Consider the following 93,865-nt stretch of genomic DNA (forward strand, 5'->3'; position numbering starts at 1 on the left):
ACTTATTGAGAAAGCTCTTAACGCAATGAAATGACACATAGACTTTCAGCCTTACAAAGCCTCTGGGCTACTACAGATGCCGATTTAATTAAAGATATTACAGAGGATAATATAACTGACTTTGAACAGAAGCATAGGATAAGTATTCCCACCGATTTGCAGGAATATTTTCTATACTTGAATGGAAGTAGAGGCGAGTACGATGATAACTTTTTTAGGTTTTATCCTTTAGACAACTTTTTAAATGTCAGATTCAAATTTGAGGACTGGATAGGAATGCCCTACTATAAGGATCTAAACCAAACGCTTTTTCCAATAGAGGAATGCTTTGTTTTTGCCGATTACTTATTTCATTCACTTACACTTGCAATACACTTGTATAAAGACAAAGAAAGTGTATTAGATAATTATATTTATTGCCTATGTGGTGGCAAGTATAAGATCGTAGCGAAGAGTTTTACCGAGTTTTAGATTTTTATCTAACTAATTCGAGCTGTGTAATGTTTTAGCTCAAATTTTTTACTTCTTAAAAAAACAAGGAATAATACTGCATACTATGCTTTGCTTGACCCATAATACTTCAATTTTCTGCACACTAAAACCAATCCTCAGTTCGGCTAATTTAAAAAATTTAAATGATTTGCAAAATCCTAATCCAAAATAAGACCAACGTGCAATTCGTGATGGATGGAGAACTGAAATAAGACTAGGCTATGGCAAATAAAATGAATTACACCCAAATAGGTGGCATTGTTTTGATCTCTATAATAATGCAGCAGGCATTTACTTCCTGCACAAAGCAGGATTCAGTAAATAATGCATTAGCTTTATATCATGACAGCCAATTCTGTAAGAGTAAAACTTTCTTATCTGCGTACATCTGGCCTAATGGCATGAGAATGGTAGCACATAGAACTGAAAAATACTATTTTACATTTGAAAGAATTCTAGGCTTCAAAAGACTGATAAAGAATGATAATTGCAATGAAGATGAAGTTTGGCACTTAGTAGATGAATTGAATAGATTGGACTTACTGTCTATAGAAACGACTCCCAAATACGCTTTGTTTTATTCAAAGCTTGAGGACTCAACATATGCTGAGTTAAAAAACAACAATAGATCTTATTTTGATCTTCTTGTTGAAGATTTTCCAGTAAGTAAAACAGAGGGAAAGCATTATATGCTAGTCTTTGTGTATGCCAAAGGTATAGAAGATATACCAGACAATATAAAACGCATAAGAAAGATTAATAAGATTAAAAATAATTGGTACTACTTCAGAACTTATAGAGGTAGTGACATCAATGTCTTTTAAATTAGAAATGCAGTGTAGCAGAGTCCAAACAGACTGTTGAGCTTCATCAAACCAAAATGGAATGATTTAACCCAATATAATTTGGGTATTATTCCAAAAATACATCATTTAGAGTCGGTGTTGCCATAGTTTCCGATGGCACTTATCTTTCAATCATGACGCATTACTGGGTTGATAATAATGGTGGCCCGAAATTAAATTCTCTTGAGCATAGAATGGGCATGTTTCTAATCGCAGAGAGATACGGACCAACTTCTGCATAGCTAATTGGATGGGGTAATGAAAGTAAAGGCTTTCTATTGAATGATAGAGCAAGCGGTAATATCATGAATGCTTTAATGGGTCGTCCTGCTCGAAATGGTAATGCTACTGCTTTCGAATGGAATGATGCGATTCATAACAAGACGGAAATTAAGTGGTGGAATGATTACTATTATCAAAAAGAGGGCATAATGTTTTCAATAAAAGCTGCAATTGGATTGTATGGAAAGTAAACAAAATTTATTCCTCTTCGCACTTTTTCTCCTCTCAGGATGTGGTACACTATGCCCTCTTGACAAAGAATTGAAAAATAAAATCAAGCACATAAATGACACTTATAAAGAAACTCTATTATTAGAACCTATACCATGCGAAGTATATTATATAAATTGTTATGTCCAAAGATCAAATACTGACACAGCTTTAATTTCTCAAGTTTATAAGACAATTCGCCCTAACAATTGTGCGGGGTATGATTGCATGATTGTTATGGATACCAGTGGGAAATATCTGTACAATTATTCTTCTGGTGGCAAAAAGGTTCTAAATAGTAGCGGGGATTGATCTAGGTTTAGGAAGTAACTATATGCATTACCTTCATGGAATATAATACAATCAACTCCAACTATAATCAGATGATACATCACTCTGGATTCAAGCAGAAATATGTGTTTGAAGGTACCGAAATAAGCTATGTAGGACTCCATGAGATATGTCAGGGCTGTCCTGAAGTTGGTTCTATCATGATTAATGAGCGAATAGTGTATAAAGGCACCTATTTTGGAGGGCCCCTATTGTATGCCCTTGGTTCAATATACCTACCGATGTTCAGCAGAGTAATTTTTATAAATGACTTCAAAATGGCGATAATTGACCTATAATTGCATCAAATAAAAATCAGTAATTTTAATGAGGATATTATCTTATTAAAAAGTATAGAGCCAAGTAAAATATTATACTTTAACGACATTCACAACTCTAAACTTAAAACGGCATCCACCAGCAATAGTTTATGGAAAACATATTCGCTTTTCTCATAATATAGACCACTGATAAAATTATAAGCATTTTATCAGTGGTCTATATTATGCCCCATGACAATTAGCATCTTTTCCTTATCTGCTCATTACACAAAAATCTGGTTAACAAAATAAGTATACTTTTACATGCTTTAACAGACCACCTCCACTCAACGGCCATCACAGACGCACTCATTCTATGAAAACAGCATCTCCATCGCCGCGCTCCTTTTAGGCACTCCTGCCCAGGCCCAATGGACCAGCACCGACCCAGGCACGCAGTCACTCTCCTCCATCGCCTTCTTCAACGACACCTACGGCTGGGCCTGTGGCTCGGCCAGTAGCCTGTACAAAACCACTAATGGCGGTACGAACTGGGAGTACGTGCAGAACCTTGCCACCCCCGGCCTGCTCAACCGCTTGCGCTCGGTCGCCATTCCCACTTATAACACAGTGGCGCTCATTTACGAAACCCCGCTCAACCCCCAGCCTACGGCCACTTATACCCGGTCTGACGGGGGCGCGCCGTTTGTCGTGGATGAGTACGGTACTTTCAACCGCTTGGTGTATCACCCCAACGTGGAGGTTAGCCCGACGCAGCTCACCCTCGGGCAGAACTGCTAATATTTTTTTGCCCGGCAAGAACCCAATATGATAAGCTTAGGCAGTTTCCAGGAACGACGATAAGCCCTGCTTAAAACGACTGGACGATGGCCATGAAATCCGCCGCTTTCAACGAGGCGCCGCCAATCAGTCCGCCATCAACATCGGGCTGCGAGAAAAGCTCCCGTGCGTTCTGCGCGTTGGCCGAGCCGCCATAGAGAATGGTGGTGTTCAGGGCCGCTTTGGCGTCGTAGGCGCGGGCAATCCGCTCGCGGATGAAGGCGTGCACCTCCTGCGCCTGGGCGCTGGTGGCCGTGCGGCCGGTGCCAATGGCCCAGATCGGCTCGTAGGCAATCGTGACCCGGTCGAACTCCTGGTTGCTGAGGTGGAATAGCCCGTCGGTAAGCTGCCGGCCGATGAAGTCGAATGTTTCGTCGGCCTCCCGCGTGTCGAGCGACTCGCCCACGCAGAAAATGGGCTTCAGGCCAGCGGCCAGCGCGGCTTTCAGCTTTTGGCCCAGCAACTCATCGTCTTCGCGGAAGTACTGCCGACGTTCGGAGTGGCCCAGAATAACGTACTCGCAGCCCACGGAGGCCAGCACCCTGGCCGACACTTCGCCCGTGAAAGCCCCACTCTCTTTGTGGTGGCAGTTCTGCGCCCCCAAGTGAAACTTATTGCTCGGCGGCAAGTGCTCACCAACGCCGTACAACAGCGGGAAAGGCGGGCAAATAACAACTTCGGGCTGAGCGGCTCCGGCCGCCGTGGCCCTGGCTAACCGGGTAATTTCGCTAACCAGGGCGAGACCTTCAGAATAGGTCAGGTTCATTTTCCAGTTGCCGGCGACGAGGTTTTGGCGCATGTTAGGAGTAGGGAAGCAAGTGAAGTGGGGAGTCTTACCCGCAAAGCTAGCCTGGAAGCTGCTTTCGGCACGATGAATCCCACCAACCTGGCGCCACCTCGCTACGCTGTACCTGGAAACCCGGGCTAAATCAAGGAAACTCTGGGTTCACAATTCTGCTCTTTGTGCGCTACGCTGAGAACCTGGCCATGTCGGCTGCCACATTCAATGTCGCCAGCAGTAGTGGGATAGCTATTCACGGCGGGCATCGTCTGGAGCAGCTATTAGCACCACCTTTTAATGACGGCACACCCGCCGCGGGGCAAGACGCCAGCGACGTACCAGGTGGTGCCCGTCGGCCCCGAGCGTGGCACCTTTGCCTGGAACAACCTTTGGCACGATGCTTTGACCAACGCTGCAAATCATAAATATTACTATAAATATTTGCCTATTACTCGTAAATTACTACATTTGGAATTCATTAAAACTCGGTTCAGAATGAAAAAGGCTCTACTATTACTCGGCGCAATCGCAGTTTTTGGATCATCCTGCCAAGATGTAGGTACCTCTGATAACACTGGCGGTACTGCTAGTAGCAAAGATTCGGAAGGAGCTATTGTCCGCCCTAAGGCTCCCGTCGCACAAGGCAAGCCACGGATTCTTTTTGTGGGTAATAGCCATACGGAATATTATATAAGCCTGCCTACTGTGTTTGGTGAACTCTGCGAAGCTAACAACCAGCCCATGAGCGTGGATAAGCTGGTAACTATGGGGGTGGATATCAGTGACATCTATAACGACCATAAAGCCGAAGCAGAAAAGAATTTCGCGAAGGCCGATACGGATGGTAATTATTATGACTATGTGTTATTGCAGGAGCAAACGCCGGTAGCCCTGGAGGAGGTAGATAAGTACAAAGCCCAGGTAAAAATGATGGCGGAAAAAATTCGTAAGAACAGCCCAGGAGCGGCCATCTATATCTACGAAGGCATGAGCCCCGTACCTTACGAAGGCGATGGTGAAGAATTCAACCAGTATCACGAAGAAATGCGCAAGAACGCGCTAGCGGTGATGCAGGAGAGCGGAAACGCCGGCCTGTTCCGCTTGGGCGATGCTATAAAAGATGCCTACGAGGGCAAGGAAGGCTATAAGCACGAAATAAACGGCAAGGACAATCTCCGTTTTGGCCATAATAGCCTGCACATACTCAATGATGGCGGATTTACCGCTGCCGTGTTGTTGTACGCTACAATCTTTGATAAAGCCCCCCAAATACCCGAGCAATTGACGCTGAGCACTGGCATCGGCGATGACGATGGCATGAAGAAGATGCCGGTAGCGCAGGCCGTGAGTAACCCGAAAGCGCTGGCAGCAATTGCCCTGAACAATAAATAGGCCTACCCTTATACGTAAGTGAGGGTCCAGGCAGCGCCGGCTAAGCGGATAGTACTAAGCAGGGAAGCAAGTGAACAGAGGAGTATTACCCGCCCAGCTAACTGCCAAAATCCTCGCCGCAAGAAATCGAGCGCAGCCAGCCTCGCCCGGCTATTCGGCGGCCCTCACTGAATTGCGGGCGGCAATCTCAGCTTCCGCGGCGGCAGCGGCCTGGTCGCGCAATTCCCACGGCTGTTTGCGCCCGCCCAGCCGCGCCAGCACTACGCCCGCAATGGTGACCACTGTTGCTCCGGCTAGCGCCCCCCAGGCTAAATCGGGCAAGTCCTCGCGCAGGCGCACCACCCAAATGCCCACCAGGGCCCAGGCCACTACCAGTGGAAATACCATATCCCGAAATATCCGGCTGATTAGCAAGGCCAGCAGAACGATAATAACCAGCACCCCCAGGGTCAGCTTCGTGGAAAGATCTTCGGCGACTTCCCAGCTGAGCAGGCGTATTCCGATGGTGATGTTGACAGCCGTGGCCACCGAAATCCACCCCAAAAACAGCGAAAATGGCACGCTGGCCAGCGAGGGTGCCGCACCGGTAAACACCTGCCGGCGCGCCTCGCCATAGGTAATGGCTAGGCTGCCCAGAATAAGCAGCATGACCCATACGCTAGGCATAATCAACTCGTACGCAAACAGCACAATCCAGGCGGCACAGGCCAGGTTGGCCACCGTCAGCGGTTTGGCAATAGCATCGGGCAACGACAATTTATGCTGCGCCGGCAATAGCTGCCACACGGCGTACACCGCCAAGGCCAGAAAAATTATCCCCCAAATACTGAACGCATACCCGGCCGGCGTAACCAGCGTTGGGTACTTAGCCGACACCTGCGCCATGGTTTGCCCATGAAATGGGTGGATATTTGAATAGGCATTCAGAAAAATGTTGCCAAAAATGCTCACAGCCGCTACCCAGCGCCAGAGTCGCCCGGTGAGCGAATGGTTGGGAGTGGCAGCGTCGGGAAAAGAGGCAGCAGTCGTCATAAACAAAGAGATAGGTGATACACCTACGCATCAATTAGGTAAGCTGGATTAGGTGGCCTGCCAGCGATACAGGCGGCAAACGGGAAAGCACCGGGTAGTAGAGCGGAAGAGAGGCGTGGAACCCAGGCCGGGCTACGCCACCACGTTATACTTTATCAGCCAAAAACCGAGCGGTATGGTTGGTATCTTTCAGCTTCACCAGCTCTTCGGGCGTGCCTTCAAAGAGCAGGTGGCCGCCGTTCAGGCCACCTTCGGGGCCAAGGTCAATCAGCCAGTCAGCGCATTTGATGATGTCGACGTTGTGCTCGATGATGAGCACCGAGTTGCCCTGCTCAACCAAGGCATTCAGGGCCGTGAGCAGCTTGCTGATGTCGTGGAAGTGCAGGCCAGTACTGGGTTCATCGAAGATAAATAGAATTTTGTCGTGCTGCAATGTAGCTCCTTTGGTTAGAAACGAAGCTAGTTTCACGCGTTGGGCCTCCCCGCCCGAAAGCGTGTTGGCCGACTGCCCGAGGCGGATGTAGCCCAGGCCCACATCTTCGAGTGGCTTGAGGCGTTCGGCCACTTTGGGTTGGCTTTTGAAGAACTGTACGGCATCGGTAACCGTGAGTTCCAACACCTCGTCGATGCCCTTATCCTGGAACTTGATTTCCAGAATGTCCTGCTTGAACTTACGGCCGCCGCACCCCTCGCACGTCAGGAAGATGTCGGCCATGAACTGCATCTCAATCTTCACCTGGCCTTCGCCCTGGCATACTTCGCAGCGCCCCCCGTCGATGTTAAAGCTGAAGTGCGACGGCTTGAGCCCCCGCGCCTTGGCCAGCGGCTGCTCCGAAAACAACGTTCGGATGGCGTCATAAGCTTTCACGTAGGTAACCGGGTTCGAGCGCGACGACTTACCAATGGGGTTCTGGTCGACGAACTCGACGTGCGACACCTGCCCGTTCACGCCGCTGAGCCGGTCGAACTTACCCGTGCTTTCGCCCGCGCCCCCGCCGAGCATTTTCATCAGCGCCGGCGCCAAGATGCGCTTGATGAGCGTGGACTTGCCCGAGCCCGATACGCCCGTTACGACCGTCATCACCCCGAGGGGAATTTTCACGCTCACATTTTTGAGGTTGTTTTCACGCGCCCCCGTCAGCTCCAGGGCATTGCGCCAGGGTCGGCGCACCGCGGGCACGGGTACCGCCAACTGGCCACTCAGGTACTTACCGGTGTAGGTTTGGGTATCCTGCAACAGCTCGGCCATCGTGCCCTGAAACATGAGGTTGCCGCCGCCGCTGCCGGCCTCGGGGCCGATGTCGATAATCTGGTCGGCCGCCTCCATCATTTTCTCCTCGTGTTCCACCACCACCACGGTATTGCCGAGCTGCTGCAACGAGCGCAGCACGCCAATCAGCTGTTCGGCATCCTTGGGGTGCAGGCCAATGCTGGGCTCGTCGAGCACGTACATGGAGCCCACCAGGGCCGAACCCAGCGACGTGGCCAGCGAAATTCGCTGGCTCTCGCCCCCGCTCAACGTGTTGCTCAAGCGATTCAAGGTTAAGTACCCCAGTCCTACGCGGTTGAGGTACCCCAGGCGGTTGGTCACTTCCGTCACGAGGCGTTCGGCTACCTTGGCCTCGTGCTCACCGAGGCGGAGGTTCGCGAAAAAGTGCAGCGCTTCGGAGATGGGCAGCAACACGATGTCGGCAATGTTGCGACCGTCGATTTTTACGTACTGCGCATCTTTTCGCAAGCGGGTGCCCCGGCAGTCAGGACAGGTGGTGCGCCCGCGGTAGCGGCTTTGCAGCACCCGGTACTGAATTTTGTGGGTTTGCTCGCTCACCCACTTAAAGTAGGCATTCAGCCCCTGGAAGTACTTGTTGCCCGTCCACAGCAGGCGCTGCTCGGCTTCGCTCAACTCGTTGTATGGACGATGGATGGGAAAGTCGAAGCGGATGCCATTCTTGAGCAGCGGCTTCAGCCACTCACCCTGCTTCTCGGTGCGCCACGGGGCGATGGCGCCTTCGTAAACCGTCAGGCTCTTATCCGGAATCACCAGATCCTCATCAATGCCCAGCACCGAGCCAAAGCCTTCGCAGGTCTGGCAGGCCCCGTACGGGTTATTGAAGGAGAAGAAGTTCACGCTGGGCTCCTCGAACGTCAGGCCGTCCAGCTCGAATTTGTCGGAGAAGGTTTTGGTGCGTGGCTGTTCGTTCTCGGCCGCCTCCGCTGTTAATTGCACCAAACAGGTGCCGTGGCCTTCGAAAAAGGCAGTTTGGACTGAATCAGAGAGGCGAAACAGCAAATCCTCGTCGTTCGGCCGCAGCACGGCGCGGTCAATCATGATGAAAACCTCGCCCTCTACCTCCGGCTTGCCCGCGCCGAGCAGCTCCTCGATAAAGGCCGTCTCCCCATTGACCACCACCCGGCTGTAGCCTTTTTGCAGCAGCAAATCCAGCTCTTTGCTCATTGGGCGACCTTTCTCGGGGAAGAGCGGGGCCAGCACCATGGCCTTGGTGCCTGCGGGCTGAGCGGCCAGAAAGTCAACGACGTCGGCCACGTTATCCTTGCGCACCTGCTCGCCGCTGACGGGCGAAAACGTCCGGCCCACCCGCGCGAACAGGAGCTTGAGGTAATCGTAGATCTCGGTGCTGGTGCCCACCGTGGAACGGTTATTCTTGATGCTGACCTTCTGCTCGATGGCAATGGCCGGCGAAATACCGCGGATGTAGTCCACATCGGGTTTATCCATACGGCCCAAAAACTGGCGGGCGTAGCTGCTCAAGCTTTCTACATACATGCGCTGGCCTTCAGCGTAGAGCGTATCAAATGCCAGGCTCGACTTGCCCGAGCCGCTCAGGCCCGTGACGACAATGAACTGATTGCGCGGCAAGGCCACGCTGAGGTTTTTAAGGTTGTGTACCCGGGCGTTTTTGATAAGAATAAATTCGCGCGGGTCGAGCTGGTCGATGACGCTATCGGCAGGCGCCGAAACTTGTAACGAGTCTTTCTTGGACATAGCTGGATTAACACCGGAAGGGGGGCGGAAGGTTTCGGCCCGGTTACCGCTGCTTGAGCCGGCGAAGGTACGGCAGGGGCCCGGCTGTGACCATTAGCCAGTCTTATCGGAACGCTGACCGGCGGGGCGATAATGTTGCGTTTTTCTTAACCTCCCGCTTATTCCTGTCCGATGCTCTATTACCTTCCTGAATGGTTGTTCTTAGCTGGCTCGCGGCGCTTTGTCAAGTTCCACAAACCGTCGCCCCAATGCCGAAGCTCATGGGGAGTGGCGGTGCAAAAACGAAGTCGCTACCTGCGCTACCTTAATCGAACTGCTACTTTCTAAATTGAATAGCGAACCCTCTCCTATAAGCTTACTTTTATGCCGACCTTTTTCCGCTACCTGTTCTGCACTGCGGTTGTCGCTTTAACGGTGGCGGCTGGTACCCGCGCCCAAACGGCTCGCCCCAGCCTCACTGGCGATTGGTTCGGCACGCTCGGACCCATTGATTTCGCCATGCACCTCACCGACCCAGCTACCGGGGCGCGCTCGGCGACCCTCGACATTCCCGCCCAGCACGTGCAAGGCATGGCCATGCAATTTACCGCCCCCGGCGACAGCGTATACCTGCGCTTGGCCCGTCCCGTCGCCCAGTTCGCGGGCCGCCGTTCGGCCGACGACCAGCAGCTGGTGGGCGAATGGCAGCAGGGTTTGCGGGTGCTTCCCCTCACCTTGAGCCGCAACGGCTCGAACGCTGCTGCGGCCACCACCCCGCCCAACCGCCCGCAAACGCCCCAGCCCCCCTTCCCCTACCAAGCCGCCGACATCACTTTCAAAAACGAGCAGGCCAATGTAACGCTGGCCGGCACCTATACCGTACCGGCTGACAAAGGTCCTTTTCCGGCGGTGATACTGCTCACCGGCTCGGGCCCACAAGACCGCAACGGAAGCATCCTGAACCACCAGCCCTTTGCCGTGCTGGCCGATTACCTCGCCCGCCGCGGCTTGGCCGTGCTGCGCTTCGATGACCGGGGCGTAGGCCAGTCGGGCGGCACCCAGCAGGGCATGACCAGCGCCGACTATACCACCGATGCGCAGGCAGCCCTGGCTTGGCTGCGCGCTCAGCCCGGCATCATCAAGAGCCAGGTAGGGTTCATCGGCCACAGTGCCGGGGGCACGGCGGCCATTGGGGCGGCGGGGCAGGCGGCCGGGCCCAACTTTTTAGTGCTCCTGGCCGCCCCGGGCTTGGCCGGCGACGAAATGATGGTGCAACAATTTCTGGCCCTGACGCGCCTAAAAACCAACAGCGCGGCTCAATTGGCCGCCGTTGAGAAGATGCAGCGCACCATTTTCCAGATCATCCAAAAGACTGCCGACGATGCTCAGGCTCGCGCCCAGCTTCTCGCCTTGTTCGACCCTACCCATTCGGCTAGTCCGCAGGTACTGGCTCAGCTAGAGCCACAGCTGGCAGCTTACACGTCCCCCTTTTATCGTCATCTGCTGGCCGATCGTCCCGCCGTATCCTTGCCCAAGGTGCGCTGCCCCGTGCTGGCCCTGGGCGGCAGCAAGGATATGCAGGTAGTTGCTGCTCAAAACCTCGCTGCCACGACCGCTGCTCTAAGGGCAGGCGGTAACCGCGATGTTACGGTTAAGGAGCTGCCCGGTCTCAACCACTTATTTCAGACGGCTAAAACGGGCGGGCCAGAAGAATACGCCCTTATCGAGGAAACCTTTGCTCCCGCTGCTCTTCAGGTTATCGGCGATTGGTTGATGCAGCATACCGCAAAATAGCCCGGGCAGTTCTATCCCAGCCAGAAGTCAGACGGCCTTCGGGCCCCACTGGATTGGCCCGGCGAAAGTAGCCGCCTGGGTTGGCTCAGTGGCCGTTCAAGGCAACGTTAGGGTCGGCCAAAGACCGCAACAAACCGGGCAGAAACGCCAGCGGGTAGAGCAGCAGGTATAGGTTAGGTATCCACCACACCAGGTCGAAATCCTGGCGCAGAGCCCAGAAGGCCACCGCCTGCAAACCCGAGCAACTCGTGAGTACCAACGACACCAGCGCGTAGCCGCGCCAGGCATTCCGCTGCCGGCCATGCAGGTACAGCGCGTAAAAACCCGTAGCCGATACCAGCAGATCCAGCGGCAAAAACGACCAGTTCCAAGCAGCCAATAGGGGGTGGTGATAATCCTTGAAAAGGTAGGCTTCCGGCAGCGCATGCGTAAGCGTCAGGAGCCAGTACAGCACAAACGCCACATCCGTGACCATAAAAAAGTACCGCAGCGTTTTCATAGGGTCCAAGTCGATATTTTAGGAGGCCCAGCAGTAAGAAGCCGTAGATGAAGCCTGGCCAGGTAGCGTAAAACTCTCTGTGAAGTACGTGCTACAGCCCAGGGCAGCCCCGAAAAGAAAGGCGAAGCGAGGCCAAACTCCAGTGAGGCGTCGGAAATGACGGGTGAGTCGGTAGCTCCACTTCCAACTGCGCTGCGCATATTGCCTGGCCGAGGTTATTCTGGCTTTTAAAACTCTGCTGTTTTATTGCTAATAGACTCTTTCACCTTCCAGGCCCGACAGTAATGTAGTACTTCATCGAAAGCCTGTTTGCCCGGGCGCGCATCGTGGCACTCGGGCAAACAGGTACTACCAGCCGGAGCCACTGGTGGTAGCTCTACCGGACGCGGCGTAAGAAAAAACGGAGGGCTATGATACGCCTAAGCACGTTGTGTTTTGGGAAGGTCTGTCCTCTGAAATGCCGGCCGCCAAGAGTTGCGGGCCGCCAAGCACCCGAATGATTGCCAGATATAGCTCCGTAAGCATTTCCGCCGGACCTTAGCCCTGCTCTACCGCACCTGCGACCGTCGCAACATCCTGGTAGCCTCGTCAGTTGATATTAACAACTATTGTAAGTCATGCATTATATGTAATATTATGACGATTAGACTTTTGCATTCATTTACCGTTATGAGCACTGCCAGCTAATTTTTCGCGGGCCTGGCATTACGGCCCATTTTTTCCGTAATTGCTAAGCGGCCGGCGTCGAAGTACAATTATTGTATTTTACAGTGTTGGCTTTTGTTTTTATATTATAATCCTAGTTTATACTATCAGTTATCATGATCCGCTATTTTTTCGGCCTGCTAACTCTGCTTGCTTTACTTGCTCAAGCACCTCTCGCTACGGCTGGCTCGCTTCCAGCTCCCCTTAACGGTCAGTGGAAAGGCCCCCTGAAGATGGTGGGCGGGAGAATCATGGTCATCATCACGATTGTGCCGCTGACCAACGGCACGTACTACGGAGCCCTCGACGCGCCCCAGCAGCGCATCAACCGCATGCCGGTGGAGGTGGAATTACACGGCACCGACCTCAAGCTACGCATTGAGCAGGCCGGGAGCAGTTTTACCGGTAAAGTTCTGGGCAACGGGGCCGAGCTGAGTGGCACCTGGACGCAGCCCGGGCTAAAATCCCCAATGGTGCTACAACGGGCCGCAGCCAAGCCGATGGCTGCCCATTTTCCGATGGCGCCACCCTATCGCGAAACCAAGGTAACCTTCCAAAATACAGTTAGTCAACATCACCTGGGGGGCATCCTCACCGTGCCAGCCGGCTCGGGGCCTTTCCCGGCCGTAGCCCTGCTGTCGGACGTTGGCGCCCAGGACCGCGACGTGGAAGTGGCCGGCTACCGCATGTTTGGCCAACTGGCTGATTACCTTACCCGCCACGGTATTGCCGTATTACGGTTCGATGACCGGGGCGTGGGTCAATCAAGCGGTTCGCACACCAACTCCACCACCGCCGACCTTGTCACGGATGCGCAGGCCGCCATCTCTTTTTTACGGTCTCGGCCGCTCATTGCGCCGCAGCACGTGGGCTTGCTTGGGCACGGCGAAGGAGCCAACGTGGCCCTGCTCACGGCCGCCAAGTCGGGTCCGGCCCCGGCGTTCGTAGTGTCGTTGGCGGCCTACGGTCAGTCGGGCTACCAGGTGCTGCTCCGCCAGCAAGGTGAAATTATGCGCTTGATTGGAGCCGACCCCGGGCAAGTGAAAGCAGCTCGGGACCTGTATGCCCGCACCGTCAACATCATTCGCCAGACCCCTAACAACGCCCTCGCCCAAACCAGAGTAGCGTCGCTGTTGAGCAGCGCCAATACGGGTATCGACGAGAGTATGGCCCGGGCCCGCGCCGCGCAGCTTACCTCGCCGTGGTCCCGCTTCTTCTTTGATTTTGACCCGCAGACTCATTTAGCCAAGGTGCGGTGCCCGGTGCTGCTGCTCAACGGCACGGCCGATTTGCAGGTATCAGCCAAGAAGAACATGACGCCTTTACGGCGGACCTTGCACAACGCTCACCGCAACGTTACCTCCTACCGGCTCAACGGCGTCAACCACTTATTTCAGCCGGCACCCAACCAGTGGCCAATGGTCAACGGCGTGCAGCAGCCCACGTTCTCGCCCGACGCCCTGAAGAGAATAAACGACTGGGTGGCCGTCACAACCCAGCGGCCCAAGACGCCACTGGGGGCCCCGAGCAAGCAACCCGGGCTCCCGCGTAAGCTCGTTAAAGTAGCTACCGTGGTCGATGTGCGGTAGTAAGTCGACCGCCGTGGCAGCGGGCTTCGGCGGTGGGCTTCGCCGGCGGGTGCCCTGGCTTCAGGCGGCTGCTGGTGCGCGAGAGCATTGGTGATAAGTGTCCAACGTGTTCGTATTCCGGGATTTTTCTTAAACTTGCTGGCTGGGGTCAGTGTCGCAACCGCCAACTGGCTAGCTCAGTCCTTTTTCTCATTCCCGCCTTTTTTCCAACCGTGCGTTGGAGCTTCTGCCCATGGCTGCTACGCCACCCCTACCGCGGTCCCGCTGGTCCTGGCATAATGCCGGCCCAGGGCGCTGGGTGCGGCGCTACTTCGGCTACTCACGCAGCGAAGTCCGGGGTATGGCGGTGCTCCTCCTGGTGGTAGTAGCCGCCATTGTCGCTCCCCTGCTGCTGCGCCCCGACCTGCCCGTGTATTTACCGGCCGCCGACCAGCAGGAGCTGAATGAGCTGGTAGCTTCGCTGAAAGATCACCGCACAACCACCCCGAGCGCGACGGCGGCCTTCCCGCAGCGGGAAGGCCGCGGCGGGCACGGCCATGCGCGCTACCCCACCGTGGCGCAGGTGCGGCTCGCTCCCTTCAACCCCAATGCCCTAACGGCCCAGGATTGGGAAGCCCGGGGCGTGCCGCACTTCGTAGCGGGCCGCATCGTGAAGTACCGGGAGGCGGCAGGTGGTTTTAAGGCCAAAGCCCAGTTGAAGAAGATGTATGGCCTGACCGACTCGGTGTACCAGCGCCTGGCGCCCTTCATGCAGCTGCCCGAAGAAGCTCCCAAGCGCAATGAGCCGCCTGCCTACGCGGCCGCCCGGCGCGGGCCCGATGGTAAGTTTCCGCCGTTTGCCCCGGCCAACGCAGCCGACCACCAGTTGTTTGACAGGTCCTCCCGGCCTCGCCCGCGCAACCTGCAGCCCTTCGACCTAAACACCGCCGACACTACCCAGCTGATGCAGATTCGCGGTATCGGACGGAGCCGGGCGAAGTGGGTGGTAAGGTACCGCAATCAGCTGGGTGGCTACCTGCGCGAAGAGCAGCTAGATGAAGTCTTTGTGCTGAAAGATGCGCCCGATTTACGCGACAGCCTCAAGAAATATACCTTCGTAGCGCCCGGCTTCAGCCCCAAGCTGGTGAACGTAAACACCGCCTCATTCGACGAACTGTACGTGCACCCATACATCGGCAAGCCCCGGGCCCGCCTCATTGTGGCGTATCGGCAACAACACGGCCCCTTTAAGCAGGTGGAAGATTTAAAACAAATTCCCGTTCTAAAAGCAACGGACTGGGAAAAGCTGCGCCCGTACGTGCGCTGTGAGTAACCAATCTTTCCCACCGGGCTGAAAGTCGGCCGGGCAGGGCCTCGTACTATTCCCCCTATTTTGTTCCGGTTTCTAGTTTCCGCAGCTTATCGGCTCGCCAGGCGGTCACGGCCACGACCACCAGGGTCATCAGCCCCCCGAAAACCACCGAGGGCACCGTACCCATTAACTTGGCCGCGGCCCCGCTCTCGAACCCACCAATCTCGTTGCTGGACCCGATGAATATGTTATTCACGGCCGATACCCGCCCCTTCATGTATTCGGGCGTGTGGGTATGAATGAGCGTAGAGCGGACGATAACCGAGACCGAGTCGAATACGCCGGTTAGAAACAGCAAAAACAGCGACAGCGCCAAGCTCCTGGACAGCGCAAAGCCAATCGTGGCCAGCCCGAACCCCGCCACCGCCCACAGCAGCTTCCGCCCCGCGCCGCGCCGCAGGGGCGAGTAGGTGAGCCATATCGCCATCAGCACCGAGCCCACGGCCGGGGCGGCCCGCAGGTAGCCGAGCCCGTCGGGGCCGGTGTGCAGAATATCGCGGGCAAAAATGGGCAGCAGCGCCACCGCCCCGCCAAACAACACCGCGAACAAATCGAGCGAGAGCGCCGCCAGCACGATTTGGTGCCCAAAAATAAACTTTACGCCGCTCAATATGCTCTCGCTCAGGCTAAGCTGCTCACCTTCACGCGGGGGTAGTGGCCGGCCCGCAATGCTCAGAAACAGCAGCAGCGAGACCAGCATCAGCCCGGTATCGACCCCGTAAGCGAAGCTCTTGCCCTGCTGCGCGAACAAAAGCCCCCCTATCGCCGGCCCCAGCACCGCCGAGGCCTGCCAACTGGTGGAGTTCCAGGTTACCGCGTTCGACAGCAGCGCCCGGTCCGGCAGCAGCTGCGGCATAAAGGAGAAGAGCGCCGGCCCCATAAAGCCGCGGGCGATGCCACTCACGAACAGCACCACGTAGAGCATCGCCACGTACAGCGGCACCTCCAGCACCTGCTGATTGGCGAATAGGGCCCTTCCGGCCGGTTTGGTTAATAAAAACAAGCTGAGTGAACACAAAAACAGCACGATCATCGCCGGAATAATAATCCGCTTGCGCGGCACCGAATCGGCCACGTGGCCGGCATAGAGCGACACCGTAATGCTGGGGATGGCCTCGGCTAAGCCCATAAGCCCTAACGCCAACGGGTTGTTGGTCAGCTCATAAATCTGCCAGCCAACCACCACTCCCTGAATTTGGCTCGCGATGATGTACAGCACCCGCGCCGATACCAAGCGGCGGAAATCAGGCAGGCGAAGGGCGGCGTACGGGTCGTGGGCAGTAGTAGTGACGGGAGCAAGCATAGACAAAAAGCGCCTTTACGGCTGCAGAGGCCAAAGGTAGCGCCGCCCCAGCCGGCTCTTGGCGGTGGTAGGGGTTATTTGTTGCGTTGATTTCTCTGCTGTGACAGTAAGTCATAACCCACCGCTGACCGCTTAATGTTTAATTTTTGCACAACTACTCGAACCTTAAACCTAATCTCGAAGCTGACCATAGCATTGAAGGCTGCGTTAGGAAAAAGGATTAATCTCGTTGAATGCTTTATTTTTTTGCATGGCAACTTACAAAGTCACCCTCATCAACGAAGCTGAAGGGCTTAACCAGACTATTGATGTTGAGGATGATACTTACATCCTTGATGCCGCGGAAGAAGCACAGATACAACTCCCATACTTGTATTCTTGCCGCTTTGGTGCTTGCTCCACCTGCGCCGGCAAAATTATATCCGGCACAGTTGACCAACTCGACCAATCTTACTTAGATGATGACCAAATCGAGGCCGGGTTTGTCCTCCTCTGCGTTGCCTTTCCCGCGTCTGACTGCACGATCGAAATTCAAAAAGAAAAAGACCTGTAATAAGAAAGAGTACCATCAGCCTTTTTCCCTCCCCACTACATAAAAGAACGTAGCATGGCAACTTATAAAGTTACCCTCATCAATGAAGCTGAAGGACTTAACCAGAATATCGACGTGGAGGACGATACTTTCATTTTTGATGCTGCGGAAGAAGCCGGAATAGAACTCCCGTTTTCTTGTTTGGCTGGTGTTTGCTCCACCTGCGCCGGCAAACTCATATCAGGCACGGTTGACCAATCCGACCAGTCTTGGCTGGACGACGATCAAATCAAGGCCGGATTTGTCCTGCTCTGCGTTGCTCTTCCTCAGTCTGATTGCACGATCGAAACCCACAAAGAAGAACTGAAATAAAAAAGGGGCTGTCAACCATCTGTCCTAGCTCGAGGCATTGCTTAACAGCATTCTGACGGTATGACTGATCTTCTCCCTCGCCGCCCCCGCCACATAAAAGAACAGAGCATGGCCACTTACAAAGTCACCCTCATCAACGAGGCCGAAGGAATTAATCAGACCATTGACGTGGAGGATGATGCTTACATCCTTGATGCTGCGGAAGAAGCCGGACTGGAACTCCCGTACTTGTTCCACTGCCGCGCTGGTGCTTGTGCAATGTGCGCCGGCAAAATTATATCAGGCAAAGTTGACCAATCCGACCAAGTTTTCCTGGACGACGACCAAATCGAGGCCGGGCTTGTGCTCCTCTGCGTTGCTTATCCCGAGTCTGACTGCACAATCGAAACGAACAAAGAAGAAGAGCTATTCTAAAAACGGAGCCTCAGTCAGCTGTCTTAACTCAAGAATGTTAACCATCAGCATCTTGAGGGAACGAATGATCGAGTCGAGTAATGTCGCATTTTTATTTAACCCGTGAAACCTTATCTAGAATTCTTAGGACTTGCGCTAAAAAGTTCGAAAAATCCGGAATTGAGGCTGGCCTGGAGCCGTTATCCGTTCCTTGCTCCTATTGCCTGGTTCCTTCTGCGGGGGCTTCGCTCCTGAAGCGCGCCGGAGTCGCAACCGGTAAGGTCCGGCCCGTGGGGGCACGTGAGGCTTCCCGGTTGCGCCAGCTATCCCTACCCCAAACCGCTCTAAAGGGCTGTTCTGAAAATATTGTGCTGGCCCCGCAAAAAGATTTTGGCATTTTTCTTTTTGCTCTATTGCGGATATGCAGGAGAATTTTCTACATTTGGTTCCGATTCTAGCGGATCCATATATCACGACTGCTAGTCGCTTTCTCATTCTTTTTTCAGTAACTGCATACTATTGGTCTAAAGCTCTACGTTCTCCTTACCCGTAGCTCCTTATGGACCTCTTGCAGCCGAGCGATTCCGCGCTCATTTCTCTTTACCTGGCCGGCCAGGAATCTGCCTTTGCCATCCTGTTGGAGCGGCATCGAAGCCGCGTATTCACGACTATTCTGCTCATCGTTCGCGACGAGGAAGTAGCCGAGGATCTGTTGCAGGATACCTTCATCAAGGCCATTCACACCCTGAAAAGTGGTCGCTACAACGAAGAAGGCAAGTTCGCTCCCTGGATTTGCCGCATTGCCCACAACCTGGCCATCGACTCGTTCCGGCGGGGCAAGCGTGTTCCCCACGTAAGCCTTACGGATAACGACCGGCTGGCCAGTTCACTGACCATTGCCGACGATGGCCCAGACGATATCATGGCCCGGGAGGAAACCCACAACCACCTTCGTGCGTTAATCCAAGAGTTGCCCGCGGCCCAAAAAGAAGTGCTGCTCATGCGCCACTATGGCGATATGAGCTTCCAGGAGATTGCCGACGCAACCGGCGTGAGCATTAACACGGCCTTAGGCCGGATGCGCTACGCGCTGATAAACTTGCGGAAAAAAATGACCGCCAATTCGCAGTACTATGATCCAAATATTACCCCATTCGACCCTGTTACGCTATGTGTACAACGAGCTGCCAGCTGATGAGCGGCGAGGCGTAGAGGAAGCCCTCCTGCACGACTCCGAACTCGCCACCGCTTGTGCCGACCTGCTCCTCGCCCAACGCACCCTCGATGGCCTGCGTCGGGAGCCGCGCCGGGCCGCCACCGATGCCATTCTGCAGTACTCCCGCACGTTTTTAGCGAGGTAAAATTTTTACTTTCCGATTATCATCCTGAGCGTAGCGACGGACCCGACCACCATCAACCACCAGCAGTAATTGTAATGATTACCGCGAAATGTTGGGCTGTGGTCGGATCCGTGGCTACGTTCAGGATGTTTTTTTTCCTACCGCTCTCAGCCATGCGCCGCGCCGACCGTTTTCGCTATTTTCTCGACTACTTCACCACCAACTTTCCCGAACCCAAAACCGAGCTGACGTATGGTAACCCGTATGAGTTGATTGTGGCTGTAGTGCTCAGCGCGCAGTGTACTGATAAGCGCGTGAATCAGGTAATGCCCCCGCTGCTCACGCAGTTTCCGACGGCCGCCCACCTGGGGGCCGCTACGGCCGATGAGATTTTCCCCTTCATTCGCAGCGTTTCCTACCCTAATAATAAAGCTAAGCACCTCGCCGGCCTGGGTCGCATGCTCACGGAGGAATTTGCGGGCGAAGTTCCCAGCCAGATCGAACAGTTGCAACGCCTGCCTGGCGTGGGTCGCAAAACGGCCAACGTGGTGGCCTCCGTCATCTACAACCAGCCGGCCATGGCCGTCGATACCCACGTGTTCCGCGTATCACACCGCCTTGGGCTCGTTCCTAAGACTGCCACTACCCCCCTGGCAGTGGAAAAGGCCCTGGTGCGTTACATCCCGGAGGAATTAATTGCTAAAGCCCACCACTGGCTGATTCTGCACGGCCGGTACATCTGCATGGCCCGGACCCCTAAGTGCAGCATCTGCCCCCTGGCTCCTAGCTGTAACTATTTCGAAAAGCACTTCGGCAAAGAACAAGCCTACGAACCCCTCCCTACTGAATAGCCACCGTCGCCTATCGAAAGGGTTTATTACCACCAAAGCCCAACGCTAGCAGCTCGGCAGCTGAGTATAAAGCGTTCCTTCTTAACTGGCAGCACACCGACGCTGACTTAGCGCCTATCCGGAAAATAAAATAACCAGCACGTCCTGCTCTGTCTGGCGTCCGCGTGTCGCAGCCTCTGTACCGCGGCAGTACTTCATTCGATTGGATCTACTCTCGTGGTAGAGATGCTGCGACAAGCGGACGCCAGACAGAGCAGGATGTTCTTTTTTCTAGGACCGATATTCTCGGATAGGCTCTTAGGCTCCCGCTACTGTGGCCTCCATTATTTGTTGTATTTGCTGAGCAAGCTGCTGCCGATCAAATAGCTGCACAGCCAGTTGCTGCCCCCTGACGCTAGCGGCTCTCAACTCCTCTGGCCGGGCTCGTAGCGCCCGCAGCTGGGCAGCCAGCGCCGCGACGTTGCCAGCCGGTGCGTACCACCCGCAGCCATGCTCCTCCACCAGCGCCTTGGTCCACCCCTCGTTTGTGACGACAACTGGCGTGCCGACCACCAGCGAATCGTACAGCTTGGCCGGCGAATTGGCATCCAGTACCGGCAAGCCTAAAAACGACACCACCGATACCTCCGCCAGTGCGAACCACCGAAATACCTGGTGCCGGGCCTGCCCGCCTACCAAGCGAATCCGCTCCGGCCAGCGGGCGGCAGCATCCTTAATCAAGGGCTCATAAAACCCGTGGCCCAGAAACAGCCACACCATATCGTGCTCGGTAGCGGCCAGGGCTTCAGCCGCCGCCACCAGGGTAGGAATGTCGTTGGCCCGCCCAAACGTGCCGGCGTACAAAATGACGCGTTTGCCGGCTAGCTCCTGTTCCTGGCGTAGCATGGCAACTGCCTCCGGTGTAGCTCGAGCAGCAAACTCCAGGTCGGTGCCGTTGAGGACGGTAGTTACCTTCCCGGCTTCAATGCCCCGGCCGGTTACGTAGCGCGTCATGTCGGGGGAGAGAGGCAGCACGTGCCGGGCGCTTCGATAGAGGCCCTCCTCCAGCCGGTAGAGCTGCCGACGGGCCAGCGCCGTAGGAACGGCTCCCATGGCGATGGGAAACGCAGGCCACAGGTCCTGCACCTCAAATACCCAGGGCACCTTGCGCCAGCGGGCCACCTGGGCGGCGGCCCACGCCGCCGTAAGCGGCGTGCTAATGCCCCAGATTACGTCCGGCTTATCGATGCGCAGGCCTTCCCGCACCGCCCAAGGCACGTACTGCGCAAAAGCCAGGGCCCGACGAGCGGGGCCCATGGCGTTGTGGTACGGAATAGTTGCTTCGCGGATTTCCACGCCCGCCGGCACCCAGGCAAACTCCCGCGTTAGCTGCTGGCTCTTCCAGGCCTCCGTGGTCAGCAAGGTTACCCGGTGCGTTTTGGCAATGTGGGCCAGCAGCGTGTAATGCCGGCTGGTAGCCGGGCAATCGGGGTTGGTATGGTACTGGCTGAAAACGGCGATGTGCATGGTACCTCCCACCTTTCAGCCGGAGAATCGTTGAATGGAAAGCCAGCGGAGCGAACGGGCACCCTTGTAATTGCGCGGCCGGCGTGGTAACCCAAAGTAGGCTTATTGCTTCTTGGGCCGGTAATGCGACTCGTTGAGAATTCGCTGGGCATCCTTCTCGGCCATGAGGCGGCTTAGGCTCACGTCGGGGTGCTCGGCTACGTACTTGCGCACAATCTGCAAGCCCACCCATTGGCCTACCCGGCCGGGGCAGGTCTTATCGATTTCGGGCACGTTGGGACGCTCCCCCACGTACTTCTGCACCAGAAATGGAGTCGTCGAGTACAGCAGGTTTTTTTCCAGGAAGTGGCCCCAGACTCTTTCCTCGTTCGCTTCCAAACCTATTATCTCCCGGTTGGTGTAACCTAGCAGCAGCGAGTCGGGGGTGCAGGGCAGCACCTTGCTGGCGAAGTACAGGGCTTTGCCGGCATGCACCATGGCGTCGAGGGCGGTGTTGGCGGTCAGCTCGTGGCGGTTGTACTTGCTCGACACGTTTTGAGCTAGCAGGGGCAGCAGCCCCGCGGGCTTATAGCGGCGCAGCATGTACTGCGGCAGGTCCGGTCGCTTGCTGGCTTTCGGGCCTACGAACCAGTCCAGGCTCAGCACCAGCAAGCTATCGCTCACGTAAATATCCTGGTTCAGAAACCCGCTAACGAAGGTAACGGCGGGCGGCACCCGAAAGTCCGGAAAGTAGTAATGCACTCGCCGGAACATCTCACCCAAGTCGCGGCGGAGCGCGGCACTGTCGGGGAAAGCGGCGGCGGTTTCGCGGCCGAGCTGCTGCAAGGCCGCGTTCGTCGCCAGTTGGGGCAAGCCCTCGGCTAGTGCTTTCTCGTTAGCTGACTGGCGCTGCAGGTAGTAACGGGAAAAGCCCGGGTGCGCGTCCATAAATCGCCGGGCATCGACCGCTGTCTTAATGGTAAAAAAGGGCTGCTCCAGGTGCTGCACCCGCACTGGCACGGCTGCCGCATCGGCCGCCGCATCGGGCCGGCAGCCATCCGCGCCCTCCCCTTTGCAGGACGCCAAACTCACGCTTAAGCCCAAGAGCCAGGGCAGCCAACGGCGCCCAACAAAAATATTCTTTTTCACACTAGTTAACTTTGGGGCAAAATTAGCCAACAACCCGCTGGCAGTCGGTATCCACCGCTGGCCAGTGGCGCCCCTGCCCTTATGAAAAAAATACTCCTCTCCCTAGCGGTCCTCGCAGCCACGGTTAGCACCGCCGCTGCCCAAGTCGAAATTGGCTTGAAAGTATCGCCTTCCATTACCAGCTTACGAGCTGAATCGCCCAGTGACCGCGCCTTTGCCAGCGATGGCAGCAAATTTGGCTTCGGGGGTGGGCTAGTAGTTGATTATTTTTTTGGTGAAAACTACGCCTTCAGCACGGGCTTGTTGCTGCGCACCAAAGGCGGTGACATCAGCTACCGAGATAACGTGGCGAGCCAACCGGTAACCATCAAACAAAAAATAAGCACGCAGTACCTGGAATTACCCGTGACGGTCAAGCTCTTCACCAACGAGATTGCGCCGGCTACGCGCCTTTACTTTCAAGTTGGCGGCTCACTGAACCTGCCTATCGGCACGCGCATCAACGACAGCAAGTTCTACACTGACCCGGCTACGCTCAAGGAGACCAAAGCGGGCGACCATATCCTCTTTATTGATGCTGATGCCTTAATCAGCTTCGGCACCGAGTATCAGATGGCCCAAAGCACCAAGCTTTTCGGTGGCATCAGCTACCACCGTGGCTTAGTTGATATCGACCGCTATTTTGAAAAAGACCGCGAGTTTAAAGATATCACCATCAAGAACAGCGCCTTCGCATTGGATTTGGGCATCAAGTTCTAAAAGGGTGTAAGGAAGTGGCGCGGGCTCCGTCTGTGCTGGCTTATCTCCGGGCTACCCCACCTTCGCTGCCAAGCGTCGGGCAATGCCCATGTTGCAAAACCGCGAGTACTATGCTTAGCTTAACGCTCTAAGGCACCAGCTTATTACCGGTCTCCCTGCTTACCTGCTTTCAGTCAACTATCTTCATCAAAAGGCCCCAGCTTGCTAGCAAGCCGGGGCCTTTTGTTAATGCTGGTATCTGGTACCAGCAGGCAGTTGAATGCGGCTTCGTTAATCTACGATTTCCACTTCGCGGTCTTGCAACCGGCTCATCGCCGCCGCTGAAGAACGCAGCTGGATTTCTTCGCCTCGCTCATCTTCGATTCGGTAGTCGGTGAGACCCAGGCTGCTGTCCTTCACTACTTTCACCCATTTGTAGTACTTGAGGTACCACTTCATTTGGCGCGAAACCAACCCTTTGGTGTAGTAAGCGTGCAGGAATGGATGCACCGACAGCGTAATGCCCGATTGATTCTGGTTCACCAACAAGTCGTCGATGCTGTTGTCGATATCGTCCGTGACCTGGATAGAGGCCGAAATCTTGCCCGTGCCGCCGCAGGTAGGGCACACTTCGCCGGTTATGATGTTCTCGGCCGGGCGCACCCGCTGGCGGGTAATTTGCAGCAGGCCAAACTTGGTAATGGGCAGCACCGTGAATTTGGCTTTGTCGTGCTTCATCACGTCGCGCACGGTGTCTTCCACCTTCTTACGGCTCTCCGCCGAGCGCATGTCGATGAAGTCGACCACGATAATGCCTCCCATGTCGCGCAAGCGCAACTGTCGGGCTACCTCCTTGGCAGCCAGCAGATTAATCATGAGAGCCGTGGCCTCCTGGTCGTTCTCCTGGTTGCTCTTGCTCCCCGAATTCACGTCGATAACGTGCAGGGCTTCGGTGTGCTCAATAACGAGGTATCCGCCCCCCGGCACGGTCACGGTTTTGCCAAACAGCGTCTTGAGCTGCTTCTCGATGCCCGTCTGCTCGAAGATTTTGATTTTCGAGTTGTGCAGCTTCAGCAAGCCCAGCTTGTCCGGCGCGATTTTTTGCAGGTAGCCGCGCATCTCCTCGTACATCACTGGGGCATCCACCATGATGCTGTCGAATGACTCGTTCAGCATGTCGCGCAGCATCGACGACGTGCGCCCGAGCTCGCCCAGCACTTTGTCGTTGGGCTTAGCGGTACGGAGCGTGGTGTGCATCTGCTCCCACTTCGCTACCATGTCTTGCATGTCCTTGTCCAGCTCGGCTACTTCACGGCCCTCCGCCACCGTGCGGATGATAACCCCGAAGTTGAGCGGCTTGATGCTGGCAATGAGCCGTTTGAGCCGGTCGCGCTCAGCCTTGCTCACGATTTTCTTGCTGACGCTGATGGTGTTCGAAAACGGCATCAGCACGAGGTAGCGGCCGGCCATCGAGATGTCGGTGCTTACCCGAGGGCCTTTGGTCGAAATGGGCTCCTTAATGATTTGCACCACCATCTGCTGCCCCTTTTTGAACACGGTTTCTGCCTTGCCTACTTTGTCAAGCGGAGGCTCAAACGTGAACTTGTCCAGCCCGGCCGTTCCGGCCCGGCCACTCTGAACCGTCCGCACCCACTTCGTGAGCGACGGAAATTGTTCGCCAAGGTCGCCGTAGTGCAGAAACGCATCTTTTTCGTAGCCGATGTCCACAAAAGCTGCGTTCAAGCCAGGCATCACCTTTTTCACGGTGCCCAGGAAGATATCGCCTACTGAGTAATTGGTATCGTTGCGGTCGAAATGGTATTCAATCAGCCGTTTGTCCTGCAACAATGCAATCCGCTCGCCTTCCTGAGTAGAATTAATCACTAATTCATTACTCAAAGCGTTGATTTAATTAAGGTAACCTACCACTAGTGCAGCCCAAGCCCTACCCCGAAACCGGCAAAGGGAAGCCAGAACCGATGGTTCTGGCTTCCCTCGCGAGCCACGGGAAAAGCACCCAGTTAGCCACACCCAGGAGGCTACGTGAGAGATAGGCGGCCGGCTCCTTTCCCGGCAGGAAAACCGCCAACCGCCGCTACGCCCCGTGAGGCTTACTTCTTCTTGTGGCGGTTCTTGCGCAGGCGCTTCTTACGCTTGTGGGTAGCAATTTTATGACGCTTTCTTTTTTTACCGCAGGGCATAATGCTAGGGGTTAAGTTGGGGTTGATTTGATGGTTAGTTATCCGTGGTTCGTTCCGTTCGCCGTAGTTACTGATCAGGGTAATCAGGCCCACCCAATATCAACAACGGGGAGCTAACGTGAGAGCTTATTTCAATTTGGCAATTTCTTCATCGACCGAAGCGGCCAGTGCCGGATCGTTGCTGAGGCTTTTAGCGGCCAGGAAAGCCGCTTTGGCACCTTGCTTATCGCCGGTGCGAGCCAGGGTCACACCGAGGTAGAACTGACCGTTCACGTTTTTGGGGTTGACTTTCACCAAGTCCTGAAAGCGTTTCACGGCTTTATCGAACTGGTTGCTTTGCACCGCCAGAATGCCCATGTTATAGAGCGCCTTCTCGTTGCGGGGGTCGGCTTCCAGTACTTCGCGCAGCAGCGTTACGCCCTGCACGGGGTTATCGGAGGCCATGTAGGCCATGCCAAGGTTGGTCTTGGCATTGAGGTTCCCAGGCTCTTCCTTCAACACTTTAGCGTAAAGCTCCCGGGATTTGCCCCCGAGCAGCTTTACCCGCTCGTCGGTAGCTGCGAAGCTAAAAGCCTGGAAGTAGGCGTCGGCCGCGCGCTGCCAATTCTGGGCACTGGGGTTAGCCAGAGCGGTTTGCTCCAGGTAGTAGCCAGCACTGTCGAATCGTTCGACACTTTCGTAGCGCCGCGCCAGCGTGGTAGCTACCGCAGCGCGGGCGGCCGCATCTGGCGCCGCCCTGTACTGGGCCAGCAACCGAGCCAGCTCCTGGCGCTGAGCCGGCGTAGCCGAAGTATGGGGCGCCGCATTAGGCCCGTTGTTCTCCGTTGCGTTAGCTGGCACTGGCCCCGATGAAGTCTCGGTTTTCGAGCCGTTGGTAGCCGCTCCTCCCCCGTCCCGGTTCGCCGTTTTAGCGGCATCCCGGCTTAGCTCCGACCGGCTTTCCTTAGGCTTTACGATGCCTTTGGGCAGCACCAACAAGCCGCCAACCAGTGCCAGGGCACCAGCCAGAACAATCAGTTGATGGGAAGCAGAACGGGTAGTGGTCATGGGCGGAAAAAAGCCGGCCGCCGGGCTTTCCCTAGCGGAAAAGACGCCGGCGGCGCGGCCGGAATTTCGTTTTTTGGTAGTAAAGACTGAGACTTCGTCGCCCGATAACTCAACTGGTGGTTATGGTCTGACTGCTTGCCTGATTCCCACTACCAGTAGAAATTAGGCTTCTTTCGCGGCAACAGCTTTTACCTTCTTGCTGTTCTTGATTTTGGCCACGAAAGTTTTCGACGGCTTGAAGCTCGGGATGTAGTGCTCCTCGATGATGAGGGACGTATTTTTCGAGATGTTGCGGGCTACTTTACGGGCGCGCTTCTTGTTTACGAACGAGCCGAAGCCTCGTACATAGATGTTATTGCCCTCAGTCATTGATTCTTTCACGACTTTGAAAAAAGCCTCAACAGTCATCAATACATCTGCTTTCTCGATGCCGGTCTTCGTGGAGATTTCGGCGATTACCTCAGCTTTAGTCACGTTGGTATGGTACTTAGGTGGTTGAAAAAATTAACGTTTGTAGGCAAAAAAACCCCGAATTCCAGCGTAAGCCCTTGCCCGGTAGACGGTTCGCCCTTGAATTGGGGCCACAAAGGTAACCCCCTTTTTTTGTTTTACCAACCCGAGCCCCTAAACAAGGCCAGGGTCCAAATTATTCGCTCTCAAAATTTTGACAAAATTAATTCAGCCGCCTTCTTTTCTGGCGGCGGCGCTGCTGGCCTGGTATCCACGCCATCGTCGGGACCTGCCCTGGCGCCACACCCGAGACCCCTACGCTATCTGGCTATCCGAGGTCATCTTACAGCAAACCCGTGTCGCTCAGGGCCTGCCCTACTACGAAACTTTTCTGGCGGCCTACCCCACCGTGCAGGACTTGGCCGCCGCGCCCGAAACCGAAGTGCTACGCTACTGGCAGGGCCTGGGCTACTACTCGCGGGCCCGCAACATGCACCTTACCGCCCAGCAAGTAGTCAGGGAATACAATGGGCTGTTTCCCGGTACCTACGCCGGCCTCCTGCAGCTGCGCGGGGTGGGGCCCTACACGGCCGCGGCCATTGCTTCGTTCGCCTACGATGAAGCCGTGGCGGTGCTCGACGGCAATGTATACCGCGTACTGGCTCGCATCTTCGGGCTGCACGCCGACATTGCCGCCCCCAGCTCCCGCAAAGAGTTTCAGGCCCTGGCCGACCAACACATTCCCGCCACCGCGCCCGCTGACTTCAACCAGGCCATCATGGAGTTCGGGGCCATTCAATGCACCCCCGCCAAGCCCGATTGCTTGTTTTGTCCCCTTCAGAGCCAGTGCTGGGCCTTTCAGCACGGCCAGGTGGCCTTATTACCAGTGAAGAGCAAGGCCAAGGCCTCGCGTATCCGTTACTTCCACTACTTCGTGCTGCGCCACGGTGAGCACACGTACCTGCGCGAGCGCCGAGAAAAAGATATTTGGCAGGGCCTCTACGACTTTGCCATGACGGAAACCACGGTGCCGGAGCTGCCGGCGGCCGAGTTGCTACGCCACCTCGAGGCCCTGGGCGCCCAGCTCGACCTGCGGCAGGTAGCCGAGCCTACCCCCGCCTACCGCCACATCCTGAGTCACCAGAAGCTGGAGGCGCGCTTCCATCCGCTGGCGTTGGCTCAGCCGCTACCGGCTACGACTTTACGCGACCTGGGGCTGCGGGCCTACTCAGCCGACGAGATTGAAGCCCTGCCCAAGCCCAAGCTGATTGCTAATTATTGCAGCCAGCACCTGTGAGCGCCCTTTTCCCAGCCAGGTTAGAAATTTTTGCTCTTTTTTTTAGCCGAATATTAGATATCTCCGATTTTCTTCCTTATCTTTAAGGCAGAAAAAACCGAGCGGCTTTTTCACTTCTGTATTTCCTAACGTGCAATAATATGGCCGGAGTAAACAAAGTAATTTTGGTAGGCAACCTGGGCAAAGACCCCGAAGTGCGCCACTTGGAAGGCGGGGTGAGCGTAGCTCACTTCACCTTGGCTACCAATGAATATTACAAGGACAAGCAAGGCTCCCGCGTGGAGCGTACCGAGTGGCACAACATCTCGGCCTGGCGCGGGCTGGCGGATATGGCCGACAAATACCTGAAAAAAGGCCAACAAGTGTACATCGAAGGCAAGCTGCGCACCCGCCAGTACCAGGACAAAGACCAGCAGACCCGCTACATCACGGAGATTATCGCCGATGAGATTTCAATGCTGGGCGGCCGTCCGCAAGGAGCGGCCAGCCCTTCTACCGGTGCCAATGGGCAGGCTTCGGCCGAGGCGGAGCACAGCTTCCGCCAAGAGCCAGAGTTAGACCAGCTGCCTTTTTAGCGGTTAACCGAGTATTCTGATAAAAAGCCCCGGCACTAGCTCGGGGCTTTTTTCGTTGCTCCCGGCACGGGCCAAAGGCTACCTTTGAAGTCCGGGGCGCTGGCTGAATTAGCGCTGCCTTTCCAGCAAAGAATATTTGTGGTGTTAGCACTGAAAAGACTTTCCATTCTGGCTTTGGGGCTGAAGCTCCTGGTAAGCTGCTCGTCGGCGCCGGATTTTACCCCCAAGCCCAAAGGATACAATCGCATCGATTTGCCCGCCCACCGCTATCAGGAGCTAGCAGCCGGGCACCCATACTCGTTCGAATATTCGAGAGAAGCCGTGATCAGGCGAGACTCTTCTGCCCTGGCGCAGCCGCACTGGCTCAATGTGTATTACCCTAAGTTGCATGCCAACGTGCAGATTACCTACATGGACGTGGAGCGGGACCGCCGCCTCTACAACAAGATGATGGAGGATGCCCGCAAGCTCACCGGCAAACACGAGATTAAAGCCACGGCCATCGACGAGCGGATCCTGAAGACCCCTAGCGGCCTGCGGGCATCGGTATTTGAGCTTCAGGGCGAGGTACCCAGTCAGTTCCAGTTCTACACCACCGACAGCACCAAGCACTTCCTCCGCGGGGCATTATACTTTCGAACAGCCACGGCTAACGATTCGCTGGCCCCGGTAATTGAGTACGTGAAGACCGATATAGTTCGCATGCTCAATACGCTAAAGTATAAGTAGTTATTTATCAATTGATGGTTAACACGCTCTTTAGGGCTCAACGACGCCACCGAAGAAGCAGGTTGGCGGCTAGCTGTTGACTGATAAATTTCCATAGTAGATGAGCTTTTTCAATACCCGACTCGAGTTTCTGCGGACGGTGGGGAGCACCCAACGGGCGCAACTGCTGGGCAAAGAGCTCGGTCTTTTCACCTACGGGGACCTCATTCAGCGCTACCCCTTCCGCTACCTCGACCGGACGCAGGTATACAACGTAGCCGATCTGCACGAGGACTTGCCTTATGTGCAAGTGAAGGGTATGCTGCGGGGCAAGGAGCTGATTGGGGAGGGACCCAAACAGCGCCTGGTAGCCAAGCTGGGCGACGGCACCGGCGAGCTGGACCTGGTGTGGTTTAAAGGGGTAAAGTGGGTGCAGCAGTACACTAAAAACAACCAGGAATATATCGTCTTCGGCAAGCCTACCATGTTCAATGGTCGACCACAGATGGCCCATCCGGAGCTGGAAGAGGTGAGTGAGCGCAAGCCTGGGCAAAGCTTTCTGCAGCCCGTCTACAACACGTCGGAAAAGCTTAAGAACTACCACCGCATCGATAGCAAGGCGATTATGCGCATGGTGGCCGAATTGTTAAAGCTGGCCCAGTCGCACGTGGTCGAGTCGCTCTCGCCCGCCCTTATTGAGCAGTACGGGCTGATGAGCAAGGCGCAGGCGCTCCAGCAGATTCATTTTCCGCAGAGCCCGGAGCTGCTCACCGCCGCCAGGTTCCGGCTGAAGTTTGAGGAGCTGTTTTACGTACAGCTCAAGCTGCTGCGGCAGCGCGACCAACGGAAAGTGACCCTGGCCGGGCAAATCTTTAACCAAGTGCCCACGCTGGTCGATTTCTACAAAAATCATCTCACGTTCGACCTCACCGGCGCCCAGAAGCGGGTCATTCACGACATCTATAAGGATTTTTGCACGGGCCGGCAGATGAACCGGCTTTTGCAGGGCGACGTGGGCTCGGGCAAAACCATCGTAGCCTTCATCGCCATGCTGATGGCGGCCGACAACGGCGCGCAAAGCTGCATCATGGCCCCGACTGAAATCCTGGCCGACCAGCACTATGCGGGCTTGAAAGTATACGCCGACGCGCTGGGCATTCACATCGGCAAGCTCACCGGCAGCACCCGCACGGCCGAGCGGCGCGTGCTCCACGAGGCCCTGCGCAACGGCACCATGCACATGCTGGTGGGCACTCATGCCCTGCTCGAAGACGTGGTTCAATTCCGCAACCTTGGGCTGACCATCATGGACGAGCAGCACCGTTTCGGGGTGGCGCAGCGCTCGAAACTGTGGCAGAAGAACCCCCACATTATTCCGCACGTGTTGGTAATGACGGCCACGCCCATTCCGCGGACTCTGGCCATGACCCTGTACGGCGACCTCGACGTGAGCGTAATCGACGAGCTGCCCGCGGGCCGCAAACCCATCGTGACGGTGCATCGCTACGATGCCAACCGCCTGAAAGTGTTCGAGTTCATTCGTGACCAAGTAAAGCTGGGCCGGCAGGTGTACATTGTGTATCCATTGATCGAAGAGTCGGAAACAATGGACTATAAGGACCTAACCGATGGCTACGAAAGCGTAGCCCGGGCCTTCCCCGAGTTCCAGATCAGCATCGTACACGGGCGCATGAAGGCGGAAGAGAAGGAATACGAGATGCAGCGCTTCATCAAGCGGGAAACCCAGATTATGGTCGCAACTACAGTGATTGAAGTGGGGGTGAACGTGCCCAATGCTTCGGTGATGGTAATTGAGTCGGCCGAACGGTTTGGCCTCTCGCAGCTGCACCAGTTGCGGGGGCGAGTGGGCCGGGGTGCCGACCAGAGCTACTGCATTCTGATGACCGGCTTCAAGCTGAGCAAGGACGCACGCACCCGACTCGAAACCATGGTTCGAACCAACAATGGTTTCGAAATCGCGGACATCGACTTGAAGCTGCGCGGCCCCGGCGACCTAATGGGTACCCAGCAGAGCGGCGTGCTCGACTTGCTGATTGCCGACCTGGCCAAAGATGGCCGCATTCTGTCGGAAAGCCGGGCCGCAGCTCAGGCGCTACTAGTGGCCGACCCCAATTTGGTGCAGCCGGAAAATGGGAATATCCGGCGCCACATCGAAAGTTTGCCCGCCACGGCCGTAAACTGGAGCCGGATCAGCTAACAATGATGGACTCACCGAATGGTGCGAAACCCTTCGCCCTAGGTTGGATGATTCTCCGGCTAAAACAGCTCAGTAAGGAGCGTGCTGCCACTCTGTTGCGCCCGGACCGGCGCCTGAGTCGGCTTGGTCGGTTCAGGAGTAAGCACTTGATGAACCCATACTACCGAGCTGTCGGGAACTGTAGTGGCTTCAACATTCTGCACTATAGTAATCGGATTGGACGGTTTAGATAGTTTACCACTAATGATAAGGGCGAATAACAAAGTAAACTTAAGCAGAGACTTCATAGTAAATAATAGATATCGCGGGCGCAAAACTACGACCAAAGAAGGCTTCACTAAAACAAGCTGGCCGGAACGCTAACCAGACACGTCCAATCAGGCTTGTAACTCGTTGGATTTCTTAAATCTAAAGGTGTTAAGGCGATCCTTAAGTTAGGTTCTTTGAGTCGGCACTAAGTAAACGAGCCCGCTGTACGGAATTGCCTGCGGATGGGTTATGCTTAAAACACCTTTTTATGATCTAATTAGCCTCCCCTGGTTTAAAAGGGTATACATATACAATATCCAGGGAGTAAAAGGAGTAATTTTGCGTACCTTATAGAGTAGTCAAAATCAATTTATCCGTGGTTTAAACGCGTCATACTTCATGCTACAGCGAGCAGTGCTTATTGGGATACTGGGCTGGGCCTCACTAGCTAACACCTCCTCAGCTATTGCCCAAAAGATAAAAGCAGCCCCCTTCAACTACCTACCCGAGCAGGGGGACGACCGTTACGACATGCGGGTGCCCAATAAAACCTTGTCCCTGCCCGATGGCTCGGGCTTCGTGATTCTGGCGCACCAAAGCGTGGGGGGCTATGCGGTAGAACGCTACGATACGAACCTGAAAAAGCTATGGAGCACCACCATTCCGGTAGGCCCGGGCGAGACGCTGGAAGCTTTCGGACGCAGCCCGCAGCAGGCGCTGGTGGTTTTGCACAATAAGGACGCGAGTAGCCAGAACCTAACCGTGGTGCCCGTAAACCTGCAAAGCGGCCAAAAAGGACCCGTCAAGCTACTCATAACCGCGCCTGCCCGGGACCGGCGACCAGGGGTATCCATTTCGCCCGACGGCACGCGGGTGCTGGCCTTCCGCTACCTTACCCGCGAGCAGCAAGTAAAAAGCATTGCCGCTACCCTGTTTGACCAAAGCCTAGCCCAGGTAGAGCAGAAAACGTACGATTTTCGGGACCAGGGCGACTTTTTCTCGCCGGGCGTGCACGTGGCCAACGACGGCACCCAGTACGTTACCTTGATTAGCGAAGGAATGAAAAAGTTGACCGTGCGCCGCTATCCGGCTAGCAAATCGGCCGACGTTAAGGTGATGGGCGTTCCGGTTGGCGGCACCTTTGCGGGCAAAGCTATCACCATCCGGGATGCCAAATTCGTAGTGCTGGGCGATGGCAGCCTGTACGCGGCCGCTTTGTGCGCCGACTACAAAACCGGCGAGTACTATAGCCTCAAAGTGGTGAAATACGATTTTGCTGGCACCGGCGACATGAAATTTTCGCCGGAGTTCCGCTTCACCCCCGCCTACCTGGCCGAAGTGGGCAAAGCCAACGGGGTGGACGTAAAGCGCCTGGAAGACGTGTACCTGTCGGAGCTGCTGCTCACCGCCGAAAAACAACTGATTGTAATCGCGGAAAAGCATTTTGAAACCGGCAGCGGCGAGGCCCCGGTGCACGCCCAGGAGCTGCACGTGTTCGGTTACAATGAGTATGGGATGCCCACGTGGCACAGCATCGTGGCTAAAAACCAAACGGCTCCGGCCGTAGATGCTTACACCGGCATTGGCTTCCGGACGGCGGTGTTTGGTAACACGGTCCAGATGGTTACGCTGGAAACCATCGATAAAAAATCGGACCTCTACCTGCGCCGCATTAACTGCCAAACCGGGGTGGTGACCGCCCCCGAGCGTCTGAAGCTGAACGTAGCCGATGACCAGCAACTCGCTTACGTAAAGGACTTCACGGCCTGGCTCGGCGAGAAAACCATCGTGGGCGTAAGTCGGCCGAACAAGAAGTCCGCTACTTTACAGCTGGAGAAGATTGTGGTGAAGTAAGGTAGTTATGCGCAAAAGGGCCGCTCCCGACGTGGGAGCGGCCCTTTTTTATGTTCAGACGAATGCCTTAGAATGGGTATTCGTTGGCCTCGATTACCACGGCGGCGATCCGACGACGGGCGTCGCGCACGTTCAGTAGCTCGGCTTTGGTGAAGCGCTTGAGGCCCATGGCCAGCAGGCGCTGCTCATCACCTTCGGCCATGCTACCAATGGCGTCTTTACCGGCTTTCTCCACCGTATCAACTGTATCGGCGAGGTACACGCGGGCGATATCGGCCTGCACTGCCAGGGCGTCGGCCCCCTTCGTGGCCGCTTCCTTCTCCACGCGGAGCAGGGTGCTCTCAGCCGTGTAGACTTTGATGGCCATGTCGGCGATGTTCATGAGCAACTCCTGCTCCTTGGCGAGCGTGGCGGCGTACTTCTGCACAGCCGTACCAGCGACCATCAGAATGGCTTTCTTCAGATTAGCAATGGTCTTGAACTCCTTGCTGAACAAGCCGGTTTCTTCATCCTGGCTCAGGCTGGGAATACTCATCAGCTCCTGCTGCACGGCCTGGGCGGGGCCCATCAGGTCAATCTCACCCTTGAGGCCTTTCTTCAAAATCATATCCACGGCCAGCAGCCGGTTGATTTCGTTGGTCCCTTCGAAGATGCGGTTGATGCGGGAGTCGCGGTAAGCGCGGTCCATGGGATAGTCGGCCGAGAAGCCGTAGCCACCGTAAATCTGCACACCCTCGTCCACTACGTAGTCGAGCACTTCGGAGCCTTCTACTTTCAGGATGGCGCACTCAACCGCGAATTCGCGGGCGGCCCCAAGCAGGGCTTCGTTAGCGCCTTTGCCTTCGGCCATCAGCTGCTGCTCAGTGCGGTAGATGTCGGAGCCGGCGCGGTAAATGGCCGACTCAACGGCGTAGAGGCGAATGGCTTGCTGAGCAATCTTATGGCGGATAGCCCCGAACTTGGCAATCGGCAGCTTGAACTGCACCCGTTCGTTGGCGTACTTCACGCTCAATGTGGCCGCCATTTTCGCGGCGCCCAGGCAAGCGGCCGCCAGCTTAATGCGCCCAATATTCAGCACGTTGAACGCGATGAGGTGGCCTTTGCCAATCTCCCCCAACACGTTCTCCTTGGGCACGGTCACATCCGACAGAAACACCTGGCGGGTGCTGCTGCCCTTGATGCCCATTTTGTGCTCCTCATTGCCCAGGCTCAGGCCGGGCGTGTTTTTCTCGACGATGAAGCCGGTGAATTTGTCGCCGTCGACCTGCGCGAACACGATAAACACGTCGGCAAATCCGCCGTTCGTAATCCACATTTTCTGACCGTTCAACACGTAGCCACTGCCATCGGCCGTCGGCATGGCTTTGGTTTTGGCCCCGAGGGCGTCGGAGCCGGAGCCGGGCTCGGTGAGGCAGTACGCCCCCATCAGCTCGCCGCTGGTCAGGCCGGGCAGGTATTTGGCTTTTTGCTCCTCGTTGCCGAAGTACAGAATGGGCAGCATGGCAATGCCGGTGTGCGCGGCAAACGCTACCGGGAAGGAATGGCCACCGCCTACGCCCTCGGTTACCCGCAGGGCCGTGGTGAAGTCCATATCCAGCCCGCCGTACTGCTCGGGAATGCTCACGCCGAACAGCCCCAGCTGGCCGGCTTTCTCCATCAGGCCGCGCATGAGGCCTTCTTCGTGGTTATCGAGGCGCTCGAGCAGCGGCTGCACTTCGGCGGCTACAAAGTCCAGGCAGGTCTGGTGCATGTAGTTCTGCTCTTCGGTAAAGTCAGCCGGCGTGAAGACGTCCTGCGCGTCGGTCGGCTTGATAATGAATTCGCCGCCCTTGAGGGGCGCTTTCTGCGTTACTTCCATGACGGTTGAAATGATATTGAAGATTAAAATTATTAGGCTAGCCTACTATTTTCAGAAACAACGGGCCGGCTGGTTTAGTGTTGCAAGATAAGAAAATTTGTTAGGCTTGCCTACTACTTCCCGCAAAGAAACCCCGGCTGAGCGGGGTATTTTTGGCTATAATGCTACTCGTACGACCCGCTCCAAGACGCTTGCCACGGATCGACGAGCGGGTCTACGAACACCATTAATACTTCGTCTTGTTGGAGGAGCCACGTTTCAACAGCTTTTCGGTCGGCTTCCGTAGCGGTTCGGCGGGAGTCAGCACATAAAAGAAAGTGGGTTGGGCCCCCGTACATCTCCAGGTCATTGGCTTTTACCATGCCAGTCAGCCGGTGCCAATAAGCATCCAATACGTCGCTGCGCAACCCGCCGAATAAAACAACCTGTACCTCAAAACCCTTTGCCTGAAACTCTTGCAGCCTAAGCTTCTTTCTGAGTCGCTTTTTCATGAGCGCTCCCGTGTTATTGAAGTTCAATACGAATAGGCATTGTAAAGCTGACAGCTACTGGCTTCCCGCTCTGGTACCCCGGGGTTAGTCTTGGCAGAGTGCGGACAGCTTTAAGAAGGGCTTTATCATATGCCGGCACTCTACTACTGACTATTATTTGCTCACCGTAAATTGCCCCACTTGGCCCGACGATGAAATAAATTACTGTCCGGGGCCAATCAGGTTGCGGCTTGAGATGAGGCACGTTCAATCTCTTGTTAATTGCCGCTACTAAAGCAGCATTACCTCCACCACCAGGCAGCTCCGGCATTTGCTCCACGCAAGTGTATACACGATTGGTTTCGAGCGCTTTCGCAAGCGGACTTTGGGTCTGTGATAGTGGATTTCGCTGAGCTCTGGCGCTCGATGAAAGTACTGTCAGCAGGAGGGGTACACTGAATAGCAGCCTCATCAGTCAGTGTTTGAAATCCCTCAGCGAGACAGTGGTCGGACGAAGCCCTGCGGGCGATTCGTCCGACCACGTCCGACCATTTCAGGGTTACTTCAGTAGCTCGTAGATGCCGGCCACGCCTTGGCCGCCGCCCACGCAGGCTGTTACCATGCCATACTTCTTGCCGCGCTCGCGCAGCTCGTCGAACAGCTGGATGCTCAGTTTGGCGCCGGAGCAGCCCAGCGGGTGGCCGAGGGCAATGGCGCCGCCGTTCACGTTCAGCTTCTCGGGGTCGATACCCAATTCCCGCACGACGGCCAGCGACTGTGAGGCGAAGGCTTCGTTCAGCTCAATCAGGTCGATGTCGTCCAGCTTTAAGCCAGCTTGCTTGAGGGCTTTCGGTACGGCTTTGATGGGCCCCATGCCCATGATGCGCGGGTCGACGCCTTCGGAGGCGTAGTTCACCATGCGGGCAATGGGTTCGAGGTTCAACTCCTTCACCATACGCTCCGACATTACCAGTACGAAGGCGGCGCCATCGGACGTTTGCGAGGAGTTGCCGGCCGTGACGGTGCCATTGGCGGCAAACACGGGGCGCAGTTTGCCCAAGGCTTCCACCGAGGTATCAGCGCGGGGGCCTTCGTCGGTGTCCACCACGTAGGAACGGGTTTTCTTTTTGTCGGTGGCTTGGTCTACGTAGGTTTCCTCCACCGTTACGGGCACGATACTCTTCTGAAACTTGCCGCCCTGGATGGCCTTAATGGCTTTCTGGTGCGAGCGGTAAGAGAACTCGTCCTGGTCCTGCCGGCTGATTTTGTAGTCTACGGCCACAGCTTCGGCGGTGAGGCCCATACCCATGTAGTAATCGGGATGCTTCACGGCCAGGTTGTAGTTGGGCACAGTTTTCCAGCCCACGGTGGGCACCATGCTCATGCTTTCGGTGCCGCCCGCGATGATGCAGTCGGCCATGCCGGCGGTGATTTTGCCCACCGCCATCGCAATGGTTTCCACGCCGGAGCCGCAGTAGCGGTTCACGATGAGGCCCGGCACGTTGATGGGCAGGGCCAGCAGCGAAATAAGCCGGCCCATTTGCAGCCCCTGCTCGGCTTCGGGCACAGCATTGCCCACGAGTACGTCGTCGATACGAGTCGGATCCAGGGCCGGTACCGAGGCCACCAGATGCTTGATAACCGTCGCCGCCAAATCGTCGGGACGGGTGAAGCGGAAGCCGCCGCGGGGCGCTTTGCCCACTGCGGTGCGGTAACCGGCTACGATATATGCTGTCTGCATTTTTTAGAGCTTAGATATTAGCGCGTAGAACTTAGAGTTCTTTCGCTGTGAGTTTAAGGTTGAAGGCTTTTCTGAAAACCGTACAGCTTAGGGAGTAGAACGAAAATTCAGAAACCATCTAAGCTCTGAGTTCTACGCTCTAAGTTCTAGTTCCGCAGCGGCTTGCCCGTCGTGAGAATCGACTGAATGCGCTCCAGCGTCTTGCGCTCGCCACACAGGCTGAGGAAGGCCTCGCGCTCCAGGTCCAGCAGGTACTGCTCGCTTACTTCGGTGGGCGCCGAAAGGTCGCCGCCGCACATTACGTAGGCCAGCTTGTCGGCAATAAGCTGGTCGTGGGTGGAGATGTAATGGCCTTGCTGCATGGCGTACACCCCCGTTTTAAACATGGCCAGGGCGCCGCGGCCGTGCACCTTGATGTTGGTTTTCGGCGTTGGCTGGGTGTAGCCAGCATTGGCCAGGTCGAGAGCCGCGGCTTTGGCGGCGGCAATCACGCGGTTGCTGTTCACCACGATTTCGTCGCCCCGGCGCATGAAGCCCAGGTCGAAGGCCTCCGCGGCCGACGTCGAGACTTTAGCGGTGCTGATGGTCATGTACGTGTTGCGAATTAGGTTCAGCTCGGGCTCGCCTTCCTCGTACTTGGCTGCCGTGCGCAAGGTCATTTCCTTAGTGCCGCCCCCGGCCGGAATCAGGCCGACGCCAAACTCTACCAGGCCCATGTACGTTTCGGCCGCCGCTACCACCCGGTCGCAGTGCAGGTTGATTTCGCAGCCACCGCCCAGCGCCAGGCCGTGCGGAGCACCCACCACCGGAATGCTGCTGTAGCGCATCCGCATCATCGCGTTCTGGAACTGGGCAATCATCAGGTTCAGCTCGTCGAACTCCTGCTCCACCGCCTGCATGTACACCAGGCCCAGGTTGGCCCCGGCCGAGAAGTTGGGCGCGTCGTTGCCAATCACCAGGCCGCGGTAGCTGGCTTCGGCCATCTCCACGCCCTTCAGTAGGCCCTGAATTACGTCCTGCCCGAGCGAGTTCATCTTCGAATGAAACTCGACGTTCAGGATACCGTCGCCCAAGTCGATTACGGAAGCGCCGGCGTTCTTCCACAGCACCTTGCCGGTGGTTCGCAAGTTGTCGAGAATAATAAAGCTCTCCACCCCCCGGATGGGCTGATACTGCTTGGTCTCAACGTCGTAGTACTCCTTCACGCCGGCCTCGTTCACTTTATAGAACGAAGTATGGCCGGCGGCTAGCATCTCCGTCACCCAAGCGGCCGGCGGTCGGCCTTCGGCCTGCATTAGCTCGAGGCCTTTTTGCACGCCCAGGGCGTCCCAGGTTTCGAAGGGGCCCATTTCCCAGCCGAAGCCGGCCCGCAACGCATCGTCAATCTTATACAGGGCGTCAGTAATTTCAGGGATGCGGTTCGTAACGTAGGCAAACAGGCTCCCGAAGCTCTTGCGGTAAAACTCGGCGGCTTTGTCTTTGCCACTCACCAGCACCGCGAAGCGGGGGGCCAGCGTCTCCATGGTTTTGGTCAGCTCCAGGGTGGCGAACTTCACTTTCGCGCTGGGCTTGTACTCCAGCGTGTTCAGGTCCAGGGCCTGGATTTCGGACTTGCCGCCTTCGCCCTTTACTTTCTTGTAGAAGCCCTGGCCGGTTTTATCGCCCAGCCACTTGTTCTCACCCATTTTCCGGAGGAACTCGGGCAGTTGAAACACGTCTTTGGCCTCGTCGTTTGGCAGGCCCTGGGCCAGGCCGTTGGCTACGTTCATGAGCGTATCCAGGCCCACCACGTCGGAAGTGCGGAAGGTGGCCGACTTGGCGTGGCCAATTACCGGGCCGGTGAGCTTATCTACTTCTTCCACCGTCAGGCCCAACTCCTGCATGATGCGCAGCACGTCCATGATGGCGAACACGCCCACCCGGTTGGCGATGAATGCCGGGGTATCCTTGGCGAGCACCGTGGTTTTGCCCAGGTACAGGTCGCCGTAGTGCAACAGGAAATCAACAATTTTCGGGTCGGTATCCGGGGTCGGAATAATTTCCAGCAGCTTCAGGTAGCGGGGCGGGTTGAAGAAGTGCGTGCCGCAGAAGTGCTTCTTGAAATCGTCGGAGCGGCCTTCCGTCATCAAGTGAATCGGAATGCCGCTGGTGTTGCTGCTGATGAGGGTCCCGGGCTTGCGAAACTGCTCTACGCGCTCAAACAGGCCTTTTTTAATGTCGAGCCGCTCCACCACAACCTCAATCGTCCAGTCGCAGCCGGCAATATCCTTGAGGTTGTCGTCGAAGTTGCCGGTTTTGATGCGGCTGGCGTCGGCCTTGCGGTAGAGCGGCGACGGATTGGCAGCAATGGCCGCTTGCAGCGCGGCATTGACAATGCGGTTGCGCACGGCGGGAGCATCTAGCTGCAGGCCCTTTTTTTCTTCGTCGGGCAGCAGTTCCTTGGGCGCAATGTCGAGGAGCAGCACCGGCACGCCAATGTTGGCGAAGTGACAGGCAATCCGCGAGCCCATGACGCCGGAACCCAGCACGGCAACTTTCTTGATGGTTCTATTCATCCTCTGGTGGGGGTGATGAGGTGGAAAAGTAAAGTGTAACAAAAGGCCCGAGCCGCCGGGTTAGGTAGTGGACGACTCCTGCCGTAAAGGCTTCAGCACAAAATCCTCGAACAGGGTTTTGCCCTCTATCATGCCCGTAATCTGGGCAGCCACCTTGAAAAACACGTCGAGCTGGCTCTGAGGTATTTTCTCGCGCATTTTCAGGTTAAAGTGGCGCACCGTCTGGCGGGAGATTTCCTTTTTCTCGAGCCCGAGGGGGGTCAGAAAAATGCGAACCGAGCGTTTATCCACCGAGTCGGCCTGCTTGTAGATCAAGCCTTTTTCCTCCATGCTCCGCAGGATGCGGGTCAGGCTGCGGGTTTCCAGGCCCAGGAGAGGCGCTATTTTGGTGGCGGGCGTGCCTTTCTCCTGGTCGATGTTCAACAAGACAAAGCCAATGCTGGTCGTGATGTCGTTTTGGGCCGCCTGGGTGTTATACATCCGGGAAATGGCGTGCCAGGCCACTTTGATGTTGTAGTCGACGGTTTCTTCGGGCTTCATGAATAGGGCTGAAAGTGCGGTAAACTTACGAATATTTTATTAGGCTTGCATAACAGTTGAATGTAAATAAACAAGGCCCCGCGCTACGGCGCAGGGCCTTGTTTGAAACAAAACCTGTATAGTTACGGAATCACAACTGCACTGCGATTCCCGGCGAGGACGTTGTGCTGAACGTTGGGTATACTGCGCGCCCAGTGGCTGGATCTAAGTAAGAGGGGAAAACGCTGGTGGCTCCAAACGCTGCCAGATAAACCGTAGTGCCTGAAGCAAAGCCAGCGTTAGTTAACGAAAAGCGATTGATACCGACTGTGGTTGAATAATAAGTAGCGAACGTTCCACCCGAGCCAATGGTACTGGTGCTGATTAGGATGCCGGTAGCCGGGGTGGGGTTGGGCGACGCGCTGGCGAAAAAAGCAACCCGAAAGGTATTGGTCGGAACAGGGCTGGCGACGGTCAAGTTCAGGTACACTGTAATCATGTTAGACGAACCATTAGTTAAGCTGGTTATTGTCTGGGTAGAAACTTGCGACATGGTGCTTGTGCCCAGAAAGGTAGCTTGGTCGCCACCCACGTGCCCTACTCCTATGCGCCGGAACGTACCGTAGCCCGCACGTGAATAAACGATGTTATAGGTGCCGGCGCGTACGTTGCTTAGCGTGAATCGGCCATCGGCGTCGCTGGTGGCAGTAATTGCCGGAGTCACCCCGTCCAGAGTCACTAGAACACCCGTTTTGGACAATTGAACGCCATTCTCATCAACCGAATTGACAAAGCCAGTGATGTTGCCCGAGAGGCCTGTGCCTGATGGTCCTGCCGGGCCCGGGTCTCCGTCTTTGCCTTTGCATCCGGCAAGCAACAACGCAGTACTGAGTACGACGCAGGCGTACCGAGACAGTTTTTTAGGGTATGAAAGCTTCATACTAAATAATGCGGAGAAAAGTGAACGCAGCAAAGCTACGATAGAAAAACACTCAATCAATCATGATTTAGTATAAAACTTTCTTGATTTTTCTCAAGCTAGCGCTTTTCAGCGTGCGCATACAGTTCTTCTATAAGCTGCTTGTTCTTCTCGGTGATGACTTTGCGCTTCACTTTCATCGTGGGGGTCATCTCACCGCTCTCTACGGTCCAAAGCTCAGGCAGCAGGACGATGCGCTTCACCTGCTCCCACTGGGCAAAGCTTTGGTTGTACTGCTTTACTAAGCCCTCGTAGAGCGCCACGATTTTCTCGTTTTTAACGAGTTCTTCATTGGGCGCATCGGGTACGCCATTGCGCTTGCACCAGCCTTTCAGGTCGGAGAACGAAGGCACTACCAAGGCCGACGGGAACTTCTGGTCGGCGCCCACTACCATGGCCTGCTCGATCAGGGGGTCTTCTTTCAGCTTGCCCTCGATGACTTGCGGCGCGATGTACTTGCCGCCCGAAGTCTTGAACATTTCCTTTTTGCGGTCGGTAATCTTGAGAAACCGGCCATTCACCAGCTCGCCAATGTCGCCGGTGTGGAACCAGCCTTCCTCGTCAAACACCTCCGCCGTCAGGTCGGGCTTGTTGTAGTAGCCCTTCATCACGCAAGCTGACTTGGTTAGAATCTCGCCATCGGGAGCAATTTTCACTTCCACATTATTGATAATCGGTCCTACCGTGCCAATCAGGTTGTTTTCCGGCTCGAATCCTCCTACGGCAATTACGGGCGAGGTTTCCGTCAGGCCGTAGCCCTCCATTACGCGGATGCCGGCGGCCCAGAATACCCGGGCCAGGCGCGGCTGCAGGGCGCCCCCACCCGAGACGATGCAGCGCAGGTTGCCGCCCAGGGCCTCGCGCCACTTGTTGAAAATGATTTTGTTGGCCAGGGCCAACTGGGTGTTGTACAGAAAACCCTGATCCTTCTGGGTATCGAACTTCAAACCCAGATCTAAGGCCCAGAAGAACAAGCTCTTCTTAATGCCCTCCTGCTCATGGCCCTTGGCGACGATTTTATCGTATACCTTCTCCAGCAGGCGCGGTACGGTAGTGAAGATCTGCGGCTTAACCTCACGCAGGTTGTCGGCGATGACTTCCATGTTCTCGGCGTAATAGATGCTCACGCCATTTATCATGTAGAGGTAGGTCACCATCCGCTCGAAGATGTGGCAGAGCGGCAGAAAGCTTAACGCTTTGTCGCTCTGGCTGACCGGCACGTAGCGCTGCGAGTTGCGGCAGTTGCTCAGAATATTGTCGTGGGTGAGCATGACGCCTTTGGGGCTGCCCGTGGTGCCGCTGGTGTAGATGAGCGTGAGCAGGTCGTCGGGCTGCACGGCGGCTTTCAGGGGCTCCAAATCGGCGAGGCGGCCTTTTCTACCCAGCTCCAGCAGCTCGCTGAAATGCCGGGCCCCCTCAATTTTATCGAAAGTGAAGACGTTCTCGGCGGGAATGGCCAGGCCGATAGTGGCTTCTTTTACTTTATCGAAGAGCTTCCGGTCGGCCACGAATACGGCGCGCACGCCGGCATCGGCAAAAATGTATTTATAGTCTTCAACCGTGATGCTGGGGTACATGGGTACGCTCACCGCGCCGATTTGGGCAATGCCAAAATCAGCCAGCATCCACTCGGGGCGGTTCATGCTGATGATGGCTACTTTGTCGCCGTGCTTCAGACCCAGAGCTGCCAGGCCCAGGCTGACGAGGTTAACCTCGTCTTGCACCTGCTGCGTGCTGGTGAGGACCCACTGGCCGTCGACTTTGGCGGCCAATGCATCATTATTGGGCAAGGTGGCTAGTTGATGGGGTAGGATATCGAAAGAGCGACGAACGTCCATGGGTGGGGGTCGGGTAAAGCGTAACGCGTAAAATTCACCTTAAATAAAGGTTTTTTTTCTGGGCTGGGCCGCACGCGAGTAAGCCCAACCGCAAGGTCTTATCATCGGCAAAAACTAAATCAGCAGTTAAAACCCTCAGAAAGGGCAAAAATGCGGACTTTTGCTGCGTAATTTTGGCCCTTTCCGCCACCAATGAACCTGGCCCTGTTTTTTGATCCTCTGCCGGAAACGCTGACCGATGTCGGGCCCGCGCCCAGCACGCTCGCCGCTTACGCTACTCGCTTCACCGAAATATTTCCGGACTGGCGCACCGCCGACCTTGCGCTCATTGGGCTGGACGAGTGGCGGGGCAGCGCCGCCGGCCCGCCAGCGGCGGGGTGGCACGGCGCCAACGAAGTGCGCCAGCGCTTCTACCAATTGCAAAAAGGCACCGGCACCTTGCGACTGGTCGACTTGGGTAACCTGCGGCCGGGCTTAACCTTGGAGGATACCTACCAGCGCCTGCGGGAAATCATCGGGGCTTTGCTGGAAGAAAACACCGTGCCCGTGCTGCTGGGTGGCAGCCACGACCTCGACTATGGCCAGTTTCTGGCTTACGAGTCGCAGGAGCGCCCCATCAACTTTGCCGTAGTAGACTCCCGCCCCGACATGGCCGAGCCCGGCCCCGGCACCCCCGCCGAAGAAAGCCACCTGCGCCGCCTACTGGTGCACGAGCCGAACTTCGTCTTCAGCCTGGCCCACCTGGCCCACCAGCAATATCTCGTGCCGCCGGAGATACTGGTCGCCCTCGAAAAGATGCATTTCGAAACCATGAGCGTGGGCGAGGTGCGCGCCGACCGGCGTCAGGCCGAGCCGCTGCTGCGGCAAGCCGACTTTGTGAGCATCGACATTGCCGCCCTGCGCTGGCAGGATGCGCCGGGCTACTCCCCCGCCAACCCCTTCGGCCTGGGCAACGAAGAAGCCACCCAGCTTTGCTGGTACGCCGGCCACAACGAACAGCTTAGCTCGTTTGGGCTCTACGGCTACCGCGCCGACCAGGACCCTAACGGCCTGGCGGCCGCTACCCTGGCCACGATGCTTTGGTATTTTGTGGAAGGGTTTTACCACCGCCGGCCCGAAACGGGGTTTGGCACGTTTCGCTTCCTTACTTACACGGTGGTGCTGCCGGGTAACCCCGACAAGCTGGTATTTTATAAGTCGCGCCGCGCCGACAAATGGTGGATGGAAGTGGAACGCCTGGGCGACAATGCCGTGAAACGGGTGATTCCCTGCACCTACGAAGACTACCTGAATGCCTCGCAGGGCGATTTGCCCCAGCGCTGGATTCGTTTACAGGCCCTGCTGAGCTAGCGGCTAGTTGTTAGGGTGTTCATCCGGCTAAAAGAAATGACAGAACCTTCCCGCGAGCAACTGACCACGTATACCAAAAACCAACTGGCGCTGCGCAATGGCCAGGACCGTCCCGAAATCTGGGTGGCATACCAGGGCACTATTTACGATGTGAGCCGCTCGCGCTTGTGGCGGCGTGGCAATCACTACGAGCACTGGGCCGGCCAGGACCTGACGGCGGAGCTGGATCAGGATGCCCCGCACACGGCCAACGTGTTCGATAATTTCCCGGTGATTGGCCAGTTGGGGTAATGTATGCTTTAGCTGGTTCGCTAATAGCTTTGTCTCATTCTTTATCGAACAAGCCCCGGCCCGCCTTACAACCCATGACCACTGAATCTCCCTCCGAGTACCAGGACCTCGAAACCCTTCCCACCGCCGAATTATTGGCGGGCATGAACCAACTCGACCACACGGTGCCCCAAACGGTGGCGAAGGCCCTGCCGCAAATTGAGCGGCTTGTCGAAGTGATTGTAGCGCGCCTGCGGGGCGGTGGGCGACTTTTCTACATCGGGGCGGGCACCAGTGGGCGGCTGGGGGTAGTTGATGCCTCGGAATGTCCGCCCACCTTCGGTGTACCAGCCGAAATGGTGGTGGGCATCATGGCCGGCGGCGATTCGGCCATTCGGGTAGCGGTGGAAGGAGCCGAGGATGATGCCGAACAAGCCTGGAAAGATTTACAGGCCTACGAAATAAACGCGCAGGATGTGCTGGTGGGCATTGCCGCTTCGGGCCGCACGCCCTACGTAGTTGGCGGACTCCGGCAGGCCCGGGCCGCGGGCGTGGCCACCGGCTGCGTGGTATGCAACGCGGGCTCGGCGGTGGCGGCCGCCGCCGAGTTTCCGATAGAAGTGGTGACCGGGCCCGAGTTTCTAACCGGCAGCACCCGCCTCAAGGCCGGCTCGGCGCAGAAGATGGTGCTCAACATGCTGACTACGGCCACGTTTATCCGCCTGGGCTACGTGCGGGGTAATAAGATGGTAGACATGAAGCTTTCCAACGTAAAGTTGGTGGAGCGCGGCGAACGGATGCTGATGGACGAGCTCGGCATAGAAGAATCCGAAGCCGCGCAGCTGCTGCAGCAGTACGGTAGCGTCCGGGCGGCCTTGGGCAGCCGTGGCGCCAGCTGAAGTAAAAGGCCAGCAATCCCTTTGCGCAGATGGCACTTAGCCCAGTTTATTTCAGTCGCTTCTCGTAGCAGAAAAAGCGTAGGCCCGGCCGGATAGCTAGATTAATTTCACCCGCGAACCGGTAGCCCAGCTTCGGAAAGAGCTGCTGGGTAGCCAGGTTCTCCGAATTGGTATCAACCCGTAACGATTTAAGTCCCTGTTCAGCAGCCAGTATTTCGGCCTGCTTGAGCAGAGCCGTGGCCAGTCCGTGACCCTGGGTAGCGGGGTCTACCGCGAGTCGGTGCGTGACGAGTGCTGGCTCAGTAGGGTCCCAGTTGGCCTGGGCGTACTCGGGGTCCTGGTCGTTGTGCGTGAGCGCGGCCACTGCGGCTACGGCCCCGGCCAACTCTGCTACCCAGAGGTGCTGCCGGGCAATATCCTGGCGAAACACCTGCTCATTCGGGTAATCTGGCGCCCACTGATAGTTGCCACTGGCTCGCATCAGCGGCACTGCCCGGCCGATGAGCGCGAGGATGGCCGGCAGGTCGGCAGTGGTAGCATGGCGAATGATGGGGAATGAAGACATGGCTTGTTCGGTGAAGATGATACTAAATAATTGCCACTATTGCAACGCCGCCCGCGCGATCAGAGCCACAGCCTATTGGCATAGATTAACGCATGCTCGCTATCTGGAGCACAGGCAAAAGTACCGGGCTAATTGATGCTGGTAAATGCTACTTTCGCAGCAATCAACTCGCTTTTTGCATCAATGCACTTACATCAACTCCGTTACTTCCTGCGACTGGCCGATAAGCTGCACTTCTGGCAAACAGCTGAAGACCTTAGCATCACCCAGTCAGCGTTGAGCCGCCACATCAAAAGCTTGGAAAACGAGTTAGGATTCCAGCTTTTTGAGCGCAACCAGCGCAATGTTCGCCTCACAGCCGCCGGCCAACTGCTGCGGACTGAGTGGCAGCGGCTGCTGGACGAGCTGGAAGCCGTCCACCGCCATGCCCGACAGCTGAGTACTGGCGAAATCGGTAGCCTGCGCATTGGTCACAGCGGCTCGGCCGCGTATGCATGGCTACCCCGCCTGCTGGCAAGCTTCGCTACCCGGCACCCGCTCGTGCAAACCGAGCTGATTGAAACGATGGCTTTCGACCCGGAGCAACGACTGCTAACCTATCAGGTAGATGTGGGGTTTTGGCGGGCGCCAGCGCGTAATGCGGCACTCTGCTCAACCGCCGTTTTTTCGGAGCCTTTGGCCTTGGTACTGCCCGACTCCCATCCGATACGAGCCGAAACATTTGGCTCCCTGGCCGATGTGCGCGACGAACCTTTCGTGCTACCCTCCCTGACCACCGATGTGCCCTACATCCAGGAATTACGCCACCTTTTTGAGCAGTACGGCTACCAGCCACGCCTTACCATCACGTCCGATTTTGGGGCTACTATTCTCAATTTAGTGGCCGCGGGCCTGGGCCTTTCGGTACTGCCCATGTCCTACGCCAGCAGCCCGCTGCGAGGCCTACGGTTTATTGAGCTGCCCCACGCTTCGCCGGTATTTATGGTGTGGCGCCGCAACGATACGTCGGCAGTGCTCCAGCGGCTATTGGCCGAAGCAAATCAATTGAATACGATTTCGTAACCAATAAATTCTACCCCGCCTTGAACGAAATGGGCGTAGGCGCGTTTTCAGAATCGCCTATTTCCGTTGCTTCCCCATTATGCATACCATCGAGCCCCACTATAACTGGATCGACCAGTATTCAGCTTCCGAAGACCCTCGGTCGCCGCTGTTCGAGGCCGAGAACAGCCTCGAAGCCTACACCAATACTATTTACGGCTACTACATCCACCCGCAGTGGGACAGCCTGGGCTCAGATACCCTGTTTTTTAAAATCCTGTTCGCGGATTACGAAGATGGGATTGCCGTACTCGAGTTTATCGGCGAGTGGAACGATGCCATCGAGAACGACATCATGGAGCTCAAGCGCAACATCGTGGACGTCCTGCTGCACGAGGGCATTCGGAAGTTCATTTTAGTGGGCGAAAACGTGTTCAACTTCCACGGGTCCGACGATTCTTATTATGAGGAATGGTACGAGGATGTGGAGGAGGGCTGGATTGCCGGCCTGAACTTTCAGGAGCACGTGCAGCGCGAAATGCACCAGTACAACGTCGACAACTACGTCAACTTTGGTGGCCAGCTTGACGACCTGCCGTGGCGGACGTACGAGCCCCGGCGCCTGTTCGAAGTGGTAGACGGCTTACTGACCCGCCGGCTGGGTGCTTAGCCAGTAAACCATAGTTATCCATCATAACAAAAAAAGGCCCCACCAGCAATGGTGGGGCCTTTTTTAGGCGTTAGGCTGTGAATTACTTCTTAGCGTCAGCAGCGGGAGCTTCGGTGGCGGGGGCCATCTTGTCGGCGCTCTCTTCCATCTTGTCGGCCTTAGCATCGGCCGAGTTGCGGACAGAGTCAGCCTTCTCTTCCATGGCGTCAGCTTTCATTTCGCCGGTGGCTTCTACGTTTTCGGCAGCTTTCTCGGTAGCTTCTTCTTTTTTGCTTTCGCAAGCGGTGAACGAGAAGGAAGCAGCAGCCAGGGCGAGGAACAATACTTTTTTCATCTGGGAGTTTTGGTTAGGGGTACGGAAATAATCAGGTTAATTTTCAAGCCTTTGCCTGGGGCAATGCCTCAAGTTTGGGGCTTTATACCCGAGGTTTTAAAAGGTAACCCACCAATTCGCAGATTAATAAATAATTTCGGCCGCCCGCCACTTTCCGCGTCCATCCACCAAACGGTTACTTCTTGCGGAAGATAATGCCAATGGGTACCCCTTTAAAGTCGAAATGCTGCCGCATCCGGTTTTCGAGGTAACGGGTGTAGTTCTCCTTCACGTACTGCGGCAGGTTGCAGAAGAAGGCAAACACGGGGTTGTGGGTGGGCAGTTGGGTAACGTACTTGATGCGCACCATTTTGCCTTTTACCGCGGGCGGGCCGTAGCTTTCAATCTCCTTCAGCATTACATCGTTCAGCTGCGAGGTCGGAATTTTCCGGCGCTTGTTGGCATACACCTCGATGGCCGTTTCGATGGCTTTGTGTACGCGCTGCTTGTTCAGTACCGAAATAAAAATTATGGGTGGGTAGGCGATGGGCGCAATCTTTTCCATGATTTTCGCCTCGAACTCCTTGGCGGTGTTGGTCTGCTTGTCCTCCACTAAATCCCACTTGTTCACCAGGATGACGATGCCCTTGCGGTTTTTGTCGGCCAAGGTGATGATGTTCACGTCCTGGGCCTCAATGCCGCGGCTGGCGTCGAGCATCACGATGCACACGTCGCACTCCTCCAGGGACCGCAGGCTGCGCATGTTGGCGTAGAACTCAATATCCTCGGTTACCTTGGCCTTGCGGCGCAGGCCGGCGGTGTCGACCAGGATGAACTCCTTGCCGAACGCGTTGTAGCGCGCCGAGATGGAATCGCGCGTGGTACCGGCAATGTCGGTCACAATGCTCCGCTCCTCGCCCAGCAGCAGGTTCACGAGGCTGGACTTGCCCACGTTGGGGCGCCCCACCACAGCAATGCGCGGAATCTCCGACTCCGGCTCCTCAACGCCGGGCTCGTCGAAGTGGCTCACCACGGCATCGAGCAACTCGCCGGTGCCGTGGCCATTCTGACTGCTGATGGCGAATATCTCGCCGTCGCCCAGGCCCAGCGAGTAGAATTCGCCGGCACCGTGGGCACGTAAGTTGGTATCGGCCTTGTTGGCTACCAGATAGATGGGCTTTTTACCCAGGTAGCGGCGCAGCACGGCCGCAAACTCCTCGTCGAGGCCGTGCACGCCGGCTTCGGCGTCGACCATGAACAGGACAACGTCGGCCTCCTCGATGGCCAGCTTTACCTGCTTGTTGATTTCGCCCTCGAAAATATCTTCCGAATTGTGCACGTAGCCTCCCGTGTCGATGACGGTGAAGTTCTTGCCAATCCAGTCGCCGTAGCCGTAGTGGCGGTCGCGGGTAACGCCGCTCTCGTTGTCCATGATGGCCTTCCGCTGGCCCACGAGGCGGTTGAAAAGGGTGGATTTACCCACATTGGGCCGCCCCACGATGGCGATGGTGTTTTGCTTTGACATAGTATGAGGCCCCAGCCGCCGACCCGACCTCGATTCGGCAGTGCCCGGGGGTGTTCGTGTAAAATGGTCGGATTTTTTTGATTGAGAGAGACTATCGTGCTCATCCGGCAGCCGCGCCGCTGAGGCATGGGAGTCTTTTACTGGTAACCGAAGCGGCTTAGCGCTTTCGGGTCGGTGCGCCAGTTTTCGTTCACCTTCACGTGCAGCTCCAGGAACACTTTTTTGAGGAAGAATTTCTCCATTTCCTCGCGCGCCCAGGTGCCGACTTTCTTCAACGCCTCGCCGCCCTGGCCGATGATGATGCCCTTCTGGCTGCTGCGCTCCACGTAGATAATGCCGCGGATCCGGATAATGGTTTCCTCTTCCTTGAATTCTTCGACAACGACTTCGCAGCTGTAAGGAATCTCCTTCTTGTAGAGCTTGAAGATTTTTTCGCGCACCATCTCCGCGGCGAAGAACCGCTCAGGCTTGTCCGTCAGCTCGTCTTTTGGGTAGTATTCGGGGTGGATGGGCAGGCGTTCGAGCACCATTTCGAGTACCCGCTCGGTACCGAAAGCGTTGAGAGCCGAGATGGGCAACACCTCGGTGGCGTTGGGCAGTTGCTCTTTCCAATAGGCTAGCTTGGCCTCCACTTCCGCCTGATCGGCCTGGTCGATTTTATTAACCAGGAGAATAATGGGCGTATCCACCATCTTCCGCAGCCGCTCGACTACGGGCTCTTCGTCGTGCTTCTCGTAGATATCCGTGACAAACAAAATGACGTCGGCATCTTCCAGTGAGGAGTACACGAACGACATCATGGCGTTGTGCAACTCATACTTGGGCTGAATGATGCCCGGCGTATCGGAATAAATCAGCTGAAAATCCTCACCATTGAGAATGCCCAGGATGCGGTGGCGAGTGGTTTGGGCCTTGCTGGTGACGATGCTGAGCCGCTCGCCCACCAGCGCGTTCATCAGCGTAGACTTGCCCACGTTGGGCTTGCCAATGATGCTCACGAAGCCGGCACGGTGGGGTTTAGTTTCGGGGTGCACGATGGATGGGTTTGATAATCAGGGCCGCAAAGGTACGGCTTTTGCCCGGCAAAAGCTAGCCCTGCTGTAAACTGGCTCGGTGCGCGGCGGCGCGGGAATACTCCCGCTTTCGCTCATAGGGTATGTTCTGCTCACGGAAATCAACCCCGCAGAGCCAGCCGAAAAACGACTGCACCCGGCACAATGTTGGGACCAGTGCTGACAACAGCAGGCCACGAGTAGCTCCTGCCCGCCAAACCAAGCGGGGATGCACCGGTTTGGTAAGCTCCCGTCTTTTACTACATGACCGCGCCTTCGGAGCATGGGAGCATGCAAACCCACCCCAGCCGGCTGGGTGCGGCCCGGATGCTTCTCGTGCTTGCTTTCTAATTTGATTTGTTGCTTCGGACCTTTGCTCCAATGAATTCTCCCACTCCCGCCACTTCTGCCCGCCGCATCGGCGTGCTCCTGGTCAACCTTGGTACGCCGGATTCCCCCCAGACCGGCGATGTGCGCCGCTACCTCAACGAGTTTCTTACCGATGTCCGGGTAATTGACAACCTGCCCGCCGTAGTGCATTACCCGCTATTTCAGGGCATCGTAGTGCCGTTGCGGGCGCCGAAATCGGCCAAAATCTACCAGCAACTCTGGACTGAGCGGGGGTCGCCCCTGCTCTTCCACGGGCTCGACTTACAGCAGAAGGTGCAAGCCGCGCTGGGCCCGGAGTACGTGGTGGCGTTCGGGATGCGCTACCAGAACCCGAGCATCGCCAAGGCCCTGGAGGAGCTGCGCGAAGCCGCCGTAGACCGGATTATTGTGCTGCCCCTGTTTCCGCAGTACGCGGCGGCCAGCACCGGCTCGGTACAGGAGAAAGTGATGCAGATTGTGAGCAAGTGGTGGATAGTACCCAGCATCAGCTTCATCAGCGCCTTCTCCGACGACCCCGGCTTTATTGCTACCATCGTGGCGCTGGGCCAGCGGGAAATGGCCCGGCACCAGTACGACCACGTCGTATTCAGCTACCACGGTATTCCGGAGCGACACATCACGAAGGGCAGCTACCACAATTATTGCCAGTTTGGGAGCTGCTGCGACACGCTGAACGAGAAAAATCGCTACTGCTACCGGGCCCAGTGCTTCGACACCTCGCGCCGCGTGGCCGCCGGCCTGGGCCTCTCGCCCGACCAATACACCGTTTCCTTCCAAAGCCGCCTCGGCCGCGACCCGTGGCTAAAGCCTTATACTGACATCCTGCTGAAGGACTTTCCCGCCAAGGGCATTAAAAACGTGCTGGCGTTCAGCCCGGCCTTCGTCGCCGACTGCCTTGAAACTACCATTGAGGTCGGAGAGGAATTCAAGGAGATGTTTGAAGAAGCGGGCGGCGAGCACTGGCAGTTGGTGCCCTCGCTCAACTCGGAGCCGCAGTGGGTCGAGGCCGTGGCCGCTATGATCCGGCGTAACTAATTTACCCGGCAGGCCGGAGGCTCACGAGCGGCCTCAAAGGCCCCGACGGCGACGATAAAAGGCGCTTGCGTCGTGAGCTGAGCTACCGTAAAAGTCGCCGTCGGGCACGGGTTCCAGGCCCAGCGCCCGCATCATGGCCGTTTCGTACTCCCGGGTAATGTGGATTTCCCGGTAAGGCGGGTAGTTCAGCACCGACTCGGCACTGAGGGCGGGAACGAACACATTGTCGCCCTCGGTGTCGAGCGAGGCCACCCCGATGGGCAGCAAGATGTGGTTCTCGTGTTCATTGATGTGAAAAAGACTGTCCAGTTCCACATCGAGGTAGCGTACTTTCAGCGCAGCGGGCTCAACGATCAGCTCATGCACCACGCCCAGCGCGCGTCCATCGCCGCCGCGCACCACCCAACCACGCACGTCGGGGTTGTCGTCGGCCACTTCAAAGTCGGTCAGGTCGCGCAGACGGCGCAGGATGGGGGGTTCCATGATAGTATGATAGTTGTCGGTTGCAAGTTGTTAGTTGGTTGGCTGTCCACTCTTGTTTGCTAGAACAACGGATAACCAAATACTAGATTTATTGAGCCGGCTCGCTCAGCACGCGTACGGCCGCGGCCGCCTGCGTCAGAAACTGCTTGTTTTGCTGCTGGTCGGCGGCGGTGGCGCTGCGGCCCGATAACTGGCCGGTCAAGCGCACCAGGTCGTTGGCAGCCCCTTCCAGCCCAGGGTAAGCCTTCTGCTGCATGGCCCGGATAAGTCCGGCCGCCGCCACAAAGCCCGGCCGCAGGCTAGCATTGGGCTCACCTAGCCGGTTGGTCGCGCTGGTCAGGTTATCGCGCTGCTCCGTGATAGCCGGGTCGCGCAAGTCGTCGCGGTCGGCTAGGGCCACCAAAATACCGGTTAGCTTTTGCAGGCCATTCGCCGCATAATTCGGAGCCGCCGGATTAGTTGCCGCCTGGGCCGCCAAAGTAGCTGGGCTATAATCCTCGGTTTCTGGGGTGAGTGCCAGTGAGTCAGCTACTCCGTCGGCCGGGGGCGGCGTGGCGCGGGCCTCGTAGGCGGGGCTGCCGGGGGTCAGGGTATCGGCGGGAGCCGCGGTCATCCCAGCGGGAGTGGGCCCGGCGGGCTCATCGGCGGGGTCGGGCCGGAGAAAAAAATACGCAGCTCCTACTAAAACAACGGCAGCCAAAGCCACTAGAATCCAGGGGCTGGGCGATGATTTTTTACGTTGAATATTAATGTCAGCCATAAAGCAAGGTGATTGGTGCTGCGAATTACGAAGCAGGGCCGAAAAAAGCCAACCTGAGCATCGGTTCGACGGGCGCGGCAAAGGTGGTGTATGGGTCGTACCCTGCAATTGGCCTCGCAGGTGCTGATAGAAACCTCGTCGGCGTGACTTCGGTCAGCACTGAAGGCCTTCGCCATCCTTGTGTTTGCCGCTTACAAATAAAATCCCCACAACATGTTGCTTGATGAGGATTGATAAACGCATCGAGCTAGTGATTAACTGCCAGCTTTTTAAGCTCGCGGTAAGTCGTTTGCGACACAGTGTACTGGTGCTCTACAGCCCGGCGTATGGGGCCGTAGAGGGTGTGGTCGTTAAGCGCCTCCTCATAGGCTTTAAGCGCCCACTCTTCGCCGTAGACGTTCGAGCCAAGAATAGCTTTTTCATCGTGGCCAGTGAGGGCGGTTTTGACATCCATCCAGCCGCGATAGAGCTTGCCCTTTAGCGTGGTGCCGTCCTGGTGGTGAACCCCTTCCTGGCTTAAGTAGGCGTTTAGCTGGTTGGCAAACTGCTGGCTCTGGCTCACCAGACGCCTATAATAGCTGCGAAGCTCCAAATCCTGGCCTTCATCAACGGCCCGCTGGTATCCGGCAATCCGGTCGTTCACGAAATACAGCAGCTCGTGGATGGTGGCCGCCTGCCCCTTGCCGTTGCGGCCTCGGCGCAGCAAGTAGCCCGCGCCCAATACCAACACGGCCCCACCAACTATTTTCTGCGGGGTGCTCAGCTTCTTGTAGCTGGTAGCGGCAGCATCACCCACCTTTCTCAAAGAAGCCGGCAGCTTGCTTACCATCGTCGACCTATTTCCTTGGCTGAGCCAATGCTGAGCTTGGCTGAATAAAGAAGTACGGGTACCTTCTGCGGTGTTGGTAGCAGCGGCTGCCGCATTAGTCAAGGAGGCAGAGTCCGAAGTAACGTTACCCGAGGCGACGGATGAAGATTGAGGTTGGTTCATGATAAAGAAAGGAACGGATGGGGTAGTACTTCAGCCTACGGCCAAACCAACTTCGGCGTTCGGCTGAGCTTACGGGCCTAAGCTCTGCCCCAGTTGCAAAGCCCCTTGCCCCCAGCTCCTATCTTGATTTCCTTTTTATTGGGTAATAGCATTTCGCTTGCCTCGCACCACAAGCCGGCTTGCTTATGGCAAGCGCCAGGAATTGTTGCGAGCCCCCAGACTTCCGCTTACGCCGTCACCGGACGGTACAGCTTGGCCAGTTGCTCCACGGCATAGTCAACCTCCGCTGCCGTGTTCATTTTGCTCATCGAGAAGCGCACCGTCGCCCGGTCCGGGTCGGCGCCAAGGGCTTCCAGCACGTGCGAGCCCGCCTGCGCGCCGCTGGTGCAAGCCGAGCCGCCCGATGCTGCCACCTTGCTAATATCGAGGTTAAATAACAGCATCTCGCTGATGGCCGACGGGGGCAGGCTCACGCTCAATACCGTATATAGGCTCTGGTCGGAGATGGCCGAGCAGCCGTTGAATTGTACCTCATCGATTTCGGCGCGCAGCTTCGCGATAAACCGGTCTTTCAAGCCCTGCACGTGCGCTTGGTGCGTCGCTAAATCCCGGATGGCTATTTCCAGGGCCTTCGCCAGGCCCACAATACCATATACATTTTCGGTACCCGACCGCACGTTGCGCTCCTGCGCCCCCCCGTGGATGAGCGGGCTCACCTGTAAGCCGCTCCGGGTATACAGAAAGCCTACCCCTTTCGGTCCATGAAATTTATGGGCCGAACCCACCAGGAAATGATTTTTTAGCTTCTGCACGTCGTGCCGGTAGTGGCCAATCGTCTGGACCGTATCGGTGTGGAACACGGCCTCGTGCTGGGCACAAAGCTCCCCAATGGCTTCGATGTCGTTGAGGTTGCCAATCTCATTATTGGCGTGCATCAGGCTCACGAAGGTGCGGGGCTGGGCCGCTAGCAGTTCTTCCAAGTGTGCTAAATCAAGCTTTCCCTGAGCATCGTGCCGCAGATAATGCAGCTCGATTTCCCCGGCTTTTTCCAGAGCCTGCAACGGATGGAGCACGGCGTGGTGCTCCAGGGGTGAGGTAATAGCGTGCCGCAGGCCCAGCGTGCGAATGCTGCCGAAGGCGGCGTAATTATCCGCCTCAGTGCCTCCGCTGGTAAAAGAAATCTCAGCCGGCGCGGCGTTCAACAGGTGCGCCACCGTTTTCCGGGCGTTTTCTATGGCGGCCCGCACCTGCCGGCCAGGCCCGTGCAAGCTGCTGGGGTTACCGTAGTGCTGGCTCAGGAAAGGCATCATAGCCTCCAGCACCTCGGGATCCAGGGGAGTGGTGGCAGCGTTGTCGAAGTAGGCGTACATTAGCTGGTTTTGGTGCTTGGTGCTTGGTGCTTGGTGCTTGGTGCTTGGTGCTTGGTGCTTGGGGCTTGGGGCTTGGGGCTTGGGGCTTGGGGCTTGGGGCTTGGGGCTTGGTTGCGAAAGCGCTCGAAGACCATGCACCAACAACCAAGCACCAATTATGCTTTTACGGCTATTATTTCCTTAATATCGCCAATAATTTTCTGAGCCAGGTAGTCGGCCGTCGCGTTGGAATCGGACTCGGCGTAGATGCGAATAATCGGCTCGGTGTTGGACTTGCGCAGGTGCACCCACTCCTTGTCGAACTCAATCTTTACCCCATCAATGGTATTCACCGGCTGCTTGGCGTAGCGCTTCTGCATTTGCACCAGCACGTTATCGGTGTCAATGTCGGGAGTTAGCTCTATTTTATTCTTGGAAATAAAATAGCTGGGGTACGAGTTGCGCAAGCGGCTCATGGTTAATCCTGACTTGGCTAAATGCGTCAGAAACAGCGCGATGCCGACCAGAGCATCGCGGCCGTAGTGCAACTCGGGATAAATAATGCCCCCGTTGCCCTCGCCCCCAATCACGGCGTTGGTTTCTTTCATTTTGGTCACCACGTTCACCTCGCCCACGGCGGCGGCAGCGTATTGCCCACCGGCTTTCTCGGTTACATCGCGTAAGGCGCGGGTGCTGCTCAGGTTGCTCACGGTGTTGCCCCCCCCCAACTGCTTGAGCACGTAGTCGGCCACGGTCACCAGCGTATATTCTTCGCCAAACATCTGGCCATTCTCGCTCACCAGGGCCAGACGGTCCACGTCGGGGTCCACCACGATGCCCAGATCGAAGCCGCCCTTTTCCAGCACCCTGGCAATGTCGCGCAAGTGTTCAGGCAAGGGTTCGGGGTTGTGGGCGAAGTCGCCGGTGGGCTCGCAGTGCAGCTTCTCCACCGTGGTTACGCCCAGGGCTTCCAGCAGCAGCGGTACGGCAATGCCGCCCGACGAGTTCACGGCATCCACCACCACCCGGAAATTTCGGGCCCGAATGGCTTCCACGTCGACCAACGGCAGAGCCAGAATGGCTTTGATGTGCTTCTTGAGGAAGGTAGCATCGGTGGTATATTCCCCCAGCTTGGTAACGGACGCGAACTCAAAGCTTTCGCTTTCGGCCGAAGCCAGCACCTGCTGCCCATCAGCTTCAGAGATGAATTCGCCCTGGGCGTTGAGCAGCTTCAGCGCATTCCACTGCTTGGGGTTGTGCGAAGCCGTGAGGATGATGCCGCCCGCCGCTTTTTTGGCGGGAACCGCCATCTCTACCGTAGGGGTGGTGCTCAAGCCCAGGTCACAGACGTCGAGGCCCAACCCCTGAAGCGTGGCGGCCACCAGGCGGCTGACCATTTCGCCCGAAATACGAGCATCCCGTCCGATGATGATCAGCTTACTTTCGGAGGCCTGGGTTTTCACCCACGTGCCATACGCGGCAGCATATTTCACTACATCGAGTGGCGTCAGGCCTTGCCCAACCGGCCCACCGATAGTGCCACGAATGCCGGAAATTGATTTTATGAGAGTCACGGAGTCGTTTTTGAAAGCCCAAAATTAGGTACTGGCAACCGGTTAGCGACGTGGGCATCTATCTTTGAAACAATGGAAAACCCTGCTCCTACTTCTAGTACCCTGCTTACCAGCGCTCGTCGGCCGGCGCAACTGGCGGCCTTTGGCCGGCTACTCGATGTTTTAGACCGTCTGCGTACCGAATGCCCTTGGGATAAAAAACAAACCCTGCAAACGTTGCGCCACCTTACCATCGAGGAAACCTACGAAATCAGCGACGCCATCCTGCGCGACGACTTGCCAGACCTGAAAAAAGAGTTGGGCGACGTCATGCTGCACCTAGTCTTCTACGCCCGCATTGCCGCGGAGCAGGGCGCGTTCGACATTGCGGATGTGCTGAATGCCCAGTGCGAGAAGCTCATCTACCGCCATCCCCACATCTACGGCGATGCGCAGGCCGACAATGAAGACGCCGTTAAGCGCAACTGGGAGCAGCTTAAGCTACAGGAAAAGGGTACTGCTACCGGCGTACTGAGCGGCGTACCCACTTCGCTACCCGCCTTGGTAAAAGCCATGCGCATCCAGGAAAAAGCCCGCGGCGCCGGCTTCGATTGGGAGCACCCCGAGCAAGTTTGGGAAAAGGTAACAGAAGAATTAACAGAGTTTGGCGACGAGTACCGCCACGGCCGGCCCGAGCAGATGAACGTAGAGCGGGCCGCTGAAGAGTTTGGTGATTTGCTGTTTTCTTTGGTCAACTTCGCCCGCTTCGCCGGCATTAACCCCGAAGAAGCGTTGGAACGAACTAACCGCAAGTTTATCAGCCGCTTCCAGTACCTCGAAAGCGCTGCCGCCAGCCACGGGCAGCGCCTCGCCGACCTCACGCTGGCGCAGATGGATGTGTACTGGAACCAAGCAAAACAGCTCCCTGCTCAACCTAAAGAAGGGAAGTAGCGTTGTTCCAATTCTGCGGCCGCTCTTACTGCCTTTCTAATGGCTTTGCCTAAGTTTTCTTTGGTCGGGCCATGCTTTTTGGTTAGGTTTGCCCGGCTAAGGGTTGCTTGAACTTCGCCAAGTGCCTTCTCAAAGTCTTTCATCAAAGCTTTAAGTTTGGCATGGAATAACTCGTTGTTCCTTTGTTGCGCGGTGCTTTCTACCTCAACTTTTTGCTTTTCCTTTACCCACACAATTCAACTACTTCACTTAACAACCCCAAACACTCCGGAACAATGGAACAGAAAAATGCCATGAATACGAGCCCCCGGCCCGCCGCAACGGCCGCCAAAGCCGACGCCCAAAGCAGTGGTGGAGCCTCGCTGTTCTCCGTCCTGGTTATTATCCTAGCCTTCATCCTCAGCGTTGTTGTATATAAATTCGTGCTGGGCGACGCTAGCCACTTTCAGGGTGGTAACAATGAAAACAATCCCAATCCTGGCGATTACCTCGGGGTGGTATTCAAAGGCGGCTTCATTGTACCCGTCCTGATGACCATGCTGCTCTGCGTTATCACCTTCTCCATCGAGCGGATGCTGACCATCAGCAAGGCCAAGGGTTCCAGAAGCATTGAGGCTTTTGTACGCACCATCCGGCAAAAGCTCAATACCAACGACATCACGGGCGCCCTTGCTGCCTGCGACCAGCAGAAAGGCTCGGTAGCCAACGTGGTGAAAGCTGGCTTGCTGAAGTACAACGAAATGGGCCGTGATCGCTCCATGCCCACCGACCAGCGGGTGTTGGCCATTCAGAAGGAAATCGAAGAAAGCACTGCCCTCGAGCTGCCCATGCTCGAGAAAAACCTGGTTATCATTTCCACGCTGGCCTCTATCGCTACCCTGGTTGGTCTGCTGGGTACGGTATTCGGGATGATCCGCGCTTTCGCCGCTCTGGCACAAGCTGGTACCCCCGACGCCGTCGCGCTGGCCAATGGTATTTCGGAGGCACTGATTAACACGGCCCTGGGTATCGGAACCTCGGCCCTGGCCATTGTAGCGTATAACTACTTCACCAGCAAAATTGATGAACTGACCTACAGCATCGACGAAGCCGGCTTCAGCATCATCCAGACCTTCGCTTCTCAGCACGGCAACAGCACGGCTGCTCAGACGGCCTAGCTGCTTGGTTGCCAGTGGTAGGGAAGCAGAATAATTGCTTCCTGAGCATTCCTGGCGACAAACAGTAAGCTTTTCTGAGTGCACTAAAACGCGGGGCGATTCGTTCTCCGGAGTGAGTCGTCCCCTTTTTAACCCCACCTCGCAATGCCTAAAGTAAAACCGCACCGTACCTCGCCGTCGCTCGACATGACGCCGATGGTGGACCTGGCTTTCTTGCTGGTGACGTTCTTTATGCTCACCACCAAGTTCGCCCCTGAGGAGTCTGTGGTGGTCGACACGCCGTCCTCCATCTCGGAGCTGAAATTGCCCGAAAACAACGTTATTACGCTGACCGTCGACAAAAAGAAGCGGGTCTTTTTCGGCGTAGACGCTAAGCAGACCAAGATTCAAGCGCTGCAGCGGGTCGGCGCCAAGTATGGCGTAACCTTCACTACCGCCCAAGCTAAAGAGTTCGGCGATTTGCCCAACTTTGGGCTGCCCATCAGCCAGCTCGGCTCCTACCTCAACATGAGCAAGGAAGATCGCAAGCAGGTAAATGACCAACAGCCCGGTGTTCCGCTCGATTCACTTAACAATCAACTCGTTGATTGGGTCTTGGAATCGCGCCGGGCCAACCAGGCCATTTTCCACAAGCCTACCTATATCGCCATCAAGGGCGATGGCGAGGCGGATGTACCGACCGTACAACAAGTGATTAAAGTCCTTCAGGAGAAGGATATCAATCGCTTCAACCTCATTACGGACATGGAAAATAAGCCGGTAGCCGCCGCTCGCTAACCCCGAGCCCCTGCTACGAATGGCTTATTCATCCGTTTATTCCCTTATTTAAGTACCATGGCAGAGATTCAACAAAAAGCCGATTCCGGTGGTAAAGGTGGAAAAAAGCGGGCCAAAAAGATGTCGACCAAAATCGACATGACTCCAATGGTGGACCTGGCCTTTTTGCTGCTCACCTTTTTTATGCTGACGACCACCTTCGCCAAGCCCAACGTGATGCAGCTCACGATGCCGGTGAAGAAAACCAACGATGTGGAGGATACTAAGATCAAGGCTTCGCAAGCCATGACCATCCTGCTGGGCAAGGACAATAAGGCATATTATTACTTTGGCCTCAATACACCGAACGACAAAACCGTGCCGAAGCCCGAGATGAAGGTGACGAACTTTTCGGCCAATGGCATCCGGCAGATCATCCTGACTCGCCAACGCCAGCAGCCCGAACCCATCATCCTCATCAAGCCAACCGATGATGCCAAGTATAAAAACATGGTCGACATTCTGGACGAGATGAACATCACTAACCAGAAGAAATACGCGTTGGTGAAGGCTCCCAAAGAAGACCTGGACCTTATTAAAGAATCAGCCCTATGATGGATAACGCGCAAATTGCCAGGGCCAGCCTAAACGACATCGTTTTTGAAGGCCGCAACAAGGCATACGGGGCCTACGTGCTGCGCCGCCTGTACCAGCGCCACGTTACAAGGGCCCTGATTATAGCTACGGCGATATTCTCGTTGCTGGTGTTTTTTCCGCTCATCGCCCAGTATCTGAAAGATAAGCTGCCGAAGGAGCCCAAAAAGAACCTGCAGGAGAACGTCCTGATGGATGCGCCCCCGCTGGACGACACCAAGCCCCCACCCCCGCCCCCGCCCCCCGAGGCGCCCCCGCCCCCACCCCCCAAGCTCACCACCATCAAATTCACCCCTCCGGTAGTGAAAAAGGATGAAGAGGTGAAAAAGGAGGAAGTTCCAGATCAGGAGGAGCTGAAAGATAAAGCCGTATCTACCGTGACCGTTAAAGGCAACACGGACGCTCCGGACTTGAGCGAGCTCTCCGGCACGGGCGACAAAGTGGTGGAAGAAGTAGTAGAGAATAAAGTCTACACCTACGTGGAACAGATGCCCCAACTGCCGGGTGGCGGGGGCAATGCCGCCATCGTAGCAGCCATCCAAAAAGCCACTAAGTATCCTGCCCTAGCTCTGCGGAACCAAGTAGAAGGCCGCATCTTCGTCAGCTTCACGGTGGATGCCCAAGGTGACGTCTCGGATGTGAAAGTGGTAAAAGGCCTAGGCTCCGGCTTGGACGAGGAGACGATTCGGGCGGTAAAAACCCTGCCTAAGTTCATCCCAGGCAAGCAGAATGGCCGCTCCGTTAGCGTTTCGTTCACCGTGCCAATTACCTTTAAGATTCAGTAACGCATTGTCCTGACGTAAGTCAGCACTTACCCGAAACCCCGAATTGGGCCTTACTGCTCGGTTCGGGGTTTTTCGTGAGGCAGCGGTAGCAAATCTTATTGCCCGGTTACCGGGTTTGTATCCTCACCCGGTAAATCAGTTGGCTAGTATACCGCTTCACGGCCTGCAGTTCGGGCTTGTGCCACTTATTATATAAATAACGGAAATTTGTCGTTTAGAAAGGAAGCGGGCCGCGAGACGCCTGATTTTGGGCTATTTTGTGGCCTTGGCCCAGCCCACTAGCCGCTTATTTGGCCGAACCTTTGGTGGAAGTTTTATGGTTTATGGTATCTCTTTTTCGGTATTTTACTCATGCTTAACCTCCCTACAACTGAGGAACGACTTGGTAAGTCTCCTCAACGCTTAGTTCGTTACTTTGTGCTGGTCATGGCCTTGGTTTACCTTGGCCTCGGCATCTGGTTTTGGTATTCGGCCGACCAACCCTCAGTTGGCGGGCTCATCTCCTTAGGACCTACGGCCCGGCGCATCCTGGGCACGATCTTAATCCTTTACGGTCTGCTACGGTCCGGTCGGGTTTATCAGGATTACTTTCGAAAAAAATCTACTTTAGACGAACATGAGTAAGCCCATTCACCTTTTAACTACCGGCGCGGCCGTAGCACTGGCTGGTGCCATCACCTTCGTCTCCTGCAATGGTCCTGGTTCGCCCGGCGCTCAGGACACGCCTACAAGCGGCACCGTAGCAGTGAGCGTAGATGAAACCTTTGCACCTATTCTGCAAGCACAAATCGACACGTTCTCCAAGCTTTATCCCAATGCGCACGTCAAGATGAGCTTCCAGCCCGAAGAAAAGGTGATGCTGGACTTAATCAACGATAAGGTGAAGCTAGCTGTGGTTTCGCGGGAGCTGAACGCGGAAGAAAAGGCTGATTTTGTCAAGCAGAACATCGTACCACGTACTACGCGCATCGGCATTGACGGCCTGGCCATTGTGCTGAATCGAGCCAACCCCGATTCGCTGCTCACCATAACCCAACTGGCGGATATCTTCACGGGGAAGATTAGTACCTGGGGCCAGGTGAGCAACCGGAAGGCCCTGGGGGCCATCAATGTGGTTTTCGATGCGAACCACAGCAGTACTGCCCGCTTCGTGCGCGACTCCGTAACGCGCGGAGCGGCGCTGACCACACGGGTATTTGCGGCTACGTCGAACCCGGCCTTGCTCGACTATGTTGCCACCCACCCCAGTGCCATCGGTATTGTGGGAGTGAACTGGATTTCGGACCGCGACGACCCGGCTGCCATGAAGTTTGCCAATAAGGTGCGCGTAGCCAGCATCACGGCCCGGCCCAATCCCAAGCCCGATGACTACATTCAGCCCTACCAGGTGTACCTGGCCGAAAAGACTCCCGCACAGCTAGCCGAACACCCGGATTTGCAAAACTACCCGCTTCGGCGTAACCTTTACATTATTAGCCGGGAAGCGCGGGCGGGCTTAGGCACGGGGTTTGCCTCGTTTGTGGCGGGGAAGAACGGGCAGTTAATATTTCAAAAATCGGGTCTACTCCCCGCCCAAATGCAGGCCCGCATCGTGACGACCCCTAAACTGTAAGCGTACTTCACCCGTACCCATTTTCAATTTCGCTTTTATCATCTTTTTTCTTTATTATGAGTTTCAAGCCCTGGAAACAGCCGCTGCTCGCTGCATTTGCACTGGTGGCGGGCACTACGGCAGCCACCGCCCAAAGCATCCAAACTGCTCAGCGCTCGATCGAAGTGGGCCGTTTCAACGACGCCCGGGCCATGTTGCGCAACAACTCCGCCCCCGAGGCCGCTTTCGAGCTTGGTCGCGTTTATCAGCTGCGCAACCTCCCGGATTCGTCTGCTTTCTTCTTTAATAAGGCCAGTGGCACTACTCCTTTCGGCCAAGTAGCGGCCGGACGCGCTTTGCTGGTCAAAGGCCAAGTGGCACCCGCTGAGTCGCTGTTTGAAGCAGCAATCAAAGCCACCAAGAGCAAAGACCCCAAAATACTGACGATGATTGCGCAGGCCTATGCGGAGTCGGACCTCAAGGATATCACCAAGGCGCAGGAGTATCTGACGGCGGCGCAAGCTGCCAACAAAGGCAAGGTCGACCCCGCTATGATGATAGTTCGGGGTGATGTTTTCCTCCATTCGAGCCAGGGTGGCGGCGAGGCCATGAATAGCTACGATCAAGCCATTGCCGCTAATCCTAGCTTCGCGCAAGCTTATTACAAGAAAGGCCAGCTGAACGTGCGTTCGCGCAATTTTAATGCCGCTCGCGAAAGCTTGAACAAAGCAGTAGAGCTTGACCCGAGCTACGCACCCGCGTACCGGGAGCTGGCCGATATGTATTACTATGCGGGTCAGTACGACTTGGCGCTGAGCAGCTTCCAGAAATACATCAACTTGGCAGAGAAATCGCCAGCCACCGATGCGCAGTACGCTTCGTTTCTGTATCTGACCAAGAAGTACCCCGAAGCGTTAGCCGAGGTGAATAAGGTGCTCCAAGTCGAACCCAACAACCTGACGATGAATCGCCTGCGCCCGTATCTACTATACGAAACCGGTGATTACGCTGGTGCGGCCGCGGCCCTGGAAACGTACATGAAAGTTGCGCCGCCCGAGAAGATTATTTCGGAGGACTTGGCCTATAAGTATAAAATCATGAGCAAGAGCGGTAAAGGCAGCGATGCCATCGCCGGGATAAATCAGCTCATCAAGCAAGATCCTTCCAAAGCTTGCGATTTTCAGGACGACTTAGCGTCTATCTACGCCAACCAGAAGAATTACAAGGGAGTGGCCAGCGTGTATCGGTATAAGCTGAACAACTGCAAAGGAGACCTCACCGACCAGTTCCGGCTGGCTGTTGCGCTGACCGGCGACAAGCAGTACACCCGCGCCGACAGCGTGTACAACATCATTCTCACGGCTAAACCCACGTACGCTCCCGGCTACCTAGCCCGTGCTAAGGTGAACTCCCTCATCGACCCCGAGGCCAAGAAAGGGCTGGCTAAGCCGTACTATGAGAAGTACATCGAGCTATCCAAGGCCGAGGGCGCCGACCCCGCTAAGTTTAAGGAAGGCGTCGTGGAAGCCAATGGCTACCTCGGAGTTTATAACTTCCAGAAAGGCGACAAAGCTGCTGCCTTAAGCTACTTTGAGCAAGTGCTAGCCATGGACCCGGAGAACAAGGGCGCCGAAAACAACATCAAGATTCTAAAGGCAAAGCCAAAGGCAACAGCCCCTGCGTCTAAAGCTCCCGCAAAGAAAAAGTAGCCTTCAAAGGATTGAAAAAGCCCCAGCAGATTAATGCTGGGGCTTTTTTATTTTTGTTAGAATAGCTTCTGAGCCCGGCTACTGGCCCCGGACGTACTCTCACGGCTCCTGCGGAACTGTACCTAAAGAGATAGGTCCCGCTTCGCGCGTGACGCGAAGCCGGCGGAGAGGTAGCCAGGCGCTGGGATACGAAATGGTAGCCGGCCATAGTTACCGGATTTATCCAGCCCAGGCCCGCCACTTATTCAAAAGAGTAGCGAAGTCTTCGGGTAATTCTGCTTCAAAAAATAGTTGTTCGCCCGAGGTAGGATGCACAAATCCCAGGGAACGGGCGTGTAAAGCTTGCCGGGGCATGAGCTGCAAGGCACCTTCCACAAAGCTGCGGTAAGCGCCCGTATTCTGGCCTACCCGAATGCGGTCGCCCCCGTACGTTGCATCGGCGAAGAGTGGGTGGCCAATGTATTGCATGTGGGCCCGAATTTGGTGAGTACGACCGGTCTCAAGCACGCAGCGAACCAGGGTTACCGGCCCGAAGCTTTCCAGCACTTCGTAATGGGTTACGGCCGGCTTGCCTTGCTCCCCACCAGGGTATACGGCCTGCACCTTGCGGTCGCGCAGACTGCGGCCAATATTGCCGCTGATAGTACCCTGGGGGCCCGGGGGAGTGCCCCATACCAATGCCAGGTAGCTACGTGCGATGGTGTGATGAAAGAACTGCAACGACAGATGCGTCATGGCGAATTCCGTTTTGCCAATTACCAGCAGGCCGGAGGTGTCCTTATCAATCCGGTGGACCAAGCCGGGGCGTATTTCCCCGTTGCGGCCAGTGGGCAGATTGGCCAGGTGATAAGCCAAGCCATTCACCAACGTTCCCTGCCAGTGGCCATGCGCCGGGTGCACCACCAAGCCAGCAGGCTTGTTCACGATGAGCAGCTCGGGGTCTTCATACCGGATGTCCAGCGGCATCTGCTCGGGTAGCACTTTGCCCTCGCGTGGTGGCTCGGGCAGGGTGACGGTAATGGTATCGTGCGGCTTAACCCGGTAGTTGGGTTTCACCGGGGTGCTATTTACCTCTACGGCCAAGGCTCGAATAGCTTCTTGTACTTTGTTGCGCGAAGTATTGCGCAGCCTGCCGTGCAAAAATTTATCGATGCGCAGCATTTCCTGGCCCCGATCCACCACGATGCGATGGTGTTCGTAAAGCTCGTCTCCTTCACCGTCCTCATCGGGCTCGTTGTCAATCAGATCTTCATCTCGTGGGTTACCACTCATTGTCTAAAGCTTTACTGCATGAAAAAAGCCGAAGCAAACGCTCCGGCTTTTCCGATTTGCAGCGGCGGGCGCCGCTTATTTTTTGGACTTGGGTTTGCTGGCAGCCGGAGCAGGGGGAGTCGAGGCCGGAGTGGTCGGCCCGGATTTGATCGGAGCCACGGCCCCGGGCGTAATACCCATCTTCCGCAGTACCATGTCGGAAATGTCACCATCCTTGGGAGCGTGCAAGAGCAAAGGGCTGCCACCGCCGTCGGAGTTGAACACGTAAGTGAAGCCGTTTTCATTGGCCACCAAGTCGATATTCTTTTGGAGCTTGTCCAAGGCTGGCTTCAGCAGAGTTTGCTGTTTTTGCTGTAACGACTGTTCGGCGCTACGCTGAAACTCCTGAATGGATTGCTGCATGCCTTGCATTTCTTTCTGCTTGTCAGCCTTCACAAGGTCGGTCATCGTAGCTTCACCTTGCTGATAAGCCTTGTATTTGGCTTCCAGCTCAGCGGTTTTGCTTTTCAGCTGGCTTTCCAGCTGGGAATTGTAGGCTTTCAGGTCCGACTCTATTTGCTTGCTTTCGGGCATCTGGGCTAACACGTACTGCACATCCGTATAGCCAATTTTCAAGGGGGCCTGGGCGTGCGCGGAAGTGGCGGCCAGGGTTCCGGCGGTCAGCAGAGCGGCGGCGAGCGTCAGACGAAAGGTTTTCACGAGATTCATCAAAAAGGAAAAGGTCAGAAAAATGTTAGAACAAAGATAGTTACTTCCGGCTCTTCTTGGGAGCGCCCGAAGGCTTCGACGGTTTAGATGAGCGCTTAGCCGGGACCGAGCCATCCGCTGGCTCGGGAGCCCCCGAGTCGGACTCAAAACCGGAATCAGTCGGCGTTTTGGGCGGGGTTACGGTCTTCACGGCACCTCTGGGCCCGGGCTGGTTGCGGTCTTCAGCGCCTAAACCCAATTCTTCCAGCACAAATTCCGTGTAATCGTGCGCGGGGTTGGTATAGAGCATCGTTAAGTCGCCCGACTTATCGAATAATACCGCTAATTGCTTCTTCTTAGCCACTTTCTCCACGGCTTCGAATACCTTATCCTGAACGGGCTTGTTCAGTTCCTGGCGCTTCTTGAAGAGCTGGCCTTCGTAACCGAACTGCTTGTTTTGGTAGGTTTTAATTTCCTGCTCTTTTTGCAGGATCTCGTCTTGCCGCTTCTTTTTCATGGGCTCGGTTAGCACCACCTCTTCGGCCGAATAGTTATGATACAGTTTATCGAGGTCCTTTTTCTGGGCTTCGATTTCCTTCTGCCAGGTATCCGCCAAGGCATTCAACTCGAGCTGCGCTTTGGCATATTCAGGCATTTTTGCCATGATAAACTCCGTATCAACCCAGCCAAATTTTTGAGCCTGAGCACCAGGTCCCGTAATCAGCAACAATAAGGCCAGCAGCAGGCCACCGATATTCTTCATATGTGGTGAACGTGAAATGTCGTTTGCTAGTGCCTCGCTAACGAATTTGCTGGCCGATGATGAAGTGAAAGTGGTTGGGGTCCTGCCTCGTGCCCACTGGCGTACCCACCGGTGGGACAACGGAGTCGAAGCCGTGACCAAAGTCGAAGCCTAGCAAACCAAATGCCGACATGAAGATGCGAGCTCCGACCCCAGCCGAGCGATACAGCTTATACGGGTTGTAGGTTTTGTAGGAGCCGTAGGCGTTGCCCGCTTCGGCAAAAGCCAGCACGTACACCGTGGCCGCGGGGTTGAGGCTTACGGGATAGCGCATTTCCAGCACGTACTTGTTGAAGGCAATGCCACCTGCCTGTCCGTTTTGGGCAGTAGGAATAGCAAAACCACTGTTCGGGTCGTCGTAGCCCCGCAAGCCGACATAGTCGGTGCCCACCAGGAAGCTGCCGCCACCATTGTTACCCAAGCCGGCTCCGCCCATCTTAAACCGCTCGAAAGGCCCTATTTCACGGTCGGAGTTATAGTTGCCCAGGTAACCAAAGTGAGCCCGGGTGTTTAGCACCAGCTTACCTACGATGGGCGTAAACCACGATGCGTCGAACATCCATTTGTGAAATTCTATCCATTGGTTGTTGTCGGGGTGGTCCGGGTTAATCAGCGAGTAAGGCGGGGTCAGGCTCAGGCTCAGGCTCAGCGATGAGCCCCGCCGGGTATAAGTGGGATTATCAATGCTATTACGCGCCAGCGTAGTGTTGAGGGTAATATTGTTCGCAAAGCCGGTGGTGAAGCCCGGTAGCAGCGGGTAATTCTGCGTCTGGTATCGGCTAATGGAAAGCGAGTTGCTGAGCGTAAAGTAGTCGTCCGGCACCCGCAGTTGCCGGCCCAAGCCAACCGAAGCACTATTGACCTTAATAAATTGATCAGAGGAGGCGTCGAGGGCTGCCCCGGTCCGCTGAATGCTATGGTTCAAGCTGAAAGAGAAGGAGTTCGGCCGCCGGCCGCCTAACCAGGGCTCGGTGAACGACAGCGAATACGCCTGGTATTGCACGCCGTTGGCCTGGACGTTGAGCGCCAAGCGCTGGCCGTCGCCGGAGGGCACTGGCGTCCAGTTCCGCAACGTACCAGCCTTGCGCAGGGAGAAGTTGTTGAATACCAGGCCTACCGTGCCGATAAAGCCCGCGTACCCCCCCCACCCGCCGGAGAGCGTCACTTGGTCGGAAGGTTTTTCGACCACGGTATAATTGATGTCCACGGTACCGTCCACGGGATTCGGCACGGGGTTGATGCCAATCTTTTCAGGGTCAAAATAGCCCAGGGTAGCAATTTCCCGTTGCGAGCGAATGAGCAGCTCCCGATTAAACTTGTCGCCGGGAAGCGTGCGCAGGGTGCGGCGCAGTACGTGGTCGCTGGTTTTGGTATTGCCGGCAATATTGATTTCCTTGATGTGGGCCTGAACGCCCTCGCTCAGCCGCATCTCAATGTCGATGGAATCGCCTTCAACCTTGGTTTCTACCGGGTCGATTGTAAAGAACAGGTAGCCATCGTTCAAGTAGAGCGAAGAAATGTCCTGCCCCGTGGGGTTGTAGTTCAGCCGCTTATCCAGCACTTCCTTGCTATACGGGCTACCCGGCTTGATGCCCAGAATGTTGGTCAGCGTTTTGTCGTCGTACAGGTAGTTGCCGCTCCAGGTAATGTGGCGGAAGTAGTACTTCGGCCCCTCGTCCACCCGGATGCGTAAAGCCAGTCCCTTATCGTCGCGCATGAGCGTATCCGACACGATGGTCGCATCGCGGTAGCCTTCCGCGTTGTAGAACTCGAGAAGTTTCTTCTTGTCTTCTTCGTATTCGCTCCGCTGGAATTTACCAGCCGTGAGGAACTTATAAGGCTTGCGCTCCTTCGTTTTTTTCAATTTGCCTTTCAGCTTGCGGCTCGAGAAAGCCTTATTGCCCTCAAAAGCAATATCATGAATGCGGATCTTCGACCCCTTTTCTACGTCGATGCGTAACGCCACACTGTTGGCTAGTGCCGAATCGGCTACCTGCACGATGTTCACTTTGGCATCGAGGTAGCCTTTATTGACAAAAAACTTCCGCACCTGCGTCCGGGTGTTGTTCAGCAGCGCATCGGTAACCACCTTACCGCGGATGAGCGTGATTTTCTTGGTCAAGTCTTCCGTCTGCCCTTTCTTGATCCCGGTGAAAGTAAACTTCGACAAGCGGGGGCGCTCCTTGAGGTTGTAATCCAGGAAGATCCGGTTGCCCTCAATGCGGGAGATGGTTACGCTTACGTCGCCCAAAATACCTTGGGCCCAGAGCTTACGAATGGACTTACCGATTTCTTCACCCGGAACATTAATGGCGTCGCCCACCCGCAGGCCCGTCAGGCCAATGAGGGTGTTGGGGTCAAGGTAGCGGGCGCCGCTTACCGTGATGCCCCCCAGCTCATACTTTTTAGGTTCCTCAGAATCGGCCGAAGCCCTTCGCTGCGCCAGCGCGGGTTGGGCCAGCAAGCCCCCCAGCATGGCTAAAGTCAGCACACACTTTACAAAAAAACTACGCACAATGCTCATTACAAGAAGTTAAGATACCGCGATTTGCTCGCTGGTTTTGCCAAATCGCCGCTCCCGGCCCTGGTAGGCCAGAATAGCCTCCCGAAAATGCTGCTTTCGAAAATCCGGCCACAGCACGTCGGTGATATATAGCTCGGTGTAAGCTAATTGCCAAAGTAAAAAGTTGCTAATCCGCTGCTCCCCACTAGTGCGAATAAGCAGTTCCGGGTCAGGCATATTGGCCGTAACCAGGTAGCGGGCCACCACCGCTTCGGTCACGTCGGTGGGCTGAAGCTGGCCGCTGGCCACATCCACTGCCATTCTTTTGGCGGCCTGGGTTAGGTCCCAGCGCCCGCTGTAGCTTAAGGCCAGTACCAACGTCATGCGGTTGCCTGCCTTGGTCAGCTCCATGGCCTCAGCTAGCTCGCGCTGGCAGTTGGCGGGCAGCGTACTGATATCGCCAATGGCCTCCAGGCGAATGCTGTTTTTAAGCAGGGTAGCCGTTTCCTGCCGGATGGTATGCACCAGCAACTGCATCAAGGCCATCACTTCCAAGGCTGGCCGGTTCCAGTTCTCCGTTGAGAAAGCGTATAACGTCAAGTAGCGAACGCCCAGTTCGGCCGCTTCCTCTACGGTTTCGCGCACGGCGGTAATGGCGCTTTGATGCCCGAACACGCGCAAGCCCCCCCGCTGCTTCGCCCAGCGACCATTACCGTCCATGATAACCGCCACGTGGGAAGGAATCTTATGAGTATCTATTTCGGCCTTGCCGGTCATTCTTTCGGTTTCGCTAAAAGAGCCTGCAAGTTACGGAAATGGTTGCATTTAGCCGCCGAAGCAGACTGCTATGGCCGAGCTCCGGCCTGCACTTAGGGCTTTTTTCCTAAGTACCGACACTTTAGCCAACTACTATTCCAGTAAGGCCTCGTTTTTCTTATACACCTTGGGACAAGGAATTTTGTAGAAGGTGTAGGACAGGCTTACTCCGCTGTAGTAGTACCAATCCTGGTCGTGAGGATTCACCAAAAGCTGGTCTTGCTCGGCTAAATGGTCTAACTTGTCCGTGAATGTTTTGCGCACTCCAGCTTCCAGTCCCAGGTTAATATGCTTGGAGAGGGCATACTTAATGCCTACTCCCGCTGGTACAGCCAGGCCCAGCATGGAACCCTCCTGGTTGAAGGATCCGCCTAACGATGAGTTCTTGCTTTCGGTAGTGGTATTGGCGTAAAATCCGGCTACCCCCACAAACAGATAGGGGCTGAAGTGAAGCTTGTCGGTGCGGTAGTGATAATCCAGAAAATTATACTCCAATACCGCCGAGGCTTCGAACACACTTCCTTTGGTGTTTACCTGTCGATAGCTTTGCAAGGGTGGTGTGCCACCGTTCACGCCGCGGACGTTGTCGTCGGCAGCACGCAGGAAGCCGGCCGTAAAACCACCCCGCAGGGTAACGGGCGCGGACACGTCTTTGCGGTAAAACACCGTAAGCGCCGGCCGACTATTCTTCAGCTGGTACTCGGGAGAAACCTCGCCTCGGTAGTTGGTCGCCCCAAGCCCAATGCCTATTTCGCTGGTGTCCTGCGCGTTGGCGGCAGCGCAAAAAAAAGCGCTCCCCGCTTGCAGAAGGCAAACGAGGAGCACACTCTGAGAAACTGAATTCATCATTTAACCTAATTGTCGGCGAAGGGATGGTGAGCTTAGCCAACTGCCGTGGGCTAGCGGAATTTGGGGTTCTTAATGCGAGGCGTCAGGATATAGCTCAAGGTTACCCCCGTTACAATATACCAATCAGTTTTGCCGCCCTTGTCGCCGCGAGCTTCACCTGGGTTGGTAAAACCAGGGTAGGGGGTTCCTGGGCCCTGAAGCTTTGTAATACCTCCGCCAAAATATTGCTGAACAGGAGTTGTGAGCTTAGCTGGGTCAGCAAACGTACCGCCCACGTCGTCGAGGTAGTCGGTGAACGTTTTACGCCAGCCGATTTCCAGACTAGCATCGAAGTTCCGATTGACGCGGTAGCGAACTCCTCCTCCAAAAGGAATGGCAAACTGAGTCTGGCTGTACGCCTTTGCTTGCCCCTCTGTACGCAGGTCGACCAACGGAACATAGGAACCTTCGCTTAAGCCACCAGGAGCGCCCTCTCGCACCAGCCCTTCAGGGCTGTGGTAGAAGCCCGCCACACCCGCGAACACGTAGGGCACGAAGTCGGGACGCTTAAGATAATTGTTCCGGTTTTCTATCAGGTCGAAAATCACAACAGCTGATGCCTCTATAATGTCGTTGCGGAACGCAAAATTTCGATTGTAGCGGTAGCGGGCGTCGGGGCTATTTTGGTCAGCAGCCTTTTCATCATCGCCGGAGATGCGGCCATAGGAAAGGCCTAAACGCCCGGAAACCCGGGGATAAAAACGACGGGTGTAGGAGATGCCGGCACCGGCGCGGGTAGCGCCAAACCGGAAGCTGGTAAAGTTGGTAACCGGCGTGATGTCGCCAAAATAGTTCATGGCATTCAGGCTGAATCCCACAGAGTTATATTGCTTACGCTTACTGAATTGCTGAGCATCTGCTTCAGGGGTAGCCAATAAGGCTAAACCCAGCACAAAGGCCGTAGAATAGGTGAAAATATTTTTCATATGGTAACTTAAATGAGGATACAAGTTCGGGAGTGGTAGGACAAGGCCACGGATGGGCAGATTCAGACGCGACAAAAGTAGTCGTTATTAAGAACTAAAAAAAATTTGACTATTCTTTTTTAGAATAGCTTTTTTTATAACTGGATGCCGGCCGGGTTGCGGCGGTCCAGCCCCCAGTTCAGCTTGCTGCGTAAGGTGCTCAGGAAGTTTACATGGTTGAGCTTAACTAAACGGGCATTGAAAGTTTCGCGGCGAACCGCAATTTGAACGGATGCTTCCACCGGTAGGGAGCGAGAGTCGAGCGAAAGCATATAGCTGGTGCTACGGCCTTCTATCTCAAAGGAGATAACGCTCTGATCCGACACAACGAGAGGGCGCACGTTCAAATTGTGGGGGCATACGGGAGCAATAATAAAATTGTTCGTCTGGGGTAACATAACGGGGCCACCGCAGCTGAGGGAGTAGCCGGTAGAACCGGTGGGGGTGGCTACTACCAAGCCATCGGCCCAGTAGGAGTTGAGGTATTCGCCGTCGATGTACGTATGGACGACAATCATGGAGGAGGTATCGCGCTTAAGAACGCTGAAGTCGTTCAGCCCAAAGTTAAGGTTGCCAAACACGTCGGGGTCGGTATCGACGCGAATCAGGCTGCGCTCTTCGATATTGAAATGGCCTTTGTACAGCGCGTCAATAGCTTGGGCAACCCGATCGGGCGTAATGGTAGCCAGGAAGCCCAACCGGCCGGTATGAATGCCCAAAATGGGGATTTGGAGGCTGCCGACGTAGGTTACGGTATCGAGCAGAGTGCCATCGCCACCAATGCTGAGTACGAACTGAACCCCGCGAAGCGAGTCGCCCCGCCGGAATTGGGTGGTGCCCGGGGGCAGGCGCAGGCGGTTGTCGAGAAAGGTGCGGAACGACTCGCCAATGCGTACGCTGGCCTGGCGAGCGGCCAGGTCGTCGAGCAAGGCTTGGATAGCCGGGGCAGCTTCGTCGTCGAAAGGCTTACCAAGGATGGCGATTTTCATATAGAGCAGGAAGAGGCGGGTGGCCTAAGGGAAGTAAGAGTACTTAACAAATAAGTAATAGACAGGACAATACAAAACCGTTAAATCGGAAACTCAGCCCGAAAAAAGTAGCCGGTCTGCCCTAATCCGTTCAGGGTGTATTCGGCAGTAAAGACCCGGTCGTAATAGGTCACCAGATGCAGTCCGAGTCCGATAGCGCGCAGCAGGTGATTGGGAAGGCGGTTTTCGGGTAGCGGGCTAGCCGCGAACACGTAGCCAGCGTCGACAAATATATTGAGATACAGAGCGAGGGGGATGGTATTGATTTTAGCGTTGGCAATGGCGGGCAGGCGAATGGGTTCGGGATGAAGCAGACGGTAAGATACTCCTTGCTGGAGCAACCCGTAGTGACGCCCATCGATTACGTACTGATCATAGCCGCGCACCAAGTCTTCGTAGCCCAGCGCTCGGGCGTCGGCGTACGCCAGACGGCGGGTAAGGCGGGCCTGGCCGCTGAGACCGACACTATAATAGAATTTGGAACCGAGGGCTACGTACCGGGAATAGCACAAACGTAAAGTGGTCAGGCTGGGCTGAGTGCCCGCTAAAAAGACACGGTGGGTAAGGCGGGCCTGGGCGTATTGGCCGGTGAGGGGGTAGGCAAAGGTGTTGCGCTGGTTGCGCGTGCTGGTTAGCGTCAGGTCGAGGTACTCGCGCTCGGTGCGGCCCTGGTAGTAATCGGGGTTGTACTGTTGGATGGTATCGCTGATTTGCTCGCGGTGATAGGAAACATCGAAGGCCGTGAGAAACTGAACGGTGTGGCGGAAGCGCAGCCCGGCCGTGGCGTAGAACCGCTGAATAGGAAACCCTTGATCGGTGCGAAACGGCACGAGGCGGTCGGCGCGGGTGATATAGTCCAACGAGCGGCTTTGGTAGTAGGATGCCCCGGCCCCGAACCCCAGCCGGCGGTAGGGCCCCAGGCCGGGAGCTTCATAAAACAATTCGTATTTACGGTTAAAGCCGAGTTGAAGGTTAGCAATGACCTGTTCGTTCCGGCCGCGGAAGTTGCTGCGGACCACGTGTACCCCGTAGTCGACGCGACGCCAGCGGTCGGGGCGGTCGAGCCAGGAGCGCAGGTTGCGGTCGGCCAACGACAAAATGGGTACGGGGAAGGTGTACCACCGCTCCTGCACGCCAAAGACGATGAGCAGCCGGTTTCCGGCGCAGCTGGACTGCACCACCACCGCGTGAAACAGCTGCAGGTTGAATAAGCGGCGGCGGTTGGCTTCGAGCCGGGCCGGCAAGTCGGCGATGGTCAGCGTGTCGCCTTCCCGAAAATCTAACTCGGCACGCAGGATGCGTTCCTTGGTAACGGCATTGCCCCCAAAAAGAATGGTGCTAACCGCCGCCCGGGCGATGCCGGGGCAGGGCACCACGCGCACCAACGTATCGGCGGGCGCCACCACGGGGTGGAGCGGATGCGGCAAGGTGTCGGGCGGGGCGAGCCCAAACCCCACGCTGGCCAACCATGCCCGTAGCAACAAGACAACTCCTACCACCCGACGCTACACATTCAGGTACCGTAGCAGGGCATCGTAGCGCTCCTGCTCGTCTTCGCTGGCCACCGTAGTACCGCTGAACTGAGCCGTTACCACGTAGCCAAACCGCTCGAGCGTAGCAGTTATACGAGCCAGGTTTTGGGTATTTAGCTTGAGGGTGAGCCGGATGCGGTAGGGGTCGATCTCATCCTGAGCCACGAGGGCGCTGATAATCTTGGCGTTGTTCTCCTCGACGTAGCGGCTGATCTGGGTGAGCGAGTAGTCTCGCTCTTCCATGGTGAGGACGATGATGCCCCCCTGCCCGCCGGCGGGCTGCTGCCCGAACGCGGCCAGGGCATCGGCAATGGTTACTACGCCGGCGTACTCATGCCGCTGATCGACGACGGGCACCAACTGAATTTTGTTTTCAATGGCCAGCTCCATCACTCGGTAAAAGTGCTGGTCGGAGCGCACGTAGGCCTCGGAGTAGCGCAGAGGCAGTTCGGAAAGCAGGATTTCGGGATCGTCAAAGTCGGCCAGGTCGGCTTCGGTGACGAGGCCGCGGTACTGCCGGTTGTCCAGGACCGGCAACTGAGCGACGTGAAATTCATCGAGCCAGCGCGCTGCTTTGCCCGCCGAATCGGTGCCTTTCAGAGGCGGAATCATTTCGTTGAGTAAGTCTTCGGCGAGCAGGGCAGGCATAGTCTTTATTGATATTAATTATTGAAAGTCGAAGGAATAGATGATGGCTGGGTGAAAAGAATAGTGAAAAGTTATAAGGTACCACCGAAAGTGGCAACGACATAGCGAACAACAAGCAAGTCGGCAGAAGGATAACCTGCGGCTAGACCGCGAGGGCCGGCGCCGTTTTGGTACTACGCAAAAACCGGCGCAGGTGGGCGTTGAAGCTGGCCGGACGCTCCATCATCGGAGCGTGGCAACAGTGGTCGAGGAAGCGTAGTTCGGCCCGGGGCAGCAGGCGGGCAAACTCGTGGGCAACCGGCGGCGGGGTGATGGTATCGTTCAGGCCCCACACTAGCAGCACGGGCACGTCGATTTTTGCTAACTCCTTGCTTAAGTTATGCCGTTGGGCCGACCGGGCAATGGCGATAATACGCAGGCACTTGGAGTTGGAATTGGTGACCTCGAACACCTCATCCACTAGTTCGCGGGTCGCGACGGCCGGGTTGTAGAAGGTGAAGCCGACCCGCTCCTCCACGTAAGCATAGTTGCCGCGCTTGGGAAAGGAGCCGCCCATGCTATCCTCGAATAAGCCGCTGCTGCCGGTGAGCACCAAGCGGTTGACGCGGTTGGCGTTGTTGAGGGTATATACCAGCGCAATGTGGCCCCCCAATGAATTACCAAGCACCGTGAAGGACGAGGGCAACTCCAGGGCCTTGACGAAGCCCTCGACGTACGATACCAGGCCCGGCACACTGGCCTGGGTCAGGGGCATGTCGTAGATGGGCAGCAGGGGTATAACCACGCGGTAGTCGGGGGTGAACTCGCGGACCACGTCGACCCAGTTGCTCAAGGCCCCGAACAGGCCATGCAATAGCAGCAGCACCGGGCCGTGGCCTTCGTCTACAAACTCGTACCCTTGCTGATGCTGGCGGCGCAATTCCATCTCTTCCTGATTTCTGATTTCTCGTTGCTGACTGCTGCTTTCCCGCGGCTGGCTTCGGAGGCTGGCCGCCGCCCGAACCCGAAATCGGCAACCAGAAAGCAGCAGTGGGAAACCAGCAGCCTTTAATTGCCGGTTTTGGCAATGATACAACAACGGAGCCAATTGGCCAAAATTGCCAGTCCGTGCGGGGTAAGCAGGGCTTCGGGATGAAACTGAACGCCGTAGAGCGGCAACGTGCAGTGACGCAGGGCCATCAGCTCCGGGGTCGGGCCAGTGGTGCGGGCCAGGCTCACCAGCGCGGGCGGCAAGGGCTCGCGCAGAACCAGCGAGTGATAGCGCGTGACGGATTGCAAGGCGGGCAAGCCAGCAAAGAGCGGCTCGGCCGGATCGCAGCACATCTCCGCCACTTTGCCGTGCATGGGGCGGGCCGCCCGGACGATGGTACCCCTGAAAAACTCGCCTAAGGCCTGATGGCCCAGGCATACACCGAGCATGGGAACCTGCTGGTAGAAAGCCTCAATGAGCGTCGGCATCACGCCGGCCTGGCTAGGCGTGCCCGGGCCCGGCGAGAGAACGATGCCATCAAAGTCTAACGCCTGGAGCTCGCCCAAAGCAACGTTGTTCCGGCGCACCACCACTTCAGCCCCGAGCTGGCGTAGGTAATCAGCCAGGGTAAAGGTGAAAGAGTCAAAATTATCGAGCAACAGCAGACGCACGGTGAAAAATTGAAGGCTAATAGGGGTGGAACCTCACGTGACCCCTGCGGGGTCGTACCTGGAGACAGCTCTAATGGGCTGTGAAGCAACGCAACTATAAGAAACTGCAAACTGCCAGACGGCCCGTTACCTTATAATAGACTGTGAAGCAACTGTTAAACTTCGGTTTCACGAGTACTTGGCACCTCCGCCCTCAAATTTTATAGCTTGTGCTGAACGCGGTTTTTATTTTCACCAGCAAGCCTTGCGCAAAGGGCATCAGGTAGCCGGTGAGTTGCAGGGCCAGCGGAGTGGCCTGTTGCACGAGGGGCAATACCTGCGAGCCCACCACCAGGCTGGGCGAGAGCAAGCGCACGCCTGCCAACCCGGTGCCGTGCAGCAGCAAGCTCAAGCCCAGCACCCATTTGATAACCCCGGCGGCGCCGCCCAGCAGGTTATCCAACACCCCGAGCGGGGTGAGATGCACGGCGGTTCTGAGTAAGCCACCGAGTAAGTGGACGCCCCACATGATGGCCACAAACACCAACGCGAACGACACCAGCGGCAACAGCCCAAAGGCATCGCCCACGTAGTGTCGGACCAGGGGCACGGCGGCCGAGAGTAGCGCCAAGCCGCCCACCACGGCCAGCACGAAGGCCAGCAGCGAAACCACCTCCAACACCAGCCCACGCCGGTAACCTTTCACGGCACCAATGCCCAAGGGCAACAGGAGCAGGATGTCGAGGGCCGTCATTTTTGCTAGGCTAAATTATTGATGGGCGAATACGCTGAAATTTATTCTTTTACCTAATCTAGAAATTCTCCGGGCCGCTGGTTTGCTTGCTTGATCAAGCAAGCAAACCAGTTGGCTCCGTGAGGAAAAGCCGAACAACTCCTGAAAAAATCAGCGCATTAACTTATCAAGTAAACCAGCAAATTACAAATTGGTATTGTTGAGTAGATGGCTCAGCACATCCGAGATGCGTTTGCCATCGGCCTGGCCGGAGAGCTCGCGGGCGGCCACGCCCATCACCTTGCCTAAATCGGAAGGACCCCGGGCCCCTACGCGCTGGATGATGTGCACGAGGCGCTCGACCAGGTCGGCTTCCGACAACTGCTGGGGCAGAAACTCTTCGATGATGGCTAGCTCAGCCAACTCGTTTTCTTCGAGCTCGGAACGAAATTGCTCTTTGTAGATGGCGGCGGCGTCGCGGCGCTGCTTGGCGGCTTTGTTCAGCAGCTTTAGCTCAGCCTCGGGAGTAAGGGCGCCGTGGGCTCCTTCGGCGGTTTCGGCCAGCATGATCTGCGATTTAATGCTGCGCAGGGTGGTGAGGCGCACTTTGTCCTTGGCCAGCATGGCCTGCTTGATGGCGGCATCGATGGTGTCTTTCAGCATGGGAAAATGATTGGGCGAATTAGTGCGTGGGAGAAGTTGGGGCCAGGCCGGCGCCGGCAATAAACCGCTGCGGTTGGTCGAGGTACACGGCGACGCGGCGAGTGGTGCGGCGGATGCCGTAGGGCCCCGCGACCACGACCGGCTCGGCAAAGGTCAGCAACAGATTGGGAGCGGTAAAGAGCAGCTTGCTCAGGTTAAGGACATCGGCCGCGGGAGCATCGCGGAGCGGCTCGATGGAGACCAGAGCGGCGCGCGGCACGGATATCTGCCAGACGAATCCTACCCGCAGGGTTAGCGCATCCGTCGCGAGTAGCGTGGGCCGCAGCCGCACGGCGTGGCCGTGCCCCATCAGGAACAGCAAACCATAGGCATCCAGCACCAGCAGCCAATTGGCCAAAACAGGGCTCCAGTGGCTGGCCAGCAGGTGCACGGTGGCAGTTTCGACGCCCACAGCAAAGCAACCCACCACTACCAGCGCGGTAAATCCCGATTCGCGGTGGCTGGTGAAGGCGGTTTCTTCTTCGCGGGATTCGAGCCGGACCCACCACCCCAGCAGGGCGTAGCGGAACATGCTGATTTCGGATACCAACGGGGCCAGGGCATAACCGAGCACCTGCTCGAAGGCGGTGCTCAGGTTGGCCGGGAAATCAGCATGCTGCTCCCGGGCCCCGCAGTAGGCCCGGCTGATGCGCCGCAGGTTAACCAGGGCCCACCCCACCACGCCGACTTCGAGCAGGGGCAGCAGGTGGCTGGCCGGGCGCAGGTACTGCTGCTGCCCGACCGGGATCAGCCAATACCCCAGCGCCACGCAGGCACCAAAGGCCCCTACTACGCTGGTAACCGGCAGCCGCAACCGTCGAACCACCAGGAAATAGAACAGGCCCGGCACAAACACGAGCAAGTCGAACGTAACGGCGGCGGGCAACGCCGGCCGTTGACTGAACGCGGGCAGGGTTGTAACCAGGTGCTCGATGAAGACAATAAGCGCCAGCAAGGCTCCAAACCACAGGAGGGGCCGTAAACGGGCAAGCGGGTGGCTCAGGGTCATGGCAGTAGGGCTTATGCGAGCGGGTGCTCCCAGCCAGGAGCGGTGGTGAGCGTAATTTCGCCCCGAAGCTACGGCGCCCAGCCCGCAAGCTGTATCCGGGCACTACCCTGGCAGCAGGCTGAACAAGGGGCAGCGGGGCTTCATTTCTCTCTGTCTCACTCTGATTTTCGCACTATCCGTGACCAAGCTTAGCGTCAACATCAACAAACTGGCCACCTTACGCAATGCGCGGGGCCATAACCGGCCCGACATTCTGCAAGCCGCGCGCGACATTGAGCGGTTCGGGGCCGACGGCATTACGGTGCACCCGCGGCCCGACGAGCGCCACATTCGCTACCAGGACGTGCGCGACCTGAAGGCCGTCGTGACTACGGAGCTAAACGTGGAGGGCAACCCCACGCCCGACTTTCTACGGCTGGTACGCGAAGTGCGGCCCGAGCAGGTGACGCTGGTGCCGGATGCCCCGGATGCCATTACTTCTGACGCGGGCTGGGATGTCATCAAACACCAGGACTATTTGCGGGCGGTGGTGGCCGAGCTGAAGGGCCTGGGCTGCCGCGTGAGCATTTTCCTCGACCCCGACCTGACCTTGGTAGAGGCCGCCGTCGGCACCGGCACCGACCGGATCGAGCTATACACCGAAGCCTACGCCCGACGCTACGTAGCGGACCCCGAGGCCGCCGTGGCCCCGTACCGGGCAGCGGCAGCCCGCGCCGGCCAGCTGGGCTTGGGCGTGAACGCGGGCCACGACCTCGACCTGGAAAACCTGGCCTGGCTGCACCAGCAGCTACCCGAGCTGGCGGAAGTCAGCATCGGCCACGCGTTGGTGTGCGATGCTATCTACCTGGGTCTGGAAAACACCGTGCAACTGTATAAGCGGCAATTAAAAACCAAGAGCAAAGCATAGGGCACCAGGCATCAGGAGCTTATGTGCTTGATCATACCCTTTCCAGCTAACCTATATGCCCCGTCTTTCGCTAACCGAGTTCCAGGCCCTGCCCTACCCTATTCTCGACGTGCGGGCTCCCATTGAATTCGCCCAGGGCCACGTGCCGGGGGCGGTTAACCTGCCCCTGTTCACCGACGAGGAGCGGGCCCGCATTGGTACTACCTATAAGCAGGTGGGCCAGGAGCGGGCCGTGCACCTGGGGCTAGAGCTGTTTGGTCCGAAAATGTCGGCCCTGGTAAAGCAGGCCCAAAAGCTGGTGCCGGGCAAGGAAGTGCGCCTGCACTGCTGGCGGGGCGGCATGCGGAGCGGCGCGGTGCAGTGGCTGCTCGAGTTGGCGGGCTTCAAGGTGCACTTGCTCGACCACGGCTACAAGGACTACCGCCGCGCCGTACTCGCCTTCTTCGAAACACCGCGTCGGTGGCGCGTACTGGGCGGCCTCACCGGCAGCGGCAAAACCGATGTGCTCCACTACTTAGCCACTGGGGCGCCCGCCCAGGCAGTGCTCGACCTCGAAGGGCTGGCCCACCACAAAGGCTCGGCCTTTGGAGCTATCGGCCAACCGGCTCAGCCCACCCAGGAGCAGTTCGAGAACAACCTGGCGGCCGTTATGGTCACGCTGCCCAATGAACCCATTTGGGTGGAGGATGAAAGCCGGCAGATTGGCCGGCTCACCCTGCCAGCAGCCTTGTTTGCGCAACTGCGCACGGCCCCGCGCTGGGTGCTCGAGGTGCCGCGGGCCGCTCGGGTAGCCAAGCTAGCCGCCGAATACGGGGCTGAATCTCCCGAAGAGCTGGCCGCCGCCATCGAGCGGCTACGCAAGCGCCTGGGCGGCCTGGCCACCCAGCAAGCGCTGGCAGCCGTGGAGGCCGGCGACTTTACCCGGATGGTAGAGCTGGTCCTCGATTACTACGATAAAACGTATAGCTACGGCCTGGCCCAACGACCCGGCGAACCAGCACGCACCTTCGTTCCGGTCGCGACTTGTGACCCCGCCGCCAATGCCAGCGCCTTGCTTCGCTCAATAGCAAGCGCAGCTGCTTAAGGCTGCCTAAATAGCTATGGTTCCACTACGCGGCTTATGCCTCATACCCAGGTGAACCCGGGTTTGGTTGGGCGTCTTTAGAGCAGTTCTCGAAAAGGAATTAAAAATTAAAAATGAAGAATTAAAGATGTGATGGTCAATTTTTAATTCTTCATTTTTAATTTTTAATTCCTAAAAAATGGTACTCTGACTTGGGACCCGCTTTAATTCTCCTGCCAAATCTGCGGTGAGCTGCCACGAGCCGGCTCGCCAGTTTAGCTGATGGGCACCTTGCGGAGGATGGCCTCAATTAAGTCCTGCGTCCGAATACCATCCGCCTCGGCTTCGTAGGTGAGCAGGATGCGGTGGTTGAGTACGTCGGAGGCAACCTCCTTCACATCTTCGGGCAGCACGTAGTCGCGGCCTTCGAGGTAGGCCACGGCCTTAGCGGCCCGGTGCAGCGCGATGCTGGCCCGGGGGCTGGCCCCAAACTGCACGGCCTGGCCAAACTCGGGCAAGTCGTAGTCGGCGGGGCGACGGGTGGCGAAGACCAGCTCAATAAGGTATTTCTCCAGCGTCTCCGAGATCTGTACCTGGTTGATCTGCTGGCGGATGCCGAAGATATCAGCCTGGGTGAGCACGGGTTGTACATCTTCCACGAAACTCAGGTTGGCCATGCGGCGCATCACTTCCAGCTCGTCGGCTTTTTTGAGGTAATCAACGTGCACCTTCATCATGAAGCGGTCGACCTGGGCCTCGGGCAGCGGGTAGGTTCCCTCCTGCTCAACGGGGTTTTGCGTGGCGAGCACCAGAAAAGGTAAGTCGAGTGAGTAGGTAGTTTCGCCGATGGTCACCTGCTTTTCCTGCATGGCTTCGAGTAGGGCGCTTTGCACCTTGGCCGGCGAGCGGTTGATTTCGTCGGCCAGCACGAGGTTGGCGAAAATCGGCCCCTTCTTTACCTCAAACACCGATTGGTTCTGGTTGTAGATCATGGTCCCCACCAGGTCGGACGGCAGCAGGTCGGGCGTGAACTGCACGCGCTGAAAGTGCAGGTGCAGCACCTTGGCCAAGGTAGAGATGGTGAGAGTTTTAGCCAGCCCCGGCACGCCTTCGAGCAGAATGTGCCCGCCCGTGAACAGGCCAATGAGCAGGCGACTGAGCAGCGGCTGCTGGCCCACCACTACTTTGCCCATTTCGGCAAACACTTGGCGGATGAGGGGGTGATAGTCGGCGGGGGCAGCCGATGAGACGGAAGCGTCAGAAGCAGGAAGCATAAGCGAAGCAGTCAAAACAGCCCGTGCAAGGTAGGCATAAGGCTGGGGAGCCCGTCCGGGCCGAACGGATCCCCAGCCAGGCAGCCCTCTTTCGATCGGACGCTCACGCGCTCTGCGAGAATTCAGAAAAGACTCTTATTACCTAGCACTTAGATGGGCTTACGGGCTGGGGACGTTCTCGGGCTTGAGAATAGATCCGGGCTTCAGCAAACAAAATAAAATTTACTTCCCCTGAATGAGCGTACTTTTGCACCATCATTATCCACCCGATACGATAGCACCCGTACATTCTATCCTCGTTCATCTCTTAACTTCAATCTATTTTTGTACTTTATAGTTGATTCGTCCTTGGTTCCTTAAAGTTTCCCCTCTACCCCCATCTCTTCTCTATGAAATCATTTCTTCTAGTTCGTTTGCTGCCGTTACTAACCTTGCTAATGGCGTTGAGTGAAGTGGCGATAGCCCAGACAGGTGGCCCTGCCCCCGGCCCTACCGATGTTCCACTTGATGGCGGCGCTTCACTGTTGCTGGCCGGCGGGGTAGCCTACGGCATTAAGCACTTGCGTAATCGCCGCAAAAAAGGGTAGGAAAGTCAGTTAGCATTGTTTGCTTAAGGAATAAGCAAGGCAACCCGCTGTAATTCGGAAGACGGCCTTTTCCGGGCTGCTTTGTGTTCTGTTCCGCTAGCTTATGCAAAACGCTGTTGCCACTAAGCCCCTCACTGGTAATCGGTTGCTCCTTCGTTTCCTCGGAGTAGCCACTACTTTGTATTTAGTCTGGTTTTTTGGCTACGACCAGTGGCTGGCGAAGGACGGGCGGCTGGATGGTGTTTTGTGCACCCAAATCGCCCTGGTGAGCATAAGGGTGCTGCGGGCGCTGGGCTTTGCGGCTACCCTCGACGCCACGAGTGCCGTTGTAGTGGTGATGAATGGGCAACCCGCCGTTGTCGTGGGCGCGCCGTGCAATGGCTTAGTACTCTACGCCTTATTTAGCGGCTTCGTCGTGGCCTTTCCGGGCCCATGGTTGCGCAAGGTGTGGTTTATTGCCGTCGGCATAATCCTTATCTGGTGCCTGAACGTGCTGCGAATAGCCGCGCTGGCTATCAATCACTCCTATTCTCACCAAACCGTCGACTTCAATCATCACTACACGTTCACGTTCATAGTATACGCTTGCATTTTTGGGCTGTGGATGCTCTGGGCACGGCGCCTCGCCAATGCTGCCTAGTTCCGCTACCTCTCTTTAGTCGCCCCAAGCCGTCCGTGCCCCACTCTTCACCCAGCCTCGTTACCAAGGGCCCGAGTCGCGTTGCTCATTGGGCCGCCGTGGGCGGGTTAGTTATTCTATTGCTGCTGTTAGGGGTGTTCGACGAGCTTATCCTGCAAGCCCTGACGGTTTTCTGGCAAAAATCCCTGGCGGCGGTGGGGCTGCACCGTCAGGTCGAGGCTTTGCAGCGGCAAGTAAACGGGGGCATCACGAAACGGCTCTTACCGGCCGTGGCCAGCTACACTATTTTGTATCTGGGCACCTGCTTATTGTTGCTACGGGTATTGCTACCAACACCAGCACAGTGGCGAGTCGCGTGCCAGCTCTACGCAAGCGTATTCGCCGTATACGCGACCATTGTGCTCCTGAACAAGCTGACTGGGAATACAGTTTGGGCTTATCGCCTCAGCCGCCAGCTGCTGGACTTTATCGTGAGTCCGCTGCCCGTGGCCGGAGTCTACGTGCTGCTCCGGGCAGGTTATAAGTCTCAGCAGCAACGCCCGTAGTTATTCGCACGCATTAGCTGATTCAAAAAAGACGTCGACGTTGCTCTCGTTGCCCACGTAGGCACTCACGTACGTACCCGTCTTGCGGGACCACCACCTGCAAGCGCAACGCCTCATAGTTGTTCAGCGCCGCCGCGCTCAACTGCTGGATCTGCTGGCTCACCAAGTTGCTATCCGCGTCAAAGACGAGCAGGCGCACATAGCCCCGGGGCACGCCCCCACTCAGCTGCGGCACGGCCGCCAAGCCCGCCGCCACGCCCACTTGCAGCAGCGGCAGACCGCCGCGACGTACCCCCTCGGGCGGGGTCGGCTGGCTGGGCGAGGGCTGCAAGAGCCCGGTCAGGAACGAAGCCAGCGAGAACCAAAAGTTGTGCGGCACGGCCTGCGGGTAGAGCCCCGGCGCCGTCACGCGCACCGTGTCGCCTTTCTGCACAGCCAGCTGCTTCAATGGCCCCAGCGGCTGCGGGGAGCTGCCCCCGCGTTGAGCCGGGCCGCGTAGGTGCCCGAGCGGGCCCGCGCCCCCACTGGCTGAGCCACGGGCGGGCTGACCGAGAGCGAGTCGAACTGCCGCCGCTCCCGCTCCGCCTCGCCCGGCTCCAGACCGGCTACGTACGTGCGCACCTGCCCCAGGCGGTAAGCCAGGCGCAGGTTGCCCAGGTGGTCCTGGAGCGTGTACTCGCGCTCGTAGCGCACCGCCCCACTGGTCGGGCTCACCCAGCGCAACACGCGGCCTTCGGCATGGGGGAAGAAGCGCAGGCTGTCCTGCTCGTACTGGTAGGGGCCCAGGTAGTCCGTCCGCTGCACGGGCTTGCCGGTCTGATACACCAGCTTGGCCACTTTCTGCCCCGCCGCCGTGTAACGGAACACTAGCGAGTCCGCCCCCTGCCCGAAGTGAATGCGCTGGGGCAGGCTCAGGTGGTTGTAGGCGATGCCACTGATGCCCTTATTGCGGTCCTGCGTCAGGCTCCCGTTGGCATCATACACATACTCCTCGCCCAGACGTGTGCCGCCCTCCTGGAAGTCCCCCGCCAGCGACGTCGGCGCTCCCTCGTAGCCCCAGGGGCGTGGCAGTTGGTTGCTCGTGACCTGGTCGTCAACCGCCAACAACCGGTTGCCCGCATAGCGGTACGTCAACGCGTCCACCGGCCCATACTGCGCCGGGGCTAAGCGCGTGGCTCCGGCCAGCAGCCCCCGCCGCCGCAGCGTGGCGATATTGCCGTTGTCGTCGTAGCTGACAAAGCTGAGCCGGTAGCGGTCTTCCTCCGCCCGCCAGGCCCCGCTCAAGCTGCCCGCGCCCCCGAGCCGGGCCACGAAGTCGCCCTGCCAGAGGCGGTTGAGCGGGTCGTAGACGTAGCCGTAGGCCCGCTGCACCCCGTCGCGCCCCCGCCAGGTCTGCCCCGTCAGGTTCCCGGTGTATTGCTCGTAGCCGGGGGTGAAGCCCCGCTCGTAGTGCAGGCTCAGGCTGAACAGGTCCCGCGGGTCCGGGGCATACGGGTTGTTCACGCTCGTCAGCCAGCCGCGAATGTTGTAGGTGTAGTCAACCGCTTGTTGTAGGCGGCCCGTGCCCAGGGTCTTCGTCAGCGACTGCCCCAGCTCGTTATACCCCACCTGGGCCAGGGGCGTGGGCTGGGCCTCGCCCGGCAGTTGCTGGCGCGTGCTCAGCAGCCGACCCGTGTGGCCGTAGCTGAGGAACTCACTTACGGCCACGGGCGCGTAGTGGGGACATTCGGCACCCAGGCATACTAATGATCATTTGCTGATTTATAATTTATGACTATATAATCCCAAGATGTTTTAATGTCTACACTGTATTCAATACTGCCCCAGCTACGAGCAATAGTATCTCGAGTATTTTTGAGACCCGTTAGTAGAATGAATTTTTCTTCTAACGAGCCATCGGTAAAACGCTCATTTTTAAGGGCAACCTTTATTGTTTTTAGAAGTTGGCCATAAAAAATGTAGCCGCAGGCTAAATCAGCATCCAATTGATTATTTGTCGGCACAAAGGAGAACGTTTTCCATAATCCATTATCGACAATCAGTGACAATTTCCCTTTTTGCTCGATTTTCGGAATAGAATCCTGAGACGTTGAGGCATCAAATTTCTCATCATAAATAAAAAATTCGCCCGTAGACATATTAATGGTCATGGCTTTACAAAAGGAGTTGTTGGGCCTTTCACGGCAACATTCTTATCCTGCAAGTTAGGAATATAAAGTTGTGGTAGCCCTCCTGAACCATGCTGAGGATTTGCAAGGGTAGTTCCCATTGCTGCGGGAGTTGGACTTTTTATCTCATAAGCGGCAGTTCCAGGGCGGTAACCATGTACAGGGTGTGGACCAACCTGTAAACCCTGAGAGAACTTTGATGCGCTTCCAGCCGCTTTCTGTAAACCTCTGCCGGTTGTTGCAAAATTTCCTCCACCAGGTTCTCCCGCATGAACAACTGTGCCAGGTTTGAGAGTCACATTACGCCATTTATCAACACCTGGATAATTGCCTTTTCCTTGAAAACCAGCCGCCTGCGCAGCTGGACTAAAATCTTTTCTAGGTACTCCTGGAACGTTTCCTGAGCGGGAATATAGGTTAGATGCTAGCTCATATCCTTTCCCCATCTGTATAACAGCTGCGATGACCACATCACCAACCGTTTTAGCGTCGCCACCATATGCCGCGTACGCTACTCCATTTGCGGCGCTATTTGAAACGGGCGTGTCCCATACGTTTGTAACGGAGTTGATAACCGCCGTCGCTACCGTTCTCAGGTCTGCCGCCGGGTTAGTATTAGGAGCAGGAACCCCTTGACGTCCATTAGCGTCGGCATACCGGATAGGATTATCATAATTAAAGACATAGGGCGACATCGTTTCCTGTCCGTTCTCGACTTCGGGGTCCACGCTGAGCCAGACCGGACCGCGGGCTAAGTCAATGAAGCGCCAGTCCTGGTGGTTCCAGTTCAGGCCCAGGTCGGCCTGAAACTCCTTGCCATTAAACTTGTACTGGTTCAGTGGTTTCAGCCCTGGGGTGGTGCCCGTCACGCCTGCTAGTTCCAGCCCCGTGGGGTCGTACTGCGTCTCCTGCACCTGCAGCCCTTGGCGATGCTCGACCGTGACGTCGTCAAAGAAGACATCGACATTACTCTCGTTGCCCACATAGGCACTCACGTACCCGTCCTGCGGCACCACCACCTGCAAGCGCAACGCCTCGTAGTTGTTCAACGCCGCCGCACTCAACTGCTGGGTCTGCTGGCTGAGCAGGTTGCTGTCGGCGTCAAACACGAGCAAGCGCACGTACCCCCGGGGCACGCCCCCGCTCAGCTGCGGCACCGACGCTAAGCCCGCCACCACGCCTACTTGCAGCAGCGGCAGCCCCCCGCGACGCACCCCGTCGGGCGGCGTCGGCTGGCTCGGGGCAGGCTGCAAGAGCCCGGTCAGGAACGAGGCCGGCGAGAACCACACGTTGTGCTGCACCGCCTGCGGGTAGAGTCCTGGCGCCGTCACGCGCACCGTATCGCCCCGCTGCACGGCCAACTGCTTCAATGGGCCCAACAGGTGCGGGGAACGGCCCCAGCATTGAGCTGGGCCGCGTAGGAACTAGGAGCCACAGCAGATAAAACTCATGTCGACGACCACGAACAGGCTACTTTACCAAGTAAATTGTAATTATAAAAAAAGAATTTACTACAATAACCCAGCAAACTAATTGCATCCAATTGATATGCCAAGCTGTTCCTCTCTTCTCTACTGGTGAAAATTTCATGATTCCAATTTATTTATTTGCAAATTAAAGAGAATGATTAAAAATAAGCATCGCTTGAACTACTGACATTAAAATAGGAAAAATTGCTCTTGTAGTGAATTCCTGCACTGTCAAAAAGAGTTTGATAAATTTACTAGGCGCTTGATTTTTGTAGTATCTATTGATATATATAATTGCCATACAACTTAAGGCGGTAATGACTATTAATGTCATCATAGTCAAAATAATTAAAGTGCGAAACTGCTCACTGAGGGCAAACAGCTTTATAACTACTATCAATAATGTCAGCAAAAGCAAGAGTAAAAGTAGTTTGTTTTTTATTTGTTTCTGCCGAACTATTTTTCCTGAAAAGAAAAGATTAGCAAATGTGAATAGAAGTACTAATATTGGCCCCGTTGCTGTGTTTAGCATGTTTTTTTTTGCGAAAGGATTAGTAATAAATTTTAAAGTCCTACCATTTTACGCATTGGGAGGTCGATACCAAATTTAAACGTCGCCCCAGCCCCTAGACTAGCTCCCCAAGTGGCGTTGAGTGTCGTATTGCCAGTTGCAACATTAAACTTAGCATCTGCGCCAAGTGTGGCGTTTGCACTTCCAATAGAAGGCGCAACTCCGCCTGTGACTTTGATTCCCATAAATGTAGCACTTCCTTCGAATTTCGCCCTTAGGCCATACACTCCTACTGAAGCTCCGGCGGAAAATCCTACTTCTTGTTTTTGACCAGTGAGTATACCTCCGTTTGCGGTTGCTTCTGCAAGTAGCGCACTTCCTGTAACCTTACCCTGAACGTTCTTGTCCTCATTGCCATATTTCCCATTTACTGAAGCTTCAAAACCAACTGCTTTCAATAAACCTTTCCATACAGCATCAGTAGTCTTGTTTGTTTGTTCTGCCCTAAATCCAGTCACATTAGCATTGAAGCCATTGAACTTATCTACTGAACTATTATAGCCAGCACTGTAGCCAGCAATTACACTCTGCTCAGATGACGTATAATTTATTGCTGGGGCACCGTATGCCCCAACCACAGTTGCTTCTGGCAATGTTTTAGACCATGAACCACCTTTGGCGACGTAATAGGTGTTGTGAGACTCGTAAATAGCTCCATCTTTTGGTTTATCCGGGCAAGTTGGGCACCGACCATTTGGGTCCTTGAAGCGCACGGCGTTGTTAAAGTTGAAGACATAGGGGGACATACTTTCCTGTCCATTCTCCACTTCCGGGTCCACGCTGAGCCAGACCGGGCCGCGAGCTAGGTCAATGAAGCGCCAGTCTTGGTGATTCCAGTTCAAGCCCAGGTCCGCCTGGAACTCCTTACCATTGAACTTGTACTGATTCAGCGGCTTCAGCCCCGGTGTCTCGCGCGTGAGCCCGGCCAGTTCCAGCCCTGTGGGGTCATACTGCGTTTCCTGCACTTGCAGCCCTTGGCGATGCTCAACGGTAACATCGTCAAAGAAGACATCGACATTGCTCTCATTGCCCACGTAGGCACTCACGTACCCGTCCTGCGGCACCACTACCTGCAAACGCAAGGCCTCGTAGTTGTTCAGCGCCGCCGCGCTCAATTGTTGGGTCTGCTGGCTCACCAGGTTGCTGTCGGCGTCAAACACGAGCAAGCGCACGTAGCCCCGGGGCACGCCGCCACTTAGCTGCGGCACCGCCGCCAGCCCGGCCACCACGCCCACTTGCAGCAACGGCAGCCCCCCGCGACGTACCCCCTCGGGCGGTGTCGGCTGGCTCGGGGAAGGCTGCAAGAGCCCGGTCAGGAACGAAGCCAGCGAAAACCAGAAGTTGTGCTCCACCGCCTGCGGGTAGAGCCCCGGCGCAGTCACGCTCACCGTATCGCCCCGCTGCACGGCTAGCTGCTTCAACGGACCCAGCGGCTGGGGCGTGCTGCCCCCCGCGTTGAGCCGAGCCGCATACTGGCCCGAGCGGGCACGAGGGCCGACAAGCTGAGCCACGGGCGGGCTGACCGAGAGCGAGTCGAACTGCCGCCGCTCCCGCTCCGCCTCGCCCGGCTCCAGACCGGCCACGTACGTGCGCACCTGCCCCAAGCGGTAAGCCAGGCGCAAGTTGCCCAGGTGGTCCTGGAGCGTGTACTCCCGCTCGTAGCGCACGACCCCGCTGGTGGGGCTCACCCAGCGCAGCACCCGGCCTTCGGCATGCGGGAAGAAGCGCAGGCTGTCCTGCTCGTACTGGTACGGGCCCAGGTAGTCCGTCCGCTGCATCGGTTTGCCCGTCTGATACACGAGCTTAGCCACTTTCTGCCCCGCCGCCGAGTAGCGGAACACCAGCGAGTCCGCTCCCAGCCCGAAGTGAATCAGACGGGGCAGATTCAGGTGGTTGTAGGCGATGCCACTGATGCCCTTGTTGCGGTCCTGCGTTAGGCTCCCGTTGGCATCATACACATACTCCTCGCCCAGGCGCGTGCCGCCCTCCTGGAAGTCCCCCGCCAGCGAGCTCGGCGCCCCCTCGTAGCCCTGGGGGCGCGGCAGTTGGTTGGTCGTGACCTGGTCGTCAACCGCCAGCAGGCGGTTGCCCTGATAGCGGTAGGTGAGTGCATCCACCGGCCCGTACTGGGCCGGGCCCAGGCGCGTGGCCCCCGCCAGCAGCCCGCGCCGCCGTAGCGTAGCGATATTGCCGTTGTCGTCGTAGCTGACGAAGCTGAGTCGGTAGCGGTCTTCCTCCACCCGCCACGCTCCATTTAGGCTGCCCGCGCCCCCAGTGCGAGCCACGAAGTCGCCTTGCAGCAGGCGGTTGAGCGGGTCGTAGACGTAGCCATAGGCCCGCTGCACCCCGTCGCGCCCCCGCCAGGTCTGCCCCGTCAGGTTCCCAGTGTATTGCTCGTAGCCTTGGGTGAAGCCCCGTTCGTAGTGCAGGCTCAGGCTCAACAGGTCCCGCGAGTTGACAGTTTAGGGACGTTGGCTTGGGTCAGCTAAGCGTTCAAAAAATCAAAGAACTTTATTGACAAATAGCACAGACGCTGCTCTTGCAATATAGTCGCTGTCGCAAGGCAAGGTCAGGCAAAGTGTTGTCAACATGAGTATGATGTAGTCAGTGTTCAGTCTGGATTATGAATATCGTTGAACTTGTCGAGATGATTATTGGCGGAGACATGTGCCGCAATTGTGTCACTATTTATCTCAGCTATAAAACCATCTTCAGCGACAAGTAGCACGTTGCTCAAGCAAGCCAAGGTAGATAGCTTATTCAGCAAGTTAGGATAATCGGTTCTCAAATCAAGTCTAATGCTCATTTCTGCAATGACCTTTTCTTCTTCCACCAGTGTAATGCAGTTAGATGTAACGTCGCCAAATATTATTACTTCATCATGCCAAGATTCTCCCTTTGGCAATATTTTCTCTATTTCATTAAACTTATTTATCTCGTATTTATACATATACCAAAAATTATAGTTAACTATTGCTTGCCATTTGGAAACACATAGAAACTCCCTATTGCTAATAGTGTCAGGGACGATAACGAATGAGTACTGCCAGATAGCCATTAGTGTTGGTAAATAAGGTCCTGTTCTGTTTTATAACTCCCGTAAGGTAGCTTTACTTTTTCCGTCGGAACAGACTTCAGCTCTAGAACCTTCGCTGCTTTCAAACGATGATGGCCGTCAACTACATGGTTTGTTCCATTGTTTTCGACGTATTTAATCGGCTCAGTTATACCATTAGCTTTCACCTCTGCTTTGAATTTATTAAATTGTCGATTTGACATTGTTTGTCCATGCGTTGGTTGTAGGTCATAGGGGTTCATTTTTTCTCCAACCGCTTTAGTTGCGCTGGAGGAAGAAGTAGAAGCTCCTTTGCTGAGTGGCTGTTCCACCATCCGGGCTCCATTGCTAGGCAGTGTCTGAAAAGTGCTGGAGCTTAACTTAGGGGATGGCAGCACGATACGAATTAACGGATGCGCAGTGGG

Annotated in this window: 89 protein-coding genes; 37 read left to right on the top strand and 52 right to left on the bottom strand. The window is 56.4% G+C overall.

Going from position 1 to position 93,865, the window contains the following annotated elements; genetic code table 11:
* The first annotated feature begins 30 nt into the window (after positions 1-30).
* The 3 genes from IC235_RS12715 to IC235_RS12725 all read left to right on the top strand — a co-directional run bounded on the left by IC235_RS12715 (position 31) and on the right by IC235_RS12725 (position 3,220).
* Positions 31-471: an SMI1/KNR4 family protein gene (locus tag IC235_RS12715; protein WP_191005559.1), complete on the top strand. Its 441-nt coding sequence runs from the start codon at positions 31-33 to the stop codon at positions 469-471.
* Positions 472-713: 242 nt separating this feature from the next.
* On the top strand, positions 714-1,316 hold the full coding sequence (locus tag IC235_RS12720) for a hypothetical protein (protein WP_223847268.1): 603 nt from the start codon (positions 714-716) through the stop codon (positions 1,314-1,316).
* A 1,664-nt stretch (positions 1,317-2,980) separates the two neighbouring features.
* Positions 2,981-3,220, top strand: coding sequence for a hypothetical protein (locus IC235_RS12725; RefSeq protein ID WP_191005561.1), 240 nt, complete (start codon positions 2,981-2,983; stop codon positions 3,218-3,220).
* 70 nt (positions 3,221-3,290) lie between these two features.
* On the opposite strand, the gene tpiA is transcribed toward IC235_RS12725, so the two are convergent.
* Entirely contained in the window at positions 3,291-4,058 is a 768-nt protein-coding gene (tpiA, locus tag IC235_RS12730) for a triose-phosphate isomerase (RefSeq protein WP_191005562.1), read from the bottom strand.
* A 279-nt stretch (positions 4,059-4,337) separates the two neighbouring features.
* Between tpiA and IC235_RS12735 the strand changes: the two genes are divergently transcribed.
* The gene (locus IC235_RS12735) at positions 4,338-5,432 is read left to right on the top strand and encodes a hypothetical protein (protein WP_191005563.1); all 1,095 of its coding nucleotides are present in this window, start codon (positions 4,338-4,340) and stop codon (positions 5,430-5,432) included.
* A 150-nt stretch (positions 5,433-5,582) separates the two neighbouring features.
* Here the strand turns inward: IC235_RS12735 and IC235_RS12740 are convergent, their stop codons facing one another.
* On the bottom strand, positions 5,583-6,464 hold the full coding sequence (locus IC235_RS12740) for a tryptophan-rich sensory protein (RefSeq protein ID WP_191005564.1): 882 nt from the start codon (positions 6,462-6,464) through the stop codon (positions 5,583-5,585).
* Positions 6,465-6,609: 145 nt separating this feature from the next.
* Entirely contained in the window at positions 6,610-9,468 is a 2,859-nt protein-coding gene (uvrA, locus tag IC235_RS12745) for an excinuclease ABC subunit UvrA (protein ID WP_191005565.1), read from the bottom strand.
* Between the two features lie 363 nt (positions 9,469-9,831).
* Between uvrA and IC235_RS12750 the strand changes: the two genes are divergently transcribed.
* On the top strand, positions 9,832-11,241 hold the full coding sequence (locus IC235_RS12750) for an alpha/beta fold hydrolase (RefSeq protein ID WP_191005566.1): 1,410 nt from the start codon (positions 9,832-9,834) through the stop codon (positions 11,239-11,241).
* Positions 11,242-11,326: 85 nt separating this feature from the next.
* Here IC235_RS12750 and IC235_RS12755 read toward each other — a convergent pair whose 3' ends face one another.
* Positions 11,327-11,740 carry a DUF5360 family protein gene (locus IC235_RS12755; protein WP_191005567.1) on the bottom strand — a complete coding sequence of 138 codons (414 nt, stop codon included), beginning with the start codon at positions 11,738-11,740 and terminating at the stop codon, positions 11,327-11,329.
* Positions 11,741-12,561: 821 nt separating this feature from the next.
* Between IC235_RS12755 and IC235_RS12760 the strand changes: the two genes are divergently transcribed.
* Complete coding sequence (locus IC235_RS12760) at positions 12,562-14,034, top strand: alpha/beta hydrolase family protein (RefSeq protein ID WP_191005568.1); 1,473 nt, start codon at positions 12,562-12,564, stop codon at positions 14,032-14,034.
* Positions 14,035-14,266: 232 nt separating this feature from the next.
* Positions 14,267-15,346 carry a ComEA family DNA-binding protein gene (locus IC235_RS12765; protein ID WP_191005569.1) on the top strand — a complete coding sequence of 360 codons (1,080 nt, stop codon included), beginning with the start codon at positions 14,267-14,269 and terminating at the stop codon, positions 15,344-15,346.
* 55 nt (positions 15,347-15,401) lie between these two features.
* Here IC235_RS12765 and IC235_RS12770 read toward each other — a convergent pair whose 3' ends face one another.
* Positions 15,402-16,688 (bottom strand): MFS transporter, encoded by a 1,287-nt coding sequence (locus tag IC235_RS12770; RefSeq protein ID WP_191005570.1) that lies wholly within the window; start codon positions 16,686-16,688, stop codon positions 15,402-15,404.
* Between the two features lie 250 nt (positions 16,689-16,938).
* On the opposite strand from IC235_RS12770, the gene IC235_RS12775 reads away from it, so the two are divergent.
* The 6 genes from IC235_RS12775 to nth all read left to right on the top strand — a co-directional run bounded on the left by IC235_RS12775 (position 16,939) and on the right by nth (position 20,176).
* Positions 16,939-17,241, top strand: coding sequence for a 2Fe-2S iron-sulfur cluster-binding protein (locus IC235_RS12775; protein ID WP_191005571.1), 303 nt, complete (start codon positions 16,939-16,941; stop codon positions 17,239-17,241).
* A 54-nt stretch (positions 17,242-17,295) separates the two neighbouring features.
* On the top strand, positions 17,296-17,592 hold the full coding sequence (locus IC235_RS12780) for a 2Fe-2S iron-sulfur cluster-binding protein (RefSeq protein WP_191005572.1): 297 nt from the start codon (positions 17,296-17,298) through the stop codon (positions 17,590-17,592).
* Between the two features lie 60 nt (positions 17,593-17,652).
* Positions 17,653-18,006, top strand: a complete 354-nt coding sequence (locus tag IC235_RS12785; protein WP_317173572.1) for a ferredoxin — start codon at positions 17,653-17,655, stop codon at positions 18,004-18,006.
* Positions 18,007-18,544: 538 nt separating this feature from the next.
* Positions 18,545-19,180, top strand: coding sequence for an RNA polymerase sigma factor (locus IC235_RS12790; RefSeq protein WP_191005573.1), 636 nt, complete (start codon positions 18,545-18,547; stop codon positions 19,178-19,180).
* Positions 19,158-19,346 carry a hypothetical protein gene (locus IC235_RS12795; RefSeq protein ID WP_191005574.1) on the top strand — a complete coding sequence of 63 codons (189 nt, stop codon included), beginning with the start codon at positions 19,158-19,160 and terminating at the stop codon, positions 19,344-19,346. Before IC235_RS12790 ends, IC235_RS12795 begins: the two co-directional genes overlap by 23 nt.
* Positions 19,347-19,498: 152 nt before the next feature.
* Positions 19,499-20,176, top strand: coding sequence for an endonuclease III (gene nth, locus IC235_RS12800; RefSeq protein WP_191005575.1), 678 nt, complete (start codon positions 19,499-19,501; stop codon positions 20,174-20,176).
* A gap of 297 nt (positions 20,177-20,473) precedes the next feature.
* Here the strand turns inward: nth and IC235_RS12805 are convergent, their stop codons facing one another.
* Both IC235_RS12805 and gldB read right to left on the bottom strand, forming a co-directional pair.
* Positions 20,474-21,682, bottom strand: coding sequence for a glycosyltransferase family 4 protein (locus tag IC235_RS12805; RefSeq protein ID WP_191005576.1), 1,209 nt, complete (start codon positions 21,680-21,682; stop codon positions 20,474-20,476).
* A 102-nt stretch (positions 21,683-21,784) separates the two neighbouring features.
* Entirely contained in the window at positions 21,785-22,810 is a 1,026-nt protein-coding gene (gene gldB, locus IC235_RS12810) for a gliding motility lipoprotein GldB (RefSeq protein WP_191005577.1), read from the bottom strand.
* Between the two features lie 81 nt (positions 22,811-22,891).
* Here gldB and IC235_RS12815 point away from each other — a divergent pair, with 81 nt between their 5' ends.
* Positions 22,892-23,569 (top strand): porin family protein, encoded by a 678-nt coding sequence (locus tag IC235_RS12815; RefSeq protein WP_191005578.1) that lies wholly within the window; start codon positions 22,892-22,894, stop codon positions 23,567-23,569.
* A 270-nt stretch (positions 23,570-23,839) separates the two neighbouring features.
* On the opposite strand, the gene IC235_RS12820 is transcribed toward IC235_RS12815, so the two are convergent.
* From IC235_RS12820 to IC235_RS12830, 3 genes are all read right to left on the bottom strand, one after another.
* Complete coding sequence (locus IC235_RS12820; RefSeq protein WP_191005579.1) at positions 23,840-25,447, bottom strand: Rne/Rng family ribonuclease; 1,608 nt, start codon at positions 25,445-25,447, stop codon at positions 23,840-23,842.
* A gap of 428 nt (positions 25,448-25,875) precedes the next feature.
* The gene (locus IC235_RS12825; RefSeq protein WP_191005580.1) at positions 25,876-26,796 is read right to left on the bottom strand and encodes a tetratricopeptide repeat protein; all 921 of its coding nucleotides are present in this window, start codon (positions 26,794-26,796) and stop codon (positions 25,876-25,878) included.
* A 162-nt stretch (positions 26,797-26,958) separates the two neighbouring features.
* A complete protein-coding gene (locus tag IC235_RS12830) occupies positions 26,959-27,270 on the bottom strand; it encodes an HU family DNA-binding protein (RefSeq protein WP_191005581.1) in 312 nt (103 codons plus the stop codon).
* A 190-nt stretch (positions 27,271-27,460) separates the two neighbouring features.
* On the opposite strand from IC235_RS12830, the gene mutY reads away from it, so the two are divergent.
* The 5 genes from mutY (at position 27,461) to IC235_RS12855 (ending at position 34,147) form a co-directional block, all read left to right on the top strand.
* Positions 27,461-28,543: an A/G-specific adenine glycosylase gene (mutY, locus tag IC235_RS12835; RefSeq protein WP_223847269.1), complete on the top strand. Its 1,083-nt coding sequence runs from the start codon at positions 27,461-27,463 to the stop codon at positions 28,541-28,543.
* A 140-nt stretch (positions 28,544-28,683) separates the two neighbouring features.
* Complete coding sequence (locus IC235_RS12840) at positions 28,684-29,118, top strand: single-stranded DNA-binding protein (protein WP_191005582.1); 435 nt, start codon at positions 28,684-28,686, stop codon at positions 29,116-29,118.
* 165 nt (positions 29,119-29,283) lie between these two features.
* Positions 29,284-29,847: a gliding motility lipoprotein GldD gene (gldD, locus tag IC235_RS12845; protein WP_449405153.1), complete on the top strand. Its 564-nt coding sequence runs from the start codon at positions 29,284-29,286 to the stop codon at positions 29,845-29,847.
* Between the two features lie 100 nt (positions 29,848-29,947).
* Positions 29,948-32,044, top strand: coding sequence for an ATP-dependent DNA helicase RecG (recG, locus tag IC235_RS12850; RefSeq protein ID WP_191005584.1), 2,097 nt, complete (start codon positions 29,948-29,950; stop codon positions 32,042-32,044).
* Between the two features lie 648 nt (positions 32,045-32,692).
* Positions 32,693-34,147, top strand: a complete 1,455-nt coding sequence (locus IC235_RS12855) for a hypothetical protein (protein WP_191005585.1) — start codon at positions 32,693-32,695, stop codon at positions 34,145-34,147.
* 67 nt (positions 34,148-34,214) lie between these two features.
* Here the strand turns inward: IC235_RS12855 and IC235_RS12860 are convergent, their stop codons facing one another.
* The 8 genes from IC235_RS12860 to IC235_RS12895 form a co-directional block, all read right to left on the bottom strand.
* Positions 34,215-36,005 (bottom strand): acyl-CoA dehydrogenase family protein, encoded by a 1,791-nt coding sequence (locus IC235_RS12860; protein WP_191005586.1) that lies wholly within the window; start codon positions 36,003-36,005, stop codon positions 34,215-34,217.
* A gap of 164 nt (positions 36,006-36,169) precedes the next feature.
* Positions 36,170-36,496 carry a 50S ribosome-binding protein YggL gene (locus tag IC235_RS12865; protein WP_191005587.1) on the bottom strand — a complete coding sequence of 109 codons (327 nt, stop codon included), beginning with the start codon at positions 36,494-36,496 and terminating at the stop codon, positions 36,170-36,172.
* Positions 36,497-36,509: 13 nt separating this feature from the next.
* Positions 36,510-36,947, bottom strand: a complete 438-nt coding sequence (locus IC235_RS22840; RefSeq protein ID WP_191005588.1) for an energy transducer TonB — start codon at positions 36,945-36,947, stop codon at positions 36,510-36,512.
* A gap of 87 nt (positions 36,948-37,034) precedes the next feature.
* Positions 37,035-38,216, bottom strand: coding sequence for an acetyl-CoA C-acyltransferase (locus IC235_RS12875; protein WP_191005589.1), 1,182 nt, complete (start codon positions 38,214-38,216; stop codon positions 37,035-37,037).
* Positions 38,217-38,362: 146 nt separating this feature from the next.
* Positions 38,363-40,771, bottom strand: coding sequence for a 3-hydroxyacyl-CoA dehydrogenase/enoyl-CoA hydratase family protein (locus tag IC235_RS12880; RefSeq protein WP_191005590.1), 2,409 nt, complete (start codon positions 40,769-40,771; stop codon positions 38,363-38,365).
* A gap of 60 nt (positions 40,772-40,831) precedes the next feature.
* A complete protein-coding gene (locus IC235_RS12885; RefSeq protein WP_191005591.1) occupies positions 40,832-41,311 on the bottom strand; it encodes a MarR family winged helix-turn-helix transcriptional regulator in 480 nt (159 codons plus the stop codon).
* 130 nt (positions 41,312-41,441) lie between these two features.
* Positions 41,442-42,230 (bottom strand): carboxypeptidase-like regulatory domain-containing protein, encoded by a 789-nt coding sequence (locus IC235_RS12890; protein ID WP_191005592.1) that lies wholly within the window; start codon positions 42,228-42,230, stop codon positions 41,442-41,444.
* A gap of 98 nt (positions 42,231-42,328) precedes the next feature.
* The gene (locus tag IC235_RS12895; RefSeq protein ID WP_191005593.1) at positions 42,329-44,107 is read right to left on the bottom strand and encodes an AMP-dependent synthetase/ligase; all 1,779 of its coding nucleotides are present in this window, start codon (positions 44,105-44,107) and stop codon (positions 42,329-42,331) included.
* Positions 44,108-44,299: 192 nt separating this feature from the next.
* Between IC235_RS12895 and IC235_RS12900 the strand changes: the two genes are divergently transcribed.
* The 3 genes from IC235_RS12900 (at position 44,300) to murQ (ending at position 46,626) form a co-directional block, all read left to right on the top strand.
* The gene (locus IC235_RS12900) at positions 44,300-45,457 is read left to right on the top strand and encodes a formimidoylglutamase (RefSeq protein ID WP_191005594.1); all 1,158 of its coding nucleotides are present in this window, start codon (positions 44,300-44,302) and stop codon (positions 45,455-45,457) included.
* 36 nt (positions 45,458-45,493) lie between these two features.
* Positions 45,494-45,748 carry a cytochrome b5 domain-containing protein gene (locus IC235_RS12905; protein WP_191005595.1) on the top strand — a complete coding sequence of 85 codons (255 nt, stop codon included), beginning with the start codon at positions 45,494-45,496 and terminating at the stop codon, positions 45,746-45,748.
* 74 nt (positions 45,749-45,822) lie between these two features.
* On the top strand, positions 45,823-46,626 hold the full coding sequence (murQ, locus tag IC235_RS12910; RefSeq protein WP_191005596.1) for an N-acetylmuramic acid 6-phosphate etherase: 804 nt from the start codon (positions 45,823-45,825) through the stop codon (positions 46,624-46,626).
* 46 nt (positions 46,627-46,672) lie between these two features.
* On the opposite strand, the gene IC235_RS12915 is transcribed toward murQ, so the two are convergent.
* Positions 46,673-47,191 (bottom strand): GNAT family N-acetyltransferase, encoded by a 519-nt coding sequence (locus IC235_RS12915; RefSeq protein ID WP_191005597.1) that lies wholly within the window; start codon positions 47,189-47,191, stop codon positions 46,673-46,675.
* 183 nt (positions 47,192-47,374) lie between these two features.
* Between IC235_RS12915 and IC235_RS12920 the strand changes: the two genes are divergently transcribed.
* Both IC235_RS12920 and IC235_RS12925 read left to right on the top strand, forming a co-directional pair.
* Positions 47,375-48,253: a LysR family transcriptional regulator gene (locus IC235_RS12920; protein ID WP_191005598.1), complete on the top strand. Its 879-nt coding sequence runs from the start codon at positions 47,375-47,377 to the stop codon at positions 48,251-48,253.
* Positions 48,254-48,332: 79 nt separating this feature from the next.
* Positions 48,333-48,902 (top strand): hypothetical protein, encoded by a 570-nt coding sequence (locus tag IC235_RS12925; RefSeq protein WP_191005599.1) that lies wholly within the window; start codon positions 48,333-48,335, stop codon positions 48,900-48,902.
* An 82-nt stretch (positions 48,903-48,984) separates the two neighbouring features.
* Here the strand turns inward: IC235_RS12925 and IC235_RS12930 are convergent, their stop codons facing one another.
* From IC235_RS12930 to era, 3 genes are all read right to left on the bottom strand, one after another.
* Positions 48,985-49,236, bottom strand: a complete 252-nt coding sequence (locus IC235_RS12930; RefSeq protein WP_191005600.1) for a hypothetical protein — start codon at positions 49,234-49,236, stop codon at positions 48,985-48,987.
* Between the two features lie 175 nt (positions 49,237-49,411).
* A complete protein-coding gene (gene der / locus IC235_RS12935; protein WP_191005601.1) occupies positions 49,412-50,740 on the bottom strand; it encodes a ribosome biogenesis GTPase Der in 1,329 nt (442 codons plus the stop codon).
* Positions 50,741-50,877: 137 nt separating this feature from the next.
* On the bottom strand, positions 50,878-51,774 hold the full coding sequence (gene era / locus IC235_RS12940; protein ID WP_191005602.1) for a GTPase Era: 897 nt from the start codon (positions 51,772-51,774) through the stop codon (positions 50,878-50,880).
* A 399-nt stretch (positions 51,775-52,173) separates the two neighbouring features.
* On the opposite strand from era, the gene hemH reads away from it, so the two are divergent.
* The gene (gene hemH / locus IC235_RS12945) at positions 52,174-53,217 is read left to right on the top strand and encodes a ferrochelatase (RefSeq protein ID WP_191005603.1); all 1,044 of its coding nucleotides are present in this window, start codon (positions 52,174-52,176) and stop codon (positions 53,215-53,217) included.
* Between the two features lie 33 nt (positions 53,218-53,250).
* Here hemH and IC235_RS12950 read toward each other — a convergent pair whose 3' ends face one another.
* The 5 genes from IC235_RS12950 to glmM all read right to left on the bottom strand — a co-directional run bounded on the left by IC235_RS12950 (position 53,251) and on the right by glmM (position 58,374).
* A complete protein-coding gene (locus IC235_RS12950; RefSeq protein ID WP_191005604.1) occupies positions 53,251-53,700 on the bottom strand; it encodes a PRC-barrel domain-containing protein in 450 nt (149 codons plus the stop codon).
* An 88-nt stretch (positions 53,701-53,788) separates the two neighbouring features.
* Positions 53,789-54,460, bottom strand: coding sequence for a hypothetical protein (locus IC235_RS12955; protein WP_191005605.1), 672 nt, complete (start codon positions 54,458-54,460; stop codon positions 53,789-53,791).
* Positions 54,461-54,707: 247 nt separating this feature from the next.
* Positions 54,708-55,256, bottom strand: a complete 549-nt coding sequence (locus IC235_RS12960; RefSeq protein WP_191005606.1) for a ferritin-like domain-containing protein — start codon at positions 55,254-55,256, stop codon at positions 54,708-54,710.
* Between the two features lie 422 nt (positions 55,257-55,678).
* Positions 55,679-56,821, bottom strand: coding sequence for a cysteine desulfurase family protein (locus IC235_RS12965; protein ID WP_191005607.1), 1,143 nt, complete (start codon positions 56,819-56,821; stop codon positions 55,679-55,681).
* A gap of 155 nt (positions 56,822-56,976) precedes the next feature.
* A complete protein-coding gene (gene glmM / locus IC235_RS12970) occupies positions 56,977-58,374 on the bottom strand; it encodes a phosphoglucosamine mutase (protein WP_191005608.1) in 1,398 nt (465 codons plus the stop codon).
* 72 nt (positions 58,375-58,446) lie between these two features.
* On the opposite strand from glmM, the gene mazG reads away from it, so the two are divergent.
* Positions 58,447-59,304 (top strand): nucleoside triphosphate pyrophosphohydrolase, encoded by an 858-nt coding sequence (gene mazG / locus IC235_RS12975; RefSeq protein WP_191005609.1) that lies wholly within the window; start codon positions 58,447-58,449, stop codon positions 59,302-59,304.
* Here the strand turns inward: mazG and IC235_RS12980 are convergent.
* Entirely contained in the window at positions 59,283-59,537 is a 255-nt protein-coding gene (locus IC235_RS12980) for a hypothetical protein (RefSeq protein ID WP_191005610.1), read from the bottom strand. The genes mazG and IC235_RS12980 overlap by 22 nt on opposite strands.
* 42 nt (positions 59,538-59,579) lie before the next feature.
* Between IC235_RS12980 and IC235_RS12985 the strand changes: the two genes are divergently transcribed.
* The 6 genes from IC235_RS12985 to IC235_RS13010 all read left to right on the top strand — a co-directional run bounded on the left by IC235_RS12985 (position 59,580) and on the right by IC235_RS13010 (position 65,956).
* Positions 59,580-60,461 carry a MotA/TolQ/ExbB proton channel family protein gene (locus IC235_RS12985; RefSeq protein ID WP_394355268.1) on the top strand — a complete coding sequence of 294 codons (882 nt, stop codon included), beginning with the start codon at positions 59,580-59,582 and terminating at the stop codon, positions 60,459-60,461.
* Between the two features lie 144 nt (positions 60,462-60,605).
* On the top strand, positions 60,606-61,238 hold the full coding sequence (locus IC235_RS12990; RefSeq protein ID WP_191005611.1) for an ExbD/TolR family protein: 633 nt from the start codon (positions 60,606-60,608) through the stop codon (positions 61,236-61,238).
* 57 nt (positions 61,239-61,295) lie between these two features.
* On the top strand, positions 61,296-61,832 hold the full coding sequence (locus IC235_RS12995) for an ExbD/TolR family protein (protein WP_191005612.1): 537 nt from the start codon (positions 61,296-61,298) through the stop codon (positions 61,830-61,832).
* Positions 61,829-62,656 carry an energy transducer TonB gene (locus tag IC235_RS13000; RefSeq protein ID WP_223847271.1) on the top strand — a complete coding sequence of 276 codons (828 nt, stop codon included), beginning with the start codon at positions 61,829-61,831 and terminating at the stop codon, positions 62,654-62,656. Before IC235_RS12995 ends, IC235_RS13000 begins: the two co-directional genes overlap by 4 nt.
* Positions 62,657-63,272: 616 nt before the next feature.
* Complete coding sequence (locus IC235_RS13005; RefSeq protein WP_191005613.1) at positions 63,273-64,268, top strand: PstS family phosphate ABC transporter substrate-binding protein; 996 nt, start codon at positions 63,273-63,275, stop codon at positions 64,266-64,268.
* A 56-nt stretch (positions 64,269-64,324) separates the two neighbouring features.
* A complete protein-coding gene (locus tag IC235_RS13010; RefSeq protein ID WP_191005614.1) occupies positions 64,325-65,956 on the top strand; it encodes a tetratricopeptide repeat protein in 1,632 nt (543 codons plus the stop codon).
* 219 nt (positions 65,957-66,175) lie between these two features.
* Here the strand turns inward: IC235_RS13010 and IC235_RS13015 are convergent, their stop codons facing one another.
* The 15 genes from IC235_RS13015 to IC235_RS13085 form a co-directional block, all read right to left on the bottom strand.
* Entirely contained in the window at positions 66,176-67,228 is a 1,053-nt protein-coding gene (locus IC235_RS13015; protein ID WP_191005615.1) for an RluA family pseudouridine synthase, read from the bottom strand.
* A 75-nt stretch (positions 67,229-67,303) separates the two neighbouring features.
* Complete coding sequence (locus tag IC235_RS13020; RefSeq protein ID WP_317173574.1) at positions 67,304-67,927, bottom strand: OmpH family outer membrane protein; 624 nt, start codon at positions 67,925-67,927, stop codon at positions 67,304-67,306.
* Between the two features lie 49 nt (positions 67,928-67,976).
* Positions 67,977-68,678, bottom strand: coding sequence for an OmpH family outer membrane protein (locus IC235_RS13025; protein WP_191005617.1), 702 nt, complete (start codon positions 68,676-68,678; stop codon positions 67,977-67,979).
* Between the two features lie 37 nt (positions 68,679-68,715).
* A complete protein-coding gene (bamA, locus tag IC235_RS13030; RefSeq protein ID WP_317173575.1) occupies positions 68,716-71,208 on the bottom strand; it encodes an outer membrane protein assembly factor BamA in 2,493 nt (830 codons plus the stop codon).
* Between the two features lie 42 nt (positions 71,209-71,250).
* Positions 71,251-71,997 carry an isoprenyl transferase gene (locus tag IC235_RS13035; RefSeq protein WP_191005619.1) on the bottom strand — a complete coding sequence of 249 codons (747 nt, stop codon included), beginning with the start codon at positions 71,995-71,997 and terminating at the stop codon, positions 71,251-71,253.
* A gap of 132 nt (positions 71,998-72,129) precedes the next feature.
* A complete protein-coding gene (porG, locus tag IC235_RS13040; RefSeq protein WP_191005620.1) occupies positions 72,130-72,861 on the bottom strand; it encodes a type IX secretion system protein PorG in 732 nt (243 codons plus the stop codon).
* Between the two features lie 74 nt (positions 72,862-72,935).
* The gene (locus IC235_RS13045) at positions 72,936-73,850 is read right to left on the bottom strand and encodes a DUF6089 family protein (protein ID WP_191005621.1); all 915 of its coding nucleotides are present in this window, start codon (positions 73,848-73,850) and stop codon (positions 72,936-72,938) included.
* 134 nt (positions 73,851-73,984) lie between these two features.
* Complete coding sequence (locus IC235_RS13050; RefSeq protein WP_191005622.1) at positions 73,985-74,878, bottom strand: NAD kinase; 894 nt, start codon at positions 74,876-74,878, stop codon at positions 73,985-73,987.
* A gap of 80 nt (positions 74,879-74,958) precedes the next feature.
* Positions 74,959-76,344 carry a BamA/TamA family outer membrane protein gene (locus tag IC235_RS13055; protein WP_191005623.1) on the bottom strand — a complete coding sequence of 462 codons (1,386 nt, stop codon included), beginning with the start codon at positions 76,342-76,344 and terminating at the stop codon, positions 74,959-74,961.
* Between the two features lie 78 nt (positions 76,345-76,422).
* Positions 76,423-77,097: a CBS domain-containing protein gene (locus IC235_RS13060; RefSeq protein ID WP_191005624.1), complete on the bottom strand. Its 675-nt coding sequence runs from the start codon at positions 77,095-77,097 to the stop codon at positions 76,423-76,425.
* A 142-nt stretch (positions 77,098-77,239) separates the two neighbouring features.
* The gene (locus IC235_RS13065; protein ID WP_191005625.1) at positions 77,240-78,022 is read right to left on the bottom strand and encodes an alpha/beta fold hydrolase; all 783 of its coding nucleotides are present in this window, start codon (positions 78,020-78,022) and stop codon (positions 77,240-77,242) included.
* A 122-nt stretch (positions 78,023-78,144) separates the two neighbouring features.
* The gene (locus IC235_RS13070; RefSeq protein WP_191005626.1) at positions 78,145-78,738 is read right to left on the bottom strand and encodes an anthranilate synthase component II; all 594 of its coding nucleotides are present in this window, start codon (positions 78,736-78,738) and stop codon (positions 78,145-78,147) included.
* Between the two features lie 193 nt (positions 78,739-78,931).
* Complete coding sequence (locus IC235_RS13075; RefSeq protein WP_191005627.1) at positions 78,932-79,471, bottom strand: CvpA family protein; 540 nt, start codon at positions 79,469-79,471, stop codon at positions 78,932-78,934.
* A 183-nt stretch (positions 79,472-79,654) separates the two neighbouring features.
* Positions 79,655-80,113: a GatB/YqeY domain-containing protein gene (locus tag IC235_RS13080; protein ID WP_191005628.1), complete on the bottom strand. Its 459-nt coding sequence runs from the start codon at positions 80,111-80,113 to the stop codon at positions 79,655-79,657.
* Between the two features lie 19 nt (positions 80,114-80,132).
* Entirely contained in the window at positions 80,133-81,161 is a 1,029-nt protein-coding gene (locus tag IC235_RS13085) for a hypothetical protein (RefSeq protein WP_191005629.1), read from the bottom strand.
* Between the two features lie 178 nt (positions 81,162-81,339).
* Here IC235_RS13085 and IC235_RS13090 point away from each other — a divergent pair, with 178 nt between their 5' ends.
* Together IC235_RS13090 and mnmH are read left to right on the top strand one after the other, a co-directional pair.
* Positions 81,340-82,068, top strand: coding sequence for a pyridoxine 5'-phosphate synthase (locus IC235_RS13090; protein ID WP_191005630.1), 729 nt, complete (start codon positions 81,340-81,342; stop codon positions 82,066-82,068).
* Positions 82,069-82,123: 55 nt separating this feature from the next.
* The gene (gene mnmH, locus IC235_RS13095; protein WP_191005631.1) at positions 82,124-83,152 is read left to right on the top strand and encodes a tRNA 2-selenouridine(34) synthase MnmH; all 1,029 of its coding nucleotides are present in this window, start codon (positions 82,124-82,126) and stop codon (positions 83,150-83,152) included.
* Between the two features lie 254 nt (positions 83,153-83,406).
* Here the strand turns inward: mnmH and IC235_RS13100 are convergent, their stop codons facing one another.
* A complete protein-coding gene (locus IC235_RS13100) occupies positions 83,407-84,405 on the bottom strand; it encodes an AAA family ATPase (RefSeq protein WP_191005632.1) in 999 nt (332 codons plus the stop codon).
* A gap of 389 nt (positions 84,406-84,794) precedes the next feature.
* Between IC235_RS13100 and IC235_RS13105 the strand changes: the two genes are divergently transcribed.
* From IC235_RS13105 to IC235_RS13115, 3 genes are all read left to right on the top strand, one after another.
* Positions 84,795-84,992, top strand: a complete 198-nt coding sequence (locus tag IC235_RS13105; protein WP_191005633.1) for a PID-CTERM protein-sorting domain-containing protein — start codon at positions 84,795-84,797, stop codon at positions 84,990-84,992.
* Between the two features lie 103 nt (positions 84,993-85,095).
* Complete coding sequence (xrtX, locus tag IC235_RS13110) at positions 85,096-85,632, top strand: exosortase X (RefSeq protein ID WP_191005634.1); 537 nt, start codon at positions 85,096-85,098, stop codon at positions 85,630-85,632.
* Between the two features lie 35 nt (positions 85,633-85,667).
* On the top strand, positions 85,668-86,177 hold the full coding sequence (locus IC235_RS13115) for an XrtX-associated membrane protein (protein WP_191005635.1): 510 nt from the start codon (positions 85,668-85,670) through the stop codon (positions 86,175-86,177).
* A gap of 22 nt (positions 86,178-86,199) precedes the next feature.
* Here IC235_RS13115 and IC235_RS13120 read toward each other — a convergent pair whose 3' ends face one another.
* From IC235_RS13120 to IC235_RS13155, 8 genes are all read right to left on the bottom strand, one after another.
* Entirely contained in the window at positions 86,200-86,625 is a 426-nt protein-coding gene (locus tag IC235_RS13120) for a hypothetical protein (RefSeq protein WP_191005636.1), read from the bottom strand.
* Complete coding sequence (locus IC235_RS13125; protein WP_191005637.1) at positions 86,622-87,884, bottom strand: hypothetical protein; 1,263 nt, start codon at positions 87,882-87,884, stop codon at positions 86,622-86,624. Before IC235_RS13125 ends, IC235_RS13120 begins: the two co-directional genes overlap by 4 nt.
* Before the next feature lie 35 nt (positions 87,885-87,919).
* Entirely contained in the window at positions 87,920-88,327 is a 408-nt protein-coding gene (locus tag IC235_RS13130) for a hypothetical protein (protein WP_191005638.1), read from the bottom strand.
* Positions 88,324-89,454, bottom strand: a complete 1,131-nt coding sequence (locus IC235_RS13135; RefSeq protein ID WP_191005639.1) for a hypothetical protein — start codon at positions 89,452-89,454, stop codon at positions 88,324-88,326. The genes IC235_RS13130 and IC235_RS13135 overlap by 4 nt, the downstream gene beginning before the upstream one ends.
* A gap of 505 nt (positions 89,455-89,959) precedes the next feature.
* Positions 89,960-90,226, bottom strand: a complete 267-nt coding sequence (locus IC235_RS13140) for a hypothetical protein (RefSeq protein WP_191005640.1) — start codon at positions 90,224-90,226, stop codon at positions 89,960-89,962.
* A 152-nt stretch (positions 90,227-90,378) separates the two neighbouring features.
* Complete coding sequence (locus IC235_RS13145) at positions 90,379-92,826, bottom strand: hypothetical protein (protein WP_191005641.1); 2,448 nt, start codon at positions 92,824-92,826, stop codon at positions 90,379-90,381.
* 170 nt (positions 92,827-92,996) lie between these two features.
* Complete coding sequence (locus IC235_RS13150) at positions 92,997-93,443, bottom strand: hypothetical protein (protein WP_191005642.1); 447 nt, start codon at positions 93,441-93,443, stop codon at positions 92,997-92,999.
* On the bottom strand, positions 93,443-93,865 hold a 423-nt coding region (locus IC235_RS13155), incomplete at its 5' end, for a ParB N-terminal domain-containing protein (RefSeq protein WP_223847273.1). The genes IC235_RS13150 and IC235_RS13155, both read right to left, overlap by 1 nt.

Origin of the sequence: Hymenobacter montanus (genome assembly GCF_014699115.1) — a bacterium.
Lineage (GTDB): Bacteria > Bacteroidota > Bacteroidia > Cytophagales > Hymenobacteraceae > Hymenobacter > Hymenobacter montanus.

What these genes read in the sequence shown, in the direction of transcription:
- IC235_RS12955 (WP_191005605.1), bottom strand. Translation starts at nt 54,460, where the DNA reads ATGGCTGACATTAATATTCAACGTAAAAAATCATCGCCCAGCCCCTGG.
- IC235_RS12860 (WP_191005586.1), bottom strand. Translation starts at nt 36,005, where the DNA reads ATGGAAGTAACGCAGAAAGCGCCCCTCAAGGGCGGCGAATTCATTATC.
- IC235_RS12905 (WP_191005595.1), top strand. Translation starts at nt 45,494, where the DNA reads ATGACAGAACCTTCCCGCGAGCAACTGACCACGTATACCAAAAACCAA.
- IC235_RS13015 (WP_191005615.1), bottom strand. Translation starts at nt 67,228, where the DNA reads ATGAGTGGTAACCCACGAGATGAAGATCTGATTGACAACGAGCCCGAT.
- IC235_RS12750 (WP_191005566.1), top strand. Translation starts at nt 9,832, where the DNA reads ATGCCGACCTTTTTCCGCTACCTGTTCTGCACTGCGGTTGTCGCTTTA.
- IC235_RS13150 (WP_191005642.1), bottom strand. Translation starts at nt 93,443, where the DNA reads ATGGCTATCTGGCAGTACTCATTCGTTATCGTCCCTGACACTATTAGC.
- IC235_RS12865 (WP_191005587.1), bottom strand. Translation starts at nt 36,496, where the DNA reads ATGAAAAAGCGACTCAGAAAGAAGCTTAGGCTGCAAGAGTTTCAGGCA.
- IC235_RS12825 (WP_191005580.1), bottom strand. Translation starts at nt 26,796, where the DNA reads ATGACCACTACCCGTTCTGCTTCCCATCAACTGATTGTTCTGGCTGGT.
- IC235_RS13050 (WP_191005622.1), bottom strand. Translation starts at nt 74,878, where the DNA reads ATGAAAATCGCCATCCTTGGTAAGCCTTTCGACGACGAAGCTGCCCCG.
- IC235_RS12775 (WP_191005571.1), top strand. Translation starts at nt 16,939, where the DNA reads ATGGCAACTTACAAAGTCACCCTCATCAACGAAGCTGAAGGGCTTAAC.
- IC235_RS13005 (WP_191005613.1), top strand. Translation starts at nt 63,273, where the DNA reads ATGAGTAAGCCCATTCACCTTTTAACTACCGGCGCGGCCGTAGCACTG.
- IC235_RS12780 (WP_191005572.1), top strand. Translation starts at nt 17,296, where the DNA reads ATGGCAACTTATAAAGTTACCCTCATCAATGAAGCTGAAGGACTTAAC.
- IC235_RS13105 (WP_191005633.1), top strand. Translation starts at nt 84,795, where the DNA reads ATGAAATCATTTCTTCTAGTTCGTTTGCTGCCGTTACTAACCTTGCTA.
- IC235_RS12900 (WP_191005594.1), top strand. Translation starts at nt 44,300, where the DNA reads ATGAACCTGGCCCTGTTTTTTGATCCTCTGCCGGAAACGCTGACCGAT.
- uvrA (WP_191005565.1), bottom strand. Translation starts at nt 9,468, where the DNA reads ATGTCCAAGAAAGACTCGTTACAAGTTTCGGCGCCTGCCGATAGCGTC.
- IC235_RS12760 (WP_191005568.1), top strand. Translation starts at nt 12,562, where the DNA reads ATGATCCGCTATTTTTTCGGCCTGCTAACTCTGCTTGCTTTACTTGCT.
- IC235_RS13085 (WP_191005629.1), bottom strand. Translation starts at nt 81,161, where the DNA reads ATGACCCTGAGCCACCCGCTTGCCCGTTTACGGCCCCTCCTGTGGTTT.
- IC235_RS12720 (WP_223847268.1), top strand. Translation starts at nt 714, where the DNA reads ATGGCAAATAAAATGAATTACACCCAAATAGGTGGCATTGTTTTGATC.
- IC235_RS12885 (WP_191005591.1), bottom strand. Translation starts at nt 41,311, where the DNA reads ATGAAGCCCGAAGAAACCGTCGACTACAACATCAAAGTGGCCTGGCAC.
- IC235_RS13100 (WP_191005632.1), bottom strand. Translation starts at nt 84,405, where the DNA reads ATGCTTCCTGCTTCTGACGCTTCCGTCTCATCGGCTGCCCCCGCCGAC.
- recG (WP_191005584.1), top strand. Translation starts at nt 29,948, where the DNA reads ATGAGCTTTTTCAATACCCGACTCGAGTTTCTGCGGACGGTGGGGAGC.
- IC235_RS12990 (WP_191005611.1), top strand. Translation starts at nt 60,606, where the DNA reads ATGCCTAAAGTAAAACCGCACCGTACCTCGCCGTCGCTCGACATGACG.
- IC235_RS12805 (WP_191005576.1), bottom strand. Translation starts at nt 21,682, where the DNA reads ATGCACATCGCCGTTTTCAGCCAGTACCATACCAACCCCGATTGCCCG.
- IC235_RS12735 (WP_191005563.1), top strand. Translation starts at nt 4,338, where the DNA reads ATGACGGCACACCCGCCGCGGGGCAAGACGCCAGCGACGTACCAGGTG.
- IC235_RS12890 (WP_191005592.1), bottom strand. Translation starts at nt 42,230, where the DNA reads ATGAAGCTTTCATACCCTAAAAAACTGTCTCGGTACGCCTGCGTCGTA.
- xrtX (WP_191005634.1), top strand. Translation starts at nt 85,096, where the DNA reads ATGCAAAACGCTGTTGCCACTAAGCCCCTCACTGGTAATCGGTTGCTC.
- der (WP_191005601.1), bottom strand. Translation starts at nt 50,740, where the DNA reads ATGTCAAAGCAAAACACCATCGCCATCGTGGGGCGGCCCAATGTGGGT.
- IC235_RS12790 (WP_191005573.1), top strand. Translation starts at nt 18,545, where the DNA reads ATGGACCTCTTGCAGCCGAGCGATTCCGCGCTCATTTCTCTTTACCTG.
- IC235_RS12930 (WP_191005600.1), bottom strand. Translation starts at nt 49,236, where the DNA reads ATGAAAAAAGTATTGTTCCTCGCCCTGGCTGCTGCTTCCTTCTCGTTC.
- IC235_RS12995 (WP_191005612.1), top strand. Translation starts at nt 61,296, where the DNA reads ATGGCAGAGATTCAACAAAAAGCCGATTCCGGTGGTAAAGGTGGAAAA.
- hemH (WP_191005603.1), top strand. Translation starts at nt 52,174, where the DNA reads ATGAATTCTCCCACTCCCGCCACTTCTGCCCGCCGCATCGGCGTGCTC.
- IC235_RS12950 (WP_191005604.1), bottom strand. Translation starts at nt 53,700, where the DNA reads ATGGAACCCCCCATCCTGCGCCGTCTGCGCGACCTGACCGACTTTGAA.
- murQ (WP_191005596.1), top strand. Translation starts at nt 45,823, where the DNA reads ATGACCACTGAATCTCCCTCCGAGTACCAGGACCTCGAAACCCTTCCC.
- IC235_RS12855 (WP_191005585.1), top strand. Translation starts at nt 32,693, where the DNA reads ATGCTACAGCGAGCAGTGCTTATTGGGATACTGGGCTGGGCCTCACTA.
- IC235_RS12815 (WP_191005578.1), top strand. Translation starts at nt 22,892, where the DNA reads ATGAAAAAAATACTCCTCTCCCTAGCGGTCCTCGCAGCCACGGTTAGC.
- IC235_RS13000 (WP_223847271.1), top strand. Translation starts at nt 61,829, where the DNA reads ATGATGGATAACGCGCAAATTGCCAGGGCCAGCCTAAACGACATCGTT.
- IC235_RS12915 (WP_191005597.1), bottom strand. Translation starts at nt 47,191, where the DNA reads ATGTCTTCATTCCCCATCATTCGCCATGCTACCACTGCCGACCTGCCG.
- IC235_RS12880 (WP_191005590.1), bottom strand. Translation starts at nt 40,771, where the DNA reads ATGAATAGAACCATCAAGAAAGTTGCCGTGCTGGGTTCCGGCGTCATG.
- IC235_RS12920 (WP_191005598.1), top strand. Translation starts at nt 47,375, where the DNA reads ATGCACTTACATCAACTCCGTTACTTCCTGCGACTGGCCGATAAGCTG.
- IC235_RS12925 (WP_191005599.1), top strand. Translation starts at nt 48,333, where the DNA reads ATGCATACCATCGAGCCCCACTATAACTGGATCGACCAGTATTCAGCT.
- IC235_RS12785 (WP_317173572.1), top strand. Translation starts at nt 17,653, where the DNA reads ATGACTGATCTTCTCCCTCGCCGCCCCCGCCACATAAAAGAACAGAGC.
- IC235_RS12875 (WP_191005589.1), bottom strand. Translation starts at nt 38,216, where the DNA reads ATGCAGACAGCATATATCGTAGCCGGTTACCGCACCGCAGTGGGCAAA.
- IC235_RS13080 (WP_191005628.1), bottom strand. Translation starts at nt 80,113, where the DNA reads ATGCTGAAAGACACCATCGATGCCGCCATCAAGCAGGCCATGCTGGCC.
- IC235_RS12840 (WP_191005582.1), top strand. Translation starts at nt 28,684, where the DNA reads ATGGCCGGAGTAAACAAAGTAATTTTGGTAGGCAACCTGGGCAAAGAC.
- IC235_RS13035 (WP_191005619.1), bottom strand. Translation starts at nt 71,997, where the DNA reads ATGACCGGCAAGGCCGAAATAGATACTCATAAGATTCCTTCCCACGTG.
- IC235_RS12965 (WP_191005607.1), bottom strand. Translation starts at nt 56,821, where the DNA reads ATGTACGCCTACTTCGACAACGCTGCCACCACTCCCCTGGATCCCGAG.
- IC235_RS13130 (WP_191005638.1), bottom strand. Translation starts at nt 88,327, where the DNA reads ATGACCATTAATATGTCTACGGGCGAATTTTTTATTTATGATGAGAAA.
- IC235_RS22840 (WP_191005588.1), bottom strand. Translation starts at nt 36,947, where the DNA reads ATGAGGCTGCTATTCAGTGTACCCCTCCTGCTGACAGTACTTTCATCG.
- IC235_RS13065 (WP_191005625.1), bottom strand. Translation starts at nt 78,022, where the DNA reads ATGGAATTGCGCCGCCAGCATCAGCAAGGGTACGAGTTTGTAGACGAA.
- IC235_RS12985 (WP_394355268.1), top strand. Translation starts at nt 59,580, where the DNA reads ATGGAACAGAAAAATGCCATGAATACGAGCCCCCGGCCCGCCGCAACG.
- IC235_RS12715 (WP_191005559.1), top strand. Translation starts at nt 31, where the DNA reads ATGACACATAGACTTTCAGCCTTACAAAGCCTCTGGGCTACTACAGAT.
- IC235_RS13025 (WP_191005617.1), bottom strand. Translation starts at nt 68,678, where the DNA reads ATGAAGAATATCGGTGGCCTGCTGCTGGCCTTATTGTTGCTGATTACG.
- IC235_RS12895 (WP_191005593.1), bottom strand. Translation starts at nt 44,107, where the DNA reads ATGGACGTTCGTCGCTCTTTCGATATCCTACCCCATCAACTAGCCACC.
- IC235_RS13010 (WP_191005614.1), top strand. Translation starts at nt 64,325, where the DNA reads ATGAGTTTCAAGCCCTGGAAACAGCCGCTGCTCGCTGCATTTGCACTG.
- IC235_RS13060 (WP_191005624.1), bottom strand. Translation starts at nt 77,097, where the DNA reads ATGCCTGCCCTGCTCGCCGAAGACTTACTCAACGAAATGATTCCGCCT.
- IC235_RS13045 (WP_191005621.1), bottom strand. Translation starts at nt 73,850, where the DNA reads ATGAAAAATATTTTCACCTATTCTACGGCCTTTGTGCTGGGTTTAGCC.
- IC235_RS12740 (WP_191005564.1), bottom strand. Translation starts at nt 6,464, where the DNA reads ATGACGACTGCTGCCTCTTTTCCCGACGCTGCCACTCCCAACCATTCG.
- IC235_RS13075 (WP_191005627.1), bottom strand. Translation starts at nt 79,471, where the DNA reads ATGACGGCCCTCGACATCCTGCTCCTGTTGCCCTTGGGCATTGGTGCC.
- IC235_RS12770 (WP_191005570.1), bottom strand. Translation starts at nt 16,688, where the DNA reads ATGCTTGCTCCCGTCACTACTACTGCCCACGACCCGTACGCCGCCCTT.
- nth (WP_191005575.1), top strand. Translation starts at nt 19,499, where the DNA reads ATGCGCCGCGCCGACCGTTTTCGCTATTTTCTCGACTACTTCACCACC.
- IC235_RS12765 (WP_191005569.1), top strand. Translation starts at nt 14,267, where the DNA reads ATGGCTGCTACGCCACCCCTACCGCGGTCCCGCTGGTCCTGGCATAAT.
- tpiA (WP_191005562.1), bottom strand. Translation starts at nt 4,058, where the DNA reads ATGCGCCAAAACCTCGTCGCCGGCAACTGGAAAATGAACCTGACCTAT.
- IC235_RS12755 (WP_191005567.1), bottom strand. Translation starts at nt 11,740, where the DNA reads ATGAAAACGCTGCGGTACTTTTTTATGGTCACGGATGTGGCGTTTGTG.
- mnmH (WP_191005631.1), top strand. Translation starts at nt 82,124, where the DNA reads ATGCCCCGTCTTTCGCTAACCGAGTTCCAGGCCCTGCCCTACCCTATT.
- mazG (WP_191005609.1), top strand. Translation starts at nt 58,447, where the DNA reads ATGGAAAACCCTGCTCCTACTTCTAGTACCCTGCTTACCAGCGCTCGT.